Origin of the sequence: Pseudomonas sp. IPO3778 (genome assembly GCF_013386825.1) — a bacterium.
GTDB lineage: Bacteria > Pseudomonadota > Gammaproteobacteria > Pseudomonadales > Pseudomonadaceae > Aquipseudomonas.
In genome coordinates this window covers 1-92139 of the sequence record NZ_JACARC010000002.1, presented here as the reverse complement: position 1 = coordinate 92139, position 92139 = coordinate 1, and the positions used below count along the sequence as shown (strand labels likewise).

The following is a 92139-nucleotide window of genomic DNA, read 5'->3' as shown; positions in this document are numbered from 1 at the left end:
CGTTCGGGCACACCGAGCCTGAGCGAGGTGTCGAGTGGTGGGGCAAGAGCCTTTTGGTTACTTTTGGGCTCCTTTCAAAAGTGACCCGCTGTAAGAGCGGAACCCATAGCGGCCGTTACCTAAATAACGGATATACACACCAACCAATAGCGCCCCCACACGATCGGCTATAGTGCCCGACGACTCTGGAAAGGGAGACCCTTCGTGCGAATTGCGCTTTTTCTGTCAGCCTGGCTCATCTGCCTGGGCGCCCAAGCCGCCCCCGTGGACGTCGCGACCCTGGACCGCGGCACCTGGCCCGAACGCCTCAGCAGCCCCGCCCTGTTCGACGTCGCCTCCCGCGCCGAAATCCTGATGTTCGCCCACACCCTGCTGGCCAGCGAATCCCTCGACGAGCCCGCCCTCAAGCAGCGCCTGGGCCTGAAGATCATCAACCAGGCCTCCGTCGACGACCTGCGCCGCCAACTGTGGCAACGGCTCCTGGAAAACTACACCTTCGCCCAACAAAGCTGCGAACAGGACGCCTCCTTCTGCTACCTGGTAGAAAACATGGACGACCTGCGCGAACAAGCCGCCAAGTTCCAGGTCAGCGACAGCTCCTTCTATATAGGCTGGGCCGGCCCCAGCGCCGCCTTCCACGAGCGCTACCTGGATGAACAGTTGCGCAAGGCCGCCCTGTTCCCCCAGATCAGCAGCGAAATCGCCCGCTTCGGCGACCATGAACGCAACGGCGACGAACTCAACGACCGGATGTTCCTGCTGACCTTCGACAGCGGCCCATCCCCCGTCAGCGGCAACACCGACTGGCTCACCGACTACCTGCGCAAACAGAAAATGCACAGCCTTTTCTTCGTGCTGGGCAACAGCCTGCAAACCCGCGTCGAAAAAAGCTCCGCCACCGATGTGCAGGCGCTGTACCAGGGCCAGTGCGTCGGCATCCAGGGCTGGCAGTACCGTTCCCATAGCCACTGGGTCGACTGGCAGTCCTCCATCACCCGCAGCGCCTCCCTGACCCAAAGCCTGATGCCGGAAAACTACGCGCCGCTGTTCCGCCCACCCTATGGCCAGCGCCGCTCCGACAGCCAGGGCTTCTTTCAGTCCCAGGGGCTGCAAGTGGCATTGTGGGACATCGATTCGGAAGACGAAGCCGGCAAGCTCAAGGCCGACGAATCGGCCAACCGGGTGCTCACGCTGATGCTGCTGTGGCGGCGCGGGGTGATCGTATTCCACGACACCCAGGACAAGGCGCGCATCGCATTACCCTGGCTTTTACACGCCACGGCAGAAAGTGGACTCGGCTGGCAGGATTGCCGCGAAGCGTTTCACTGAAAAAGCACAAAGAGCCCGGCCCTGTTGGGGCTGAGGTTTTTTCGGGGGGAATTTTGGAGATATTTCGATACAGGCGGACTTCCGACTTTAACGGTGCAATGCCGACTCGCCTAGTGCTATTCGTCATCCTGAAAAATAAACTTCAAAAAAGCGTCAAAGTGCTTTTTCCTGTCATGTGTTTTGCGGTATTACGAAGACAGACAGCCGAAACCTGCAACACAGGTGGCGTCTTCCAAGACACCTCTTGTGTGCACCGCACTTGACGCCCCTCAAGTGCGTTCGACGGTCGAATCGAGGCGCAGCACTGTCGCGGTATTGCGTCGACTGGCTCCCACAAAGGTGACCGAGTATGGATGATCATGGACGTAACCCTTCTTCCGACCAGCCAATCCTTTATGTGCTTGATACCAACGTACTGATTCACGATCCAAACGCACTGCTTAACTTCGAAGAACACCACGTCGCCATCCCGATGATCGTGCTTGAGGAGCTCGACAAACTCAAAAGCGGGCACCACAGCGTTGCCGCCGAATGCCGCCAGGCAATCCGGCTGATCGACAAGACCCTGGGCGAAGCCTCACCCGACGATGTCGAAGTGGGCGTGCCGATCCAGCGTGGCAAAAGCGGACCCAAGGGCTTGCTGTCGATTCTGATGAACAAGCGCAGCGAGCCCAACAGCCTGCTGCCGGAAAATCTGAACGACAACAAAATCATCAACCAATTGATCGACCTGCATGCGCGTGACAAGGACTTGCGCCTGGTGCTGGTGACCAAAGACATCAATATGCGCCTCAAGGCACGAGCGTGTGGGATCGCTGCCGAGGACTACAGTACCGACCAACTGGTTGACGATGTATCGATGCTGTCCCGTGGTTATCACACCATGACCGGCTCGTTCTGGGACCGCGTCAGCAAGGTTGAAACCCGTCAGGACCATGGCCGCACCTGGCACCAGGTACAGCTGATCGACAACCTGCCGGCGGTGCACATCAATGAATTCATCATCGACGAACAGGGCTTTGTGGGCTGGATCAAAGAGATCCAGGTCGACAAGCTGCTGATCCTCGACCTGCATCAGGAGCCCCTGTTGCACCAGGAAGCCTGGGGCCTGAAACCGCGTGATATCTACCAGAGCCTGGCGCTGTATGCCTTGCTCGATCCGGACATCCACCTGGTCAACCTGACCGGCGCTGCAGGCTCGGGGAAAACCATCCTCGCCCTGGCGGCCGCCATCGAGCAGACCATGGTGACCAAGCGCTATCGCCGCATCATCGCCACCCGCAGCGTGCAGGGCCTGGACCAGGAAATCGGTTTCCTGCCCGGCACCGAAGCGGAAAAAATGGAGCCGTGGCTGGGGGCGATCACCGACAACCTCGAAGCCTTGCACATGGATGACGAAAACACCCATGGCAGCGTCGACTACATCCTCAGCAAAGTGCCGTTGCAGTTCAAATCCCTCAACTACATACGGGGTCGCAGCTTCCAGCAAAGCCTGATTTTGATCGATGAATGCCAGAACCTCACGCCGCACCAGATGAAAACCATCATCACCCGTGCGGGCGCCGGTTCCAAAGTGGTGTGCCTGGGCAACCTGGCACAGATCGACACCCCTTACCTGTCCGCGACCAGTTCCGGGCTGACGTACCTGACGGAACGCTTCAAGGACTTCCCGAACGGCGTGCACATCGCCCTGCAGGGTGTCCCTCGTTCGATTCTGGCCGAATACGCCGAATCGCATCTGTAAACAGTCCTGTAGGAGCGAGCTTGCTCGCGAAGGACGTCAACGATAACGCGGGGCATCTGGTGCCCCGCGTTGTTCTCTGGTTTTTCGCGAGCAAGCTCGCTCCTACAGGGTTTACAATCGGGGCTCCTGATCAGGAGTATCCCTGTGCTGACTCATCTCGATTCCCTAGGTCGCGCCCATATGGTCGACGTCACTGAAAAAGCCGTGACGTTCCGTGAAGCCGTGGCCGAAGCGCGGGTGCGCATGTTGCCCGAGACCCTGAAAATGATTGTCGACGGCGCCCACCCCAAGGGCGACGTGTTTGCCGTGGCCCGCATCGCCGGGATCCAGGCGGCGAAAAAAACCAGTGATCTGATCCCTCTGTGCCACCCGCTGATGCTCACCGGGGTCAAGGTTGAACTCAGCGCCGATGGCCTGGACGCGGTGCACATCGTCGCCCGCTGCAAACTCTCCGGCCAGACCGGCGTGGAGATGGAAGCGCTGACGGCAGCCAGTGTGGCCGCCTTGACGATCTACGACATGTGCAAGGCGGTTGACCGCGGCATGACCATCGAAAACATTCGCCTGCTGGAAAAACTTGGCGGCAAGAGCGGGCATTTCAAGGCGGACCAGGCATGAGCATCAACGTACTGTTTTTTGCACGCTACAGCGAAACGGTGGGCTTTGACTCGCTGGAGATGGAAGGCGACTTCGCCACCGTCGACGCCGTGCGTGTGGCGCTGGCGGCTGATCCAGGCTTTGAAGTGCTCAACGAGACCCGGCTGATGTGTGCCCGCAACCAGGAAATTTGTACGCTGGACGAGCCTGTGCAAGCCGGCGACGAGGTCGCATTCTTCCCGCCCGTGACCGGAGGCTGACCATGGCGATTCGGGTGCAGGTCAAGGCGTTTGATCCCGGCGCTGAGGTCAACGCGATGCACGCGGCCAATGCCGGCGTGGGCGCGGTGGTGAGTTTTGTCGGCTATGTGCGCGACTTCAACGATGGCCTGGACGTGGCCGGGATGTTCCTTGAGCACTATCCTGGCATGACGGAGAAAGCCCTCGGCAAAATCGCCGTGGAGGCCGAGCAACGCTGGCCGCTGCTCAAGCTGGAAGTGCTGCACCGCATCGGCGCCCTGGAGCCGGGCGAGCCGATCGTGTTCGTGGCGGCGGCCAGTGCCCATCGCCAGGCCGCGTTTGATGCCTGTGCGTTTGTAATGGACTACCTGAAAACCCGGGCGCCGTTCTGGAAGAAAGAAAACACCAGTGATGGCCCGCGCTGGGTGGAAGGGCGCGACAGCGATCACGCTGCTGCTGATCGCTGGAAATAACAAGACGTGTGGCGAGGGAGCTTGCTCCCGCTGGGCTGCGTAGCGGCCCCAAAATCTTGGGAGCGCTGCGCACTCCAGCGGGAGCAAGCTCCCTCGCCACAGGGGTTAGGTCGAGGCTTGCAGCCGGTGCGGCGACAGCATAGCTTCGGTCAACCCGAACGCCGCCAATGCATCTGGCAATGGCTTCCCTCGTACCAGCGCGGCACTGGCCTGGCCCATTGCCGGTGACGTCTGGATCCCATAGCCGCCTTGGGCCGCAATCCAGAACAAACCCTCCACCTGTGGATCGAACCCGCAGACCAGATCCCCATCCCTGACAAAACTGCGCAACCCGGCCCAGGTCCGCGCAGGCCGGCGGATGCTCAGGGTGGTGGCTTCTTCGATGTGGTAGATGCCCGTCGCAATATCCAGCTCTTCGGGCTGCACATCGTGAGGCTCCACCGGGTCGGCATTGGCGGGTGAGCCGAGGAACATGCCGGCGTCGGGTTTCATGTAGAACGAACCGTCGAGGGCTGCCAGTTCCGGCCAGGCATGGATGTTCAGTTCAGCGGGCGCGGCGAATACGAATGCACTGCGACGCTTGGGTTGCAGGCCGATTTTTTGTGCACCGGCCAACTCACCGATGTGGTCGGCCCAGGCACCGGCGGCGTTAATGATGACCGGGGCGCTGAAGTGCTGTTGCGCAGTGCGAACTTGCCACACGCCCTGAGCGTCGCGGGTCAGTTTTTGCACGTCGTTGTTGGTGTGGATTTCACCGCCGTTGCGTCGAATGCCACGCAAATAGCCTTGGTACAGCGCGTCGGTGTCGATGTCGCAGACGGTGGGGTCGTAGATCCCGCCGTGGACTTTTTCCCGGCGCAGGATTGGCATCATGGCCATCGACTCTTCGACGTCGAGCAACCGCGTTTCCGGCACCAGGGCCTTGGCGCTCAGGTATTGGCGCTGTAACTCATCCGGGTCGCCAGTCAAGTCCACCAGCAGTTCGCCTCGCGGGGTGAGCAGCGGGTGCTCGGCAAAACCGGTGGGCGGGTGATCGAAGAAGGCGCGGCTGCCGAGGGTCAGTGCACGAACCTGGGGCGTGCCGTAGGCGGCGATGTACAGGGCGGCGGAGCGGCCGGTGGAGTGGTAACCCGGCATCGACTCGCGCTCCAGCACGATGACGCGGGCATGTTGTGACAGCCAGTAACCGGCGGATGCGCCAGCGATGCCACCGCCGATGATGATGTAGTCGGCCTGGTTCATGTGTTCCTCCTTGAATGTGAAGACGCTGAAACAAAATGTGGGAGCGGGCTTGTGTGGGAGCCGGGCTTGCCCGCGATGCAGGCACCTCGGTGTGTCAGTCACACCGGGGTGATGCTATCGCAGGCAAGCCAGCTCCCACACAAGCCCGCTCCCACATGTTTTACCGCATTCCAGCTTAAGGACGTTTGCGTTCTACAGGACGCAACAGATGCGTCGGCGGCGTTTCGCAGCTGATCTTGCGGCCCAGCAGTGTTTCGATCGACGGCAACTGATACGAATCGTCTTCACCGGCAAAGCTGATGGACACGCCCGCCGCGCCCGCACGGCCGGTACGGCCAATGCGGTGCACGTAGTCGTCCGGCACTTCCGGCAGGGTGAAGTTGATCACGTGGCTGATGCCATCAATGTGGATCCCGCGCCCGGCCACGTCGGTGGCCACCAGCACGCGGATCTTGCCTTCGCGGAAACCTTCCAGGGTCTTGATGCGCTTGTGCTGTGGCACGTCGCCCGACAGTTGCGCGGCGTTGACGCCATCACGCACCAGGCGTTCTTCGATGCGCCGCACTTCGTCCTTGCGGTTGGCAAACACCATCACCCGCTCCCAACCGTTGTCGTTGACCAGGTTGTAGAGCAGCTTGTATTTGTCGGCACCGGCCACCGCATAGATGTGCTGTTCGACGTTCTCGCTGGCAACGTTCAGGGCCTCGATCTCGACGATGGACGGGTCAGTGGTCCACTGCTTGGCGAGGTTCATCACGTCTTCAGTGAAGGTCGCGGAGAACAGCAGGGTCTGGCGTTCGTTTTTCGGCGGGGTCTGGCGAATGATCTGGCGTACTTGGGGGATGAAGCCCATGTCGAGCATGCGGTCGGCTTCGTCCAGCACCATCACTTCGACCATGTCCAGGTGCACGTCGCCGCGCTGGTTGAAGTCCAGCAAGCGGCCCGGTGTGGCCACCAGGATGTCGCAGTGACGCGCTTCCAGGTGCTTGAGCTGTTTGTCGAAGTCCATGCCGCCCACAAACGTCATCACGTTGAGGCCGGTGTATTTGGTCAGGTCGGCGGCGTCCTTGGCGATCTGTACCACCAACTCCCGGGTCGGGGCGATGATCAGTGCGCGCGGCTCACCCATGTAGCGCTCTTTGGGCGGCGGGGTCTGCAGCAACTGGGTGATGATCGAGATCAGGAACGCGGCGGTCTTGCCGGTACCGGTCTGGGCGCGACCGATGGCGTCTTTGCCGGCGAGGGTGAAGCCCAGCACTTGCGCCTGGATCGGCGTGCAGTACGGGAATCCCAGGTCCTGGATGGCGTGCATCAGTTCCGGGGCGAGTTTGAAATCATGAAAGCGGGTTTTGCCTTCCTGGGGTTCGACGGCGAAGTCTTCCAGTTTCCAGGGAATGACCACGGGTTTTGGCGCGCGTTCGCGGCGCGGTTTTTCCTGGCGTGGCTCCTGGCGTGGCTCCTGGCGTGGCTTCTCGGCGGGTGATTCTTCAGCGACGTTAACCGTGGCGGGTGTGGTCACCGGCTCTTTTTTTGGCGAGGCAACAGGTGCGGCCCGGCCAGGCTGTTGGCCGTCATTGCGGCTGCCTTGGACATGGGCGGGGGCACTGGAACCTGGCGCGAGCTGCTCAGCCTCGCTTTTACCGAACATCTTCTTGAGTGCTTTGAGCACGGTCATCTCATCAATTGGTTAAGGAATGTACGCCGGCCAGTGTAATGCAAGAATCGGGCGCGGCGTAGTGCGTTGGTCATACGGCTACATAATGTGTGGTTTTCAGCCCAGGCGGGCGGTCAACCAGTCACCAATATCGCGGATCTCTTCGGGTAACACTTCGTGGCCCATTGGGTATTCCTGCCATGTAACGGTGACACCGCGCGTTTTTAAATGCTCATAGGCGCTGCGTCCCATGGCGTTCTGTACCACATCGTCGTATTGGCCGTGCAGGCACAGCGCCGGAACCCGTTGCTGGCTGGCCGACAGTTCAAGTTCGTCGCCGAACGTCGGAGCGTACGTGGAAAGGGCAATCACGCCACCCAATGCGCCCTGCCATTTAAGGAAGGCGGTGTGGAATACCACGGCGCCGCCTTGGGAAAAACCGGCGAGAAAAATCCGCGAGGCGTCTATTCCGGTGCTTTTTTGTTCCTTGATCAGGTCGGTGACCATTTTTGCCGAGTCTTCCAGCTCTTCAAGGCTGATGGAGCGAGCCGGGCTCATGGCCTTGATGTCGTACCAGCTAGGCATCTCGTAGCCGCCATTGATGGTCACTGGACGTGTCGGCGCCTGGGGCAAAACGAAGCGAGTGGACAGCAGTTTTTCCTGCAGGGCTTCGGCCACCGGCAGGAAGTCGTAGCGATCGGCACCCAGGCCATGCAACCAGATTACGCAAGCGTCTGCGGGCTTGGCGGGCTGAAGAATCAAGGGTTCGGTCATGTCTGCTCCATAAATGTGCGTGCGCTCCGATTGGGTGCGTCGTAACGGTGCGCGACGGGTTGATCTGTTAAGAGAATGTCGCAAGGTTGAATCTTTTGCTCTTGACCATGGGCTGAAACGACTCAGCCGCCAGTCTGGTACGGGGCTTGCTATGAGAAACCCGATGTCAAGGCTCACCCCAGGCGGTAACACTATCAGTGACTGACGCCTGTGGGATAGCAACTGGACTTAAAGCAAAAACCTCATGCTGTTTGACCCTAAAAAAAGCCAACACGGGTCGATGTCGCCTCATAAGGGTGCGGTGGGGTTCGAGCTCCGACACAACAAGAGCAAAACTGGAGGTTTGAATGAAGGTATTGAAATCCACCCTGGCCATCGTGACCGCGGCTACCGTATTGGGTGTCAGTGGTTTCGCCCAGGCTGGCGCCACCCTGGACGCCGTGCAGAAGAAAGGCTTTGTGCAGTGTGGCGTGAGCGACGGTCTGCCAGGCTTCTCGGTGCCGGATGCCAGCGGCAAGATCCTCGGGATCGACGCTGACGTGTGCCGTGCTGTTGCCGCTGCCGTATTCGGCGACGCAACCAAGGTCAAATTCAGCCAGTTGAATGCCAAGGAGCGTTTCACCGCGCTCCAGTCTGGCGAAGTCGACATCCTGTCGCGCAACACCACCATGACCAGCTCCCGCGATGCGGGCATGGGCCTGAAATTCCCGGGCTTCATCACCTACTACGACGGTGTTGGCTTCCTGGTTAACAACAAGCTGGGTGTGAAAAGCGCCAAGGAACTGGACGGTGCAACCATCTGCATCCAGGCCGGTACCACCACGGAGCTGAACGTTTCCGACTACTTCCGTGCCAACAACCTGAAGTACACCCCGATCACGTTCGACACCTCCGATGAAAGCGCCAAGTCGCTGGAATCCGGTCGTTGCGACGTACTGACCTCCGACAAGTCCCAGCTCTACGCACAGCGCAGCAAGCTGGCTTCGCCGAAGGACTACGTGGTTCTGCCGGAAACCATTTCCAAAGAACCACTGGGCCCAGTCGTGCGTAACGGCGACGACGAGTGGCTGGCCATCGTGCGCTGGGTTGGCTACGCCATGCTCAACGCTGAAGAAGCCGGTATCACCTCGAAGAACGTCGAAGCTGAAGCCAAGTCCACCAAGAACCCGGACGTAGCCCGTCTGCTGGGTGCTGATGGCGAATACGGCAAAGACCTGAAAGTGAAGAAAGACTGGGTCGTACAGATCGTCAAGCAGGTGGGTAACTACGGTGAAGTCTTCGAGAAAAACCTCGGCAAAAGCACTCCGCTGGAAATCGATCGTGGCCTGAACGCACTGTGGACCAACGGTGGCATTCAATACGCACCACCTGTGCGCTGATCGCTGATGGTTCTGTCACCCGGTGGGCCAACCGCCGGGTGATGTTCTGTTCCATTATTCCTGGGGCACTTAATGCAAAATCAAATCGGCGCACCAAAACAGAAGCTCAGCTTCAGTGATCCAAAAGTGCGTGCGTGGCTATTCCAGATCATCACGATTGTGGCGGTGGTCTCGTTGGGCTGGTACCTGTTCAACAACACGCAAACCAACCTTCAACACCGGGGCATTACCTCGGGTTTCGACTTTCTTGAGCGCAGTGCCGGCTTCGGCATCGCTCAGCACCTGATCGACTACACCGAATCGGACAGCTATGCCCGGGTCTTTGTCATCGGTCTGCTCAACACCTTGCTGGTGACCGTGATCGGTGTGGTCCTGGCGACCATCCTCGGGTTCATCATCGGCGTGGCACGCTTGTCGCCCAACTGGATGATCAACAAGCTGGCGACCGTGTATGTGGAAGTGTTCCGCAACATTCCGCCGCTGCTGCAAATCCTGTTCTGGTACTTCGCCGTGTTCCTGACGATGCCGGGGCCGCGCAACAGCCACAACTTCGGTGACACCTTCTTTGTCAGCAGCCGTGGCCTGAACATGCCCGCCGCCTTGATGGCGGACGGTTTCTGGCCGTTTGTGATCAGCGTCGTGGTGGCGATCGTCGCCATTGTGCTGATGGCCCGCTGGGCCAACAAACGCTTTGAAGCCACCGGTGTTCCGTTCCATAAGTTCTGGGCGGGCCTGGCCCTGTTGGTGGTGATTCCTGCGCTGTGTTCACTGATCTTCGGTGCACCGCTGCACTGGGAAATGCCCAAGTTGCAGGGTTTCAACTTTGTCGGCGGCTGGGTATTGATCCCTGAGCTGCTGGCATTGACCTTGGCGCTTACCGTGTACACGGCAGCGTTTATTGCCGAGATCGTGCGTTCAGGCATCAAGTCGGTCAGCCACGGCCAGACCGAAGCGGCGCGCTCCCTGGGCCTGCGCAACGGTCCGACCTTGCGCAAAGTGATCATCCCGCAAGCCTTGCGCGTGATCATCCCGCCGCTGACCAGCCAATACCTGAACCTGGCGAAAAACTCGTCACTGGCCGCCGGTATCGGTTACCCGGAAATGGTTTCGCTGTTTGCCGGCACGGTACTCAACCAGACCGGCCAGGCCATCGAGGTTATTGCCATCACCATGAGCGTGTACCTGGCGATCAGCATCAGCATTTCCCTGCTGATGAACTGGTACAACAAGCGCATTGCGCTGATCGAGCGGTGAGGAAACCTGCATGAGTACGCATACATTCAAACCTGATATGCCGCCACCGAACAAAGTGTTCGGGCCGATGGCATGGATGCGCGCCAACCTGTTTTCCAGCTGGCTCAACACCCTGCTGACGCTGTTGGCGTTTTACCTGATCTACCTGGTGGTGCCGCCGATCCTGCATTGGGCGATCCTCGACGCGAACTGGGTCGGTACCACCCGCGCCGACTGCACCAAGGAGGGCGCCTGCTGGGTGTTTATCCAACAGCGCTTCGGGCAGTTCATGTACGGCTACTACCCCGGCGACCTGCGCTGGCGCGTGGACCTGACCGTGTGGCTGGCCATTGTGGGCGTGGCGCCGTTGTTCATCTCGCGCTTTACCCGCAAGGCGGTCTACGGCCTGAGCTTTTTGGTGGTGTACCCGATCGTTGCCTACTTCCTGCTGCACGGCGGGATCTTCGGCATGACCAACGTGGCCACCAGCCAATGGGGCGGCTTGATGCTGACCCTGGTGATCGCCACCGTCGGTATTGCCGGGGCCTTGCCGCTGGGCATCGTGCTGGCGCTGGGACGGCGTTCGAACATGCCTGCCATTCGTGTGGTCTGCGTGACCTTCATCGAGTTCTGGCGCGGCGTGCCGTTGATCACGGTGCTGTTCATGTCGTCGGTGATGTTGCCGTTGTTCCTGCCGGAAGGCATGGGCATCGACAAGCTGCTGCGGGCGTTGATCGGCGTGATCCTGTTCCAGTCGGCCTACGTGGCCGAAGTGGTGCGCGGTGGGTTGCAGGCGATTCCCAAGGGGCAGTATGAAGCCGCCGCCGCGATGGGCCTGGGTTACTGGCGCAGCATGGGCTTGGTGATTCTGCCCCAGGCGCTGAAGATGGTGATCCCGGGCATCGTCAACACGTTTATCGCGTTGTTCAAGGACACCAGCCTTGTGATCATCATCGGCCTGTTCGACCTGCTCAACAGCGTCAAGCAAGCTGCCGCCGACCCCAAATGGTTGGGCATGGCCACTGAAGGCTACGTGTTCGCCGCCCTGGTGTTCTGGATTTTCTGTTTTGGTATGTCCCGCTATTCCATTCATTTGGAACATAAGCTGGACACAGGCCACAAGCGTTAGGAGTTTTGTGATGAGTGAAGCGATCAAACAGCCTGTGAGCCCTGAAGGCATTATTCAGATGCAGGGCGTCAACAAGTGGTACGGCCAGTTCCACGTGTTGAAAGACATCAACCTGAACGTCAAGCAGGGCGAGCGTATCGTGCTGTGCGGCCCGTCGGGTTCCGGCAAGTCCACCACCATCCGCTGCCTCAACCGTCTGGAAGAGCACCAGCAGGGCCGTATCGTGGTCGATGGTGTGGAGCTGACCAACGACCTCAAGCAGATCGAAGCGATCCGTCGCGAAGTCGGCATGGTGTTCCAGCACTTCAACCTGTTCCCGCACCTGACCATCCTGCAGAACTGCACGCTGGCCCCGATGTGGGTACGCAAGATGCCCAAGCGCAAGGCCGAAGAAATTGCCATGCATTACCTTGAGCGCGTACGTATTCCAGAGCAGGCCCACAAGTTTCCGGGGCAACTGTCCGGCGGTCAGCAACAGCGTGTGGCGATTGCCCGTGCGCTGTGCATGAAACCGAAAATCATGCTGTTCGATGAGCCGACCTCGGCACTCGACCCGGAGATGGTGAAAGAGGTGCTGGACACCATGATCGGCCTGGCGGAAGACGGCATGACCATGCTCTGCGTGACCCACGAAATGGGCTTTGCGCGCACCGTGGCCAACCGCGTGATCTTCATGGACAAGGGCGAGATTGTGGAACAGGCGGCGCCGAATGACTTCTTCGACAACCCGCAGAATGACCGGACCAAGTTGTTCTTGAGCCAGATTCTGCATTGATCGATGCTTGAAACGATAAACCCGGCCTGGTGCCGGGTTTATTTTTGCCTGTCATGAAACCTTGAGTGCCTCAGGCTCGGTATTCACGGTGTAGGTGAAGGCTCCCCGCAGATCAGCCCCGTCGGCCAATACCTTGGCGTCAGCGAGCAGGTGAGGGTATCGGTCCAGCAGACGCATCAACAGCATCAGGGCCTTTGGCGGAAGAAGCTCGCCGCGCTCGTAACGCGAAAATGCGTTGTGGCCGCCGCCGGATAGCAGTTGCACGGCCTCTTTTTGCGTAAGGTGTAATGTGCGGCGGATGCGCTTCATCTCGGCACCGATCATTTGTCGGGCGGCGATAACCAGTTCATCACCCGCTTGCCCGTGGCGCTCCGAACTTTCTGGATCCCACTCGACTTCCCCGCATTTCTGGCACTCCCAGCCAGAAAGATTATCGACACGGCGCTCCATGCCCTTGACGCTTATGGTTTCGCCCCGTCCTTCGAAATGGGTCATTCCCTCACGTGCGCCGCAGCTGAAACATTGCTGGGTTTTCATGGATTGTTCTCCTTGAAGGAGATTACGGGTGGGCCGCCGGCAGGGCGGTATGTCACCTTTATATAAATCTCCCTATCTTGTGAGTTCGTGTGGTACACGTCCTGCCAAACTCGGTGGTCTTCATAGGTGGTCATCGATTTGTACAACATCCTGGTTTGCAGCTCGAAAATGACTTCCTGCATCTCTTCAATAGTCAGGCCCATCTCCTGGCCGGTCCTTTCTGCGGTATTGGTAAATGCTTTCTTCCCAAGCCGCCTGACATCCGCTTTTATCGCCGCCAAATCGTAATGAGGTGTGTACTTTTCCATAAGACACCTGAGGCCGAAATTACCCTCTAAGGGTAATTTTATCAATTGGAAATCCCGCTCCATTTGTTACCCACCCAACCCTAGTGCGTTGCCTTTGTAGGCAACTCCGAATAGGCTGTGGGAAAATTCATCCTATGATTGGACGAAAGCTCAGATCCCATGACAGACATCGCCCCTCTCATCAAACGCTCCCTGGTCGACCAGGCCCTGGACCAACTGCGCCAACGCATCACCCAAGGCGTCTGGGCCATCGGCGAGCGCCTGCCCACCGAGCCCGAGTTGTCTGCCGAGTTGGGTATCAGCCGCAACACCGTGCGTGAAGCCATGCGGGTATTGGCGTTCTCCGGGCTGATCGAGATCCGCCAGGGCGACGGCAGCTATTTGCGCTCCATGACCGACCCGCTGGGCGCCATGAAGGCCTTGTCCCACTGCACCGTGGCCCAGGCCCAGGAGACGCGGCAGATTCTTGAAGTCGAAGCGATTGGCCTGGCGGCGTTAAGGCGTACGGATGAAGACCTGATCGCCTTGCGCCAGGCACTGGACACCAGCGGCGAGCATTACCACGGCGACCTTGAGCACTACATCAACTGCGACCTGGTGTTCCACAGACGCCTGGTGGACGCCGCCCACAACCCGGCCTTGAGCGAGCTGTACCAGTACTTCTCCAGCATCGTGGGTGCGCAGTTGCGCCAGACCCTGAACATCCACCCGCGCCGGCAAGCGGTGTTCGACCTGCACGGCGCCTTGCTCGATGCCGTGGAACAACAGGACCCGGAACGCGCCAAGGCCCTGTGCCGGCAGTTGATCAATGAACCTTGAACCCGAGAACCTCATGCCCCGTTCAGATAACGCCCTCGAAGAAATCCTGATCGACGCCGAAGCTGATGACGACGAGGTCCAGCACAGCCCGCCGCTGGTGAGCCGCCCGTGGCTGTTGTTGCTGGGCCTGATCCTGGTGGCGTTGAACTTGCGCCCGGCGCTGTCGAGCATGTCGCCGCTGCTGGCTGAAGTCTCGAGCAGCCTCGGTTTGTCGGCGGCCAAGGCCGGGCTGCTGACCACCTTGCCGGTGTTGTGCCTGGGGCTGTTTGCGCCGCTGGCACCGATCCTGGCCCGGCGTTTTGGCGCCGAGCGCGTGGTGTTGGGGATTCTGTTGACCCTGGCGGGCGGGATCATCCTGCGCAGTTCATTCGGTGAAGTCGGGCTGTTCGCCGGCAGCCTGCTGGCGGGTGCGAGCATCGGGATCATCGGGGTGCTGTTGCCGGGTATCGTCAAGCGCGACTTCGCCAAGCAGGCCGGCACCATGACCGGCGTGTACACCATGGCCCTGTGCCTGGGCGCGGCGCTGGCGGCGGGGGCCACGGTGCCGCTGAGTCACTACTTTGGCGACAGTTGGAACATCGGCCTGGGTTTCTGGATCCTGCCGGCACTGGTCGCTGCGCTGTTCTGGCTGCCGCAAATCGGCCAGAAGCATGGCGCCCACCAGGTGGCGTATCGGGTGAAAGGCCTGTTGCGTGACCCGCTGGCCTGGCAAGTGACCTTGTACATGGGCCTGCAATCGTCCCTGGCCTACATCGTGTTTGGCTGGTTGCCGTCGATCCTGATCGGGCGTGGCCTGACCGCCACCCAGGCGGGCCTGGTGCTCTCGGGCTCGGTGATTGTGCAACTGGCCAGTTCCCTGGCTGCGCCGTGGCTGGCCACGCGCGGCAAGGACCAGCGCCTGGCCATTGTGGTGGTGATGGTGCTGACCCTGGGCGGCCTGTTCGGCTGCCTGTATGCACCGCTGGACGGGTTGTGGGGCTGGGCGATTCTGCTGGGCCTGGGCCAGGGCGGTACGTTCAGCCTGGCACTGACCTTGATCGTGTTGCGCTCGCGGGATGCCCACGTCGCCGCCAACCTGTCGAGTATGGCCCAGGGCATCGGCTATACCCTGGCGTCCATGGGCCCGTTCGCGGTGGGCCTGGTGCATGACTGGACCGGCGGCTGGGCGGCCGTCGGCTGGATTTTCGCGGTGATCGGCCTGGGCGCGATCGTCGCCGGGCTGGGGGCGGGACGTTCGTTGTACGTTCAGGTGACCAGCGAAAAGGTCTAGGGCCCGCCGCTACAGGTACACGATTTGAAGGCTGCCCGAGCCATCAATGCGCACGTCGGTGCTCAGGTCGAGGTTTTTCAGGGCCGCGAGCACCACCTCGACCTTCAGCAAGGTCGTGAGGTTCTGAATCGCCGAAGGTCCGGCGGTGCTGCCATCGATGTCGGTAAACGCCAGGTAGCTGCGCGAGCCGATGTCGATGGGCCGCAGGTTGGCGGGGCGCCAGGCTACGCCGCCCGTGGTGGACTCGGTGCCATAGATCTGCGCCACGCTGTCGACCACGGTGAGCGTCGGGTCGAAGCTCACCGAGAACAGGCCCACCTTATTGCCACTGTTATCCAGGCCCAGTCCGTAGAAGATTTCGCTGTTGACGTTCGCCGAGCCGTCGCGGTTGTCGGTCATGAGCAGGGCGAAACGGGTCGGGCCGAGGCAACTGATCCCAAGGCTCAATGGGCGCAATGGCAGGCGGGTGCCGGTCTCGGTATTCAGGTCCTGATGGGAAATTCTCCCCAGGTCCACCACGCCCCCGCCGGAGAGCGTCGGGGTGCAGGCCAGTGGGGTAATGCGGCCGGTGACCGTCAATTCGACGGTGGACGCAGCCTGTGCCATCGGTAGGCTCAGCAGGCCGAGTGCGGTGGAAAGTGCAATGCCGAAAAGGTTCATGGACAGGTCCTCGGTAGACGTTACAGGTAGATGATTTCGATGGTGCCCGAGCCGTTCAGCTGCACAACGTTACGCAAGTCCAGGGTTTGGCTGGGGGCCAGGACCGCTCTGATGTGCAGGCTGCCGGAGAGGTTTTGGATCGACACCGGGCCGCCGTTGTCGCCGGCACGGTCGGTAAACCCCAGGTAGCTGTTGGCGCCCAGGGGAATCGTCTGGGCGCTGGCGTTGCTCCAGGCGCGCCCGGCGGTGGTGGAGTCGGTGCGGTACAGCGTGGCCAAGGTGTCGGCGCTGAAGTTCGCGGGGTCAGCCAGTACGTAGAAGCGCCCGATCTTGTTGCCGGCGCCGTCCAGGTCCAGGCCATAGGCGGTTTCATCGGTGCCGCCGGTGGCCGAGCCGTTGCGGTTGTCCTGCATGCGCACGGCGAAGGCGGTGGCCGCATCGCAGGCGACTGAAAACAGCAGGGTTTTGGTTGCCAGCCAGGTCTCCTTATCCACGTTGAGTTCCTTGGCCGACAACCTGCCGTAACTCACCAGGCCACCGTTGGACAGGGTCGGGACGCAGGCGGCGGGCACAACCCGCGCACGCAGGCTCAGCTCCCGCGCCCGGCCGGTGTTGATCGCGTCGATCAAGCCGCTGGCTTCCCATGTGGTGGCGTCCTGGACCAGGGTGGCGCCGGCATCGGCCCAGGCACTGATGGTCAATTGCAGCGCCAGGCTTTTGCCCGGCACCACCGCCCCGGCCCGCACCGGCGCGATGCCGTATCCTGGCAGCCAGTTGAGTGCCGCACGGGTGTCGGTGGGTGCTTGCCCCGGGGCGCTCAGCAACCCCAGCTCCACAGCCTGGCCGTCGACGACCGCGTCGCTGAGCTGTATCTGGTAGGTGCCGCGTTCGGTAAACCGCAGCCGCTCGGCGCCGGCCGCCAGGCCACGGTAGAACAGGCTCAAGTCTGTGGGCTGGGGGCAGTTGAGTGTCAGGCTCAAGCGGCGCTCTCCGACCAGGTGTTGCCCGGCCGGGTTATGGCGGGCGGTACGGCTCAGTTGGCCGAAATCCAGCAGCGATTCACTGAGGTTCAGTTGGCATTCGTCCATCGCCTGAGCGCTGGAAGCAATGCCCAGCAGCAGTATCGCCGTCAGCCTTTGCAGGGGTTTATCACGGTTCATTGCACAGTCCTCATGGCGTCTGGCAGCGGGCGGGGGCGGTTTCGAAATACACCTGCGGATCGGCCTTTTCCGGCAGTTCGAAGTGCAACCGGCAGCGGTTGAGGCCGGGGGCTTTTACCCACAGCGAAGGTTGATCGAGCACGTTGGGCAAAAACACTTGGCTGTTGTCCTGGACCAGGGTCACGAACGCCCCCTGATCGTCGGTGACCGACGCGCCGCGAGTCAGCGGCTGGCCTTGGTCGTTGCGCACGCTGAGCAATACGCGGCGTGTCATCGCCACCCCGAAATCGAGGCGGTCCACGGCCCCGCGTCCGGCAGACACCATGGCCAGGCCGTTGCTGATATCGGCATTGCGGGGCAGTGAGCGGGTCTGTACCTCCACCGCGCTGCTGCCGTAGGCCGCCACTTGGGGGACCACGGCCTGGCCTTGCCAGTCGGTCCACACCGGGCCGCTGGGGGTGTTGACCTTGATGCCGGGCATATCGCCCACCGACAACACGGCGAAGGTGTCGCGAACCGGGTAAGGCGACAGGGTGACGCCGCCGTCATGCGCCACCACACCGCCGCGGGCACCGCCCTGGTAGCTGGATTGATCCGCGTTGGAACGGGTGTAGTTGACGTCGAACTGGCTATAGCGCGGCAAGTAAGAAAGCCCCAGCGAGCTTTCCACTTCCTGGTCACGGCTGTCGTGCTCGGCGGCAACCCGGTAACTGAGCTGGTCATTGACCTGTTCGCTCAGGCCCACGCCAATACGGTGTTCGCCCCCGGAGTTGCGCAACCAGGAACGGCCTCGGCGGTTTTCACCCAGGGGAACGCTGACCGTGACGTAAAACGCGTTGTCCTGATAATGCTGGCCGCCCATCTGCCGTTCGCCGCTGGCGGAAATCGACACGCCCCTGACGTTGGTGCCCCACGAGGCGAAGAGGCGGCTGCTGTTATCACCGTCGAAGGTGCTGGCGCGGGACGCACCGCCGCTGAACGCCCCCAGCCACGGATGGGTCCAGGACAGCGCCAGGCTTTGTTGGTCGCGGTAGCGGTGGCGGGTGTTGCGCCGGGTTTCCCGTTCGTCCTGGTAGACCGTTTCTTCCAGTTCACGATAACCGGGCGTGCGATAGGAATTGGCGGCCGTGAACGACCATTGTTCGCCCAGGCGCTGGGTCCAGGACAGGTCGGTTTGCAGCCCGCGTTCGGCTTCGTCCAGCCGCGCATCGGCGGCCTGGGTGGAGAGCTGGATCTGCCCGTCGGCCCACGGCAGCCACCCGAGGTTCACCCCGGCCGAGCGGTAATCACTGGCCAATAGGGTGCCGGCACCCAGGCTCAACTGCGGGTGCAATGCACCGCTCCATCCGGCACTGACGACCCAGGGATCACTGCCATGGGCGTCACCGATGTTGCGCACGCGCCCGGCCCCGATTGAATAACCGGGTGCGGGCAAGCCAATCCCGAGCAGAGCGGCCGGCACGGTATACCGCCGTTCGCCGCCCGAGGTTTCCTTGACCGTGACTTCCACATCCGAACGGTTATTGAGGCGCCTGACATCGCTCAGGGAAAACGGGCCGGCAGGCACCACGGTGGAGTGAATCAGCGCACCGTTCTGGCGGATTTCCACCTGGGCGGGGCTGTTGGCGATGCCGTCGATGGTTGCGCCTTGATGCTGGTCCTGCAGCGCCTGCTCGGTGAACACCTGCACGCCGGTGATCTGCGCGCCCGCCAACACCGGGTTGTAGAGGTTGATCTGGCCGGTCTGGAGCACCGCCTGGTGACTGGCAAAGGTGCGTTGCGCGTAGGCTTCCAGGTGCGTGCTGCTGGAACGGTCATCCTGCCAGGTCTGCACCTGGCGACTGCGCACGATCCAGTCGCCGGCGTTAAAGCCGACCTCGGTATTGGCGGAGCCGAAACGGTTGCTGTCGTCATTGAAGCGGTTGTAGGCGCCGCTCACGTCGTAGTTGAGCAGGGCGGCCACTCCACCGGTCTGGTAGCCGGAAATGTCCTGCTGGCGCGGGCGCAAGGCATCGGTCGGCACCACCAGCGCCACACTGAGGTTGGCAGGGTCCTGTTCAACCACGGTCTGGGGATAGGCCGTGATGAAGGCATGGCAGCGCGGGTTGTCGTCGGGGACGATCAGGTTGGCGGTGTCGAGCAGGGAACGATCAAAACACAGCGTACCGTGCTCATCGAACTGTACATTGATGCGCCCGTGCCGCTGGCCATTCACGACCAGGCTGACGGCGTGCACGCCGGCGGTGAAGCGCGGGGTTTCCAGCAGCAATTTGGCCAGCGCCGGGTCGATGCCACGCTGGTGCAAGGTTTGTGGGTCGAACTGGCCCTGGGTGTCGGCCCAGGCCGGGGCGAGCCAGCACAGGTTGACCAGGGGGAGCGCGGCCCTGCTCAACAAGAGCGTTCGCACCAGGCGACGGCGCGAACCGTCGCGCACGGCTTCGCCGTCACGGTAATTCCATACTGTTTTCACGAAGGACACTCGAATTGTGGGGGCGCGCAGGTTCGTTGCGGGCTGCTCCCGGCCTGTTGGGTGGTGACCGTCAGGTCGCGGTCACTTCATTTTTATGGCGCGTCGGATCGCTTGAGCGTGGAGGTAATCGGCGCGTCATAGGCGGCCACCGCAAAGCCGTACACCGTGGCCGGTTGCAGGCGCACGCTGGTCGCCGACTGCGCAGGCACACCCACCGTCAGGTGTTCGCCGGGCAAAATGTAGGTGCGTGGCAACATGGCCTGCTGCTTGCCCGGCAGCAGTTGCAGCTCCTGGGCCAGGCGCACCACATACGGGGTGTCGTTGAGCACGCTCAGCGCGTTGTTGTTCAGCGACCAGCTCAAGCCGGTCCAGGGCGTGCGATTTGGCGCCAGGCCCTTGGGGTGAATAATCACCGGCAGGTTCTGACGCACCGTCACGCCGACCCGGGCATGCCCGGCCTCGGCGGGCGCCCGGTCCTGGGGCATGCCTTCGAAGATCGCGCGCTTGAGTCGTTGGGTGGTCAGGGGTTGGGGGTTTTGCAAAATAAAGCGCACCAGTTGCGATGCGGAAGGGTTCACCCGGGCCAGGGGCGGGGTGACCACCAGCAGGCTCTCGGTGTCTTCGGGCACGTTTTCCAGGGTGACATGCAGCAACGCCACCTGGGCGTCGGTGTTGGTCACCGAGACGGCGGCTTCGCCTTCGGCCTCATGGACAATCACCACGGAGGTTTCCGGCACCATGCCGTCGGCCAGGGCCGAACAGCTCAACACCAGGCTCAACAGGCCAAGGCTCAGACTATGTCGTACAGCGGGTTTTGAACGTAACGGGGTCATGACGTGTCTCGTCAGGTCATTCAAGACCCGGCCCCAGGCGCACGGCCTGAGGTGCGGGTCGCGAGAACGTTAAAGGTATTTGACGGTGATCGTCGCGGAACCATCCAGCGGCACTTCGTTGTCCAGTGTCAGCTGGCGGGTGGGCGCGATCTCCGCACCGACCCGCACGTCCGCCGTCAGGTTGCGCACGGGAATCGGTACCAGGGAACCCATATGGGCAACACTGAGAATGTCCCCTCGAACAAGATTGGGTTCGGTCCACCATGAGCCGCCGTTGTTCGGCGACGCGATGGTATGCACGGCGATGCCATCGGCAACGGGCGAGGAAAACCTCAGATCGAAAGCCCCGAGCTTTTCACTGCCATTGATCAACCCCAGGCCGTAGTACATCGCATCGCCCCGGTGGTCCGAGCCTTCACGGTTATCGTTGCCCTGCAAGGCCAGCAGCGTGCTGCCATCGCAGACAATCTCCAGTTGCAGGTTGACGTTGGCCAGTGAAGTCGCCCGGTCGGGCCGCAAGTCCTTGGCGGACATCTTGCCGTAGTCGACCACGCCGCCGCGGGTGAGCGTTGGCGTGCAGGAACTCGGTGTAACCAGTCCCTTGACTGCCAGATCCACGGCCGAGGCCGCGTGAGCATCAAGGGCGCCCAGTAACAGGACCGGCGCGATGACGCTGAGCATCTTGTTCATGGTGGAACGAACTCCTTTTCAGTGTCGGGCCAGGGGTTACAGGTACTTCACTTCCAGTGTCGCCGAACCGTCGATGGGCACTTCGTTGCTCAGGTCCAGGCCATCGGTGCGGGCGATGACGGTCTGCACTTCCAGGTCCACGGTCAGGTCTCGCACCGGGATGGGTTGCGAGTCGTCGCTCATGGCGCCGACCGAGGACAAAAACTGCGGGTTCCAGAACGCGTCGTTAAACCAGGACCGGCCATTGTCTTCGGTGATGATGGGTTGCACGGCCACGGTGTCAGCGATCGGGTTGCGCAAGTACAAATAGTAGAAGCCCAGCTTCTGGTCACCGTTGATCAGGCCAAGGCCCATTCCTTGACCGGATGAGGAAGAACCGGCCCGGTTGTCGATGGCTTTCAGGCCAATGAGGATGGCCGCATCGCAGCTCACGCTCATTTGCAGGGTTTGCACCCCAATGACGGTCATTTTGTCGGTGTTGAGGTCTTTCGCCGAGATCTTGCCGTGGTCGACCTGGCCGCCACCGGACAACAGAGGCGTGCACGAGTTGGGGGTAATCAGTCCGGTAACCGTCAAGTCCACGGTGGACGCAGCAAACGCGCCCGGCGCACAGGCGATCAACAGGGTGCTGGCAACGGTTTTGAGTAGCTTGTTCACGGTAAAAAACTTCCTTTGTTTAAGGCGGATGGAGGAGGGTTGCGGATCAGAGGTATTTCAATTGCAGGGTGACGTGGCCGTCGATGGACTCCTGATCGATCAGGGTCAAACCGTCGGCCGGTGCAATGTTGGAGGCGACGCTGAGGTCGGCATCCAGGGCTTTCAGGGCAATGGGGGTGTTCGCACCGTCCATGGCCGCGACGGAGGTCAGGGCGGCATGCCCTACATAGGACGCCGGGACCCAACTGCCCCCGCCATTGGTTGAGAAAATCGCACGCACCGGCGCGGTATCGGCCACCGGGTTGTACAGACCGAATGCCACACTCCCGACCTTCTGGTTGGTGCTGGTCATGCCCAGGCCGTGCAGGCTGTCGACGGAGGCGGTGCCAGAGCGGTTATCGATCATGCTCATGGCAAAAAAGGTCGAGCCTTCGCAGCGCACACTCAAGCTCAGGGTGTGCGACGGCAATGCGGTGTGCTGATCGGGCCTCAACTCGGCCGCTGAAATCTTGCCCAGGTCAACCGCCCCTCCGCCTGAAAGTGTGGGGTTGCAGGAGCTGGGGGTGATTCGGCCCCGCACGCTCAGGTCGGTGGTGCTGGCAGCCCAGACCGACGATGTCAGTACCGAGGCGAGGACTGCCGGAACAAGTCGATTCATGTGGATAAACCTTTGTGGTGGACCGCCGTTGGCCGGTGACGTTTTTTCACCGTGCCGGCGGGCGGCGAGGGTCAAACGTGACCGTTGCCCCAAGCGGGGTGGGGCGCAATTTAACGGTCGGGTCGGGGAGGGGAAATACAACAAATACGAGAATGGTATTGGCCCGGTGAGGCGCTGTTGATCAAGTAGAAATAGCCGATTGCGGCTGTAGGAAAGTTTGTCTTCTCGTAGTTCTTGTATCGCCAAAAATGCATCCGCATGAGTAGCTTGATCGGCTCATGGGTGCCGTATGAGTGTCTGAAAAGTCGCCGCCAAGTGTGCCCTCACTTAAGGATGCGTCAGCGCTGGGCACAGCGCTGGCGGACCTGCACCAACATCGAGGTGGCCATGGCGCCAAGGGCTTCTGCAGACGACCCCGGGCGGCACGCCGCACCCTGGGAGCGTCTCCCCGTGCACTGGCAGTATCTGAGGGTGCTGGTGGTTGAAGACCATTCAACCTATCGCACGTTGATGGGGTGGTTTTTGCAAAAGCTGGGGCTGGACCATGAGCTGGTCTGCAATGGGCAAGCGGCGCTGACGGTCAGCACGCTGCGCCACTTCGACCTGGTGATCAGCGACTGCCGCATGCCGGTGATGGACGGCTACAGCATGGCGCGGGAGATGCGTCATCGCGAACGGGCCCTGGGCCGGCAGCGCATCCCCATCATTGCCTTGACCGCCAACCCGGGGGTGGACGATCAACAGCGCTGCCTCGACGCCGGCATGGATGGCTGGTTGCTGAAACCGCTGTCGCTCGGGCAATTGCGCGACGTGCTGGAGCGCTGGCTGCCGCGGGCCTCGGCTGCGATGAGCAATGCACCGGCCCTGCCTGCACAGCGGTGGCCAACCCGTGCGGAACTGGTGGAGACCTTCAAGGATGAGCAGGTAGTGAACCAGATGTTGCACAGCCTGCGGCGGGAAGCGGACGAGGATTATGCCGCCCTGTTACGTGCCTGCCGCACGTTGGACAAGCAAGCCGCGATCGATTGCCTGCACCGTCTGGTGGGTAGCCTGGTGTTTTTGGGAAGCACCGGCCTGGATGCCCGCGCAGCGGATTTGATCGCGCACATACGCGACCAGGGGATCGAGCCCAACCGTCTGGGGTTGGAACAATTTGAACAGGACGTGAGCCGGTACCTGCGGTATTTGACGGATTTATGACAGTGATGGGGGTGTTTTGTGGGATCGATTACCCGTTCTCGTAGCTTTGATATGTAAGCGTTTTCCTTTTGTTTTGTGGGAAAAAATGTTCTTTCTACAAAACACTGGAGCCGAGCGAAACCCACCCGGGTTGGGCGGTTGTTGCACCCATCGCCGGGCTGTATTTTGCGTAAGTCAATTCGCCATCTTTTGTGGGTTTTTATGCTTCGCGTAATTATTGCTGACGATCATCCCATTGTTCGTATCGGGCAAAGAGTGGTGATCGAGGCCAATGGCAATTGCAAGGTGGTCGGTGAGGCCAGCAGTCCCGACGAGTTGCTCCACGTGCTCACCCTGACGCCCTGCGATGTGCTGGTGACCGACTTTGCCATGCCCGGCGGGCAACAGGCGGACGGCTACGTTTTACTGGGCCTGTTGCGACGCCAGTACCCCCGCTTGCCAGTGATTCTGGTGACGATGTTTGCCAATGTCGCCACCTTGCGGGCGTCGTTCGCCCTCGGGGCCAGGGCCATTGTCGCCAAGAGCGCATCGGCCAAGGAGTTGCCCACCGCACTCAAGGTGGTCAGTGAGGGCCAGACGTTTGTCAGTGAGTGCCTGCGGGTGCAACTGGTCCAGGCCGGGACAGGGGACCAGTCGCAACCCCCGCAACTGTCGGGCAAGGAGCGGGAAGTGGTGCGCATGCTCGCCAGCGGCATGACCGTCAGCCAGATCGCCGCCCGGGTCAATCGCAGCGTTTCCACCATCAGCAAGCAGAAGAGCACGGCCATGAGCCGCTTGTGCATTTCCACCGACGTCGACTTGTTTGCCTATGCTCGCAGCAGCGGCATGGTTCCCTAGGCATTCCTGGCACTAATGCCAGTAGTGTTCCCGGGCGCTGGGGATTATCGTATCGGCCATCCCACCCTTTTTGCGGAACCTGCCCATGAGCGACGCCCATAACGCTGTGATCACCGAGTTCTACAGCGCCTTCCAGCGCCTGGACGCCGAGGCCATGAGCGCCTGCTACACCGACGATGTGGTGTTCAGCGACCCGGCCTTCGGTGAACTGCGTGGGCGGGATGCCGGTGACATGTGGCGCATGCTCACCACCCGGGCCAAGGACTTTTCCCTGACCTTCGACAGCGTGCGCAGCGACGAAATCACCGGCAGCGCGCACTGGGTGGCGACCTACCTGTTCAGCGCCACCGGCAACACCGTGGTCAACGACATCCGCGCGCGGTTTGTGTTTCGCGACGGCAAGATCTGCGAGCACCACGATCACTTCGACCTGTGGCGCTGGTCGCGCCAGGCCTTGGGCACCAAAGGCCTGTTGCTGGGCTGGACGCCGCTGGTGAAAAACGCCGTGCGCGCCCAGGCGCTGAAAGGCTTGAAGGCGTTCCAGGCCCGTGGCGAGGTAGCTTGACCTGTGGCGAGGGGGCTTGTCCCCCGTTGGGCTGCGAAGCAGCCCCAGAAAGGCAATCGAGGTCTTTCAGAAATACCGTGATTGCTGATTCAGGGCTGCTTCGCTGCCCAACGGGGGACAAGCCCCCTCGCCACAGACAAACCCCCCTCGCCACAGACAAACCCCCTCGCCACAGACAAGCCCCCTCCCCACAGGGTGTGCAGGCATTGATAAGATGTGTGTTCTTCTCTTGGGGTGTCGGAACGGATTGTGAATAGCGCTTCTGAAGTTGTTCCTGTCGAAGCCAAGCCGTGGTTTGTCTATTTGGTGCGTGCCGCCAATGGCTCGCTCTATTGCGGCATCAGCAATGACCCGGTGCGCCGCTTTGCCACTCACCAGAGCGGCAAGGGCGCACGGTTTTTTCTCTCAAGCCCCGCCGTGGCGCTGGTGTACACCGAAGCCTGTGCCAGCAAGGCCGAGGCGTTGCGCCAGGAGCGGCTGATCAAGAAGTTGAAGAAAAGCGCCAAGGAGTGCCTGGCGGCGATCGGCCCATCAATTTGACTGATCAGTTCCCATGCACGCCATTGGCGGGTTTGCAGGCTAAGCTGGACGCTCACTCATTAAGCGGAGCCTGGCATGTCTGAGTTGATCCTCCACCACTACCCGCAGTCCCCATTTGCTGAAAAAGCCCGCCTGTTGCTGGGTTTCAAAGGCTTGTCCTGGCGCTCGGTGCTTATCTCGCCGGTGATGCCCAAGCCTGACTTGACCGCCCTCACCGGGGGTTATCGCAAGACCCCGGTGCTGCAGGTCGGCGCCGATATTTACTGCGACAGCGCCCTGATCGCCCGCCGCCTGGAGCAGGAAAAAGCCGCACCAGCCCTGTTTCCCCAAGGCCTTGAACTGGTCAGCCAGGGGTTCGCCGCCTGGGCGGATTCGACGGTGTTTGCCCATGCAGTGAGCCTGGTATTCCAGCCGGAGTCCCTGGCGGTCAAGTTCGCCAAAGTGCCGCCGCAAATGATCGAGGTGCTGGTGGCCGACCGCAGCAAGTTGTTCAGCGGTGGCACGGCGACCCGCGTGCAACTGGACCAGGCCAAGCATCAATGGCCGGTGATCATCGGCCGTATCAATCAACAGTTGCAGCATCAGCAGGGCGACTTCCTGTTCGGCGAGCCGTCGATTGCCGACTTTGCCCTGGCCCATCCGTTGTGGTTCCTCATGGGGTCGCCGGTGACGTCGCCGCTGGTGGAAGCCTATCCCGCCGTCGCGGCCTGGCTGGCCCGGGTCTTGGGTTTCGGCCATGGCACGTCGAGCCAGATGACTGCCGAGCAAGCCCTGGACGTGGCGCGCAATGCCACGCCGGCCAACCTGCCGGAAGACATCTTCGAAGACCCGAACGGCTTCAAACCCGGCCAGCAGGTGGCCCTCAGCGCCACCGATTATGGCGTCGACCCGGTGGCCGGCGAGTTACTGTTTGCCGGCCGGGAAGAGCTGATTCTGCGGCGCACCGACGAACGTGGCGGCACCGTGCATGTGCACGTCCCACGCTTCGGATTTCGGATCCAAACGGCGTGACTGAAATTATTTTCAAATCGAGGTGAGGTAAACCTGTCGGCCATCCGTGTAGTGCTTGAAACTGCGATTAATTCGCATTAACAGCGCTTTTTACACACGGGTTCTCAAGCATGAAGTCCAGGGCAACGTCGGCGGGTTCGGTTAAACAATGGCTGGGAGCCTCGGTATTGGCGGTGTCGGGGCTGGCGCTGCTGCCCCAGGGCGTGGCGCAGGCGGCTGAGGCGCAGCAACAGAGCACCGTGTTCAACTTTGCCCTGGCCGCCAAGCCGCTGCCCCAGGCGTTGAGCGATTTCACCCGGGTGACCGGCATCAGCGTGGTTTACACCGACGAAGCGCCCTACGCCATCAAGGCCCCGGCCATCACCGGGCAGATGAGCGCGACCCAGGCCATGCAGCGCCTGCTGGGCAATTCCGGCTTCACCTTCCGCCAGATCGACGCCCGCACCCTGGCCCTGGAACCGTTGCCGACCGACGGCGCGCTGAACCTCGGTGCCACCACCATCAACGGTGCGGCCCTGGCCTCGGACACCACCAGTTACCAGCCGCCGCCCACCAGTTCGGTTATGCGTTCCCACGGCCTGCTGCTGGAAACCCCGCAAACCGTCAACGTGGTGCCGGCCCAGGTGATGCGCGATCAACAGCCGCGCAACCTCGACGACGCCCTGACCAACATCAGCGGCATCACCCAGGCCAACACCCTGGGCAGCACCCAAGATGCGGTGATGTTGCGCGGTTTTGGTGATAACCGTAACGGTTCGATCATGCAGGACGGCATGCCCGTGGTGCAGGGCCGGGCGCTGAACTCCACCGCCGAACGGGTTGAAGTGCTCAAGGGCCCGTCGTCGTTGCTCTACGGCATCCAGGACCCGGGCGGCGTGGTCAATATCGTCAGCAAGAAACCGGAACTGGTCCAATCCACCGCCCTGACCGTGCGCGGCTCGACCTTTGGTGACGGCAAGAATGGCAGCGGCGGCAACCTCGACACCACCGGCCCCATCGGTGACAGCGGATTGGCGTACCGCTTGATCGTCGACCATGAAGACGAAGACTACTGGCGCAATTACGGCACCCACCGCGAGAGCCTGATTGCCCCGTCGCTGGCCTGGTATGGCGACAGCACCAAGCTGTTATTCGCCTATGAGCATCGGGAGTTTCTGTCGCCGTTTGACCGGGGCACCGCCATCGACCCCAAGACCAACCACCCGCTGAATATCCCGTCGACTCGCCGTCTCGATGAGCCCTTCAACAACATGGAAGGCCGCTCCGACCTGTACCGCTTCGAAGCCGACCACGACCTGAACGACGACTGGAAAGCTCACTTCGGCTACAGCTGGAACCGCGAGACCTACGACGCCAGCCAGGTGCGTGTGGTCAAGGTCAACAGCAACGGCACCCTGACCCGCAGCATGGACGGCACCCAGGGCGCGCTGACCACCGACCGCTTCGCCACCGCCAGCCTTGAAGGCAAGGTGAACGTGGCCGGCATGCAGCACGACCTGACCTTCGGCCTGGATGACGAGTACCGCAAGATCTACCGCGCCGACCTGATCCGCCAGGCGCCCCGTGGCACGTTCAACTACAACGATCCGGTCTATGGCAATGAAGTGGCGGGCACCACCGTCAGTGCGCCGGACAGCAACCAGACCGACCTGCTGCGCAGCGACTCGCTGTTTATGCAGGACTCGATCCACCTCACCGACCAGTGGATTCTGGTAGGCGGCGCGCGTTATCAGATGTACGACCAATACGCAGGCAAGGGCATCCCATTCACCGCCAACACCGATGGCAATGGCCAGAAGTGGGTGCCCCGCGTCGGCCTGGTGTACCGCTACACCGACGAACTGTCGTTCTACGGCAGCTACACCGAGTCGTTCAAACCCAACTCCACCATCGCGCCGCTCGCCAACAAAACGACCCTGGACGGCAGCCTCGAGCCGGAACAGTCGAAGTCCTGGGAGCTGGGCACCAAGCTCGACATGCCGGGTCGCATCACCGCCAGCGCAGCGTTGTTCAACATCGAAAAACGTAACGTGCTGGTCCAGGTGGGCGATGGCCTGACCTCGGTCTACAGCGTCGCCGGCAAGGTGCGCTCCCGTGGCCTGGAACTGGATGCCAGCGGTCAGTTGACGGACAAGTGGAGCGTGATCGGCAGCTATGCCTACACCGATGCGGTTGTCACCGAAGACCCGGACCTGAAGGGCAACCGCCTGCAAAACGTCGCGAAGAACACCGGCTCGCTGTCGGCGGTGTATGACTTCGGCAGCCTCCTTGGCGGTGACCAACTGCGGGTCGGCGCCGGTGCACGTTATGTTGGCGAGCGCTCGGGTGATGCGGCCAACAGCTTCGAGCTGCCGGGTTATACCGTGGCCGATGCTTTCGCTACGTATGACACCAAGGTCGACGGGCAGAAGGTCAAGTTCCAGCTCAACGTGAAGAACCTGTTTGACCGCACCTATTACACCTCCGCCGTGAACACCCAGTTCGTCTCCATCGGCGATGCCCGCCAGGTGTCCGTCTCCAGCACCCTGGAGTTCTGATGAAATACTGGTTATGGGCAGCCCTGCTGATCAGCGGCGCGGCATGGGCCGATGACGCGACCTACCATCGCGAACACCGGGTGACGCTGCCCGGTTCCGCCCATAGCTGGGGCTTTGTCGCGCTGGACCCGACCCGGCCCTATCTGTTCCTGGCCCGCCGGGAAAACGGCCTGAGCGTGTTTGACGTGAAGCAGCAGCGCCTGGTCAAGACCGTGGCGCAGTCCGAAGGCGCCAATGGCGTGGTGTTCGTGCCCGAGGTGAACCGTGTATTCGTGCTCAACACCGACGGCAGTTTGAGCGTGGTGCAGTTATCCACACTCAAATTGCTCAAGCGCATCCCGGTGGCGCAAAGCAACCTCAACAGCGCGGTGTACGAGCCGTCGACGGGCAAGGTGATTATTGTCAGCGGCCGTCGGGCGGATCGTTCGACGCTGTTTGAATTTGATCCCAAGCAGGAGCGAATCACCGGCGCTCATGAGCTGGCGGTGAAGAAAATCGACCCGTTGCTGGTCAAGGGCGATGGCAGCTTCTTCCTGCCGATGCGCGATGAAGGCAAGGTGGCCCGATATTCGGCGAGCACCTTTGCGCTCCAAGGTACCTGGCAGTTCGCTGATTGCCCCAAACCCAGCGCCCTGGCCCAGGACGTGGCGCGCCAGCGGCTGTTCGTGGCGTGTCGTGGTGAGGCGCCAGTGTTGATCGTCGCCGACCGGGAGACCGGTGAAGTGAAGGCGACGCTGCCCATCACCCGCGACGTCAACGCCCTGGCCTATGACGAGCAGCACCGGCGCTTGCTGATCCCCAGCGGCGTTGATGCCAACCTGACGCTCGTGGATCAACAGGATGCCGATCACTACACCGTGCGTGCCGGCGTCAGCACCTTGCCGATGGCCTACAACATGGCGTTCGACCCGGTGAGCCAGCGGGTATTCCTGCCGGCCATGGACTTTACCCAGCCGGCGCCGAGCCAGGCCGAACCCAAGCCAGACCCGGTGTTTCAGGCCAATACCTTTTCCATCACCACCCTGGGCCTTGATTGACCGGGAGGAATTCCACAAGCTGCGCACTCTCGAAATTCAAGGACTACCAGGTTTATGCGGTTGGGACGATGGACACACGCCGGCGGGTTGCTGCTGGGCTTGAGCTTGTTGCTGGGCGGTTGCGCCACGGCGCCGAAAACTTCCACCAGCGCCAGCCTCGACCAGTTATTGGCCGACCCGGCGCTGCACGGTGCCAGCGTGTCGCTGATGGTGCGCGATGCCCGCAGTGGCAGCACGCTTTACCAACACAACCCGCGCACGCGGTTGAGCCCGGCCTCCGGCCTCAAGTTGCTGACCACGGCCGCGGCGATGGATGTGTTGGGCCCGCAGTATCGGTTTTCCACCCAACTGCTGAGCACGGGCACCCGGCAGGGCGCGCTGCTTAACGGCAATCTCTACCTGCGCGGCCTGGGCGACCCGACGATCCAGTGGGCGGACTACCAGGCATTGGCAGCCAGCCTGGCCCAGCAGGGTATCCGGCAGGTGCAAGGCGACTTGGTGTTCGATGACACCTTTTTCGATGCTGAGCGCCTGGGCGTCGATTGGTCCCAGGACGATGAAAGCACCTACTACGGCGCGCAGATTTCGGCGCTGACGGTGTCGCCCAATACGGACTTTGATGCGGGCTCCCTGTTGATCACGGCCAAGGCGCCGGCTGTGGCGGGTCGCCCGGTGACGGTGGAGGTCAGCCCGGTCACCGACTACGTGCAGCTCAGCAACCGTGCCGTCAGCGGTGCGGGCAACAGCTATGGGATCAATCGTCAGCACGGGACCAACCTTATGCAACTCACCGGGGCGTTGGCGCCGGGCAAGCAGAGCCGGCAATTGGTCAGTGTGTGGGAGCCGACGCAACTGGTCGGCAATCTGTTTGAACAGGCGTTGGCACAGCAGGGGATTACCGTGCAAGGGCGCCGGTTGATCGGCGGTGCCACGCCGGCCACGGCGACGGTGCTGGCGATGCACGAGTCGGCACCGCTGCAGGAATTGATCACGCCGCTGCTCAAGCTTTCCAACAACAACATGTCTGAAGTCTTGCTCAAGACCATGGGCCGCAAGACGGCCAATGCCGGCACGGCGTCTGCCGGCGTGGCGGCAGTGGCGGGGTTTCTCAAGCGCCAGGGCATTGATACGGCCACCTTGAACCAGGTGGACGGCTCGGGGTTGTCCCGACGTAACCTGGTGTCGTCGCAGAACCTGACGGACCTGCTGCTGGCCGCGAGCAAACAGCCCTGGTTCAACGCCTGGTACAACGCGCTGCCGATTGCCGGTAACCCGGAGCGAATGGTGGGCGGCAGCCTGCGCTATCGCCTGCGGGGCACGGCGGCGCAGAACAACCTGCACGCCAAGACCGGCTCCATGAGTGGCGTGTCGTCGTTGAGCGGGTATGTCACTGATGCCAATGGGCGCAAGCTGGTGTTTTCGATGGTGAGCAACAATTACGTGGTCGAAGGCGCGCGCATCAAGGCATTGGAGAACCGCCTTGCGGCAGCGTTGGCAAAATCGACGGACTGACGTTGAACACAAAAAACTGAAGGCTGTGGAGATCAAATGTGGGAGCGGGCTTGCTGTGGTGAGGGGGCTTGTCCCCCGTCGGGTTCACCACAGATTGATGGGGCTGCTTCGCAGCCCAGCGCGGGGCAAGCCCGCTCACCACAGCAAGCCCGCTCCCACATTGGAACTGAGCCATCAGGCAGATTGCATTTCAAGGCAGAAACGCCTGTCGGTATTCCCCCGGTGTCGCCCTCATCGCCTGGCGGAACCGGTTGGTGAAGTGGCTGGCACTGGAAAATCCGCACGCCAGGGCAATCTCGCCCAGTGGCAACGAGCTGCCACGCAACAGCTCCCGGGCGCGGGCCAGGCGTCGCGCCAGCAGGTATTGATGGGGCGGCAAGCCAAAGCTCTCGCGAAACATCCGCGCAAAGTGGTACTCCGACAGCGCGCACAACCCCGCCAATTGCCCCAGGCTGACCGGCTCGGCCAACTGGTGGTCGATGTATTCCACCAATTGCCGGCGCTGGTGGGCGGCCAGACCGCCTTTGAGGCGCAACCCCTCACGCATCCCCACCTGGCTGAGCAAGGTATGGCTGAGCATTTCATGGGCCAGGCTGCTGGTGAGCAAGCGTTCGCCGGGTTCTTTCCAGTTCAGGCTGATCAACTGGTGGAAGCGCCGGGCCTGCTGTGGGTCGTCGAGGAATGTGCTCTCACGCAACAGCAACTCCCGTGGTTCACGGTCCAGCAAGGTCACGCAGCCCAGGGCGAATTGCTCCGGGCTGAAATACACGTGGGCCAGGCGGATCTCGCCGTTGATCACCCAGGCTGACTGGTGGTCGGCGGGCAGAATGCACAGCTTGTCCGGGCCGCCCTTGGTGCCGGGCTGGTCGCGGCGAAAGGTGCCGGTGCCGCCGCCGATGTAGCAGGACAGGGTGTGGTGGTCGGGGGCTTCGTAGTCCTGGGCGTCGTGATGGTTGCTCCACAGGGCTGCAGACAAGCCGTCACCGAGCTCGGCACACAGCTCGAGGCGAGCGTTGGGCGAGCGGTTGAGGGATTGAAAGACTTGCAGGGTTTCCAGTGGTGGCATATTCGTACTCTCTGACGGCTTGCATCCTACTCCCAGCGGCGGTTGCTGTGAGCCCGGCAGCCGACAAAAGCGCAAGAATGTGCAAGAGGCTGGGTGCCGCCCGGGGCGAAACTGTGGCTCAACCCCAAGGAGCCCGTCATGAACCTATTTCTGTATTTACTCACTGTGCTGATCTGGGGCACCACGTGGATTGCCCTCAAATGGCAGCTTGGAGTGGTGGCGATTCCGGTGTCCATCGTCTATCGCTTTGGCCTCGCCGCGTTGGTGCTGTTCGTGATGCTGCTGCTCAGCCGCAAGCTGCAGGTGATGAACCGTCGCGGGCATTTGATCTGCCTGGCCCAGGGCCTGTGCCTGTTTTGCGTGAATTTCATGTGCTTCCTGACTGCCAGCCAGTGGATCCCCAGCGGCCTGGTGGCGGTGGTGTTCTCCACGGCCACCTTGTGGAACGCGCTGAACGCCCGGGTGTTCTTTGGCCAGAAGGTCGCCCGCAATGTGTTGATGGGCGGCGGTCTGGGCCTGCTGGGCCTGGGGCTGTTGTTCGGGCCGGAACTGGTGGGGCACACCGCCAGCCCGCAAACCTTGCTCGGCCTGGGTTTGGCGTTGCTCGGCACTATGTGTTTCTCGGCGGGCAACATGCTCTCGAGCCTGCAACAGAAGGCTGGCCTCAAGCCGTTGACCACCAATGCCTGGGGCATGGCCTACGGCGCCTCAATGCTGGCGATGTACTGCGCAGTGCAGGGCATCCCGTTCGACATGGAGTGGAACAGCCGCTACATCGGTTCGTTGCTGTACCTGGTGATCCCGGGTTCGGTGATCGGGTTTACCGCCTACCTGACCCTGGTCGGCCGTATGGGCCCGGAGCGGGCGGCGTATTGCACCGTGCTGTTCCCGGTGGTGGCGCTGAACGTCTCGGCGTTTGCCGAGGGCTACCAGTGGACCGCGCCGGCGTTGGCCGGGTTGGTGCTGGTGATGCTGGGGAATGTGTTGGTGTTTCGTAAGCCCAAGGTTGGCGCGCCAATCAATCCAATCTACAAGGCGAAGCAGGTCTAGTGTGGGAGCTGTCGAGCCCGAGCGGGGCTGCGATGCAGGCGCTGCGGTCTTGCAGGTGCACTGCGGTGATGCCATCGCAGCCTCGCTAAAGCTCGACAGCTCCCACATTTGATCCTTTTTGTCTGAGAACCAGCGTTCGTTATTTCAGGCCCAGGCGCTTGGCCATCCGGCCCAGGTTGGCCCGGTCCAGGCCCAGCTCGCGGGCGGCGCTGGCCCAGTTGTGCTGGTGGCGTTCGAGGCAGGCACTGATAACCTGGCGCTGGTAGTTCTCGGTGGCCAGGCGCAGGTCGCCGGTCACGTCCGGCACGGCGTCGGGCTGCTGTTCGATCGGTGGTGCGCTGACGTTCGGCAAGTCCAGGTCCGTGGCGTCCAGGCTGAGGATCTTCGGCCGTTCCCGGCAGTTGCCCAGCGCTTTCAGGGCGCTGCGGCCGATCAGGTGTTCCAGCTCGCGCACATTGCCTGGCCACCCATATGTCAACAGCGCCGCCTGGGCGTCACTGGTCAGGCGCAGGCTGCCCAGGCCCATGCGCGAGCGGTTCTGTTCGAGGAAAAAGCCGGCCAGCAACAGCACGTCGCGCCCGCGCTCACGCAGCGCCGGGACTTGCAGCGGGTACACACTCAAACGGTGATAGAAGTCGGCGCGATAGCGGCCACTGCGCACTTCTTCGGCTAAATCCCGGTTGGTGGCGGCGATCAGGCGTACATCTACCTGATGCTCCTTGTCGGAGCCCAAACGTTGCAGTTGGCCGCTTTGCAGCACCCGCAACAGCTTGGCCTGCACGGTGAGGGACAGCTCGCCCACTTCGTCCAGGAACAACGTGCCGCCATTCGCCAGTTCGAATTTGCCCCGGCGTTCATTCAGCGCGCCGGTAAACGCGCCGCGCACATGGCCGAACAACTCGCTTTCCACCAGGGTTTCCGGCAGGGCGGCGCAGTTGAGGCTGATCAGCGGTTTTTCGGCGCGGGAGGAGGCGGCATGGATCGCCTGGGCCACCAGTTCCTTGCCGACGCCGGTCTCGCCGGTGATCAATACCGTCAGGTCGCTGCCACCCACCAGGTTGATTTCTTCCACCAGCCGTTTGTGGGTTTTGCTCTGGCCGATCATTTCCTTGTGCTGCTGGCCGCTGGCCTGGCGGTAGATTTCGGCGCGTTGGTGTTCGTCTTCGGCGCGCAGGGCCAGGCGTTCGATGCGTGCGGCGACATTCACCGTCGCGGCGGCAAGGCTGGCGAAGGCTTGCAGGGCGTCCAGTTCCACCCGTTCGAAGCGTTCGGTATCCAGGGCGTCGAGGGTCAGCAGGCCCCAGGGCTGGTCGTCGACAAACAGCGGGCAGCCCATGCAGTCATGGACTTCCAGGTGCCCGTGCAGGCCATCCACCAACCCGTCGTAGGGGTCGGGCAGGTCGCTGTCGCTGTCAAAGCGGGTCGGGCCGGGGCTGCTGAGCAGCACGCCAAAGCGCGGGTGCTCGCTGACTTTGAAGCGCCGGCCGAGGGTGTCGGTGCTCAGGCCGTCCACCGCCAGCGGTACCAGCCATTCGCCATCGAGGCGCAGCAGGGCGGCGGCGTCGCAGGGCAGCAGGGCTCGCATGGCCTGGAGCAGGCGCCGGTAGCGCTCGCCTTCGGGCAGCTCGCGGGACAGGTCGGCGACCAGGGGCAGCAGGGTGGTGAGCAGGGGTTGCGCAGTCATAATGACTCCTTGTAGTCATAGTGACTATAAGATGTAGGAAGTCATACTGACTACATTAATTTCAAGTAATTGATTTATAAGGGTTTATAAGTTGGCACGAATACTGAGTAGTAGAGGGTATTCAGTAAGAAGACTCAGGAGTCTGCCATGCTTAGTGCCCAAGACCGTGCCATCGTCAAATCCACCGTGCCCCTGCTGGAAAGCGGCGGCGAAGCGCTGATCACCCATTTCTACCGCATGATGCTGTCCGAGTACCCCGAGGTGCGCCCGCTGTTCAACCAGGCCCACCAGGCCAGCGGCGACCAGCCACGGGCCCTGGCCAATGGCGTGTTGATGTACGCCCGGCACATCGACCAACTGGACCAGTTGGGCGACCTGGTGGCGAAGATCATCAACAAGCACGTGGCCCTGCAGATCCTGCCGGAGCATTACCCGATTGTGGGCACCTGCCTGCTGCGGGCGATTTCTGAAGTGCTGGGCAGCGAAATCGCCACCCCTGAAGTGATGAGTGCCTGGGGCGCCGCTTATGGCCAACTGGCTGACATCCTGATCGGTGCCGAAGCGGCTATCTATAAAGAGAAGGCCGAGGCACCGGGCGGCTGGCGCGGTGCGCGGTCGTTCACCCTGGTCAAGCGAGTGGAGGAGAGCGCGGAAATTACCTCGTTCTACTTCGCACCGGTGGATAAAGGCCCGATCCTGGCCGCCGAGCCAGGCCAATACATCGGTATGAAATTGCTGCTGGAGGGTGAAGAAGTACGCCGCAACTACTCCCTCTCGGCCCGCAGCCAGTCGGGCCAGTACCGCATCAGCGTCAAGCGCGAGGCCGGTGGCCGGGTGTCGAACTACCTGCATGACCAGTTTCAGGTGGGGGCGACCATCGACCTGTTCACGCCATCGGGTGAGTTCACCCTGGCGGCCAGCGACAAACCGTTGGTACTGATCAGCGGTGGTGTCGGCATCACGCCAACCCTGCCGATGCTCGAAGCGGCCCTGGCCACTGAGCGTCCGATTCACTTTATCCACTGCGCGCGCAATGGTGGGGTGCATGCGTTCCGGGAGTGGGTGGATGGCCTGGCTGCGCAGCATCCGCAGCTCAAACGCTTCTATTGCTACGCCGAAGATGATGGCGTGAGCCCGGCGGCGGACAAGGTCGGCATGCTGAGCCAGGAGCAGCTGGCGGCGTGGTTGCCCCAGGAGCGTGATGTGGATGCTTACTTCCTGGGGCCAAAAGGCTTCATGGCGGCGATCAAACGTCACCTGAAGGCCCTGGGTGTGCCAGAGAAGCAGAGCCGGTATGAGTTTTTTGGGCCGGCGTCGGCGCTGGAATAACCCTTACCCCCTGTGGTCTTGTGATTATCTGTGGCGAGGGGGCTTGTCCCCCGTTGGAGTGCGCAGCGCTCCCATTCTTTTGGGGCTGCTGCGCAGCCCAACGGGGGACAAGCCCCCTTGCCACAAAGGACTCGGTCGCAAGGAAGTTTCGAAACAGTTCCCCAGATTAATCCGCTGTTAACCCTCCCTGTTTAAACCTCCTCACGCCAACTGCTCAACTTTCACCGTCCGCGTGTAAACTTGCGGCCATTGGCACAACCACAATTGGCTAAAGGGAAACGGGGATGATCGACGAATTGCGTTTGGGCAGGGAGCGACGCTTTCTGGTACTGCTGGGCATCATTTGCCTGGCGCTGATCGGCGGGGCGCTGTACATGCAGGTGGTGTTGGGCGAGGCGCCATGCCCGCTGTGCATCCTGCAACGCTACGCCTTGCTGCTGATCGCGATCTTCGCCTTCATCGGGGCCGCCATGCGCACCCCTCGCAGTGTCACGGTGTTTGAAGTGCTGGTGACCCTCAGCGCCCTCGGTGGCGTCGCCGCCGCCGGTTATCACGTGTACATCCAGTACTTTCCGAAAGTCAGCTGCGGCATTGATGTGCTGCAACCGATTGTCGATGGCTTGCCGCTGGCCTCGCTGTTTCCCTTGGGGTTCCAGGTCGATGGCTTCTGTGAGACGCCTTACCCGCCCGTCCTCGGCCTGTCCCTGGCCCAATGGGCGCTGGTGGCGTTTGTGCTGACCGTCATCCTGGTGCCACTGGGCATCTACCGTAATCGCCAGCGCAAAGCCTAAGCCGTAACAACCCAACGCCCCGACCTTCCTATAAAGAAGGTCGGGGCGTATTTGTTTGTGGAAATTTGTGAAGGGGCTGTGACGCGAGGCAAGTTTGGGTGCGCGCAGTGTGCGACATGTTGTCACACGGAAGCGGCCGCCGGACGTTTCTGACCCCAGGAAACGCGGCATAAATTTGCACCAGGCGGCGTTTTGTGGCTGTCAGTTCGTGGCGTGGCCGGCGCCGCGAGTCGCGCGAGGCCGGCGACACTGCCCGATGTCCGAATGCCTTGTTTTTAGGGCACTTGGATCCGTTTTCGATGCCCTTACAGCTTGTAGGGGATGTGGCGTTATGCCCAATAACACGGCATTTTTTGTGGTTTTTGTCGAGAATCAAACACGATACGATCGCGGACCTTTGCAATAATGGTGAAGGATTATTGCTGGAAACGATAAAAATTATTTCTGGATAAGACATGGTTTATACATCGCTAGCTAACTACAATCGCCCGCACTGAATGTCCGGTGCTGCTCACCCCTGAGCAAACAATGGCGGTCGAGAAGCGGGTGTAACGTTTCATGCGACCCCAGGTGCCGGCAGCTTTTCAACTATCCGCACCAAATGGAATTGGTCTGTAACAAGGCCTTTGACCCACGAATTCGAATAAGAACTCACCGCTAGCCCGGGACGTGTCGATTCGCGCAAGGTGCGACGGGCAGGCCCTTATTCAATCGAAGAGAAATGCCAACCCTTGGCAGGGTGAAGTGTTGGCGATCAAAACCCAACTGCATTGCGCAAGCTGCTTTAGAGGTCGTGAGATGAGTAAAAACAGGTACCCCCGATTACTAGGCTTTTTGCCGCTGCTCGGCATGCTGTTAATGCTGGGAGGCTGCAAGTGGACCTTGCTCGACCCTAAAGGTCAGGTCGGTCTGGATCAACGAAACCTGATCATCACCGCCACCCTGCTGATGCTGTTGGTCGTGGTGCCCGTGATCATCATGACGTTCGCCTTCGCCTGGAAATACCGCGCGTCGAACACCAGCGCGACGTACGCGCCGAAGTGGTCGCACTCCACCAAGATCGAAATCGCGGTGTGGCTGGTCCCGGTCCTCATCATCATTGCCCTGGGTTACATCACCTACAAGTCGACCCACGAGCTGGACCCTTACCGTCCGCTGGACTCCGACGTCAAGCCGATCAACATCGAAGTGGTCGCGCTGGACTGGAAGTGGCTGTTCATCTACCCGGACCTGGGTATCGCCACCGTGAACCAGATCCGGTTCCCGGAGAACACCCCGCTGAACTTCCGGATCACCTCCGATGCGGTGATGAACTCGTTCTTCATCCCGGCACTGGGCGGCCAGATCTACGCGATGGCAGGTATGCAGACTCGCCTGCACCTGATCGCAAACGAGAAAGCTGAAATGGAAGGCATCTCCGCGAACTACAGCGGCGCTGGCTTCACCGGCATGAAATTCAAAGCGATCTCGACGAGCCAGGAAGATTTCAACGCCTGGGTAGCCGAAGTCAAGGCCGCACCTAAACAGCTTGATCAAGCTGAATACGACGCCCTGACCAAACCAAGCCAGAACAACCCAGTCGCCCTGTACTCCACGTACGAGCCGGACCTGTTTCAGAAAATCGTCGACAAGTACGAAGGTATGAAGCCAGGCAAGCCGATCGAGCACGAGAAGAAAGAAGTGGCCGCGGTTGAAGGTTCTGACACGGGCTCGCATTCAACTGCTGGGGCAGAGGAGTAAACGATGTTTGGTAAATTAAGTTGGGATGCGGTCCCGTTCCACGAGCCGATCGTGATGGTGACCATCGCCATGATCGCGCTGGGTGGTCTGGCACTGTTTGCGGGTATCACCTATTTCAAGAAGTGGACCTACCTGTGGACCGAGTGGCTGACGTCTGTCGACCACAAGAAAATCGGTGTCATGTACGTCATCGTTGCCATGGTCATGCTGCTGCGTGGTTTTGCCGACGCCATCATGATGCGTACCCAGTTGGCCATGGCCACCGAGGGTTCGCCTGGCTACCTGCCTCCTGAACACTATGACCAGATCTTCACCGCCCACGGTGTGATCATGATCATCTTCATGGCGATGCCTTTCTTCACCGGCCTGATGAACCTTGCCTTGCCGCTGCAGATCGGTGCGCGTGACGTTGCGTTCCCGTTCCTGAACTCCTTGAGCTTCTGGCTGCTGGTGTCCGGCGTAGTGCTGATCAACCTGTCCCTGGGCGTCGGCGAATTCGCCAAGACCGGTTGGGTGGCTTACCCGCCGTTGTCGGGCATTGCCTACAGTCCGGGCGTGGGTGTGGATTACTACATCTGGGCGCTACAGCTATCAGGACTCGGGACGACACTGACGGGGGTCAACTTCCTGGCCACCGTCTTGAAAATGCGCGCCCCGGGCATGAAGTTGATGGACATGCCGATCTTCACCTGGACCTGCACCTGGGCCAACGTACTGATCGTCGCATCGTTCCCGATCCTGGCTGCAACCATGGCGTTGCTGTCGCTTGACCGTTACCTGGATTTCCACATTTTCACCAATGAACTTGGTGGCAATCCAATGATGTACGTGAACCTGTTCTGGGCATGGGGGCACCCTGAGGTGTACATCCTGATCCTGCCAGCGTTCGGTATCTTCTCTGAAGTGATCTCGACCTTCTCGGGCAAGCGCCTGTTCGGTCACCACTCGATGATCTACGCCTCGGGCGCGATCTCGGTACTGGGCTTCATGGTTTGGCTGCACCACTTCTTCACCATGGGTTCGGGGGCCAGCGTCAACGCGTTCTTCGGACTGGCGACGATGCTGATTTCTATCCCGACGGGGGTGAAGCTATTTAACTGGCTATTCACCATCTATCACGGTCGTCTGCGTATCACCAGCCAGGTTCTGTGGACCCTGGGCTTCATGGTGACCTTCGCGATCGGCGGCATGACCGGCGTACTGCTGGCCATCCCGGGTGCTGACTTCGTACTGCACAACAGCCTGTTTGTAATTGCTCACTTCCACAACGTGATCATCGGCGGCGCGGTATTCGGCTACATCGCAGGCTTCAGCTTCTACTTCCCGAAAGCGTTCGGCTTCAAGCTGCACGAAGGCTGGGGCAAGGCTGCATTCTGGTTCTGGATCTCGGGCTTCTTCGTCGCGTTCATGCCGCTCTACGCCTTGGGCTTCATGGGCATGACCCGTCGTCTGAACGCCACCACCAACCCTGAGTGGGTACCGTACCTGTACGTGGCCATGTTCGGTGCGGTGATGATCGCGGTCGGTATCGCCTGCCAGCTGATCCAGCTGTATGTCAGCGTGCGTGATCGCAAGCAGAACCTGTGCGAATCCGGCGACCCATGGAATGCGCACACCCTGGAATGGTCGACCTCGTCGCCACCGCCGTTCTACAACTTTGCCGTACTGCCTAAGGCTGACAGCATCGATCCGTTCACTGAAGCCAAGGAAGACGGTACTGCGTACCAGAAGCCTGCGCGTTACGAACCGATCCACATGCCGAACAACACCGCCACTGGCGTGGTGATGGGTGCGCTGTTGACCGTCTTCGGTTTCGCGATGATCTGGCACATCTGGTGGCTGGCCATCGCTAGCCTGGTGGGCACCATCGGTTACTTCATCGTTCACGCTGCCCGTGATGACCAAGGCTACATGGTGCCGGTCGACGTGATCGAACGCATCGAAGCCGAGCAACACGCTCGCCTGGTTGCCGAGAAGAAGATCCCGGCCAACCGTGTTGAAACCTCGTTGGAACAGGCTTAAACCATGTCGAACTTAGTGACCAATGCTGGACACGCCCATGTCGATGACCATGGGCACGATGACCATCACCACGACTCGGGGCCAATGACCGTCTTCGGTTTCTGGCTCTACCTGATGACCGACTGCATCTTGTTTGCGTCGATCTTCGCGGTGTACGCGGTACTGGTAAACAACGTAGCGGGTGGCCCGTCGGGCCACGACATCTTCGAACTGCCTTACGTGCTCGGCGAAACCGCCTTGCTGTTGTTCAGCTCGATCACCTACGGCTTCGCCATGCTGGCCTTCTACAAGGGCAGCAAGAAAGGCGTCCTGAGCTGGTTGGCCCTGACCTTCCTGTTCGGCCTGGGCTTCATCGGCATGGAGGTCAATGAGTTCCACCTGCTGATCTCCGAAGGTTACGGCCCGCACCGCAGCGGCTTCCTGTCGGCGTTCTTCACGCTGGTAGGTACCCACGGTCTGCACGTATCCGCCGGTCTGATCTGGATGGCGACCATGATGTATCAGGTCAACAAGCATGGCCTGACCAACACCAACAAGACTCGCCTGAGCTGCCTGAGCCTGTTCTGGCACTTCCTGGACGTGGTCTGGATCTGCGTCTTCACCGTTGTCTACCTGATGGGGACTCTGTAATGGCTAATGCACATTCCCATGACAGCCATGATGACAGTCACGGCAGCGTCAAGTCGTACGCCATTGGCTTCATCCTGTCGGTCATCCTGACGCTGATTCCGTTCGGCCTGGTCATGTACCCGACCCTGCCGAAGTCGATCACCATGATGATCGTCCTGGCGTTCGCGGTGATTCAGGTGCTGGTTCACCTGGTGTACTTCCTGCACCTGGACCGCTCGAAGGCTCAGCGCGATAACGTGATTGCATTCGTGTTTGCAGGCTTGGTGATCCTCCTGCTGGTTGGCCTGTCGGTATGGATCATGTTCAGCATCCATACGTTCATGATGGCGAAGTGAGGTAAGACCCGATGTCGCTTAAGCACTTTATCCAAATCACCAAACCGGGGATCATTTTCGGTAACGTGCTTTCTGTGGCAGGCGGCTTCTTCCTGGCCTCCAAGGGGCATGTCGATCTGGCCATTTTCCTGGCTGCGATGATCGGCACGTCCCTGGTGGTAGCTTCCGGTTGTGTATTCAACAACTGCATCGACCGCGATATCGACATCAAGATGGAGCGCACCAAGAATCGCGTGCTGGTCCAGGGGCTTATCTCCCTGAAACTGGCACTGATCTTCGCGACCGTTTTGGGTATCGCAGGCGTGGTGTTGTTGTACAAGGTGGCCAACCCGCTGGCGGCGCTGTTTGCCGTGATCGGTTTTGTCATCTACGTCGGCTTCTACAGCCTGTACCTCAAGCGCAAGTCGGTTCACGGCACGCTGGTGGGCAGTCTGTCGGGGGCGATGCCGCCGGTGATTGGTTATGTGGCTGTGACCAATAGCTTCGACATGGCCGCGCTGGTGCTACTGGTGATGTTCAGCCTGTGGCAGATGCCGCACTCTTATGCCATCGCGATCTTCCGCTTCAATGACTACCTCGCTGCCTCGATTCCGGTTCTGCCGGTCAAGCGTGGCATCAAGGTCGCCAAGAAACACATCCTGCTCTACATCCTGGCCTTCCTCGTGGCGACCTTGATGTTGACCTTCAGTGGCTACGCCGGCATGAGCTACCTCGCCGTTGCCGCCGCCATGGGCATGTACTGGTTGTACATGGCCTGGACCGGCTACAAGGCGGTGGATGACACCGTCTGGGCACGCAAGCTGTTCGTCTTCTCGATCTTCACCATCACCGCCTTGAGCGTGATGATGTCCCTGGATTTCCAGGTGCCGAAAGAGTTGCTGCTGACGTACGCGCACTGAGTGGATGAAGTACAAAAAGCCCCGCCTTCGTGAGAAGCGCGGGGCTTTTTTGTAGGAGCGAGCTTGCTCGCGAAAAACCTGAGGGCACCGTGTCAAACCGGATACGCTGCGTTATCGTTGACGTTTTTCGCGAGCAAGCTCGCTCCTACAGACTAATTAATTGAAAAATGCAGGAAGCAGAATGATGAGTAAAAAAGCCGTTATCGTCTTCAGTGGTGGGCAGGACTCCACCACCTGCCTGATCCAGGCGTTGCCGCTGTATGACGAGGTGCACTGCATTACCTTTGATTATGGCCAGCGGCATGTGGCAGAAATCGAAGTCGCACAGAAGCTGGCAAAACAGCTGGGTGCCACCGTTCACAAAGTGATGGACGTGTCCCTGCTGAACGAGCTGGCCATCAGCAGCCTGACCCGCGACAACATTCCGGTGCCCACGGTAAACAGCTCCGGCGAGAGTTTGCCAAGCACCTTCGTGCCGGGCCGCAACATTCTGTTTTTAACCCTGGCGGCGATCTACGCCTACCAGGTCAAGGCAGAAACGGTGATCACCGGCGTGTGCGAAACCGACTTCTCGGGTTACCCCGATTGCCGGGACGAGTTCGTCAAGGCGCTGAATAAAGCGCTGCAACTGGGCATGGAATACGACGTGCGCCTGGAAACGCCGCTGATGTGGCTGAACAAGGCCGAAACCTGGGCCCTGGCGGATTATCACCACCAGTTGGACTTGATCCGCAATCAGACCCTGACCTGCTACAACGGCATCATCGGTACGGGGTGTGGCAACTGCGATGCGTGCAACCTCCGTGCACGTGGCCTGAACGACTACCTGGACAACAAGGCAGCCGTCATGCAGAGCCTGAAAAGCAAACTGGCGTGAAGCGGATCGTTCCCGCGCCCTGCGTGGGAACGCCGCCTTGGGCGCTCCGCGTCCGCCTTTGTGACGCGGAGTATCACGGGATGCATTCCCACGCCGAGCGTGGGAACGATCATCACTGGGCTTGTTTATCGCCGGTGATGTAGCGCTTGAACAACGAGCGTGCGCCGTAGGCCGGCAGGATGTTGAAGAAGGCGAAGCAGACTTTGATCGCGATCTGCACGTAGATCATGTTCAGGAGGTCGCTGGTCTGCATCGCACCGTAGAACGCGATGAAGCAGAACAGGAAGCTGTCGATAATCACCGCGAAGAACGTACTCAGGAAAATCCGCAGGAACAGGTATTTGGAATTGGTCAGCTCTTTGATCTTGCACAGCAGGTACGAGTTGATGTTCTCCGACACCAGGAACGAAACCGAGGACGCGATCAACACCGACGACACCTGGATGATCACGTCGTTGTAAGGCCCGTCGAGCTTCCAGCCTGGCAGGCCGGGGAGGAAGGTGGAGCCGTAGAGCAGGACGATAATCATCGCGTTACTGGCAAACGCAAACAGGATGGCCCTTCTCGCCAGCCTCAGCCCGAACTGCTCGTTGAGCAAGTCCACGATCAGGAACGTCAGCGGGTAAAGGAACGTGCCGGGTGTGACGATAATGCCCAGCGACTCCAGATAAATCGGTTTGGTCGCAGCAATACTGGTAAAGATATAAAACGTAAAGAGCAGCAAGTTCAGGATGATATAAATCATCCACGAGTTCTCATTACGGTCGTTAATGTCGTATGCGGTGAGCGCTCCGCCCTGTGAATAGAACTTCTTGTACATGTTCTTGACTTCCATTTTATTTAAATTGTCCATGATTTCGCTGTTCAGCACTTCGCTCAGCTTTATGCGAATGATCTTCCCGGTGGCGATCACCATGATCACCGCCAGGCTCTTGTCATTCTCGAACCCCAACAGCTTATATTTGCTGTTTTCGGCTCCGCCCTCATACGTTGTCATTGAAGCGCTCCTCGATGATATCGCCCACCACACAGATACGGTCCGAGTTCACGCAGGCTTCATCCGTGATAAACAGTTTTTGGGCGGCTCGGTCGTACACCAGCTTTTCCTTATCGTCACTCGATGAACCCTTCTGCACGATCAGCAGGTCGCCGGGCTCGTTCACGCCGGGGATTTCAGTCTCCAGCAAGACGCCTATCAAGTTGTAGGAAGTACCGAAGTAGTAGGTCAGCGGGTACAGCGTGGCCAGTTCGCCAATTCGCTTGTCCATGCTCGTTATCACCAGGCTCTCCTTGATGATCGGCACGGCGGCGGGGTTCATATTTCCCTGGGGGGAAATACTGCTGTCGATGATCTCTTTCTCTTCAAAGTCGAGGGTCTCGATTTCTTCATAGGAGACGCCAAAGAAATCCGAGATCTTGCGGACGGTGGACTGCTGGACGTTAACGACCTTGCCTTCCAGGATGTTGTAGATCGTGGTTCGGGTCAGGCCGGCCGCGTTGCACAACGACAGCTGCGTCTCGCCGCGGCTTTTGATCAGGTATTTGATGTTGCTCTTCAAATACTCGGTGCGTTCTTTTCGATGAATCACATGCCCACCACTTCCTTTTGTTTTACACAGAGCGTCCATGTTGCGCTGGGTGCGGGTTTCACCGCGGCGCGAAGTGTTGCATGGGCCCGGTACAAGAATAAAGACCGTGATCCGCTTTTTGGCGATTGGCCAGCATCCAGCAGGAAAAATCGCGCCTTGTCCCCCTGTGCTCGAGCAAAAAGAATCATTTAATTTGGAAAATGTTCATTTTTCTGCTTAATTGGCCTGCGCCCAATGGAAAGGCGAACGGGATTTTCAGGGAAGGAACACATGACTATGACGGTCAATACGCAACCACTTACCCACCACGCCGGCCTGCTGCAACGCGGGCTGACGGATCTGCGGGCAGACGATGCGGAGTTGGCGGGGCTGTTGGATGCGGAAGTCACGCGGCAACACCAAACCCTGTCACTGGCGGCGTCGTCCTGCGCCGTGAAGCCGCACATCCTCGCGGCGTCAGCCTCGGCGCTGGTCAACGTGAGGGCCGAAGGCACACTCGGCTGGCGCCATCACGCCGGTTGCGAGAACGCCGACCGGGTCGAGTCCCTGGCTGTCCGCCGAGCGCGGGAGTTGTTCGGTGCGCAATACGCCGGCGTGCAATCGCACTCGGCATCCACCGCCCTTTACCAGGTGCTGGCAGCCCTGCTGGAGCCCGGAGACACCGTGCTTGGCATGGCCCTTGATCATGGCGGGCACCTGAGCCATGGCAGCCCTGTGGCGTTCACCGGGGCGTACTACAAGGCCCTCAGGTACGGCACCACTTCCAAGGGCGTTATCGACTACGAACAGGTACGCGCGCTGGCGCTGGCTCACCGCCCGCGTGTGATCGTCTGCGGTGCCAGCGCTTACTCCTACCGGATTGATTTCGAGCGGTTCCGGGCGATTGCCGACGAAGCCGGGGCGATCCTGCTGGCAGACATTTCAACCCTCGCGGGCCTAGTGGCCACCGGGCGCCATCCGAGCCCGATCAATGCGGCCCACGTCACCACGCTGTGTACTCACACGCAGCTTGGCGGCCCGCGTGGCGGCCTGATCCTGTCCGGTCGAGACGCCGACACCAAGGTGCCTGGCCTGAAGAGCACCTTCAGTCGGCTCCTCGACCAGGCCGTGTTCCCGCGGATGCAGGGCGCGCCGGCCTTCAACATGATCGCGGCGAAAGCGGCGGCGTTCGGCTACGCCATGTCGGCGGAATTCGACGCCTGGATGGCGCGGGTTCGCACCACCGCCGATGACCTGGCCAACGCGTTTCAGTCCAGTGACTATGAAGTGGTGGGCGGGCGCAGTGATAACCACTCGGTCCTGATCCGTCTGCGCGGCGGTATCACCGGTTCCATCGCCCAGGCGGCCCTGGAGCAGTGCGGCATCATCGTGGACAAACACCGCGCACCGGGTGAGACGCGACCGTCATTTGTCGCCAACGGGTTGTGTATCGGCAGCGGCTCCCTGGCACAACGCCACATCGATGCCCAGGGATGTCGCCAGGTAGTCGACCTGATGTGCCGGGTACTCGACGCCGTCACGCCCCTCAATGAGCACAAGTACTCCCTCGACCCTGCAGTACAGAAATCCCTGTATTTACAGGCCCAAACGTTGTGCGCGAAGTATCCGCTCGCGGATTACCTGCACAACTGAGCAAACATCCAAAGGGATGTTTCATGTTATTACGAGATAAATTGCTGTACGGTGTTTAAGCGGCTGTTATAGATGGTCGCGTTATTGCTTATCTCCATAATTAACAAGCTGCACGACAGCTTGGCGTTCTCCTGGCAGTTATAAAAAGGGCTCTTAAAGTCCGTTCAACCTCCGTGAACGAAGTACTCAGCCTTTTGCAGTGAAGTCGAACTTGGCCTCTGCGCCGATCGTTATTCGACTCATGAGGAGATACCCCGTGATAACCCGAAGAAAACTCCTTTATTCAGGCGCAGCCTTGACCGGTGCCGGCCTGTTTGCGCCGCTGTGGGCAGGTGCTGCGCTGGCGCAGGACGTCAGCAGCGCCGCCACCGACGACATTGAATCGTTCCGCCAATTGTCGATGTTCCTCCTCGAGCGCCAGAGCCTGGATGCCGCCTTGTCCTTGCGCATCCTGGCCCAGTGCACGCAGAACGACGCCCAGTTCCCCGAGAGGATGAAAACGCTGTGGAGCAAGGTCGGCCAGCATCATCTGCGCAGCGTCAGCCAGTTGTCCGGCAGCCCGTTCTACCGCGATCCGGTGGTCAAGGACACGGTGCAGAAAATCGTCTCGGCCTGGTACCTCGGCTACACCGGCACCCCGGTGTCCCTGCGCGCCACCGACGGCACGCGGCTGGTGACGTTCACCGGGGCCCTGGCCTATGCGCCGACCGCAGACGCCACGGTGATCCCGACGTACTCCCGGGGAAAAACCAATTACTGGGTTAATCCTCCGGCCACGCTGGCCAACGACTAAGACAAGGCACTTTTATGAATCAGGATTTTGACGCCGATGTCATTGTGGTTGGCTCCGGCGCATTAGGTAGCAACGCAGCATTTGAATTGGCCAAGCACGGCAAGTCGGTGATTATTCTGGAAGCGGGTGAACATATTCCCCGCTGGAAGATAGTCGAGAACTTCCGCAATTCGTCGAACAAGGGCAATTACAACTCACCGTATCCCAATGAGCCGTGGGCCCATCATTCCTATGATGAGCAATACATCGAGAACACCGGTTCTTTCGAGTTCCGCCCCGGCATGTTGAAGCTGGTGGGCGGTACTACCTGGCATTGGGCGGCGGCGTGCTGGCGTTACTTGCCCAACGATATGAAGCTCAAGACCCTGTACGGCGTAGGTCGCGACTGGCCGATGGAATACAGTGAGCTGGAACCCTATTACGTGCGCGCGGAAATTGCCCTGGGCGTGTGCGGCAGCGACACCCAGGACCAGAGCGGGCAGGGCGGCGGCGCGTTCCCTCCGCGCTCCAGCCCCTATCCGATGGCGCCGGAAGGCGATACCTACCTGTTCCAGCGCCTGCGCGAACGCATGGCCCCGGCGGGGTATCACTTTATCCATGAGCCCAACGGCCGGGCTACCGAGCCCTATGACGGGCGCCCGGCGTGCAGCGGCAACAACAACTGCATGCCGGTGTGCCCCATCGGCGCGATGTACAGCGGCGATGTGCACGCCCGCCACGCGGAACAGGCCGGCGCCAAACTGATCACCGACGCCACGGCCTACAAGCTGGAAAAAGGCGCGGACGACAAGATCGTCGCCATCCATTACCGCAGCTCCACCGGCGCCGATGTGCGGCTGACGGCCAAGTACTTCATCGTTGCGGCCCATGGCCTGGAAACCCCCAAGCTGCTGCTGATTTCCGAGGTGGCCAACTCCTCCGACCAGGTCGGTCGCAACCTGATGGACCACACCGGCCAGGGCCTGCAATTTATCGCCGACGAGCCGTTGTGGCCGGGGCGCGGGGCCGTGCAGCAGGGCGGGATTTTCAATCGTCGCGACGGTGAGTTCCGCAAGGAGCGGGCCTCGGTCAAGCACTCGATCTCCAACAACGTGCCGAACATCGCGGTGGCCAAGCGGCTGATCGCCCAGGGCGTGTACGGCAAGGAACTGGACGAGCGCATCCGCCACGACGCGGCGCGTTGGGTCGACGTGTCCACTGTGTATGAAACCCTGCCGTTGCAGACCAACACCGTGCGCCCGAGCCGCACCCGCAAGGACGCCCTGGGCATTCCGATGCTGGTGGTCAATTACGAAGTAGGCGATTACGTGAAGGCGGCCAAGGCCGGCGTCACCGAAGACTACGCGCACTTTGTGCAACTGATGGGCGGCACGGTGGTGGAAGACAACACCGGCTACCAGAACCGCGACCACCTGATGGGCACCGTGATCATGGGCGCCAACCCCAAGGACTCGGTGGTCAACCACGAGTGTCGCACCCACGACCACGCCAACCTGTTCCTCGCCACCACCGGGGTGATCCCGGCGTCCGGCACCATCAACCCGACCCTGGCGGGCGTGGCGCTGAGTATCCGTATGGCCGACATCATTGCGCGGGAGGTCTAGGTCATGGGATTGCTTAAATTTCCGTTGCTGGCCTTGCTGCTCACCGCGTTGCCGGCGTTTGCCGCTGAAGACACCGCCGCGCTGATCCAGAAAGGCGCCTATGTGGCCCGTGCCGGCGACTGCGAAGCCTGCCACCGCACCGCCGAAAATGGCGGCGCGCCACTGGCTGGCGGGTACGTGATCGACTCGCCCATGGGCAAGATCATTTCCAGCAACATTACCCCGTCCAAGGCCTACGGCATCGGCAACTACACCGAGCAGCAACTGGCGGACGCCTTGCGTAAAGGCGTCAATGCCAAGGGCCAGCACCTGTACCCGGCGATGCCTTACACCTCGTACCAGGGCATGAGCGATGACGACATCCACGCCTTGTACGTGTACCTGCAACAGGGCGTCAAAGCCGTGGACCAGCCGGTGCCGGAAACCCACTTGGCGTTTCCGTTCAACATCCGCCAACTGATGTTCGGCTGGAACCTGGTGTTCCTCGACAGCCAGGGTTTTGTACCCAAGCCCGGGGCCACCGAACAGGTCAGCCGTGGCCAGTACCTGGTGGACAACCTGGCCCACTGCGGCGCCTGCCACACCCCGCGTAACGTGTTGATGGCCGAGGACAACAGCCAGTACCTGGCCGGGGCCACGCTGGGTGGCTGGGTCGCGCCCAATATTACCTCCGACAAGGTCAGCGGCCTGGGGGACTGGAGCGACGACGACCTGGTCAACTTCCTCAAAAACGGTCACCTCGCCGACAAGGCGCAGGCCGCGGGCGGCATGGCCGAGGCAGTGGAAAACAGCTTCCGCTACCTCAGCGACAGCGACCTGCACGCCATGGCCGCCTACTTGCACACCGTGCCGCCGATCCGCGACCCCGGGCAGACCGAGCGGGTAGTGCGTAAGGTCACACCGGTGGACATGAGCATCCTGGAAACCGGCCAGGGCGACCAGCCTTCGCTGGCCGATGCCACCGGCCTGAATGGCGCGCGCCTCTACAACTCGGCCTGCTCCAGCTGCCACGGCCGCGACGGCCAGGGCACGGCTGACAGGTTCTATCCGTCCTTGAGCCTCAACACCGCGCTCAACGGCAACCAGGCCAACAACCTGGTGATGGCGATCATTGCGGGCATTGACCGTAAAGGGGCCGACGGCGCCGTCAGCATGCCGGCCCTGGGCGGCGACCTGAACGACGCGCAAATCGCCGCCATTGCCAACTACAGCCTGCACACCTTCGGCAACCCGGCGCTGAGCGTCAGTTCCGAAGACGTGACCCGCCTGCGTCGCGGTGGGGATGCGCCGTTGTTGATCACCGCCATGCCGTATCTGCTGTGGGGCGGTGGTTTTGTGGTGTTGGTGCTGATCATCGTGCTGGTGCTGTGGCGGCGCCACCGCAAACACCTGCGGGAAGTGGAGGCCAAGCGGATCGCGTTGAACCGGCGTTTTCATTCCAAGTAGGTAGAAACGCAAAAGCCCCGCCTTCGGTCTGAAGCGCGGGGCTTTTTGTTGGCCGGATAAATCACCGGACATTTTCCTCGTCATACCCAACTGCAGGAGCGGGGGCGAATCCCGCACCTGAAGCTGCGACCCGACAAGGAGAGGTCATGGTCAACGTGAGTAGCCGTTCACTGATCGCACTGGGCGCGGGTCACCGTGGGGAATGCTGAAGAGATGCGGCGGTTTCGCGAGGTGTTTGCGGCACAAGTGAGCACGCTCGCAGGCTGGAAGTAGAGCCTGCCACTCGACAGTCAACAAATGATGGCAATATGATATCTCTTGATGGTTTTTTGAAGCGCTCGCGAGTGCGAGGCTTTTATTGAACAAAGGGAGTCGTAATGCTGAGTTCTGGATTCATTGGTTGGTTTTATCTGTTCCTGTCGACAATGGCGGGCCTTTTTTTTTCGCTGCAGTTCATTCTTGCGGTCTTTAAGTGGCGCAAGGTGAACTCCAGCCGTTTTCTGAAAATTCCGGCTTTCTTGTTTCTGATGCGTTGGCTTTCAAAACCCGGCGTTTTTTTGCTGTTTAGCTTCTGCCTCATGGACCTGATAGTTTCACCGTTCGCGATTCTGCATTTTCGCCCTTTTGCCGGCGTCTTCGAGCGATTGCTCGACCGGCAGTGGTTAATTATTCCAGTCAGCGTCGTCATGACCGTGGCCTATTTCTATGCGCTGCAAGGTCAGCGCCTGACACTCGGTCTAGGCGAAAAAATCTCGTTGACCTTCGATGCCAACGAAACCCTGGGGTTTCATATCGGCAGAATGGAGAAAGAGGAGAACCCGGCGCTGATTTACTTCGCGCTGCCCAAGACGGTCCAGAAAATTCGTGACAGCGGTGTTACTCAGGAATTGCACATAGGCACCTGGGCGTTTGCGACGGACCTGAGGCCCGATCGCCTGTCGAAGTTACAGGCCCATTTGAGGTGGGTCGGCCTTGACGCCACGTGGTTGAGGTGCGAATGCCGGGGTCCGAATACCTGCACCTGTTCGCGTTCGCGCAAGGTGGCTTACAGGGTGTGCCGTTACGTACTCCTGCCCTTCAGACTGGTCTCTGCCCTGATAAACTGGTTGCCCGTTGCTTGGCACATGTGGCACTTGGGCCCGCCGCCAGCTGCGCCCCAAGGGCTTTTGAAAAGGCTGATCTCCAGAAGCCTTAGCCCCTTTAATGCGACGTCCACTTACCAGAAGCTGAACGTCCATATCCTGCTGATTTTGGCCGTCGGGTATCCGGACAAAGTCGATCTTTTGACCGGATACAAGGCGCAGGTGGTGATCCCTAAAACAACCGTGGAATGGTGTAGCGCCCCACCCGACGCCGCACAAGAAGCCATTATCTCCTGACCGAGACGCAGCCTTACTGCTGGGCGATGCTGTAGCCCTCAAACGCCGTCTGCTGCTGCAGCGCGGTGATGATGCTTTTACGGGTCAGTGGCTGCTCGGCGCCGGAGTTATCCACAAAGGTTTCAACCTCAAGTTCCGCCTCGTCACCTTCACCCACAAAGGTGAAGCCGAGGAACTCAAACGCTTCACGGTCCACGTTCGGCTTGGAGCGCGGCGTGCGCATCGGCAGGGTGACGCTGATGCCGTCCTTGCTGATGGCGAACACTTCCGCTTCCTTCTTCGGCCGTGAAGCCTTGCCTTTGCCGGCGCTCGGGTTGCTGATGGCCTGGTGGGTCTGGTTCAGCACCTTGAGGGCCAGGCCGTAGACCAGTTCCTGGAACGCCGGGTCGTCCTTGAAGCTGGACAGGATGCGGCTGATGGAGAATTTGCTGTTGAGGTCTTCCAGGGCGGCGTTGTCGGCGGCTTCGGCGTCCTTGAGCTGCTTGAGCTCGCCCATCAGGTCGTAGGCCTTGTCATCGTCGAAGGCGTCGTGGGCCTGGCGGATGGCCACGCGCAGCTCGCGGATCTGGTCGCTTTCCTTGGAGGTGTGGAACGCGTCCAGCACCATCTCGCTGATGGTCTTGGCCGCCGGCACGTGCTGTGAAAGATTGATGGCGTTTTCGTATTCAGCTTTGGATTGCAAGGCGACTACGGATTCTTCGGTACGGGAATCAGACATTGAAATTTCACTACTTCAGTAAACGGGGAGACGGGAAAAGCGTCGCGCATTTTCAGCGGGGAGGGGGATCAGGTCAAGGCAGGATCCCGATGGTGAGGGCCGTCAATAGTGATAGCGACACATGAGAATCTGTATTTCACCGTCCTCAATCCCGTACACCAGACGATGTTCCGCGGTGATTCGCCGGGACCAGAAACCACTGAGGTTATGTTTGAGTGGTTCTGGCTTGCCAACACCGTCAAAAGGATCACGCTGGATCGATTTGATCAGTAAATTGATGCGTTTGAGCCCAGCCTTGTCGTTCTGTTGAAACCAGAGGTAGTCGTCCCAGCCTTCAGGCGTAAAGAGTATTTTCATTCTTCAATCAGCTGCCTCGTCTTGGCTTTTCCGGCTCGCAGGCTGTTGATCGATTTGATCAGGCGTTCCGCATTGTTGGGAGAGCGCAGCAGGTAGGCGGTCTCTTCCAGAGCGTTGAACTCTGAAAGAGAGATCATGACCACCGGTTCGCCTTTTTGCCGAGTCACCAACAGCGGGGCACGATCTTCGTTTACCCGATCCATCGTGTCCGAGAGATGGGCGCGTGCATGGGTGTAGTTGATAGTTTCCATAATAGAGTCCTCGCTTGATGGCTGAAACGTACAGAAATACGTACAGGTGTTCAAGGACCATCTTACCGGCGGTCGGGGTATCCTCGATTTAACGAAGCCGCTTGCCCATTTCGAAGGCGCGTGTTTCATAGCCCAGTTCTTCGTAAAGCCGCTGGGCTGGTTCGTTGAAGGCCCAGACGGTCAGGCGCAAATCCGCGGCGCCCTGGCGAATCGCCCAACGTTCGGCAAGCGCCATCAGCTCACGGCCAATGCCCTGGCCACGCTGGGCCTCCAGCACGCAGATCGAGCCGATCCGCGCCACGCGCAACGGTTGCAGCAACGGGCTTGCGGTCTCGATGAGTTGCACACTGATAAACCCCACGCCCGCACCTTGCAGCTCGGCCAGAAACACCGCCTGCACCCGGCTGGTCAGGCAGGGCCGCCAATGGGACTGGTCGCGCTCCACCTGGTCGGTGGCGTCACGGTAGATATCGGGCCGTTCCTGGTGGTGCAGGCGATTCAACGGCTGGCCGAGCACGCACAGGGTGTGCAGGTCATCCAGGTGGGCCTGGCGATAGGTCAATCCTTGAGACATGGCAGTCCTTCGAACGGGGCGAAGGGCGTGTTATGCCCGTTATCGGCAATCACGTAAAGGCGCGGCGCCGGCCCCAAGCCCTTCAACGAACCCGGCAATGCGCCGGCACGCTTCCTTGAGGGTGTCATCGGCGACGGTAAACGACACCCGTACAAAACCTTCGGCGCTGGGGCCAAAGGCCTGGGCATCCAGCACCGAGACGCCGGTCTGGCGATACAGTTGCCAGGCGAAGTCCCGGCCTGTGAGCCCGGTACGGCGCACGTCCACCAGCATGAACATGCCGGCCTGGGGCACTCGGCAGTCCAGGGCAGTGATTGCACTCAACGCGTTCACCGCCAGGTCCCGCCGCCGCCGATACACCGTGCGGGCATGGCTGACGACGGCCTCATCCAGTTCCAGTGCCTTGATCGCCGCCGCCTGGATAAACCCCGGCAAGCCATAAATCATGCACAGCAGCAGGTTTTCCAGATGGCTGATCAACGTGGGCGGGCCGACCACCCAACCGACCCGCCAGCCGGTCATGGCGTGGCTTTTCGACAGGCTGTTGAGCACCACCGTCCGCTCGGCCATGCCGGGCAATGCACTGATGCTGAGGTGTTGTTGGTCATAGACGAGCTGCCCGTACACCTCGTCGCAAATCACCCACAGGTCATGGGCGCGTGCCACGTCGGCGACGGCCTCCAGTTCTTCGCGGCTGTAGACATTGCCGGTGGGGTTGCACGGTGTGGCGAGGGCGATGCCTCGGGTCTTGTCGGTAATGGCCGCTTGCAGCGCGGTGCGGGTCAGGCGAAAGCCGTTGGCGGCCGGTTGCTCGACGGTGGCGAGGCGAGCCCCCGAGGCATGGACACAGGCTTCGTACGTCAGGTACATCGGCGCAGGCACCAGCACTTCATCGCCGTGGCTGAACAGGCACAGGCAGGCGGCGAACAGGCCGTTCTGCGCGCCGGCGACCAGGGCGATATTGTCGGCGTGCACCGCAATCCCCTGCAGCGCGCTCTGCCTGGCGGCGATGGCCTCCCGCAGTTTCGGGCGACCGAGCACGTGGGTGTAGTGGGTGTCGCCGGCGCGCAGGGCGTCGACGGCCACCTCGCATATCGCGCTGTCGGTGGCGAAGTCCGGGTCGCCGACACTCAGCACAATCACGTCTTCGCCGCGATGCTGGGCTTCGGCGGCGGTGTAGTGAATATCCCAGGCACTGACGGACTCGCCGCCAATGCGCTGGACAAAGGGTGAATACCGCATCCTTGCTCTCCTCGCCGGCAGCGATGCCTGCGTCAATTGGCCCACGTGAGTTCCACTGTAGAACATCGCACCTGATCCACATCAAGGGCCGGTGGACGCGCGGTACTCGCCCCACCAAAAATCCAAAGTGGGCACCGTCAATGTGGGAGCGGGCTTGCTCGCGAATGCGGTGTGTCAGTCACTGCATCTGCGACTGATCCACCGTATTCACGAGCAAGCCCGCTCCCACATGTTTAGCCCAGTGCAGTCAGTTAGAAGGTGGTACGCAGACCGACCTGCACACTTCGCCCCGGTGCCGGGGCAATATCCCGCAGGATTGAACTGGCATAACGCACGGTCTGGTTCGTCAGGTTCTCGCCGTTCACAAACGCCAGCCACTGGCTGCCGCCCACATTGAAGCGATAACCGGCGCTGGCGCCCAGGGTGGAGTAGCCGTCGGTGCCGCTTTCGTTATCCGGCACCCGGCCCTGACCCGCCGCGTGCTCGACGTCGATCCGCGCCTGCCAGCGATCCAGCTCCCACAACAGGCCGCTGTTCAAACGCAGCGGCGCAATCCGTGGCAACGCTTCACCGGTGTCCAGGTTGGTGGCGCGGGTGTAATCGCCCGACAGCTCCAGTGCGAACTTGCCGTAGGCACCTTCTCCCAGCTTGATGTGATCCTGGGCTTCAAAGCCGGCGAAACGCGCACGCACGCCGGAGTATTTGTACTCAGGGATGCCGCCAGCGTCTTCCTCGCCTTCGTCATTCAAGGTGCGGCCGCTGCCCAGCAGGCCGATGTAGTTGGAGAAGTGGCTGTAGAACACCCCGAAGCTGCCGTTGTGGGTGCCGTTGTCAAAACGCAGTGCCAGGTCGCTGGACACGGCTTTTTCCTTCGACAGGTTCGCGTCCCCCAGTTCATAGGTGCCGGTGGCGACGTGGGCGCCGTTGGCATACAGCTCGTAGAACGTCGGGGCGCGTTCGGTATAGCCGAGGGTGGCGGCCAGGGACCAGATCGGCGTCAGGGTGTATACCGCGCCAGACGACAGGCTGCCGGCGGTGAAGTCGGCGGATGTGTTGGCATTGGCAAAACGCTCATTGCCTTTGCCGTCGGGGTCGACGTTGGTGTGTTCCAGGCGCCCGCCGAGGCTCAGCTTGAGGCGCTCGGTGGCTTGCATTTCTTCGAGGATAAACAGCGCGCCGGCGTTGGTGTCGGTTTGCGGTACGAAGGCTTCTTCACCCAGGGCCGAGAATTCGTTGCGGCTGACCTGTGCGCCCACCACACCGTTGAACGGCCCGATCGGCAAGTGCCGGGCTTCCACCCGGGCCTCGTAGCCCTTGTTCTTGAAGGTGGTGCCGGTTTCGCCGCCTTCGATTTCCATGTGCTGGTAGTCGGTGTACCCGGCATCGAACTTGACCGAGGTGAACGGGCCCTGCAGGTTGCGGATCTCGGACGCAAAGGCGTAGTGATCCTGCTTCATGCGGATGCGCACGTCCTGCTCGGCCGGGGAGCCGTAGTTGCTGTCGTAGTTGCTGTAGGACAGCCCGGCGTAACCGTCGTCCCACGTGTAGGAACCGCCGACTGCGCCGCCGTCCTGGCGCCCGCTGCTGTTGCCCAGGCGACCGTTTTTGCCTTCACCGTCTTCACGCTCGGGGGCGTGGCGGCTGCGGGCAAAGCCGGGGATTTTCAGGTCGTTGAATTCCCGCGCGCTGGCGTCCAGGTGCAAGGCGAACGTGCCGTTGCCGGCTTCCAGTTTGCCGGCGCTGCTGCGGGTGGTGTCGGCGCCGCCGTAGCGCAATTCGCCGGCACCATGAATGCCTTCGATGGCTTCGGTGGGGATGCGGTTGTCGAAGGTATTGACCACGCCACCGATGGCGCTGCCGCCATAGAGCAAGGCCGCCGGGCCGCGCACGATTTCGACGCGGTCGATGTTGACCGGGTCCAGCGGTACGGCGTGGTCATAGGACAGCGACGAGGCATCCAGCGCGCCGACGCCGTTGCGCAGGATGCGAATACGGTCGCCGTCCTGGCCACGAATGATCGGCCGGCTGGCACCCGGGCCGAAGTACGACGACGACACGCCGGGCTGCTTGTTCAGGGTTTCACCCAGGCTGCCTTTTTGTTGCAGGGTCAGGTCATCGCCTTCCAGCACCGTGGTGGGCGAGGCGAGGGTGTCGCTGCCCAGGGGGTTGCCGGTGATGACTTGGGGTTGCAACTCCAGGGCGTGGGCGTGGGAGGTGATCAACAGGGTGGCGGCCAGCGGGGTGAGGCGCCAGAGAGAAGAGAGGGACATCGGTCGTTCCTTGGCAAACGGCAAAAAGAGAAGGCTGAAAACGGTAAGGGATTCGATACCCTTTGATAGTTATCGTTACAATATAACATCACTTTTTTCGCTGCCAAGGGGAACTTTCTTCAAGACCTGTAGGGGCGAGCTTGCTCGCGAAGCACCTGAGGGCCCCGCGTTTACCCAGGCAGCCCGCGTCATCGTTGACGTTTTTCGCGGGCAAGCCCGTTCCTACAGTGGTTCCCACGCTCTGCGTGGGAATGCATCCCGTGACGCTCTGCGTCACCATTGCGCAGGGCAAAAAATCGCGTCGACCGCAGGACGCAGAGCGTCCAATTCGGCATTCCCACGCAGAGCGTGGGAACGATCGAATGCGTCTACAGTTAAAGCGGTGCTTCCACCGGCCCGGCCCGTCCGCTAAGGTGCGCGGCTTCGTTTTCTTCTTTTCGCAAAAGGCCCGGCATGACCGCGACAAACAAAGACCCCCTGCACGGCGTCACCCTGGAACAGGTCCTCACCGCACTGGTGGCGCATTACCAATGGGAAGGCCTGGCCGAGCGCATCAATGTCCGCTGTTTTTCCAGTGACCCGAGCATCAAGTCGAGCCTGTCGTTCCTGCGCAAGACGCCGTGGGCGCGGGAGAAGGTCGAAGGGCTGTACGTGAAGTTGATGCGCACCAAGCGGCCGGTCGAGGACTGAGGTGAAACGTCACCTTATCGGCCTGGCAGCCCTCGGCGGTTGGGCCGGCCTGGCGCTGCAGCAGTACATCATTTTCTATTTTCGCTGGGTCGACGGCGCGAGCCTGTTGCCGGGCCTGGTGAACTTCTTCAGCTTCTTTACCGTGCTCACCAACACCCTGGTGGCGGTGGTGTTGACCCATGCCTGGGTGCAACGGCCAACCGCCGCGAGCCGGTTGTTCCTCGGGCCGGTGGTCAGCAGCGGCATCGCCGTGAGCATCGTGGTGGTCAGCCTTGCCTACAGCCTCTTGCTGCGGCATCTGTGGGCGCCGGCGGGCGTGCAGTTTGTGGCGGACGAATTGCTGCACGACGTGATGCCGTTGGTGTTTGTCGTGTATTGGTGGTGGTGCGTCCCCAAGGGCACTTTGCGGCTCAAGCACATCGGGCTGTGGGTGATTTACCCGTTGGTGTACTTCGCGTATGCGTTATTGCGCGGGTATGTGTGGGGGCTGTATCAGTACCCCTTCATTGATGTGGACAAGCTGGGTTATCCACAGGTGTTTATCAATGCCGGGGGGATTCTGGCGGGGTTTGTGCTGGTGGCGTTGACAGTGGTGGGGCTGGACAGGCTCGCCAGGCCGCCGCAGGCCTAAAATGTGGGAGCGGGCTTGCTCGCGAATACGGTCTGTCAGTCAATGCATCTGCGACGGGTGCACCGCTTTCGCGAGCAAGCCCGCTCCCACACAAGCCCGCTCCCACATTTGATGCTCATTGTCCTTGAGGTTTTTATTCGTCGCTGCCGTCGGCACGCCAGTAGCCCACGGCCTTGAGGAACGCCTCATTCACCCTGTGCTGATCCAGCAACACCCGGCGCACCTGGCGCGACAGTTTGGCCTCGGTGGCGACAAAGCTGTACAGCGAACCGCCCGGTAACGTGAGATTTTTCACCGTTTCAAGCAGGTCGTCCTGGCCACGCACCACCCAGATCACTTCAACCTCGGCAGCGCTGTGCAGCGGCTGTTGCTCCGCCGCATTTTCGATCTCGATGATCGCCAATACCTTGCGCCCCGCCGGTAACTCCTCGGCGCGTCGGGCGATGGCCGGAATCGCGGTTTCATCGCCGATCAGCAGGTAGCTGTCGAAGATGTCCGGCACGATCAGCGAACCCCGTGGCCCACCGATATGCAGGTGCTGGCCGACCTTGGCCTGTTCAGCCCAGGTGGACGCAGGGCCATCGCCGTGCAGCACGAAATCGATCTCCAGCTCGCCAATGTCCAGGTCAAAACGCCGTGGGGTGTAGTCGCGCATGGCGGGTGTGGGGCCGTCGCCCTGGAGGCTGAAGTCGGGGCTGTCCAGCGCCGCTTGCTCGGCGGCGTTCTGGGGGAACAGCAGCTTGATATGGTCGTCGGCACCCAGGCTCACAAACCCGGCCAATTGCGGCCCGCCCAGGGTGATACGGCGCATGCGCGGGGTGATGTCGACCACCTTGAGTACGTCCAGGCGGCGGCGCTTGATCTCGTGCATCACGCGGTGGATTTCGAGCTTGTTCGGTTCAGTCATTGGGCTTGCTCCGGTACAGGTTGAACAGCCGGGCCGTCGACGATGGCCTGGGCCGTGGTGTTGAGCAGGGCCGCTACCCGAGCGATTTCTTCCGGGCTCCAGCGTCCGTGGTGCAGCTGCAAGGCATGGCGCAGGTTGTGCACCGCCTCGTGAATTTCCGGTGGCCGGTCATGGCCACGCAGGGAGCGTTTGCTCACGTCGATGCGCATGCGCACGCCTTCCAGGGCAATCGCTTGCTCACTTAAGGAAAGACGGCCGGCGTCGGTGATTGTGTAGCGTTTTTTTCCGCCTTCGGCGTCGCCGCTGATCATTTCGCTTTCTTCAAGGAAGGTCAGGGTCGGGTAGATCACGCCGGGGCTGGGGCTGTAGGCGCCGTCGAACAGGCCTTCGATCTGGCGGATCAGGTCGTAGCCGTGGCAGGGCTGTTCGGCGATCAGGGCCAGCAGCAGCAATTTCAGGTCGCCGGGGGCGAATACCCGTGGGCCGCGGCCGCCGCGTTCACGGCCCGGGCGTTTTTCGAAGCCGTCGCGGCCCTCGCGATGGGAATGATGGTCTCTCATATCCAGGTGCTCTCGTTTGGTTTAGATACAACTTAAGATATATCTTTACCGAAAGGCAATCTGACCGGACGAACGGTCATCCCCGGTGAGCCTCCGCCCAGCGGCAGATCCCCTCGACATATTCCCCAACTTGTTAGTTGCTCTTCCCCCGTAAACTCTGTTGTTTTTTAGCGTATGTAATCCTATTCTTACGGACGATGCCGCCTATAAACAATTCCCATTAAATGCCATGTAGTCCTGTTCTTACGGACTGTTTTAAAGTTTTGGCAAAATGCCATAATTTTCCTATGTGTCTTGATGTAACGAGGCTACGCGACTCAGCGAATCGGACGGCTTTCTTATCAAGTATCGCCATGGATAATTGCCCGGCGTTGAACGAGTGGCTGAATTGCAATGCAAGTAGTTGGAAAAAACCAGCACTTCATGCCTTTCAGATATCCGTTTGAACGCTTAACAAGTCCTGCGCACAACTGCGACAGGATTCCGTTGTGATAGTTAATATTATGTGAGCGTCTGCAAATGAATTCTAAAGTGAAAACTGCGCTGTTAACTCTTGGGCTGTTGGCGGGTTCGATGTCGGTTGCCAATGCAGCGGATGGTACGGTTACGTTTACGGGATCGGTCCACTCCGGTGCTTGCTCGATCAAGCCTGAATCCGTTGATCAGGTCGTCCCCCTGGGCGCAATCGCCAAACATCAGTTGGAATCCGGCGGTCGGTCGCAATCCCGGCCTGTGCGTATCGAACTGGAAGGCTGCGACTTGTCCAGCCTCACCGATAACACCGTGACCACCACCTTCACCGCCGCATCGTCGGGCGCTGTGCCAGGCGCCATCGGTACGGTCGGTGATGCGGGCGGTATCGGCATCATGATGACCCATGGCGGCCGACCTATCGTGCTAGGCACCCCTACCACCCCGCAGGCCATTTCCACCGGTAACAACACCCTGGAATTCGGCGCCTACGTGCAAGGCCAGGCCACCGGCGCAATCGTTCCTGGTGAATTCAGCGCGGTCACCAATTTCACCTTGGCTTATCAGTAAGGGTTTCCCCCGCCACTTCGGGTGGCGGGGGGACGCTGGCGGGAGGTTCAAGTGAAAACATTCATCAGTCTCGCTATTGCCTCCTCATTGACGATGTTCATCAACCCTTGGGTGTTCGCGCAGGCGGATGAGCAAGGCGATGGCGTCGTCACGCTGGGAGGCGTGGTCATCGATTCAGCGTGCGGGCTGGAGGCGATCACGGTCGATCAAACCATCCAGATGGACGCCGAACCCATCGGCCGGCTTTTACGAGACGGGGAGGGGCAAAAACATCCCTTCCAGCTGCGTCTGGTGAATTGCTCGGTGACACGTCCCGACCCCTCACGCCCCGGCGTAACGCTGCCGGATTGGGAGCATCTGCGCGTGACCTTCGACGGCCCGACCGACCGGGGCGGGCGCTCTTTTGCTGTCTTTGGTGGCTCACAGGGCGTTGCCTTCCATATTCAGGATGCGGCGGGTGAAGAGAGTGTTCCGGGGGTGCCGATGGCACTGCGTCCGGTGGTTGATGGCGATATGACGCTCAACTACACGGTGCACTTGGTCGGCAACGGAGTACCGCTCTTGGCTGGGGATCACACGGCCGCCGTGCGGTTCAAGTTGGAATACTTTTGAAAATGATGGGTTGCTATGTGGAATGCGTCGAAAGTCATAAATACGCTGCGCCCGGGGCTCTTTGGCGGGTTGATATCACTGGCAGGAACTGCAATGGGCGCCGGGGATATTGAGTTTAATACGGATGTCCTGGATCTGAATGATCGCACTAACATTGACTTGTCCCGGTTTGCACGCAGTGGGTTTATTTTGCCGGGCAACTACACCATGGAAGTGCAGTTAAATACCCAGTCGATTGCTGAACAGGCCGTGGCGTTCTATCCCCCCGATGATGACCCCAAGGGCAGTCAGGCCTGTATATCGCCGGAACTTGTCGAGCAGTTGGGCCTGAAGAAAGCCGGTATTGCCCAATTGCGCTGGTGGAAAAACGGACAGTGCCTGGACCCCCAAGCCCTGCCGGGCATGGAGGTCAATGCCGATCTGGCCACCTCAATGCTGAGCATCAACCTGCCCCAGGCTTATCTGGAATACAGCGCCATCAACTGGGACCCGCCTTCGCGTTGGGACGAAGGGGTGCCGGGGTTGCTGGTGGACTACAACATGACCGCGCAGTCGAGTTACCGCCGGCATGACGGTACCCGCAATGACCTCACGGGCAACGGAACACTGGGCGCCAATGCCGGTGCCTGGCGCCTGAGGGCTGACTGGCAGGGGCGTGTCGAGAAAGACCGGGAGGCCGGGGCCAGGCGCCAGAAACTGGAATGGAGCCGTTACTACGCGTATCGCGCCCTGCCTGAGCTGAAATCGCGCCTGGTGGTGGGCGAGGACTACCTGTATTCGGACCTGTTCGACAGCTTTCGTTTTACCGGGGCCGGGCTCAAGTCGGATGAAAGCCAGCTGCCACCCAACTTGCGGGGTTACGCGCCGGAAGTGGTCGGTGTCGCCAAGACCAACGCGAAGGTCATCATCAGTCAGCAGGGGCGTGTGCTGTATGAAACGCTGGTGGCGGCAGGGCCTTTTCGCATCCAGGACCTGAATGACGCCGTGTCCGGCAGGCTGGATGTGCGGGTGGAAGAGCAGGACGGCTCAGTGCAAGCGTTCCAGCTCGACACGGCCGGCGTTCCCTACCTGACCCTGCCCGCCGCGGGGCCCATCAGCGGCAGCGGTGTGCTGGTGATGGGCGTGCCCTGAAGGCCTCACACCGTACCTGTGGCGAGCGGGCTTGCCCGCGTTGGACTGCGTAGCAGTCGCGGCCTTTTTAAACCCGGAGCAGGGCCGCTGCGCGACCCAACGCGGGCAAGCCCGCTCGCCACGGGGCGGGGGTGTTTAGAGGCGTGTGGTGAGCCCGGCCTGCCGGTTGCTCATGCCCACCGCCTGGTCCATGGCCTCACGGGTCAGGCGGCGCATCCATTCTTTTTCGTGGTAGCCCAGGTCATTGAGCAAGCGGCTGTACAGCTCATCCGACATGGCCTCCCCCGAGAGCACCACGCTTTCGGGCACCTCCACTACCTCCGCGAGGTGTTTGAGCCGTTGCTTCAACGCCGCCTTCGGCTCCGGCGCCAGGTCCTGTGCGCGGGCCCACTGCGCTTGCGCCTCCTGCAACTCATCCAGCTTGAAAAACTGCTCGGTGTAGCGCTGCTCGTTGTCCCGGTACTCGCGGTAGTGGCGGTCGCGCAGGTACTGTTCCCAGTAGGGTTCGAGCAGCATCTGGTTCACCAGGCCATCGCCTTCACTCAACCCCAGCACGGTGGTGTGCGCCTGGTCGATCTGGGCCTGGGTCACATTGGCCGTCAGCCGGTACAGCATGTGGTCCGACAGCCACGGCAAATCCAGTGTGTCGGCCAGTGACGTCTGGTAGGCCAGGTAGGTCTCCACCTCATCCACTTCACCGGGCTCGCCGTCCAGCATGTCCGCGCGCAGGCGCTGGCCCAGGCCGCCGTTCTCCACCGGTTTGAGGCGGTGGGCGATGTCTGCCTGGATGATCTTTTCCAGTTGCCGCAGGTGCGCCCGGCCCTTGGCCAGGGTGACCAGCCGGTTCGCCCGTTCGCTGTCTGTCAGCGAGTAGCGCTGGGCCTCGGTGGCGAGGACTTCGATGCCCAGGTTATTGAAAATCTGCGCGCCGCCGTCGGCACACAGGCCGGGGAAACTCGCCAGTTTGAACAAGGTTTCCCGCAGCGGGGTGTCGACGCTGGCGGCGAGGATCAGTTGCCACACCCGCTGGGTCAGCTCGGTGCGATTGGTTTCAATACGCTGCTGGTCCAGCTCGGTGCGATTGGTTTCAATACGCTGCTGGTCCAGCTCGGTCTGGGCAGGGTTGTGCAGTTCCAGGGATTTGAGTACTTCAAACAGCCCCTGGGCGCCGTGCTCTTGCTCCAGCCTGTCCCACAGCAGCTTGCGATAGTCGTGCAGTTGCGGGTCCATCGCTTCCAGCCAATAGCCGCTGTCGCCTTTGGGGTCATAGGTGCGGTTGGGGTCCAGCCCGGCGGCAAGGCGGTAGCTTTCAAAGCGCAGGCGCTGTTCGTTGGGCAGGGCATGGCGGTCGAGCCGGGTGCGGGCGACGGTGTCGGCCTGGGGCGTATCCGGCGGGAAGTCGGGCACCCACTCAATCCGGTTGCCTCGCAGGTCCAGCACAAAGTCCCGGGGCAAGGGGCGCACAAAGATCCCGGCGGGCCAGGTGGTGATGCGGGTCCGGCTCAGGTGCAGGCTGCGCAGGTTGGGCATCTTGGCGATGTCCGGCGGGAGCAGCAGCGGGTTGTCTTCCAGGATCAAGTGCTCCATGCGCCGCAGGTTGGCCAGGCGCGGCTGATCGTCGGCATCCAGTGCAATGAGGTTGTGGCTGAGGTCGAGGTGTTTCAGAAAGCGCATGTCACCGATGGCATTGGGCAGCTCATCCAATTGGTTATGGCTCAGGTCCAGCGAACGCAGGGCCGGGAAGGCCTGGAGAAACGGCGCATGGACCTCGGAGAAGGCGCTGTGGGTCATCACCAGGCGGGTCACGTGTTCGAAACCGCCGTGCAGGTCGGGCAGCCTCTCGGGCAGGGTGAGGCCGCGCAGGTCCAGTTCGGCGCCCTGTTGCACGTGGCCCCAGGCATCGGTGTGTTCGCCCATGCGGTTTTCCCAGCAGCGGTACAGGGCGTCGGCGACAAAATGCCGGGCGGCTTTGTCTGCGCGGTAGGCCCGGCTGTCCTTGGGGTGGCGGCTGGGGGTGCGTTTCCAGGTCTCCAGGGTCCTGCGCAGCAGGTGGCTCTCGGCCGTCAATTGGTTGAGCACGGTGCGCATCTGGGCGGTGCCGATGGCGTCGATGAACCGGTTGAGGCGTGGCTCGTCCATCGCGGGAAACAGCAGTTGCAGGGCTTCCCGGTCGTGGGTCGCTTCGGTGCGCTGGGGCGCGCGCGCGTGCCGGCTGGCGCCGGGGCCCCGGAGCAACTGGCTGGTCTCGGTGCTTGCCGTGGTGCGCACCGGCGGTTGCGCCAACACCTGGCGGCGCTCGGCGAGGGTGTGAAGTTTATCCATCAGCCAGCGTTTCAGTTCGGCGCCCTGGCCGGGTGTTCGGCCGGGCACCGGTACCGCATGCAGCAGGGATTCATACAGGTTGTCGAGCCCGTTCAAACGCTGCCGGGCCTGGTCGAACACTTCATAGCCCGAGTGATTTTTGCGCACCAGGATCCGCCGTTGCGAGGCGTTCGCCGGGCCAACTTCAGTGCGTAATGGGCCGTCCGGGGTGTGTTCGCGAATTTCCAGGTGCAGGTCGGCGAAGGCGTCGCTGTGCAGTTTCAGGGTATTGAGGGCCAGGCGTTCGGTGCCCGGGGTCACGGGCCAGGGGGCGTAAAAGCCCGCGTAGGCCTGGTTGGCGTCGGCCACAAAACTCAGGTCCTGGGCCTGGTTGAGCAGCCGCAACGGCAGATGGTTTTTTTCCATGGCTTGGCGCTCGGCAGGGTTGGCCGTCTGGATGAGGGGGTGGGCCAGGCTTGCGTCGAGGCCGGGCAATGGCTGGCGCAGCAGGCGCACGGACGGGTCGCCGGATTGCTCCTTGATCTGATGGATGTACTGCCCGATGTCGCCGGTTTGTGTGCTCACGTAGTCGGCCAACTGGTCGCGCAGCGCCTGCATCCGCTCGGTGTGAGGCACGTCCCGGCCCAGCAGGGTGTGTACGGCGCGGTCGTCGAGGAAGCCCAGAACCTTTTCCGGCAACTGGCCGGCCATCACGTCCCCGAGGCTGATTTTCAAGGTGGCGGTGGTGGCGGCATCGGGCCGTGAGTAGGTGCGTGAATCGCCGGTCAGGTCGGCGCGGGTAAACACCTGCAAGGCGGTGTTGCCGGGCCAGCCAGGGAGTTCGGTGACGGTCTGTTCAAACCACGCCGATGACGGGTCCGGCGGCAGTGGCGCGCCGCTGCGCAGGGTCTCGACTGCTGCTTTGGCGTGGTGCCAGGCCTCGTAGCGTTTGAAGGTGGCGTCCAGCAGCGGCGGGGTGGGCCGGTTGTACACGTACACGCCGCGCAACACGTCCTCGTCGGTGGCGCTGATGCGCCGTATCTGCTGCAGTTCCAGGTCGCTGAAGGCCTGGGTACGGTGCCCGAGGCGGCGCATCAACGTGGTGCTGTCCCAGCTGCGGGGCTGTTCCGCCTCGTGGACGACGGCGCCCTGCTCATTAAAAAATACCTTCGGCGCATAGGCTTGCGGGCGCTCGGGATGGGGGATGCGGTGAGTGCCGTCGTCGGTGCTTTCCCGCACTTCGTAATGGCGGTTCTCAAGCGCCAGAATCTGTTTGCCCTGGTGTTGATGCAGCCCGCGAGTATTGGGTTTTGCACTCGTGGGCAGCGCACTGTTTTTCAGTGCATAGGGCGCCAGGTCCGGGTTCCACAGGCGTGACGTGCCGTCGGGCATGTCCACCGGTTTCAGGCCCTCGACAAAGGCCGAGAGCTTCACGCGCGCAGACGCACCCAGGGCGCCGCCGGCGGCAAACAAGGCGAACTGCTCGACACTGCCCAGCACCTCGAGCAGGTGTTCCGTGGCCTCGAACCCCTGGCCCTCGGACCAGTCGACAATGCCTTCAAACACCTCATCGGCGAGCTGATACGCGGTGTAAGCCAGCATCAGTTCCCCCAGCACCGGTACAAACGGTGTTGCCACCAGCAAGGCGGCATTGAGAATGTCCGCGAGGATGTTTTCCAGGTTGTCCCACCACGCCCAGCGCGCCTGCCGGTCGGCCAGGGCGGTGGGCACGGCCAGCTCCCGGGCGTCGTTGAGCACCTTGTTCAGCTTGAGCCGGTATCGCGCCTGGCCAGGGCCAGGTGCGCGGCGACGGTGAGGGCGGTTTTCTGGCTGGCGATCACTTCATGGCGCAGGGTGCGCGCTACCGTGTGGCTGTTGAACCCCAGCGCTTCCTTGAGCTGCACCTGGTAGCGCGCGCCGATGTCCAGTGCACGGCAGATGTCCTTGAACTGTTCGGCGGTCAGCACGGCGTTGGTACTGCGGTGACGCAGGGTGAGGGTGTCCCGTTGGCCGCGCGGGTCTTCGGCTGACAAAAAGGCGTGGTCAACAAAACGGTCGGTGGCCGCGAAGTTGTGCAGGGCCGCGTCCAGCAGGGACACCGTGCGGCTGGTCACGCCCGCGGTGACGTCACGGACCCACCAGGCCAGGTCGGCCTTGGCATACAGGCGGATGAACGTGGACCGCACATCAATCTCGCCGTAGTTGAGCAGGGCGCTTTTGAGCAAGGGTTCGGCAAAGGCCTGCACGTCGTTGAGGGCACGGAATGTCTGGTCGAGGCGGTTCTGGTGCTGCCATTGGGCGGCGATGGCGGCCTTGAGTGGCGGGTGATTCGGCGCCTGTGGATAAGGGCGGGCGGTTTGGCGCGGAGCGTCCTTGAGTGTTTTTACGCGCTCGGCGGAAGTGTTTTTTATCCACAGCGGCAGCGCGTTTCTGAGGTGTGGGTAGTGCACGCCTTTGAAGTCATCGGCAGGCGCCGGGGGGAGAGGATCGGGCATCGGGAAAACCTGAATAAACCAAGAGTTGCCACTCAGTCTATTCAGGGCCGGGGCTTTGGATAAGTTTGAATAGTGGCTGGAAACCCGCGCTGAACCAGCGGAAAAATGCGCCTATAAAGCGCATACCTAGCCCCCGGTTTCAGCGTGCAGCGTTAGCGGGAAGTGCCTGGCACAGGGTGCTGTTTCCCGGTTGCAGATACGGCGTAAGAATCGGCGCCATGCCCTTGAGTACCTGCACCGGCAACGCCGAAGTGAACTTGAACCCCTGGGCCGAGGCACCCGGTACAAACGCCGTCAGCGCACCGAAGTGGTGGTCGCCGATATAGAACACAAACGTGGCCGTGCGGTTGATCGCCTTGGAGCTGAGTACCCGCCCGCCGGCACCGATGGCTTCGATCCGGTTGTCGCCGGTGCCGGTCTTGCCGCCCATGGCCAGCGGGGTGCCGTCGGCCAGTTTGAAGCTGCCCGACACGCGGCGCGCGGTGCCGGCATCCACCACTTGCGACAGGGCCCCGCGCAACGCCGTGGCCACCTCGGAAGGCATCACCCGCTTGCCGCGAGTGGGGTCGTTGACCAGGCGGGTTTCATAAGGCGTGTCGGCGGCAAAGCGCAGGCTGTCGATGCGCAATGTGGGTTGGCGCACGCCGTCGTTGAGGATGATCCCCACCAGCTCCGCCAGCGCCGCCGGGCGGTCACCGGAGCTGCCGATGGCCGTGGCCAGGGACGGCACCAGGTGGTCGAAGGGGTAGCCGACTTTCTGCCAGCGCTGATGAATATCCAGGAACGCCTCGATCTCCAGCATGGTGCGGATGCGGCTGTCCCGGGCACTCTTGTGGCGGCTTTTGAACAGCCAGCTGTAGACCTCCTGGCGCTCGTGTTCACTGGCGGCGGTGGCCTGGGTGAAGGTGGCGTCGGGGTTGTTCAGCAGGTAACCCATCAGCCACAAATCCAGCGGGTGAACCTTGGCGATATAGCCCTGGTCCGGCAGGTTATAGGCGCCCGGGCCGTAGTTCTGGTAGAGCTTGTCGAGGCGCTCGTCGGTGAGTTTTTCAGTGCTTTTCACGCTGCTCAGGTGGGAGCGGATGAAACTGTTGAAACTCGCCTGGCTGGCATTCGGCAGCAGGTAACGGTGCACGGCGGCCAGGCGTATGGCGGTTGGGTGCATGCTGTCGAGGAAGGTGTCGAGACGGGCCTGGGTGTTCTTGTTGCGGTATTTTTTCCAGAATTTCAGCAGGAAGGTGGTGCCTTCGCGGTCGGCGAACTGGGCCAGGTATTCCTGGCGGCGCGGGTCGTTGTCGTCCTTGAGCAACTCGGCACTGTTGTTCGGGCCCTGGTAGGTGCTGTAGCGCACCAGGTCGCGCATCAGGCGAATGAACGGCAGGTTGATGGACTCGCGCAGGGCTTCGATCAACGTGGGGGTGCGGCCGTTGTCCTGAACGCGAAAGTTGTGAAAGTGGTGCATGCCGCCACCGGTGAAAAAACCTTCGCTGGTGTTGGCCGAATATTGGCGATTGAGGGCCGCGTTGAGCATGGCCGGCAGGTTGCGGTCGCTGTTCTGCATCAGGTAATCGAGGGCCCAGCGAGTGATGCGGTCCTGGTCGTCTACTTTGACTTTGCGCAGCTCGGCCGCCGGCAGTGCGCCGTATTTGTCATGCAGCTCGCTGACGATTTGCAGGTAAGTGGTCATCACCCGCAGCTTGGCGGTGGAGCCCAGTTCCAGCTTGCTGCCTTCGTTGATGTCGAAAGGCTGGTCGGTGCTGTCGGTCTGTACCCGCACCCGCGCGCCGTCGGGTGTCATCTCGTAGAGGTTGAAGCTGTAGCGCACCTGGGCGGTGCTGGCGGGCGTCAGCAAGGTGGGGCCGATCAGGCCGATCTGCGCGGCGAAGGCCGGGTCGGCGAGGTGCTTGAGGTAGGCACTGGCCTGGCCTTGCAGGTCGGCTTGCAGGGTACTGGTGGCGGCGAGGTCGAGGCGGTCAAGGTCGTACAGCGGCTGGTTGAGCAGGGCGGCCAGGCGGGTGCGGGCGACGCTGATGCCTTTGTTGGTTTCGATCGGCTGGATCGTCGGCTGTTGCTGCCAGTCGCGGTAGGTGACCTGGCTGGCGAGGGCGGCCTTGGCCAGCGCCGGGTCAATCACGTTGTTTTGCGCGAGCAGGCGGATGTGGCTGTCGGTGAGGTCGGCCAGTTCCTTGTGGCCTTTGGACAAGTAATGAGAAGGGCGGCGCTGGGCGATCATCAGCGACAGCACCTCACGCAGGGCCAGGCCTTTTTGCGGCAACTGTGTGGGGGCCGTGCTGCTGAGCAGGGCATTGGTCTGGTTGAAATCGGCGCCGTACCACACCCGCAACCCTTCGGCCATGCCGTGCACTTCGCCGTGGCCGGGTACCGCCGACAGGGGCACGCTGTTGAGGTAATCGCGCACGATGTTTTGGCGGGCCGCGAGGGTTTGCGGGCCGTCCTGATACGCCCGCACGCTGGCGGAAAGCATCTGGCGGATTTTCTCGCCGCCGGACAAGGTCAGGCCGTCGGGCGAGTGGCGGTATTTCTCCAGTTGAGTGGCCAGGGTACTGCCGCCTGCGGTCTGGCCGGGCAGGTGCAACAGCTTCGCCACCTGGGACCAGGCGGCCTTGGCAAAACGCGGCCAATCCACGGCCGGGTTGAGCTGTGGTTGTTTGGGGTCGAGCAGGTCGCGGTCTTCGATAAACAGCAGGCTATTGATCACCACCGGCGGAATCGCCGCGAAGCTGGGGTAGAACTGCTGTGGATACGTGAACTGATACAGCGGTGCGGCGCGGCAATCGGTGATGGTCAGGCCGGCCTGGATTTTTTCCGGATAGGGCACAAACAGGCCGCGCTGGGCGTAGGCCATCAGGTCGGGTGAGAAGCGTGCTTGTGCCTGGATCAAATAGTCGCGTTTGATCAGGCGGGGCAGGAACTCGCCCAGCGAGCTGTAGCCCAGACGCTTGTCAAAAGGCCCGGCACCGGGATAAACCCGCGCATCGCTGGGGCCGGGGTGCATTTGGTAAGTGAGGGTTGAAGCGAGGTCGGTGAAGGTTTTGGCCTGCAGCCTTGAGGTGTGCATTTCCCGCAGGGCGGCAAAGCCCAGGGCGATCAGCGCAATCAGCAACACCAGCCAGAACAGCCGCCACCAAAGCCGCCGGCGGGGAGGAGGGCTTTGTGGCAACGGCTGTTCATCCGGGCTATCGGTGGATACCGCAGCCTTGGTCGAAGCGTTTTGCCATAAAGCACCCATAGTCGATTGATCCATTTACGTAGATTGATCGGACTTGGTTGAAGCTTAGACGGTGGTGGGAGAGTGGGGGGGATTTGTGAGTGTGGGGTTGTTTGTGGCGAAGGAGCTTGCTGTGGTGAAGGAGCTTGCTGTGGCCAGGGAGCTTGCCGTGGCGAGGGAGCTTGCTCCCGCTGGAGTGCGAAGCACTCCCAAAGAGCCCGCCCGGTCTAACTGAAAAACTGCATGCCCGGGTTTTGGGGCTGCTGCGCAGCCCAGCGGGAGCAAGCTCCCTCGCCACAGCAAGCTCCCTGGCCACAGCAAGCTCCCCTCGCCACAGTGGTTTTTATTCCCGCTCATAGCCAGCAGGCATCCCACAGTGGGTAATCGCCGGCGCGTTCGACCAGTCCCGCTCTGATGGGGTTGGCGATGATGTATCGGGCCAAATGACGCAAATCTTCACCGTCCCTGATTCCCCGGTCGTGATAGCCGTTCTGCCAAAAGGCTCCTGTGCCGCTCCTTGCGCGGTTGATTGTGTGTGTGCTGCGGGATTTAACCGCTTGCATCAGCTGGGGCAGGCTGCGTTGCTCAAGCTGGACCAACCAATGAAAGTGGTCAGGCATGATGACCCAGGCTATGGAACTCCCCCATTTTTGCTCATGGGCGCGCCTGAATTCGGTTACCAGCAGGCGACCCAGATGAAAGTTGGTAAAGAGTGGTTGGCGATTGTGGACGACGGCTGTGACCAGGTAGGCCCTGCCAGGCTCGCTGAATCTACCGGTTCTCAGGCGATGGGATTGAGGGCGTGTAGGCATTCCATTGCATTCCTTATTGCTCCAGATGAATTGACGCTAGCAGCCTGGCAGGGACCCTGATCCCGGAACTATTGAGTACATATTTCTATGCTTGGGCATCCGCCGTGGAGAGGGCGCTTTCTGTGGCGAGGGAGCTTGTTGTGGCGAGGGAGCTTGCTCCCGCTGGAGTGCGAAGCACTCCCAAAGAACCCGCCTCGATTTGACTGTAAAACCGTGCGCCCAGGTTTTGGGGCTGCTGCGCAGCCCAGCGGGAGCGAGCTCCCTCGCCACAGCAAGCTCCCTCGCCAAAGTGGGCTGCGGTAGCCAGTAAATACTGAGCTAGAGCCTCCCCCCACCGGTAAACCCGCCAAAGGTCGGGGCATGACGCTGCACCATTACCGTGCAATACTCGCCGCCGTTTGTTGGCGACGACTCCTGCACAAACCAGGTAATGCCCCTCCGCTAAACCGGCTTTTACCGCGAGTTCCCGCTGAATCTTGCTGTTTATAGAGTGAAAACCCCTGGGTTTAGCTTTTTATACTGCACCCCCGCTGATCTGGCCCGGCCAGACCGGTTTACCCAAAAGGTGAACCGGAAACGGTATGCCATGGCAGACCCGCCATGACGCGCCGGACTCGGTGGCTCATATCCAATAACAAGACGAGGTTGTATCCCTATGCCCGCTGGCAATCACCTGCCCCAAGGCGAGACCGCTCAGGGCGGTCCGCTGAAACGCGAACTTGGCGAACGGCATATTCGCCTGATGGCCCTCGGCGCCTGTATCGGTGTCGGTCTGTTCCTGGGCTCGGCCAAGGCCATTGAAATGGCCGGCCCGGCAATCATGCTGTCCTACATCATCGGTGGCCTGGCGATCCTGGTGATCATGCGCGCCCTCGGCGAGATGGCCGTGCATAACCCGGTGGCCGGCTCATTCAGCCGCTACGCCCAGGATTACCTCGGCCCGCTGGCGGGCTTTCTCACCGGCTGGAACTACTGGTTCCTGTGGCTGGTGACCTGCGTCGCTGAAATCACCGCCGTCGCCGTGTACATGGGCGTGTGGTTCCCCGATGTGCCCCGCTGGATCTGGGCCCTCGGCGCGCTGGTGAGCATGGGCACCATCAACCTGATCGCGGTCAAGGCGTTCGGTGAGTTCGAGTTCTGGTTCGCCCTGATCAAAATCGTCACCATCATTGCCATGGTGATCGGTGGCGTCGGCATCATCGCGTTCGGTTTCGGCAACGACGGCGTGGCGCTGGGGATTTCCAACCTGTGGGCCCACGGCGGCTTTATGCCCAACGGCGTGACGGGCGTGTTGATGTCCCTGCAAATGGTGATGTTCGCCTACCTGGGTGTGGAAATGATCGGCCTGACCGCCGGTGAAGCGAAGAACCCGCAGAAGACCATCCCGAGTGCCATCGGCTCGGTGTTCTGGCGCATCCTGCTGTTCTACGTCGGTGCGTTGTTTGTGATTCTGTCGATCTACCCGTGGAACGAAATCGGCACCCAGGGCAGCCCGTTCGTGATGACCTTTGAGCGTCTGGGCATCAAGACCGCCGCCGGCATCATTAACTTTGTGGTGATCACCGCGGCGTTGTCGTCGTGCAACGGCGGCATCTTCAGCACCGGGCGCATGCTCTACAGCCTGGCGCAGAACGGCCAGGCCCCGGCCACGTTCGGCACCACGTCGAGCAACGGCGTGCCACGCAAGGCATTGTTGCTGTCGATCTTCGTGCTGTTGCTGGGTGTGCTGCTCAACTACATGGTCCCGGAAAAGGTCTTTGTGTGGGTGACCTCCATCGCCACCTTCGGCGCGATCTGGACCTGGCTGATGATCCTGTTGGCCCAGCTCAAATTCCGTAAGAGCCTCAGCCCGACCGAGCAAAAAGCCCTCAAGTACCGCATGTGGCTGTACCCGGTCAGTTCCTACCTGGCGCTGGCGTTCCTGCTGCTGGTGGTGGGCCTGATGGCGTACTTTCCGGACACCCGCGTGGCGCTGTATGTCGGCCCGGTGTTCCTGGTCTTGCTGACGGTGCTGTTCTACGTGTTCAAGTTGCAGCCGACCCAGGCGGCGGCGCGCACCGCGAGCTGATTGTTCTGCACTCAACAAAAAGCCCCTTTCGGGGCTTTTTGTTTTTCAGGCGTTAGCGACGCGTACCGGTTGCGTGAGCCGCTTGTTCAGATCCAGCCAGGCTCCCAGCAATGCCATCAGCCCGGCGCCGACCAAGGCGGTGAATATCTGCATGGCGAAGGCATCGCCGGTGATCGCATTGACCATGTCCGCCAGCGGCGCCAGCAGCACCCCCAGGCAGAACACTTCGAGGGAGTAACGCCCCATGCGGCAGGTTTGCCGGGCCAGCCAGTTTTGCGTCCAGCCATGGCCGGGCAACAGCTTGGCGGTGACGTAGGCCAGGGCCAGGAAGTGCAGCAAACGCACGGGCGACAAGTCGGTCTTGCTGATGGGGTACAGCAGGTCACTGAGGGCCGACGGCATCAGCTCGTCGTGAATCTCCGGCCAACGCCACGAGAGAGTGAGAACCCCCGCCACCAGCGCGTACACCGCCGCAGCCACGAACAACGGCTGACGCAGCAGCCGGCGGGTGTCTCCGGGGCGTGGCTGTTGCGCATGAAGGGCCGCCGCACCGCCCAGCACAAACAGCAACTGCCAGGTCACCGGGTTGAAGTACCACACACCGTCGGCAATCGCCGCCAGGTTCCAGCCCAGGTGCGGTGCCAGCAGGTACACCGCCAGCGAAACCGCCACCACCGCCCAGGTCTTGCGCAGCAACAACGGCAACACCAGCGGCAGGCCACCCAGCAGCACGATGTACAGCGGCAGCGGGTCCATCAGGTTGGGTTTGAAGCGCAGCAGCAGCTCATCCACCAGCGCTTGCTGGGGGTGGGTGACGAAGTGCGTCAGGCCCATCTCTTCAACGAGGTCGCGGGTTTCCACATGGCTGTTGGCGAAGAACACGATGCCCATCAGCATCGCCAGCAAGAAGATATGCACCACGTACAGCACCCAGGTGCGCCGCCAGATCTTCACACAGGCGATCAAATACCCATCGCGCTGCAGGATCTTGCCGTAGGCCAGCACCGCCGCATAACCGGCCAGAAACACGAACACTTCCGCCGCATCACTGAACCCGACATTGCGCAGGGTGATCTGGCCGAGCGGGTTGTGGGGCACGTGATCCCAGAAAATAAAGATCAACGCCAGGCCCCGAAAAAAATCGATGCGCGGGTCGCGTCCGTTCAGCATGGCAGCGGGCTCTTGAACAAAGGGTTTAGTAAGGACAGGCAGGCGACGGCTTTGGTCGTGCCGTACGTCGGGCGGGGCGCAGGTTGGCGGTATTTGTAAGCAATTGCAAAGACGGGGTATTTACAGAATGTCTCAATTGCCCCCGGCGCAACCGGGGGCGTGGTGTCTAGAACGCATCCATCAACAACACCCGGCACGGTTTGGCCTGGTATTCATTGATCTGCGGCACCAGGCGGGTGAAGTGCTCCGTCTGGCAGTGCGTATCCAGCGCGGCCTGGTCGGGCCATTGCTCGACAAAGATGAAGTGCCCGGGGTCTTTCTGGTCGACGAACAAATCGTAGGCAATGCACAGCGGTTCCTGGCGGGTTTTCTCCACCAGTTCGGCGTACCACGGGCGCACGGTGTCGAGGTGCTCGGGTTTGATGAAGTCTTCGGCAATCACTTTCAGCATCGTATCGTTCCGTTAAAAAATTTAAGCCGCAGCAATTTCATTTGGCTCAAAACTGTCCGCCCGCGCCATCTGCCACATACGCGAATAAAACTCGCCGTTCACTTCGCCGGTGAGCAATTCACCGGGTTTGAGGAACACATGCAACTGCGAGAACAGCTTGATCTCGGTGGCCGACATGCGCCGCACCAGGTGCTTGGCCGACAGCTGTGACGGGTGATCCAGGCCGGCAGCGGCGAGCATTTCCGCCAGGGCCTTGAGGGTGTTGCGGTGGAAGTTGAACACCCGCTGGGCCTTGTCCGGCACGACGAGCGCGCGTTGGCGCAACGGGTCCTGGGTGGCCACGCCGGTGGGGCATTTGTTGGTGTGGCAGCTTTGCGACTGGATGCAGCCGATGGCGAACATGAAGCCCCGCGCCGAGTTGGCCCAGTCGGCGCCGATGGCCAACACGCTGGCGATGTCGAACGCGCTGACAATCTTGCCGCTGGCGCCCAGCTTGATCTTGTCCCGCAGGTTCAGGCCCACCAGGGTGTTGTGCACAAACAGCAGGCCTTCGCGCAGGGGCACGCCGATGTGGTCGGTGAACTCCACCGGTGCGGCGCCGGTGCCGCCTTCCTTGCCGTCCACCACGATAAAGTCCGGGAGGATGCCGGTTTCGAGCATGGCCTTGGCGATGCCCATGAATTCCCACGGGTGGCCCAGGCAGAACTTGAAGCCCACCGGTTTGCCGCCGGACAGTTCGCGCAGTTGGGCGATGAACTGCATCATTTCAATCGGCGTGGAGAAGGCACTGTGGCGCGACGGCGAGATGCAGTCTTCGCCCATCAGGATGCCGCGGGTCTCGGCGATTTCCTGGGTCACCTTGTGCTTGGGCAGGATCCCGCCGTGGCCCGGTTTGGCGCCTTGGCTCATCTTGATTTCGATCATCCGCACTTGCGGGTTTTGCGCCTGGACGGCGAAGCGTTCCGGGTCGAACAGGCCGGTGCTGGTGCGGCAGCCGAAGTAGCCACTGCCGAGTTCCCAGGTCAGGTCGCCGCCGTTTTCCCGGTGGTAGGGGCTGATGCTGCCTTCGCCGGTGTCGTGGGCGAAGTTGCCGAGTTTGGCACCCTGGTTGAGGGCGCGAATCGCGTTGGCGCTCAACGAGCCGAAGCTCATGGCCGAGATGTTGAACACCGAGGCCGAGTAGGGCTGGGTGCACTGCGGGCCGCCGACGATCACGCGAAAGGCGCTGGGGTCGCTCAACGGCGCGGGGCGCATGGAGTGGCCGATAAACTCGAAGCCCGACTGGTACACATCGATCAGGGTGCCGAAGGGTTTGTCGGCGCTTTCATTCTTGGCGCGGGAATACACCAGCGAGCGTTGGGCCCGGGAGAAGGGCAGGGCGTCGCTGTCGGATTCCAGCAGGTATTGGCGGATTTCCGGGCGGATGGCTTCCACCAGGTACCGGATATTGCCCAGGATCGGGTAGTTGCGGCGCACCGCGTGGGGGCTTTGCAGCAGGTCGAAAATACCGATCAGGCTCAGGATGCCGGTGACCACGGCGATCGGCCACACCCATTCGTGTTCGATAAAGGGCATGCTGGCCAGGGTGAAAATGACGCACACGGCAAAGAACGCGTAACGGCTTAGTAACGACAGGCTCATACGGTTTTCCTTGGGTTCGGACTCATCGGCTAGGCGTTTTGCGCCTGTAGAAAGATCGAGAACAGCTCCGACTGGGATTTGATCCCTAGCTTGCTGTACATGTGTTTCTTATGGACTTTCACGGTTTCAACAGAGATTTCCAGCTTACGAGCGATTTCCTTGCTGGAGCAACCGCTGAGCATCAAACGGCCCACATCCAGCTCCCGGGCGGTGAGTTGCGCGCCCCAGCCGTCGTTCTGGAGCGGCGGCTCCGGGGCGCTCACTTGGTTGAGTTCATGGGGCAGGCGCTGGCGCAACAGGCTCAACACCCACGGTTGGATCAGCGACAACAAGGCGATCTGTTGCGGGTCAAAGCGCTGCCTGGAGCCCAGGGACAGGCACAAGGTTCGCCCGTCCGGTTGCTGGCAATTGAACTGGATTTCATCGGCCACCACGTTCAGCCGGAAGTAGCGCTGGTAGTACTCGGTCAGCTCGAAATGCTCCGGCGCCACTTCGGCCAGGCGAAACAGCCCGGTGCGCGAATGCTCGCAGCTGGCGATGTAGAAGGGGTCGAGCAGGTACAGGCCGTTGAGGTAATCCTGGAACAGATGGTCCGGCTCGCCGTCCTGGCCCGGGCATTCGGCGAACACCAGGGGCTTGTGTTCACTGCTGAACAGCAACACCACCCAACTGTCGAACGCCACGTATTGGTCCAGCAACCGCACCAGCTGCGTCCAGAAATTCGGCTGGTCCAGGGCGTCTATCATTTGCCCCACCGAACGGTGCCAGGCGATGTCTTCCAGCGACAATGTCATGCATCTACCCCCATAGGGTTAACCCGGCGGCGTGATTTCCCGAGTGGTTACGCCCTGCGCATACTGCGCCACAGATAAAACAACAGGACACACCATGAAGGTCGAATTTGCCCAGCTGGCAGGCCGCGATAACGGCACAGCTTACAACCTTGAGCGCGCTTTGGCGGCGATTGCTGCGTGTGCGGCCGACACCCAACTGGTGGTATTCCCGGAAACCCACCTGATGGGCTTCCCGACGTCCGACACCGTGGCCGATGTGGCCGAGCCGGTGGATGGCCCGACGGTGCAGGCGATTATCCAGGCGGCACGGGCGCGCAACATCGCCGTGGTGATCGGCATGGCCGAGAACGACGGGGGCCAATTCTATAACACCACCTTGCTGATCACCCCCGAAGGCATCGCCCTGCGTTATCGCAAGACCCACCTGTGGGCCTCGGACCGCGGCGTGTTCACCCCGGGCGACCGCTACGCAACCTGCGTGTGGAACGGCGTGCGGGTGGGCCTGTTGATCTGCTACGACATCGAATTCCCGGAAACCGCCCGCGCCCTGGCGCAGTTGGGCGCTGAAGTGTTGATCGTCACCAACGGCAACATGGACCCCTACGGCCCCACCCACCGCACCGCCATCATGGCCCGCGCCCAGGAAAACCAGGCGTTTGCGCTGATGGTCAACCGGGTGGAAGAGGGTGATGACGGCCTGATGTTCGCCGGCGGCAGCGCCCTGGTGGACCCGTTTGGCACCTTGCTGTTTGAAGCCGGGCGCGAGGCCGGGCAGTTCAGCGTTGAACTGGACCTGGGGCAACTGACGGCGGCGCGACAGGACTATCGCTACCTGGATGACCAGCGCTTGAAATTGCCCGGTGAGGTGATTGAGCGCCAGGACGGTACGCGGGAGCTGCTGATCCCGAAACCCTGACACGGATCTTGTGGCATGGATGCTGTTGTGGCGAGGGAGCTTGCTCCCGCTGGGGCGCGAAGCGGCCCCAGGATTTTTGGGTCTGCTGCGCAGCCCAGCGGGAGCAAGCTCCCTCGCCACAAAAGGTGTAACCACCACAAAATTTGCACCCATTCAAAAAACCGCATCAACCATAAAAATTATTGCTCGTGCTTCACCGACTTCAGTTCTGCCATAACTCTAATAATCGCGCGGAGAATCGCTCATGGCTCGTTTGCAACGCACCCTGTCGTTAGGGTCGGTGGTGCTGTTTGGCATCGCCTATATGACACCGATCATTGTCCTGGGTACCTTCGGCATCCTGGCGCAATCCACCGCCGGCATGGTCCCGGCCGCTTACCTGGCCGCCCTGGTGGCGATGTTCTTCACCGCCATGAGCTACGGCCGCATGGCTTCGGCGTTCCCGGTGGCCGGGTCTGCCTACAGCTACGTGCGCAAGGCCATCAGCCCCAAGCTCGGGTTTATCGCCGGTTGGGCGGTGCTGCTCGACTACCTGTTCCTGCCCATGGCCATCTGGCTGATCGGCGCCGCGTACCTGCATTCAGCCTTCCCGGCGGTGCCGCAATGGATCTGGGTGTTGGCCTTTATCGGCGTCACCAGCGCGATCAATATCGTCGGCCTGAAGCTCGCCAACGGCATCAACGCCCTGCTGATGATCGTGCAGTTCCTGGTGCTGATCGCGTTTGTCGCGCTGTGCATCCACTACATCGGCGGTGACGCCAGTAAGCCACTGTGGACCATCACCCCGTTCTTCAACGGCCAGATGCAAATGCCGTTGATCATGAGCGGCGCGGCGATCGCCTGCTATTCGTTCCTGGGCTTTGACGCGGTCAGCACCCTGACCGAGGAAACCCGTGACCCACGCCGCACCATTCCCCGGGCGATCATGTTGATCACCTTGATTGGCGGGCTGATCTTCGTCGGGGTGTCGTACTTCGTGCAGATTGCCCATCCGTCGTTCGAGTTCACCGACGTGGATTCGGCCGCCTACGAGATTGCCCGCAACATTGGCGGCGACCTGTTCGTGTCGATCTTCCTGATCGGCCTGATCGTCGGCCAGTTCGCCTCGGGCTTGTCGGCCCAGGCCAGCGGTTCGCGGTTGCTGTTTGCGATGGGCCGTGACGGTGTGTTGCCCAAGTCATTCTTCGGCGCCTTGCATGCGCGCTTCGGTACGCCGGTCAACAGCATCCTGCTGTGCGCCGTGGTGGCTTTGCTGGCGCTGAAACTGGACGTCACCACCTCCACCTCGTTCATCAATTTTGGCGCGTTCCTGGCCTTCAGCCTGGTGAACCTGTCGGTGATCTTCCACTACTGGATCGGCGCCCAGCAGCGCGGGCTGCGGGAGCTGGTGCTGTTCCTGGTGTTCCCGACCATCGGCCTGCTGGCAGATGTGTGGTTGATGGTCAGCCTCGATCACCTGGCGATTTACCTGGGCCTGAGCTGGCTGGCGATTGGCCTGGTGTACCTGGGTTTCCTGACCCGAGGCTTCTCCCAGCAACCCCCGGAGATGGACTTCCAGGAAGCCGCATAGAAGCGCGGGGTCTATTCTTATTGCAATCGGTTCTCGTTTGGGTGCGTCTTTTGTGTTACTGTATAACGCTAATTGATCACCCAGACGCCCCGGAGGCCTTATGAAACCTGGTATCCACCCCGACTACCGCACCGTGTTGTTCCACGACACCGCCGCCGACGTGTTCTTCCTGATCGGTTCCACCGTGGACACCGACCGCACGCAGCAGCACAGCGACGGCAACACCTACCCTTATGTGCTGCTCGACGTGTCCAGCGCCTCGCATCCGGTGTACACCGGCCAGCAGCGCAAGACCCAGTCCGAAGGCCGTATCGCCGGCTTCAACAAGCGGTTTGCGTCGTTTGGCTCGGCCGGTAAACCCGCCGAAGCATGAGCCGTCGTTGCTTTACCTCAGGGCCGCTTCATTTGATGAAGCGGCCCTTTTTTATGCCTGTCGGACGAAGTGACATCGTATGGCCATCATCCCAAGGAAAAGCCGACTAAACTGCTGGGTAATAGCCAGGAGGCTGTTACCTTGACCGTAGGACGCGCACATCGACGCCATACGAGGTGCCCCATGGGAGAGCCAGTGACCTTTGTAAATGCCGACCGTCCGGTGGTGCTGTTGATTGACGCACACCCCGACGTGCTGGACCGCCTGACGCAGTTGCTGCGCCTGGAACCGTTTGAAGTGTGCAGTGCCACCGATGCCGCCCACGCGCTGGCGATTCTGGCGCAGCAACCCGTCGACCTGGTGATGAGCGCCGCGCGCCTGCCGGACATGGACGGCGCCACCCTGCTGGCGCAGATCCACCACGACTACCCGCACACCGTGCGCATTCTGCTGACCGGCGAAACCGAGCTGACCCTGATCATCAAGGCGATCAACGAAGGGCAGATCTACCGCTACCTGAGCAAACCCTGGAAGGACGAAGAGCTGCTGCTGGCGTTGCGTCAGTCCCTGGCCCATCAACATTCCGAGCGTGAACGCCTGCGCCTGGAACAGCTGATCCGCCAACACAACGACGAACTCACCCAACTCAACATCACCCTGGAAAAACGCGTGGCCTCGCGCACCAGCGAGCTGCAGCAAACCGCCGACATGCTCGACCTGGCCTACGAAGAGCTCAAGCACAGCTACGCCACCGGCACCGAAGTGTTCTCCCTGCTGGCCAACCTGCGCCTGCCCCGCAGCAAACAGACCAACCGCCAGATCATCGAACTGGTGCGCACCTGGTGCCACAGCCACGGCCTGGACGAAGCCAGCAACCGCGACCTGACCATGGCCGCAGCGCTCTACAACATCGGCAAGCTGAGTTGGAGCGACAGCATGATGATCGCGCCCGCCGACCTGCTGCACAGCGCCGACCGTGAACGTTACCGGGCGTACCCGGCCCAGAGCGAATCGTTGCTGATGGCCCTGGAGCCGATGAAAGATGCGGCGCACCTGATCCGTCATCACCAGGAGCGCTGGGACGGCACCGGCTTTCCCGACCACCTCAAGGGCGACGGAATTCCATTCGGCTCGCGCCTGTTAAAACTGGCGGTGGACTTCATCGAACTGCAACGGGGCTTGATCCTGGAGCGGCAAATGAACAGCGACGAAGCGCTGCTCTACATCCGCAAATACGCCGGTCGCCTGTACGACCCGGACATGGTGGAAGACTTTATCCAGGCCTGCGCGGCGTTCCTCAGCGACGTGACCCTGGGCGACCCGACGGTGAAAGTCCTGACCACCCGCGAGCTGGCCGAAGGCATGGTGCTGGCGCGCAACCTCAATGCCGACAACGGCATGCTGCTGCTCAACGCCGGCAAGGTGCTGAACCTGCCGCTGGTGGACAAGCTGATTGCGTTCGAGGCCATGGAAGGGGCGAAGTACAGCGTGTTTATCAAGGCGCCGGATGAGGCGTTGCTTTCGGGCTGAGGCCGGTTCATGGGATCCTTGCGCCTTTGAATTGAAGGCGACCCTCCCATGACCTCCACCCTTCGCATCGCCGCCGCCCTGCTGATCGGCAGCGACGGCCAGACCTTGCTGGTACGCAAGCGCGGCACCCAGGCGTTCATGCAGCCGGGCGGCAAGATCGATGCCGGTGAGCTACCGGCCGAGGCCCTGGCCCGTGAGCTGCACGAAGAACTGGGCCTGAGGATTGATCCGGCGGCGGCGGTGTACCTGGGCCAATTCTCGGCCCCGGCGGCGAATGAGCCGGGGTTTGTGGTGCAGGCCGAATTGTTCCAGGTGCACATTGACGTGCCGGTGGCACCGGCTGCCGAAATTGAAGAAGTGCGCTGGATCGACCCGGCCGGTGACGGTGATTTGCTGCTGGCGCCCCTGACCCGGGATCTGATCCTGCCGTTCTACCGCTCGTCTCTAACGGGTGCCTGAAACTGTGGCGAGGGAGCTTGCTCCCGCTGGGGCGCGAAGCGGCCCCGAGATTTTTGGGTCTGCTGCGCAGCCCAGCGGGAGCAAGCTCCCTCGCCACAGGTACCCGCTGTTCATCAGCGTACGGCGCTGACCCCGTCCAGGGTCGAAAACGACGTGTCCTTGGCCGTCAGCAAAAAGTCGCGCATGTACGGCGCATCGAGCATGTCGGCGCGAATCCCGGCGTACAGCGTGGCAAACAGGCCTTTTTCCCCCAACCGCTTGGCTTTCACATAACCCCGGGAACTGTATTCGTGCAGCGCCCAGTGGGGCATGCCGCACACGCCGCGACCGCTGGCCACCAACTGCATCATCATCACCGTCAGTTCCGAGGTGCGCACCTGGGCCGGTTCCACGTCGGCCGGTTCGAGGAAGCGGGTGAAGATGTCCAGGCGGTCACGCTCCACCGGGTAGGTGATCAACGTCTCGCTGCTCAAATCGTCGGGCACGATGTACGGCTTGTTCGCCAGTGGGTGCTGGTTGGCCACGGCCAGCATGGCTTCGTAGGTGAACAACGGCACATAGGTGATGCCCGGCAGCTCCAGCGGGTCGGAGGTGACCACCAGGTCCAAGTCACCCCGGGCCAGGGCCGGCAGCGGGGCGAAGGCGAAGCCGGAAGCCAGGTCCAGCTCGACTTCGGGCCACGCATCGCGGAACTGGTCGATGGTGGGCATCAGCCACTGGAAGCAACTGTGGCACTCGATGGCCATGTGTAAGCGACCGGCGGTGCCGCCCGCCAGCCGCGCAATGTCACGCTCGGCGCCGCGCAGCAGGGGCAGGGTGGCGTCCGCCAGTTGCAGCAGGCGCAAGCCGGCGCTGGTGAAGCGCAGCGGCTTGGTCTTGCGCACAAACAACGGCATGCCCAGGCGTTCCTCCAGCTCCTTGAACTGGTGGGAAAGCGCGGACTGGGTCAGGTGCAGGCGCTCAGCCGCTTCCACCAGGCTGTCGGCTTCACGCAGGGCGTGCAGGGTCTTGAGATGACGGATTTCGAGCACGGGCTCTCCATGAATATAACTTGTGACAAATTCGGATGGAGTGAGTTTGTCTCATGTTGTCATGGCTGTCGACAAGGCCCGTGTGCACACCGCGCTGGCGATGCCTGGCCAGCGCGGTGTTTGCGTCGGTATTACAGCTCGGCAAAGTGCCGGTTCGCCAGCGGCCGGCCGATATTCCCGCGCCAGATCGGGTCGACACTGGCCCCGGTTTCCGCCTGGGCGCGTTGCCATTGCAGGCCCAGGTTGCGCTGCTCGAGGGTCTTCAAATGGGCCTTGATGAACTCATCGAAGCGCGCCCCGGCCTTGTCGTAGTGGAAATGCGCATACCACAGCACCTGCTGCGGGGTTTTGCTCACGTCCCACACCAGGTACTCCTGCAGATAGTCCGGCCGGCCTTTCTGGCCCGCATTGAGGTTGCGTGCCGGCTCGCCCTTGCGAATCTCCACCAACTGTTGCTCGCGCAGGTAATCCAGATAACCCTCGGTGGGCGTCCGGCTGGCCAGGGTCTGGCGTACCCGCAGGTCACGGCCCCGGGTGATCAGGCTCGCGGCCTGGGTACGCAATTGCGCCAGGATCGGGTCCTGTGGCGCCAGTGTGCCGAGGGTCCGGGCGCGCTCCAGCAGTTCATCGGCTTCTCTGGCGAGCATCTCTTCCAGATCCACCGGCAGCATGTTCTGGCGGGCGTACTCCTCGACTTTGCGGATATACGCCTGGACTGCATTCAGTCGTGCGCGGGCTTCGTTGATCAGGGCAAGCGCGTTGGTTACAGAGCGCACCGGTGGCGCAACAGGCGCCGGGTTGGTCAGGTGGAAGCGGCCGTTGGCGCCTTGCTCCCAGATCTCGGTACGGCCTTCGGCGCCGGTGAGGGTATAACGCCGTGCCCTGGTGACCGGGTCAACGTGTTCCACCCCAATCAGCAAGGTCTGGTCGTCGGTTTCGAAAATCCTGCGGGTACCGCCCGCTGGCGCCCGGGAGACGGGCTCTGTGAGGGCGTTGCGGGCGCGCTCGCTCATTTTGTTGAGTTCGTCGATCAGCGCCTGCACATAGGCGGCGTCGAAGTGTTGGTGGTAACTGGAGGACCAGCGGTTCAGGTTGCCACGCATTTGCGCGTAGACGTCGACGCAGTAGTTGAGGAGGAGATTGCGTTGGCTTTGGGTAGGGCTGACTTCAATCATGTTGGCTTGCAGGTACAGTGCCCGGTGCACCGCGTTTTTCGAATGGTTCAGGGGCCCTTGAAGGTAGTGCCAGGACGCGTCGCCAACGCCTTTGCGATGGTCGACCAACCCCAGCAGCATGTTGACCTTCATCTGCTCCCGGCGCCTGGCCGACAGGTGCCGGTTGATCACCTCGGACGCGGTGGTCAGGCCCTGGCGCTGTTGTGTGAGGGTGACGTGTTTGATCCAGCTGTTCAGAGTTTCAAGGGTGCTGTCCAACTGGCGAAGCAGTTCCAGAATGGCCACTTGCCGGGCTCTGACCTGCTCGCGCAACGCGGCGCGGGCCGACTGCTGTTCGTAGGGCGTGGCATCCAGGCGGGCGACTGCCAGGTCAATGGCTTCGTCGTGGATCACCACTTGCTGGCCCTTGATCCTGGCCTGCCACTGCGAGTTCCACGCGATTGAATAGGCGGCGTCGCTCTTGGCTTTGCTGGCCAGTTGAACCTTGTTTCCGTAAGTCCCAAGGGCCAGGTCTCCGATGTTCTGGTGCAAGCGTGCGTTCAGCTCGATGCCATCGGCCAGCTCTTTTTCCAGGCCGGGAATCACCCCCATGTCACCGCTTTCGTAGCGTTCCATCAGGCCGTGGGTACGTTCTTTGTGCCGGAGGATGGCGGTGTTGGTGCGCTCCATGCTGGACACCAATGCCCGCTGGCGATAATAGGTGCGGTCGACCAACCAGCGTGGCAACCGCTCACGAATTGCCAGTGGCCACATCGGTTCGAGGACATCCACCATGCGCCCCAGCACACCACCGCCGCCGGCGAGGCCGCCGTTGAATGCGGTGCCGTAGACCCCGTAGTGCGTGTCCCATTCGCCGCTTTCGTCGAGGGCAATCGGCTGTTTGTAGGTCTTCTGGCGGGTGGGGCTCAGGCGCCAGTCCAGCCCATCGCCCAGCCGTTCCACCTTGTAGATACGCCCGCGCCGCAGGATGAAGTCACCCTCGCCATGCCGGTACACGTTGCGGTACGGGCCGTGGCTGTAGGGCTGCAGGCCGGCCAGGGATACCACGCCTTCATAGTCGTAGCCCTCGAAACGCTGCCGCATGCGGCGCGCGCCCAGGTGACGCAGTTGCCGTTGACGGGTGACCGCGCGGGCGTTGGCGGGCAGCGCCAGGTTGCCCGGCAGGATGTCCATGGCGCAGTCGATCAGCGACAGCAGCACCGCTTCGACCTCTGCCAGGCCATGCCCGACGTCGCCGCGCAAGAACGCCGCCACCGCCAGGTTGGCGCTGCTCCAGGCGTCATACAGGGCAATGGCCGCGCCCGCGAAAGGCACCAGGCCCAGCGCGATTTTCAGGTAGTTGAAGATCATGCCACTGCGCAGCGCGTTGTGTTCCAGCAGCAAGGCGGCGTTGGAGCGTGAGGTCGCGCGATGCGCCTCGATGAGCCGACCCATATGGTTGTTGAGCACGTGCTCGGGCAATGAGGTGGTCGCCGGCCATGGCGTGCCGACCTCGAACAGGCCGTCGAAATTCTTCTGCTGCGCCTGGGCGATCCGCGACAGGTGGGCGGCGGCATCGCCCTTGATGGCGCGCCCGGCCAGGTAGTCACTCATGCCGCTGGCCAGGCTGCGGTCGTACAGTGCCTTGCGAGCCCGTTCCAGGCTGGCATAGCGGCGCAGGGGCTGACCGTCCGGAGTGTCGGGCAGGTAGAGCAGGGTGCGACCCGACGCCGGGTCCTGGATGAAGGTGATGCCGAACAAACCGCTTGGGCCATGGTCGGTGTCGGTGCCGCCGGCGCTTAACTGTGCCGGCAGCAACACGAAGGGTTGCCGCGCTTCAAGGGCATTGTTCAAGAGCAGCAGGTCTGTGTCGTCGAGCCAGCCCCGTGCGTGGGCGAACTTGCCCTGCAGGATGAGCATCAGGCGCAGCGGCTCGGTCAGGCATTCACGCTGATGCTGGCGGGTGAAAATCGGTGCATCCGGGTCGCCGAGGAAGATACGGGTGATCAACTGTTCGTAGGCGCCGGCCAGGTCGAGTTCGGTGACCAGTTGCTTGAGGTAACTGACCGTCAGGCCGTTTTTCAGTTGCTCGGCTTCGATCGGGCTGTGGCTGGTGACGTTCACTTGCCTGAACCCCAGGCGCTGCTCGACGTCGGCGTCGATGTTCTGTTGCGCCAGTTGCAACAGCGACCAGTCGCGGCGACGAGCGCTGGGCATCAGGACCGTTTTGAACGGCGTGCCGGGGCCTGCGTATTGGTCCAGGTACTCACGTTCCCAGCTCACCGAGTCCGGCAGATTCAGCTGTACGTGAGCGTCGTGCTCAAGCCTGAAGTCCTCACGCAGCCGCCGGTTCAGGCGACGCCGGCCGAAGTCTTCGAAGGGTTCCAGGTCGCGTTCGAGCAGGTGCTGGGCGCGGTGCAACGCGTCGATCTGGGCCTGGATCAGCGCCTTGAAGGCCTGGCGTGCGTCGGCCGGGAGTTGGCTCAGTTCTCGGGGCAACGCGCCGGCCAGGCGGGCACTGCGCTGTTGTTCCAGCAGCTGCGTATAGGCCAGTTCGCGAGCCTGATGGGTAGGAATCTGCAGGGTGGACAAGGTTTGTTCGTGAAGTTTATCCAGGGCTTCATCGCGTTGATGGGCAAGGGCCGGCAGGGGGTAACGCATGATCGTTTCGGCGGCCTGTTGCTCGCTGGCGTACAAGCGTTGTTGGAGTGAGTACTCAAACGGGTCGCCGCTTAACACGGTCCATTGCAGGGTGGTGCTGGCGTCATCCGGCAGCTTGAACAGCAACTGTTCCAGGGCCTGGCGGGATTCGAAACGCTGCAGGCCGCCGCCGCTGCCGGGCCAGTACAACAACAGGCTGTGGGGCGCGGAAGCGGTAAGGGCGCCGGCCCGGGTGATCACCAGCAGGCCCTGGAGCTCATGGGCCGTTTCGTCGGGGGCACTGCTGGTCAGGGTCAGGCGCGCGGCAGTCACCTCGGGGCGGCGTTCCACGGCAGCGGGATGGTCCAGCAGGGCCAGGAGCAGGCGATGTTCATCGTCGCTGATTTGCTTGAGCGCCTGCTGGATCGCGGCTTCGGCGCGTACGGCGGCGAGTTGCGCTTGATACAGCGCGTCGTAGTGGGCGTTGGGTTTATGCCGCAGCTCCAGGCGTTCAAGGGCGGTGCGCCGGCCCAGCAGGGCGCCGGCGGCGGTATTGCCGTCCAGTTCGGCGGCGTCCTGTGCCTGCATCAACCCTTTCAAGTGGGCCAGCCGGTTGGCGTACTGAGTGTCGTCACCCAGGTAACGTTCGAGGTCGAGGCGTTGCTGTTTGATCGAGGCCCAACGCTCGCTCAGCGTGATATCGGCGTTGAGGTTGCCGAAGGGTGGGGCCTGTTCGTCATCGTCGGGGCCGGGGGCCAGGGCCTGGGTGGGTGGCAAGGTGAATACCGGGTTTTCACGGCGCTGGCGGTCCAGTCGGTCGGCGTCGTCGAGGGCGCGGCGGGCATAACGGGCCAGGTTGCTGCCGTTGCGATGGCGATTGCGCAGGCTCTCCAGTTGCGCCGTGAGCACATGCGCCAGCACGTCGTGGACCCCAAACGCCAGGTCATCGCGACGCGGGGTGTAGCTGAAGGTGACCGAGGCCGGCAATACCTCCGGCGGGATCAATTGTTGGGCCGGGGCTGTCAGCCATTGCTCCATCTCACTGCGTTGGCTGAACACCATCAGGCTTGGCTGGCGGCTGGGCAGGTAAAGGGTTTGCGCGAGCGCCGGTGCCCCGTTGGTGCTGATGACCCAGGCGCCCGGCAGTTTGACTTTGCTCTGGTCGGGCAATTGCAGGGCCAGTTGGTGGATGTCGCCCGGGAAGGAAGTGCCCGGGTCAAGCAAGGTTTGCAGCGGTTCGAGCTGTGTGGCGCTGAGGTGCCCCAGGGCGTAGGCGGCGTGGCTGCTGGCTTCGAGATGTTGACGGTACAGCTGCACCGCGTGGTCGAGCCGGGAGCGCGGTGTGCCCGGCGCCCGCGTCGCCCAGTAGGTGTTCCAGCGCAGCCTTAGCCGTTGTTCCAGGTTCAGTGCCTTGAGCTGTTTCAGCAACTGCACCGGCGTCAGGTTTGCCAGCCGGTGCCTGGCCAGGCCGAGGGTAGTGCTCTGAGTATCAAGGTTGGCGTCGATGTCCGGGAACTGGCAGATAAACGCCCAGGCGTCCGTCAGGCTGATGAAATGCTCGGCGTCTTGCGCGGTGTCGAGAAAGCCCAGGCCGACGGACCTGGTGTCGATTTGCAAATGCTCGTTGAGCACCGCATTGATAGAGTCGCGCACACCGGGTGCCTGAGCAATCAGCTCATGCAGGCCCTGACGACTGTCACGCCAGCGCGCGGTGGCCTGCAGGTACAGGCTCTGGTCCAGGCGCAGTGCCTGGGTCAACAGCGTGGGCGAGGTCAAGTCGCCCTGGGAGAGGGAGAGGGGGGGGAGGGTCAGTTCACTCATGGTGATGGGTTCATGCTCTGGTGAGACCGGGCTTGCCGGTGAGTGCACCCATTTAAAAGGCGCGGCCAGGGCGTGGGGTGATAGATAGATACGCGAATGACCGCTGGGCGCCATTCATCAAACTGTCACTGAACTGTGGCAGCGCGCTTGAACAAACTTCATCAGACTCGCGCTCTACTGGGGTTCTGCGTTTCGGTGTTTTTCATGCGCGTGTTGCTTTTCATGGCCGCTCTCTTGTTCGGCCTGCCGTCCTTTGCGGCTTCTCGATGTGATGTAAATGTGCCGACCCAACGGGTCGATCTGGAACAGGTGAGCCTGGCGTACCAGAGCATTGGTCGCGCCTCCGACCCGGCGTTGTTGCTGGTAATGGGGTTGGGTGGGCAGTTGATTCACTGGCCGGATGAAGTCGTGGTCGCCCTGTGCGAGCAAGGCTTTCGGGTGATTCGTTACGACAATCGCGATGTCGGCCTGTCCACCTGGCGCCAGGCACCGGCCAGCGCCAACCTGACCTTCGAAGTGCTGCGCTACAAACTCGGCCTGCCGGTGGCGGCGCCCTACACCCTGACCGACATGGCCAACGACGCCCTGGGCTTGATGGACGGCTTGCACATCCAGCAATTCCACGTGCTGGGCGCAAGCATGGGCGGGATGATCGCCCAGCACCTGGCGGCCATGGCGCCGCAACGGGTGGAAAGCCTGACCCTGATCATGACCAGCTCCGGCGCCGAAGGCCTGCCGGCACCGAGCGCGGCGCTGGTGCAACTGTTGTCACGGCGCAGCGCACCCAATCGCGAAGTGGCCCTGGAACAACAGGCCGACCTGCTGGCGGCCCTGGGCAGCCCTTATGTGAAGGATGACCGCAAGGTGTTGCTGCAACAGGCGGCGCAGTCCTATGACCGTGCATTCAACCCCGACGGGGTGAAGCGCCAGATCATGGCTATCCTCGCCGAGCCCAGCCGGGTGCCGCTGTTGAACCAGCTGCGCGTGCCGACCCTGGTGGTGCACGGCACCGCCGACCCGTTGCTGCCGGTGATGCACGGCGTGCACCTGGCGGCGCATATCCAGGGCAGCCAGTTGCGGCTGATTCCAGGGCTGGCCCATCGTTTCCAGGAGGCGTTCAAGGCGCCATTGCTGGCGGCGGTGTTGCCCTATCTGCAAGAGCACCGCGAGGATGCCGCGCACTGGGCGCAGATCGACCCGGTGGCGCCTTCGAAGGTTTTGTAAGGGCTTGGCGGGGTGTATCGTGGGACCTTTCCGGCGTTTAAAGCCTGCGAGGTTGCCTAGTCATGAGTACTCCCCTGAAAATCGATTTCGTCAGCGACGTGTCCTGCCCCTGGTGCATCATCGGCCTGCGCGGTTTGACCGAAGCCCTGGACCAGCTGGGGCCGGAGGTGCAGGCCGAGATTCATTTCCAGCCCTTTGAGCTGAACCCGAACATGGTTCCCGAAGGCCAGAACATCACCGAACACATCACTGAAAAGTACGGCTCCACGGCGGAGCAGTCCCAGGCGAACCGGGCGCGGATTCGTGACATGGGGGCGGAGTTGGGGTTTGCGTTTCGTACCGATGGGCAGAGCCGTATCTACAACACCTTTGATGCGCACCGTTTGCTGCATTGGGCGGGGGTTGAGGGGTTGCAGTACAACCTGAAGGAGGCGTTGTTCAAGGCGTATTTTACGGACCAGCAGAATCCGTCTGATCACGGGACGTTGGCGGCGATTGCCGAGGGTGTTGGGCTGGATCGTGCGCGGGCTGAGGAAATCCTGGCCTCGGATGAATATGCGGCCGAGGTGCGGGAGCAGGAGCAGTTGTGGGTGTCGCGTGGGGTGAGTTCGGTGCCGACCATTGTGTTCAATGATCAATACGCGGTGAGTGGCGGGCAGCCGGCTGAGGCGTTTGTCGGGGCGATTCGGCAGATTATCAGTGAGGCTTCCAAAGGCTGATCGGTGTACATATCCGTTATTT

At 61.5% G+C, this 92139-nt stretch carries 81 protein-coding genes and 1 pseudogene; 47 read left to right on the top strand and 35 right to left on the bottom strand.

Features of this window, described 5'->3' with window-relative positions:
• The first annotated feature begins 204 nt into the window (after positions 1 to 204).
• The 5 genes from HX855_RS00540 (at position 205) to moaE (ending at position 4382) form a co-directional block, all read left to right on the top strand.
• Positions 205 to 1329, top strand: coding sequence for a polysaccharide deacetylase family protein (locus tag HX855_RS00540; RefSeq protein ID WP_177088541.1), 1125 nt, complete (start codon positions 205 to 207; stop codon positions 1327 to 1329).
• 349 nt (positions 1330 to 1678) lie between these two features.
• Positions 1679 to 3073 carry a PhoH family protein gene (locus HX855_RS00535; RefSeq protein ID WP_088424175.1) on the top strand — a complete coding sequence of 465 codons (1395 nt, stop codon included), beginning with the start codon at positions 1679 to 1681 and terminating at the stop codon, positions 3071 to 3073.
• Between the two features lie 144 nt (positions 3074 to 3217).
• Entirely contained in the window at positions 3218 to 3691 is a 474-nt protein-coding gene (gene moaC, locus HX855_RS00530; RefSeq protein ID WP_177088543.1) for a cyclic pyranopterin monophosphate synthase MoaC, read from the top strand.
• Positions 3688 to 3930, top strand: a complete 243-nt coding sequence (gene moaD, locus HX855_RS00525) for a molybdopterin converting factor subunit 1 (protein WP_177088545.1) — start codon at positions 3688 to 3690, stop codon at positions 3928 to 3930. The genes moaC and moaD overlap by 4 nt, the downstream gene beginning before the upstream one ends.
• A gap of 2 nt (positions 3931 to 3932) precedes the next feature.
• Entirely contained in the window at positions 3933 to 4382 is a 450-nt protein-coding gene (gene moaE / locus HX855_RS00520; protein ID WP_177088547.1) for a molybdopterin synthase catalytic subunit MoaE, read from the top strand.
• 105 nt (positions 4383 to 4487) lie between these two features.
• Here moaE and HX855_RS00515 read toward each other — a convergent pair whose 3' ends face one another.
• From HX855_RS00515 to HX855_RS00505, 3 genes are all read right to left on the bottom strand, one after another.
• Positions 4488 to 5624 carry an FAD-binding oxidoreductase gene (locus HX855_RS00515; RefSeq protein ID WP_177088549.1) on the bottom strand — a complete coding sequence of 379 codons (1137 nt, stop codon included), beginning with the start codon at positions 5622 to 5624 and terminating at the stop codon, positions 4488 to 4490.
• 175 nt (positions 5625 to 5799) lie between these two features.
• Positions 5800 to 7299 carry an ATP-dependent RNA helicase RhlB gene (rhlB, locus tag HX855_RS00510; RefSeq protein WP_177088551.1) on the bottom strand — a complete coding sequence of 500 codons (1500 nt, stop codon included), beginning with the start codon at positions 7297 to 7299 and terminating at the stop codon, positions 5800 to 5802.
• A 96-nt stretch (positions 7300 to 7395) separates the two neighbouring features.
• Positions 7396 to 8052, bottom strand: coding sequence for an alpha/beta hydrolase (locus tag HX855_RS00505; protein ID WP_177088553.1), 657 nt, complete (start codon positions 8050 to 8052; stop codon positions 7396 to 7398).
• Between the two features lie 347 nt (positions 8053 to 8399).
• Here HX855_RS00505 and HX855_RS00500 point away from each other — a divergent pair, with 347 nt between their 5' ends.
• The 4 genes from HX855_RS00500 to HX855_RS00485 all read left to right on the top strand — a co-directional run bounded on the left by HX855_RS00500 (position 8400) and on the right by HX855_RS00485 (position 12568).
• Positions 8400 to 9431 carry an amino acid ABC transporter substrate-binding protein gene (locus tag HX855_RS00500; protein WP_003216321.1) on the top strand — a complete coding sequence of 344 codons (1032 nt, stop codon included), beginning with the start codon at positions 8400 to 8402 and terminating at the stop codon, positions 9429 to 9431.
• Positions 9432 to 9503: 72 nt separating this feature from the next.
• The gene (locus HX855_RS00495; RefSeq protein WP_177088555.1) at positions 9504 to 10685 is read left to right on the top strand and encodes an amino acid ABC transporter permease; all 1182 of its coding nucleotides are present in this window, start codon (positions 9504 to 9506) and stop codon (positions 10683 to 10685) included.
• A 10-nt stretch (positions 10686 to 10695) separates the two neighbouring features.
• Entirely contained in the window at positions 10696 to 11793 is a 1098-nt protein-coding gene (locus HX855_RS00490) for an amino acid ABC transporter permease (RefSeq protein ID WP_003216325.1), read from the top strand.
• Positions 11794 to 11803: 10 nt separating this feature from the next.
• Complete coding sequence (locus tag HX855_RS00485) at positions 11804 to 12568, top strand: amino acid ABC transporter ATP-binding protein (protein WP_003171943.1); 765 nt, start codon at positions 11804 to 11806, stop codon at positions 12566 to 12568.
• Positions 12569 to 12619: 51 nt separating this feature from the next.
• Here the strand turns inward: HX855_RS00485 and HX855_RS00480 are convergent, their stop codons facing one another.
• Together HX855_RS00480 and HX855_RS00475 are read right to left on the bottom strand one after the other, a co-directional pair.
• Positions 12620 to 13105, bottom strand: coding sequence for a type II toxin-antitoxin system MqsA family antitoxin (locus HX855_RS00480; protein WP_177088557.1), 486 nt, complete (start codon positions 13103 to 13105; stop codon positions 12620 to 12622).
• A complete protein-coding gene (locus HX855_RS00475; protein WP_177088559.1) occupies positions 13102 to 13413 on the bottom strand; it encodes a type II toxin-antitoxin system MqsR family toxin in 312 nt (103 codons plus the stop codon). The genes HX855_RS00480 and HX855_RS00475 overlap by 4 nt, the downstream gene beginning before the upstream one ends.
• Positions 13414 to 13572: 159 nt before the next feature.
• On the opposite strand from HX855_RS00475, the gene HX855_RS00470 reads away from it, so the two are divergent.
• Together HX855_RS00470 and HX855_RS00465 are read left to right on the top strand one after the other, a co-directional pair.
• The gene (locus tag HX855_RS00470) at positions 13573 to 14232 is read left to right on the top strand and encodes a FadR/GntR family transcriptional regulator (RefSeq protein ID WP_177088561.1); all 660 of its coding nucleotides are present in this window, start codon (positions 13573 to 13575) and stop codon (positions 14230 to 14232) included.
• Entirely contained in the window at positions 14222 to 15502 is a 1281-nt protein-coding gene (locus HX855_RS00465; protein ID WP_177088563.1) for a CynX/NimT family MFS transporter, read from the top strand. The genes HX855_RS00470 and HX855_RS00465 overlap by 11 nt, the downstream gene beginning before the upstream one ends.
• 9 nt (positions 15503 to 15511) lie before the next feature.
• Here HX855_RS00465 and HX855_RS00460 read toward each other — a convergent pair whose 3' ends face one another.
• The 7 genes from HX855_RS00460 to HX855_RS00430 all read right to left on the bottom strand — a co-directional run bounded on the left by HX855_RS00460 (position 15512) and on the right by HX855_RS00430 (position 22630).
• Positions 15512 to 16162 (bottom strand): DUF1120 domain-containing protein, encoded by a 651-nt coding sequence (locus HX855_RS00460; protein WP_177088564.1) that lies wholly within the window; start codon positions 16160 to 16162, stop codon positions 15512 to 15514.
• Positions 16163 to 16182: 20 nt separating this feature from the next.
• Positions 16183 to 17322: a DUF1120 domain-containing protein gene (locus tag HX855_RS00455; protein ID WP_177088566.1), complete on the bottom strand. Its 1140-nt coding sequence runs from the start codon at positions 17320 to 17322 to the stop codon at positions 16183 to 16185.
• Between the two features lie 10 nt (positions 17323 to 17332).
• Entirely contained in the window at positions 17333 to 19792 is a 2460-nt protein-coding gene (locus tag HX855_RS00450; RefSeq protein ID WP_375140053.1) for a fimbria/pilus outer membrane usher protein, read from the bottom strand.
• A 92-nt stretch (positions 19793 to 19884) separates the two neighbouring features.
• On the bottom strand, positions 19885 to 20625 hold the full coding sequence (locus tag HX855_RS00445) for a fimbria/pilus chaperone family protein (RefSeq protein ID WP_177088568.1): 741 nt from the start codon (positions 20623 to 20625) through the stop codon (positions 19885 to 19887).
• 69 nt (positions 20626 to 20694) lie between these two features.
• Complete coding sequence (locus HX855_RS00440; RefSeq protein WP_177088570.1) at positions 20695 to 21315, bottom strand: DUF1120 domain-containing protein; 621 nt, start codon at positions 21313 to 21315, stop codon at positions 20695 to 20697.
• A gap of 36 nt (positions 21316 to 21351) precedes the next feature.
• Positions 21352 to 21972 (bottom strand): DUF1120 domain-containing protein, encoded by a 621-nt coding sequence (locus HX855_RS00435; RefSeq protein WP_177088572.1) that lies wholly within the window; start codon positions 21970 to 21972, stop codon positions 21352 to 21354.
• A 46-nt stretch (positions 21973 to 22018) separates the two neighbouring features.
• The gene (locus HX855_RS00430; RefSeq protein ID WP_177088574.1) at positions 22019 to 22630 is read right to left on the bottom strand and encodes a DUF1120 domain-containing protein; all 612 of its coding nucleotides are present in this window, start codon (positions 22628 to 22630) and stop codon (positions 22019 to 22021) included.
• A gap of 450 nt (positions 22631 to 23080) precedes the next feature.
• Between HX855_RS00430 and HX855_RS00425 the strand changes: the two genes are divergently transcribed.
• The 8 genes from HX855_RS00425 (at position 23081) to dacB (ending at position 31869) form a co-directional block, all read left to right on the top strand.
• Entirely contained in the window at positions 23081 to 23830 is a 750-nt protein-coding gene (locus tag HX855_RS00425; protein WP_309139813.1) for a response regulator, read from the top strand.
• A 201-nt stretch (positions 23831 to 24031) separates the two neighbouring features.
• Positions 24032 to 24667 carry a response regulator transcription factor gene (locus HX855_RS00420; RefSeq protein ID WP_177088575.1) on the top strand — a complete coding sequence of 212 codons (636 nt, stop codon included), beginning with the start codon at positions 24032 to 24034 and terminating at the stop codon, positions 24665 to 24667.
• Between the two features lie 85 nt (positions 24668 to 24752).
• Complete coding sequence (locus tag HX855_RS00415) at positions 24753 to 25232, top strand: nuclear transport factor 2 family protein (RefSeq protein ID WP_177088577.1); 480 nt, start codon at positions 24753 to 24755, stop codon at positions 25230 to 25232.
• A gap of 249 nt (positions 25233 to 25481) precedes the next feature.
• Positions 25482 to 25772 (top strand): GIY-YIG nuclease family protein, encoded by a 291-nt coding sequence (locus HX855_RS00410; RefSeq protein WP_177088579.1) that lies wholly within the window; start codon positions 25482 to 25484, stop codon positions 25770 to 25772.
• Between the two features lie 75 nt (positions 25773 to 25847).
• Complete coding sequence (locus HX855_RS00405; protein WP_177088581.1) at positions 25848 to 26783, top strand: glutathione S-transferase family protein; 936 nt, start codon at positions 25848 to 25850, stop codon at positions 26781 to 26783.
• A gap of 110 nt (positions 26784 to 26893) precedes the next feature.
• Complete coding sequence (locus tag HX855_RS00400; RefSeq protein ID WP_177088583.1) at positions 26894 to 29320, top strand: TonB-dependent receptor; 2427 nt, start codon at positions 26894 to 26896, stop codon at positions 29318 to 29320.
• The gene (locus HX855_RS00395; protein ID WP_177088585.1) at positions 29320 to 30357 is read left to right on the top strand and encodes a YncE family protein; all 1038 of its coding nucleotides are present in this window, start codon (positions 29320 to 29322) and stop codon (positions 30355 to 30357) included. The genes HX855_RS00400 and HX855_RS00395 overlap by 1 nt, the downstream gene beginning before the upstream one ends.
• 54 nt (positions 30358 to 30411) lie before the next feature.
• Complete coding sequence (gene dacB / locus HX855_RS00390) at positions 30412 to 31869, top strand: D-alanyl-D-alanine carboxypeptidase/D-alanyl-D-alanine-endopeptidase (protein WP_177088587.1); 1458 nt, start codon at positions 30412 to 30414, stop codon at positions 31867 to 31869.
• Positions 31870 to 32059: 190 nt separating this feature from the next.
• Here the strand turns inward: dacB and HX855_RS00385 are convergent, their stop codons facing one another.
• Positions 32060 to 32935 (bottom strand): helix-turn-helix domain-containing protein, encoded by an 876-nt coding sequence (locus tag HX855_RS00385; protein ID WP_177088589.1) that lies wholly within the window; start codon positions 32933 to 32935, stop codon positions 32060 to 32062.
• A gap of 138 nt (positions 32936 to 33073) precedes the next feature.
• Here HX855_RS00385 and HX855_RS00380 point away from each other — a divergent pair, with 138 nt between their 5' ends.
• On the top strand, positions 33074 to 33985 hold the full coding sequence (locus tag HX855_RS00380; RefSeq protein ID WP_177088591.1) for a DMT family transporter: 912 nt from the start codon (positions 33074 to 33076) through the stop codon (positions 33983 to 33985).
• Positions 33986 to 34124: 139 nt separating this feature from the next.
• Here the strand turns inward: HX855_RS00380 and norR are convergent, their stop codons facing one another.
• Positions 34125 to 35669 (bottom strand): nitric oxide reductase transcriptional regulator NorR, encoded by a 1545-nt coding sequence (gene norR, locus HX855_RS00375; protein WP_177088593.1) that lies wholly within the window; start codon positions 35667 to 35669, stop codon positions 34125 to 34127.
• A gap of 147 nt (positions 35670 to 35816) precedes the next feature.
• Here norR and hmpA point away from each other — a divergent pair, with 147 nt between their 5' ends.
• Positions 35817 to 36998, top strand: a complete 1182-nt coding sequence (gene hmpA, locus HX855_RS00370) for an NO-inducible flavohemoprotein (RefSeq protein ID WP_177088595.1) — start codon at positions 35817 to 35819, stop codon at positions 36996 to 36998.
• A 284-nt stretch (positions 36999 to 37282) separates the two neighbouring features.
• The gene (locus HX855_RS00365; RefSeq protein WP_177088597.1) at positions 37283 to 37789 is read left to right on the top strand and encodes a disulfide bond formation protein B; all 507 of its coding nucleotides are present in this window, start codon (positions 37283 to 37285) and stop codon (positions 37787 to 37789) included.
• 556 nt (positions 37790 to 38345) lie between these two features.
• On the opposite strand, the pseudogene HX855_RS33625 reads toward HX855_RS00365, so the two are convergent.
• Positions 38346 to 38560 (bottom strand): annotated as a pseudogene (locus tag HX855_RS33625) (hypothetical protein).
• A 27-nt stretch (positions 38561 to 38587) separates the two neighbouring features.
• Between HX855_RS33625 and cyoA the strand changes: the two are divergent.
• From cyoA to queC, 6 genes are all read left to right on the top strand, one after another.
• Positions 38588 to 39529 carry a ubiquinol oxidase subunit II gene (gene cyoA, locus HX855_RS00360; protein WP_177088678.1) on the top strand — a complete coding sequence of 314 codons (942 nt, stop codon included), beginning with the start codon at positions 38588 to 38590 and terminating at the stop codon, positions 39527 to 39529.
• 3 nt (positions 39530 to 39532) lie between these two features.
• Positions 39533 to 41551 (top strand): cytochrome o ubiquinol oxidase subunit I, encoded by a 2019-nt coding sequence (gene cyoB / locus HX855_RS00355; RefSeq protein WP_177088599.1) that lies wholly within the window; start codon positions 39533 to 39535, stop codon positions 41549 to 41551.
• A gap of 3 nt (positions 41552 to 41554) precedes the next feature.
• Complete coding sequence (locus tag HX855_RS00350) at positions 41555 to 42181, top strand: cytochrome o ubiquinol oxidase subunit III (protein ID WP_177040736.1); 627 nt, start codon at positions 41555 to 41557, stop codon at positions 42179 to 42181.
• The gene (cyoD, locus tag HX855_RS00345; protein WP_177088601.1) at positions 42181 to 42516 is read left to right on the top strand and encodes a cytochrome o ubiquinol oxidase subunit IV; all 336 of its coding nucleotides are present in this window, start codon (positions 42181 to 42183) and stop codon (positions 42514 to 42516) included. Before HX855_RS00350 ends, cyoD begins: the two co-directional genes overlap by 1 nt.
• A gap of 11 nt (positions 42517 to 42527) precedes the next feature.
• Positions 42528 to 43415 carry a heme o synthase gene (gene cyoE / locus HX855_RS00340; RefSeq protein WP_017480052.1) on the top strand — a complete coding sequence of 296 codons (888 nt, stop codon included), beginning with the start codon at positions 42528 to 42530 and terminating at the stop codon, positions 43413 to 43415.
• Positions 43416 to 43599: 184 nt separating this feature from the next.
• Positions 43600 to 44292: a 7-cyano-7-deazaguanine synthase QueC gene (gene queC / locus HX855_RS00335; RefSeq protein ID WP_177088603.1), complete on the top strand. Its 693-nt coding sequence runs from the start codon at positions 43600 to 43602 to the stop codon at positions 44290 to 44292.
• A 112-nt stretch (positions 44293 to 44404) separates the two neighbouring features.
• On the opposite strand, the gene HX855_RS00330 is transcribed toward queC, so the two are convergent.
• Both HX855_RS00330 and HX855_RS00325 read right to left on the bottom strand, forming a co-directional pair.
• Entirely contained in the window at positions 44405 to 45289 is an 885-nt protein-coding gene (locus tag HX855_RS00330) for a queuosine precursor transporter (protein WP_177088605.1), read from the bottom strand.
• Positions 45276 to 45881 (bottom strand): helix-turn-helix transcriptional regulator, encoded by a 606-nt coding sequence (locus HX855_RS00325; protein ID WP_177088608.1) that lies wholly within the window; start codon positions 45879 to 45881, stop codon positions 45276 to 45278. The genes HX855_RS00330 and HX855_RS00325 overlap by 14 nt, the downstream gene beginning before the upstream one ends.
• A 37-nt stretch (positions 45882 to 45918) precedes the next feature.
• Between HX855_RS00325 and HX855_RS00320 the strand changes: the two genes are divergently transcribed.
• From HX855_RS00320 to HX855_RS00295, 6 genes are all read left to right on the top strand, one after another.
• Positions 45919 to 46101 (top strand): hypothetical protein, encoded by a 183-nt coding sequence (locus HX855_RS00320; protein WP_177088610.1) that lies wholly within the window; start codon positions 45919 to 45921, stop codon positions 46099 to 46101.
• A 56-nt stretch (positions 46102 to 46157) separates the two neighbouring features.
• Complete coding sequence (gene glyA, locus HX855_RS00315; RefSeq protein WP_177088679.1) at positions 46158 to 47513, top strand: serine hydroxymethyltransferase; 1356 nt, start codon at positions 46158 to 46160, stop codon at positions 47511 to 47513.
• 256 nt (positions 47514 to 47769) lie between these two features.
• Positions 47770 to 48306 (top strand): sugar dehydrogenase complex small subunit, encoded by a 537-nt coding sequence (locus tag HX855_RS00310; RefSeq protein WP_177088612.1) that lies wholly within the window; start codon positions 47770 to 47772, stop codon positions 48304 to 48306.
• A gap of 14 nt (positions 48307 to 48320) precedes the next feature.
• On the top strand, positions 48321 to 49910 hold the full coding sequence (locus HX855_RS00305; protein WP_177088614.1) for a GMC family oxidoreductase: 1590 nt from the start codon (positions 48321 to 48323) through the stop codon (positions 49908 to 49910).
• Between the two features lie 3 nt (positions 49911 to 49913).
• Positions 49914 to 51356 carry a cytochrome c gene (locus HX855_RS00300; protein ID WP_177088616.1) on the top strand — a complete coding sequence of 481 codons (1443 nt, stop codon included), beginning with the start codon at positions 49914 to 49916 and terminating at the stop codon, positions 51354 to 51356.
• Positions 51357 to 51733: 377 nt separating this feature from the next.
• On the top strand, positions 51734 to 52735 hold the full coding sequence (locus HX855_RS00295; protein WP_177088618.1) for a hypothetical protein: 1002 nt from the start codon (positions 51734 to 51736) through the stop codon (positions 52733 to 52735).
• 13 nt (positions 52736 to 52748) lie between these two features.
• Here the strand turns inward: HX855_RS00295 and HX855_RS00290 are convergent, their stop codons facing one another.
• The 6 genes from HX855_RS00290 to HX855_RS00265 form a co-directional block, all read right to left on the bottom strand.
• Complete coding sequence (locus tag HX855_RS00290; RefSeq protein WP_177088620.1) at positions 52749 to 53453, bottom strand: hypothetical protein; 705 nt, start codon at positions 53451 to 53453, stop codon at positions 52749 to 52751.
• Between the two features lie 102 nt (positions 53454 to 53555).
• Entirely contained in the window at positions 53556 to 53810 is a 255-nt protein-coding gene (locus HX855_RS00285; RefSeq protein ID WP_076015650.1) for a Txe/YoeB family addiction module toxin, read from the bottom strand.
• Positions 53807 to 54061 carry a type II toxin-antitoxin system prevent-host-death family antitoxin gene (locus HX855_RS00280; RefSeq protein ID WP_177088622.1) on the bottom strand — a complete coding sequence of 85 codons (255 nt, stop codon included), beginning with the start codon at positions 54059 to 54061 and terminating at the stop codon, positions 53807 to 53809. The genes HX855_RS00285 and HX855_RS00280 overlap by 4 nt, the downstream gene beginning before the upstream one ends.
• Positions 54062 to 54149: 88 nt before the next feature.
• Complete coding sequence (locus HX855_RS00275) at positions 54150 to 54635, bottom strand: N-acetyltransferase (protein WP_177088624.1); 486 nt, start codon at positions 54633 to 54635, stop codon at positions 54150 to 54152.
• A 39-nt stretch (positions 54636 to 54674) separates the two neighbouring features.
• Positions 54675 to 55877 carry a pyridoxal phosphate-dependent aminotransferase gene (locus HX855_RS00270; RefSeq protein ID WP_177088627.1) on the bottom strand — a complete coding sequence of 401 codons (1203 nt, stop codon included), beginning with the start codon at positions 55875 to 55877 and terminating at the stop codon, positions 54675 to 54677.
• Positions 55878 to 56128: 251 nt separating this feature from the next.
• On the bottom strand, positions 56129 to 58147 hold the full coding sequence (locus HX855_RS00265; RefSeq protein ID WP_177088629.1) for a TonB-dependent receptor: 2019 nt from the start codon (positions 58145 to 58147) through the stop codon (positions 56129 to 56131).
• A 453-nt stretch (positions 58148 to 58600) separates the two neighbouring features.
• Between HX855_RS00265 and HX855_RS00260 the strand changes: the two genes are divergently transcribed.
• Together HX855_RS00260 and HX855_RS00255 are read left to right on the top strand one after the other, a co-directional pair.
• Positions 58601 to 58837: a VF530 family DNA-binding protein gene (locus tag HX855_RS00260; protein ID WP_088426947.1), complete on the top strand. Its 237-nt coding sequence runs from the start codon at positions 58601 to 58603 to the stop codon at positions 58835 to 58837.
• A 1-nt stretch (position 58838) separates the two neighbouring features.
• Positions 58839 to 59468, top strand: a complete 630-nt coding sequence (locus HX855_RS00255) for a Pr6Pr family membrane protein (protein ID WP_177088631.1) — start codon at positions 58839 to 58841, stop codon at positions 59466 to 59468.
• Positions 59469 to 59601: 133 nt separating this feature from the next.
• Here the strand turns inward: HX855_RS00255 and HX855_RS00250 are convergent, their stop codons facing one another.
• Both HX855_RS00250 and HX855_RS00245 read right to left on the bottom strand, forming a co-directional pair.
• Positions 59602 to 60375: a siderophore-interacting protein gene (locus tag HX855_RS00250; protein ID WP_177088633.1), complete on the bottom strand. Its 774-nt coding sequence runs from the start codon at positions 60373 to 60375 to the stop codon at positions 59602 to 59604.
• Entirely contained in the window at positions 60372 to 60935 is a 564-nt protein-coding gene (locus HX855_RS00245) for a PadR family transcriptional regulator (RefSeq protein ID WP_177088635.1), read from the bottom strand. Before HX855_RS00245 ends, HX855_RS00250 begins: the two co-directional genes overlap by 4 nt.
• A gap of 519 nt (positions 60936 to 61454) precedes the next feature.
• On the opposite strand from HX855_RS00245, the gene HX855_RS00240 reads away from it, so the two are divergent.
• From HX855_RS00240 to HX855_RS00230, 3 genes are all read left to right on the top strand, one after another.
• Positions 61455 to 61976: a fimbrial protein gene (locus tag HX855_RS00240; RefSeq protein ID WP_177088637.1), complete on the top strand. Its 522-nt coding sequence runs from the start codon at positions 61455 to 61457 to the stop codon at positions 61974 to 61976.
• 51 nt (positions 61977 to 62027) lie between these two features.
• Entirely contained in the window at positions 62028 to 62588 is a 561-nt protein-coding gene (locus HX855_RS00235; RefSeq protein WP_177088639.1) for a fimbrial protein, read from the top strand.
• Between the two features lie 93 nt (positions 62589 to 62681).
• Entirely contained in the window at positions 62682 to 63719 is a 1038-nt protein-coding gene (locus HX855_RS00230; protein ID WP_375140052.1) for a fimbria/pilus outer membrane usher protein, read from the top strand.
• A gap of 135 nt (positions 63720 to 63854) precedes the next feature.
• On the opposite strand, the gene HX855_RS33710 is transcribed toward HX855_RS00230, so the two are convergent.
• The 4 genes from HX855_RS33710 to HX855_RS00215 form a co-directional block, all read right to left on the bottom strand.
• On the bottom strand, positions 63855 to 67778 hold the full coding sequence (locus tag HX855_RS33710) for an NEL-type E3 ubiquitin ligase domain-containing protein (protein ID WP_309139814.1): 3924 nt from the start codon (positions 67776 to 67778) through the stop codon (positions 63855 to 63857).
• Positions 67779 to 67783: 5 nt separating this feature from the next.
• Positions 67784 to 68515, bottom strand: a complete 732-nt coding sequence (locus tag HX855_RS33615) for a dermonecrotic toxin domain-containing protein (protein WP_306219099.1) — start codon at positions 68513 to 68515, stop codon at positions 67784 to 67786.
• Between the two features lie 139 nt (positions 68516 to 68654).
• Positions 68655 to 71765, bottom strand: coding sequence for a transglycosylase domain-containing protein (locus HX855_RS00220; protein WP_177088641.1), 3111 nt, complete (start codon positions 71763 to 71765; stop codon positions 68655 to 68657).
• 332 nt (positions 71766 to 72097) lie between these two features.
• On the bottom strand, positions 72098 to 72556 hold the full coding sequence (locus tag HX855_RS00215) for a transposase (RefSeq protein WP_177088643.1): 459 nt from the start codon (positions 72554 to 72556) through the stop codon (positions 72098 to 72100).
• A 655-nt stretch (positions 72557 to 73211) separates the two neighbouring features.
• Between HX855_RS00215 and HX855_RS00210 the strand changes: the two genes are divergently transcribed.
• A complete protein-coding gene (locus tag HX855_RS00210) occupies positions 73212 to 74624 on the top strand; it encodes an amino acid permease (RefSeq protein WP_177088645.1) in 1413 nt (470 codons plus the stop codon).
• A 45-nt stretch (positions 74625 to 74669) separates the two neighbouring features.
• Here the strand turns inward: HX855_RS00210 and HX855_RS00205 are convergent, their stop codons facing one another.
• The 4 genes from HX855_RS00205 to HX855_RS00190 all read right to left on the bottom strand — a co-directional run bounded on the left by HX855_RS00205 (position 74670) and on the right by HX855_RS00190 (position 78680).
• Positions 74670 to 75794 carry an OpgC family protein gene (locus HX855_RS00205; protein ID WP_177088647.1) on the bottom strand — a complete coding sequence of 375 codons (1125 nt, stop codon included), beginning with the start codon at positions 75792 to 75794 and terminating at the stop codon, positions 74670 to 74672.
• Between the two features lie 166 nt (positions 75795 to 75960).
• Positions 75961 to 76245 (bottom strand): putative quinol monooxygenase, encoded by a 285-nt coding sequence (locus HX855_RS00200; RefSeq protein WP_177088649.1) that lies wholly within the window; start codon positions 76243 to 76245, stop codon positions 75961 to 75963.
• Positions 76246 to 76266: 21 nt separating this feature from the next.
• On the bottom strand, positions 76267 to 77886 hold the full coding sequence (locus HX855_RS00195) for an FMN-binding glutamate synthase family protein (RefSeq protein ID WP_177088651.1): 1620 nt from the start codon (positions 77884 to 77886) through the stop codon (positions 76267 to 76269).
• 29 nt (positions 77887 to 77915) lie between these two features.
• Positions 77916 to 78680 (bottom strand): LuxR C-terminal-related transcriptional regulator, encoded by a 765-nt coding sequence (locus HX855_RS00190; RefSeq protein WP_177088654.1) that lies wholly within the window; start codon positions 78678 to 78680, stop codon positions 77916 to 77918.
• A gap of 94 nt (positions 78681 to 78774) precedes the next feature.
• Here HX855_RS00190 and HX855_RS00185 point away from each other — a divergent pair, with 94 nt between their 5' ends.
• From HX855_RS00185 to HX855_RS00165, 5 genes are all read left to right on the top strand, one after another.
• Positions 78775 to 79596, top strand: a complete 822-nt coding sequence (locus HX855_RS00185) for a carbon-nitrogen hydrolase family protein (protein WP_177088656.1) — start codon at positions 78775 to 78777, stop codon at positions 79594 to 79596.
• Positions 79597 to 79840: 244 nt separating this feature from the next.
• On the top strand, positions 79841 to 81166 hold the full coding sequence (locus tag HX855_RS00180; RefSeq protein WP_177088658.1) for an APC family permease: 1326 nt from the start codon (positions 79841 to 79843) through the stop codon (positions 81164 to 81166).
• Between the two features lie 100 nt (positions 81167 to 81266).
• Complete coding sequence (locus tag HX855_RS00175; protein ID WP_177088660.1) at positions 81267 to 81539, top strand: type B 50S ribosomal protein L31; 273 nt, start codon at positions 81267 to 81269, stop codon at positions 81537 to 81539.
• 183 nt (positions 81540 to 81722) lie between these two features.
• Positions 81723 to 83069 carry an HD domain-containing phosphohydrolase gene (locus tag HX855_RS00170; RefSeq protein ID WP_177088663.1) on the top strand — a complete coding sequence of 449 codons (1347 nt, stop codon included), beginning with the start codon at positions 81723 to 81725 and terminating at the stop codon, positions 83067 to 83069.
• Between the two features lie 48 nt (positions 83070 to 83117).
• Positions 83118 to 83528 (top strand): NUDIX domain-containing protein, encoded by a 411-nt coding sequence (locus tag HX855_RS00165; RefSeq protein WP_177088664.1) that lies wholly within the window; start codon positions 83118 to 83120, stop codon positions 83526 to 83528.
• 113 nt (positions 83529 to 83641) lie between these two features.
• Here the strand turns inward: HX855_RS00165 and metR are convergent, their stop codons facing one another.
• Together metR and HX855_RS00155 are read right to left on the bottom strand one after the other, a co-directional pair.
• A complete protein-coding gene (metR, locus tag HX855_RS00160) occupies positions 83642 to 84559 on the bottom strand; it encodes a transcriptional regulator MetR (protein WP_177088666.1) in 918 nt (305 codons plus the stop codon).
• Between the two features lie 131 nt (positions 84560 to 84690).
• The gene (locus HX855_RS00155; protein WP_177088668.1) at positions 84691 to 90174 is read right to left on the bottom strand and encodes a dermonecrotic toxin domain-containing protein; all 5484 of its coding nucleotides are present in this window, start codon (positions 90172 to 90174) and stop codon (positions 84691 to 84693) included.
• A 204-nt stretch (positions 90175 to 90378) separates the two neighbouring features.
• Here HX855_RS00155 and HX855_RS00150 point away from each other — a divergent pair, with 204 nt between their 5' ends.
• On the top strand, positions 90379 to 91398 hold the full coding sequence (locus HX855_RS00150; protein ID WP_177088670.1) for an alpha/beta fold hydrolase: 1020 nt from the start codon (positions 90379 to 90381) through the stop codon (positions 91396 to 91398).
• A 62-nt stretch (positions 91399 to 91460) separates the two neighbouring features.
• Positions 91461 to 92117: a DsbA family oxidoreductase gene (locus HX855_RS00145; RefSeq protein ID WP_177088672.1), complete on the top strand. Its 657-nt coding sequence runs from the start codon at positions 91461 to 91463 to the stop codon at positions 92115 to 92117.
• The last annotated feature ends 22 nt before the right edge of the window (positions 92118 to 92139 follow it).

What these genes read in the sequence shown, in the direction of transcription:
- HX855_RS00535 (WP_088424175.1), top strand. Translation starts at nt 1,679, where the DNA reads ATGGATGATCATGGACGTAACCCTTCTTCCGACCAGCCAATCCTTTAT.
- moaD (WP_177088545.1), top strand. Translation starts at nt 3,688, where the DNA reads ATGAGCATCAACGTACTGTTTTTTGCACGCTACAGCGAAACGGTGGGC.
- moaE (WP_177088547.1), top strand. Translation starts at nt 3,933, where the DNA reads ATGGCGATTCGGGTGCAGGTCAAGGCGTTTGATCCCGGCGCTGAGGTC.
- HX855_RS00515 (WP_177088549.1), bottom strand. Translation starts at nt 5,624, where the DNA reads ATGAACCAGGCCGACTACATCATCATCGGCGGTGGCATCGCTGGCGCA.
- rhlB (WP_177088551.1), bottom strand. Translation starts at nt 7,299, where the DNA reads ATGACCGTGCTCAAAGCACTCAAGAAGATGTTCGGTAAAAGCGAGGCT.
- HX855_RS00505 (WP_177088553.1), bottom strand. Translation starts at nt 8,052, where the DNA reads ATGACCGAACCCTTGATTCTTCAGCCCGCCAAGCCCGCAGACGCTTGC.
- HX855_RS00500 (WP_003216321.1), top strand. Translation starts at nt 8,400, where the DNA reads ATGAAGGTATTGAAATCCACCCTGGCCATCGTGACCGCGGCTACCGTA.
- HX855_RS00495 (WP_177088555.1), top strand. Translation starts at nt 9,504, where the DNA reads ATGCAAAATCAAATCGGCGCACCAAAACAGAAGCTCAGCTTCAGTGAT.
- HX855_RS00490 (WP_003216325.1), top strand. Translation starts at nt 10,696, where the DNA reads ATGAGTACGCATACATTCAAACCTGATATGCCGCCACCGAACAAAGTG.
- HX855_RS00485 (WP_003171943.1), top strand. Translation starts at nt 11,804, where the DNA reads ATGAGTGAAGCGATCAAACAGCCTGTGAGCCCTGAAGGCATTATTCAG.
- HX855_RS00480 (WP_177088557.1), bottom strand. Translation starts at nt 13,105, where the DNA reads ATGAAAACCCAGCAATGTTTCAGCTGCGGCGCACGTGAGGGAATGACC.
- HX855_RS00475 (WP_177088559.1), bottom strand. Translation starts at nt 13,413, where the DNA reads ATGGAAAAGTACACACCTCATTACGATTTGGCGGCGATAAAAGCGGAT.
- HX855_RS00470 (WP_177088561.1), top strand. Translation starts at nt 13,573, where the DNA reads ATGACAGACATCGCCCCTCTCATCAAACGCTCCCTGGTCGACCAGGCC.
- HX855_RS00465 (WP_177088563.1), top strand. Translation starts at nt 14,222, where the DNA reads ATGAACCTTGAACCCGAGAACCTCATGCCCCGTTCAGATAACGCCCTC.
- HX855_RS00460 (WP_177088564.1), bottom strand. Translation starts at nt 16,162, where the DNA reads ATGAACCTTTTCGGCATTGCACTTTCCACCGCACTCGGCCTGCTGAGC.
- HX855_RS00455 (WP_177088566.1), bottom strand. Translation starts at nt 17,322, where the DNA reads ATGAACCGTGATAAACCCCTGCAAAGGCTGACGGCGATACTGCTGCTG.
- HX855_RS00445 (WP_177088568.1), bottom strand. Translation starts at nt 20,625, where the DNA reads ATGACCCCGTTACGTTCAAAACCCGCTGTACGACATAGTCTGAGCCTT.
- HX855_RS00440 (WP_177088570.1), bottom strand. Translation starts at nt 21,315, where the DNA reads ATGAACAAGATGCTCAGCGTCATCGCGCCGGTCCTGTTACTGGGCGCC.
- HX855_RS00430 (WP_177088574.1), bottom strand. Translation starts at nt 22,630, where the DNA reads ATGAATCGACTTGTTCCGGCAGTCCTCGCCTCGGTACTGACATCGTCG.
- HX855_RS00420 (WP_177088575.1), top strand. Translation starts at nt 24,032, where the DNA reads ATGCTTCGCGTAATTATTGCTGACGATCATCCCATTGTTCGTATCGGG.
- HX855_RS00415 (WP_177088577.1), top strand. Translation starts at nt 24,753, where the DNA reads ATGAGCGACGCCCATAACGCTGTGATCACCGAGTTCTACAGCGCCTTC.
- HX855_RS00405 (WP_177088581.1), top strand. Translation starts at nt 25,848, where the DNA reads ATGTCTGAGTTGATCCTCCACCACTACCCGCAGTCCCCATTTGCTGAA.
- HX855_RS00400 (WP_177088583.1), top strand. Translation starts at nt 26,894, where the DNA reads ATGAAGTCCAGGGCAACGTCGGCGGGTTCGGTTAAACAATGGCTGGGA.
- HX855_RS00395 (WP_177088585.1), top strand. Translation starts at nt 29,320, where the DNA reads ATGAAATACTGGTTATGGGCAGCCCTGCTGATCAGCGGCGCGGCATGG.
- dacB (WP_177088587.1), top strand. Translation starts at nt 30,412, where the DNA reads ATGCGGTTGGGACGATGGACACACGCCGGCGGGTTGCTGCTGGGCTTG.
- HX855_RS00385 (WP_177088589.1), bottom strand. Translation starts at nt 32,935, where the DNA reads ATGCCACCACTGGAAACCCTGCAAGTCTTTCAATCCCTCAACCGCTCG.
- HX855_RS00380 (WP_177088591.1), top strand. Translation starts at nt 33,074, where the DNA reads ATGAACCTATTTCTGTATTTACTCACTGTGCTGATCTGGGGCACCACG.
- norR (WP_177088593.1), bottom strand. Translation starts at nt 35,669, where the DNA reads ATGACTGCGCAACCCCTGCTCACCACCCTGCTGCCCCTGGTCGCCGAC.
- hmpA (WP_177088595.1), top strand. Translation starts at nt 35,817, where the DNA reads ATGCTTAGTGCCCAAGACCGTGCCATCGTCAAATCCACCGTGCCCCTG.
- HX855_RS00365 (WP_177088597.1), top strand. Translation starts at nt 37,283, where the DNA reads ATGATCGACGAATTGCGTTTGGGCAGGGAGCGACGCTTTCTGGTACTG.
- cyoA (WP_177088678.1), top strand. Translation starts at nt 38,588, where the DNA reads ATGAGTAAAAACAGGTACCCCCGATTACTAGGCTTTTTGCCGCTGCTC.
- cyoB (WP_177088599.1), top strand. Translation starts at nt 39,533, where the DNA reads ATGTTTGGTAAATTAAGTTGGGATGCGGTCCCGTTCCACGAGCCGATC.
- HX855_RS00350 (WP_177040736.1), top strand. Translation starts at nt 41,555, where the DNA reads ATGTCGAACTTAGTGACCAATGCTGGACACGCCCATGTCGATGACCAT.
- cyoD (WP_177088601.1), top strand. Translation starts at nt 42,181, where the DNA reads ATGGCTAATGCACATTCCCATGACAGCCATGATGACAGTCACGGCAGC.
- cyoE (WP_017480052.1), top strand. Translation starts at nt 42,528, where the DNA reads ATGTCGCTTAAGCACTTTATCCAAATCACCAAACCGGGGATCATTTTC.
- queC (WP_177088603.1), top strand. Translation starts at nt 43,600, where the DNA reads ATGAGTAAAAAAGCCGTTATCGTCTTCAGTGGTGGGCAGGACTCCACC.
- HX855_RS00330 (WP_177088605.1), bottom strand. Translation starts at nt 45,289, where the DNA reads ATGACAACGTATGAGGGCGGAGCCGAAAACAGCAAATATAAGCTGTTG.
- HX855_RS00320 (WP_177088610.1), top strand. Translation starts at nt 45,919, where the DNA reads ATGTTGCGCTGGGTGCGGGTTTCACCGCGGCGCGAAGTGTTGCATGGG.
- glyA (WP_177088679.1), top strand. Translation starts at nt 46,158, where the DNA reads ATGACGGTCAATACGCAACCACTTACCCACCACGCCGGCCTGCTGCAA.
- HX855_RS00305 (WP_177088614.1), top strand. Translation starts at nt 48,321, where the DNA reads ATGAATCAGGATTTTGACGCCGATGTCATTGTGGTTGGCTCCGGCGCA.
- HX855_RS00300 (WP_177088616.1), top strand. Translation starts at nt 49,914, where the DNA reads ATGGGATTGCTTAAATTTCCGTTGCTGGCCTTGCTGCTCACCGCGTTG.
- HX855_RS00295 (WP_177088618.1), top strand. Translation starts at nt 51,734, where the DNA reads ATGCTGAGTTCTGGATTCATTGGTTGGTTTTATCTGTTCCTGTCGACA.
- HX855_RS00290 (WP_177088620.1), bottom strand. Translation starts at nt 53,453, where the DNA reads ATGTCTGATTCCCGTACCGAAGAATCCGTAGTCGCCTTGCAATCCAAA.
- HX855_RS00285 (WP_076015650.1), bottom strand. Translation starts at nt 53,810, where the DNA reads ATGAAAATACTCTTTACGCCTGAAGGCTGGGACGACTACCTCTGGTTT.
- HX855_RS00280 (WP_177088622.1), bottom strand. Translation starts at nt 54,061, where the DNA reads ATGGAAACTATCAACTACACCCATGCACGCGCCCATCTCTCGGACACG.
- HX855_RS00275 (WP_177088624.1), bottom strand. Translation starts at nt 54,635, where the DNA reads ATGTCTCAAGGATTGACCTATCGCCAGGCCCACCTGGATGACCTGCAC.
- HX855_RS00270 (WP_177088627.1), bottom strand. Translation starts at nt 55,877, where the DNA reads ATGCGGTATTCACCCTTTGTCCAGCGCATTGGCGGCGAGTCCGTCAGT.
- HX855_RS00265 (WP_177088629.1), bottom strand. Translation starts at nt 58,147, where the DNA reads ATGTCCCTCTCTTCTCTCTGGCGCCTCACCCCGCTGGCCGCCACCCTG.
- HX855_RS00260 (WP_088426947.1), top strand. Translation starts at nt 58,601, where the DNA reads ATGACCGCGACAAACAAAGACCCCCTGCACGGCGTCACCCTGGAACAG.
- HX855_RS00250 (WP_177088633.1), bottom strand. Translation starts at nt 60,375, where the DNA reads ATGACTGAACCGAACAAGCTCGAAATCCACCGCGTGATGCACGAGATC.
- HX855_RS00245 (WP_177088635.1), bottom strand. Translation starts at nt 60,935, where the DNA reads ATGAGAGACCATCATTCCCATCGCGAGGGCCGCGACGGCTTCGAAAAA.
- HX855_RS00240 (WP_177088637.1), top strand. Translation starts at nt 61,455, where the DNA reads ATGAATTCTAAAGTGAAAACTGCGCTGTTAACTCTTGGGCTGTTGGCG.
- HX855_RS00230 (WP_375140052.1), top strand. Translation starts at nt 62,682, where the DNA reads ATGGGCGCCGGGGATATTGAGTTTAATACGGATGTCCTGGATCTGAAT.
- HX855_RS33615 (WP_306219099.1), bottom strand. Translation starts at nt 68,515, where the DNA reads ATGCCCGATCCTCTCCCCCCGGCGCCTGCCGATGACTTCAAAGGCGTG.
- HX855_RS00220 (WP_177088641.1), bottom strand. Translation starts at nt 71,765, where the DNA reads ATGGGTGCTTTATGGCAAAACGCTTCGACCAAGGCTGCGGTATCCACC.
- HX855_RS00215 (WP_177088643.1), bottom strand. Translation starts at nt 72,556, where the DNA reads ATGCCTACACGCCCTCAATCCCATCGCCTGAGAACCGGTAGATTCAGC.
- HX855_RS00210 (WP_177088645.1), top strand. Translation starts at nt 73,212, where the DNA reads ATGCCCGCTGGCAATCACCTGCCCCAAGGCGAGACCGCTCAGGGCGGT.
- HX855_RS00205 (WP_177088647.1), bottom strand. Translation starts at nt 75,794, where the DNA reads ATGCTGAACGGACGCGACCCGCGCATCGATTTTTTTCGGGGCCTGGCG.
- HX855_RS00200 (WP_177088649.1), bottom strand. Translation starts at nt 76,245, where the DNA reads ATGCTGAAAGTGATTGCCGAAGACTTCATCAAACCCGAGCACCTCGAC.
- HX855_RS00195 (WP_177088651.1), bottom strand. Translation starts at nt 77,886, where the DNA reads ATGAGCCTGTCGTTACTAAGCCGTTACGCGTTCTTTGCCGTGTGCGTC.
- HX855_RS00190 (WP_177088654.1), bottom strand. Translation starts at nt 78,680, where the DNA reads ATGACATTGTCGCTGGAAGACATCGCCTGGCACCGTTCGGTGGGGCAA.
- HX855_RS00185 (WP_177088656.1), top strand. Translation starts at nt 78,775, where the DNA reads ATGAAGGTCGAATTTGCCCAGCTGGCAGGCCGCGATAACGGCACAGCT.
- HX855_RS00180 (WP_177088658.1), top strand. Translation starts at nt 79,841, where the DNA reads ATGGCTCGTTTGCAACGCACCCTGTCGTTAGGGTCGGTGGTGCTGTTT.
- HX855_RS00175 (WP_177088660.1), top strand. Translation starts at nt 81,267, where the DNA reads ATGAAACCTGGTATCCACCCCGACTACCGCACCGTGTTGTTCCACGAC.
- HX855_RS00170 (WP_177088663.1), top strand. Translation starts at nt 81,723, where the DNA reads ATGGGAGAGCCAGTGACCTTTGTAAATGCCGACCGTCCGGTGGTGCTG.
- HX855_RS00165 (WP_177088664.1), top strand. Translation starts at nt 83,118, where the DNA reads ATGACCTCCACCCTTCGCATCGCCGCCGCCCTGCTGATCGGCAGCGAC.
- HX855_RS00155 (WP_177088668.1), bottom strand. Translation starts at nt 90,174, where the DNA reads ATGAGTGAACTGACCCTCCCCCCCCTCTCCCTCTCCCAGGGCGACTTG.
- HX855_RS00150 (WP_177088670.1), top strand. Translation starts at nt 90,379, where the DNA reads ATGCGCGTGTTGCTTTTCATGGCCGCTCTCTTGTTCGGCCTGCCGTCC.
- HX855_RS00145 (WP_177088672.1), top strand. Translation starts at nt 91,461, where the DNA reads ATGAGTACTCCCCTGAAAATCGATTTCGTCAGCGACGTGTCCTGCCCC.